Source organism: Pseudomonas sp. H1_D05 (assembly GCF_054682705.1).
In genome coordinates this window covers 1011671-1126642 of record NZ_CP162825.1, presented here as the reverse complement: position 1 = coordinate 1126642, position 114972 = coordinate 1011671, and the positions used below count along the sequence as shown (strand labels likewise).

102 protein-coding genes and 1 pseudogene (1 of these 103 running past the window's edge) are annotated in these 114972 nt (G+C 60.2%); 52 read left to right on the top strand and 51 right to left on the bottom strand.

The window, feature by feature from the left end:
- Window positions 1-225 precede the first annotated feature (225 nt).
- Both AB4O11_RS05125 and AB4O11_RS05120 read left to right on the top strand, forming a co-directional pair.
- Window positions 226-1335: a DUF3182 family protein gene (locus tag AB4O11_RS05125; RefSeq protein ID WP_460130303.1), complete on the top strand. Its 1110-nt coding sequence runs from the start codon at window positions 226-228 to the stop codon at window positions 1333-1335.
- Window positions 1325-2083 carry an alpha/beta hydrolase family protein gene (locus tag AB4O11_RS05120; RefSeq protein ID WP_093434434.1) on the top strand — a complete coding sequence of 253 codons (759 nt, stop codon included), beginning with the start codon at window positions 1325-1327 and terminating at the stop codon, window positions 2081-2083. The genes AB4O11_RS05125 and AB4O11_RS05120 overlap by 11 nt, the downstream gene beginning before the upstream one ends.
- A 115-nt stretch (window positions 2084-2198) precedes the next feature.
- Here the strand turns inward: AB4O11_RS05120 and AB4O11_RS05115 are convergent, their stop codons facing one another.
- The 4 genes from AB4O11_RS05115 to AB4O11_RS05100 are packed head-to-tail and all read right to left on the bottom strand — an operon-like array spanning window position 2199 to window position 6173.
- Window positions 2199-3185 (bottom strand): lysylphosphatidylglycerol synthase domain-containing protein, encoded by a 987-nt coding sequence (locus AB4O11_RS05115; protein ID WP_186621724.1) that lies wholly within the window; start codon window positions 3183-3185, stop codon window positions 2199-2201.
- Complete coding sequence (gene clsB / locus AB4O11_RS05110; RefSeq protein WP_099757301.1) at window positions 3182-4456, bottom strand: cardiolipin synthase ClsB; 1275 nt, start codon at window positions 4454-4456, stop codon at window positions 3182-3184. Before clsB ends, AB4O11_RS05115 begins: the two co-directional genes overlap by 4 nt.
- Complete coding sequence (locus AB4O11_RS05105; RefSeq protein WP_095048826.1) at window positions 4453-5250, bottom strand: endonuclease/exonuclease/phosphatase family protein; 798 nt, start codon at window positions 5248-5250, stop codon at window positions 4453-4455. Before AB4O11_RS05105 ends, clsB begins: the two co-directional genes overlap by 4 nt.
- Entirely contained in the window at window positions 5247-6173 is a 927-nt protein-coding gene (locus AB4O11_RS05100; RefSeq protein WP_460130300.1) for a DUF72 domain-containing protein, read from the bottom strand. The genes AB4O11_RS05105 and AB4O11_RS05100 overlap by 4 nt, the downstream gene beginning before the upstream one ends.
- A 360-nt stretch (window positions 6174-6533) precedes the next feature.
- On the opposite strand from AB4O11_RS05100, the gene AB4O11_RS05095 reads away from it, so the two are divergent.
- Window positions 6534-8627: a mechanosensitive ion channel family protein gene (locus tag AB4O11_RS05095; protein ID WP_460130298.1), complete on the top strand. Its 2094-nt coding sequence runs from the start codon at window positions 6534-6536 to the stop codon at window positions 8625-8627.
- Window positions 8628-8742: 115 nt separating this feature from the next.
- On the opposite strand, the gene AB4O11_RS05090 is transcribed toward AB4O11_RS05095, so the two are convergent.
- Window positions 8743-13029, bottom strand: a complete 4287-nt coding sequence (locus tag AB4O11_RS05090) for a DEAD/DEAH box helicase (RefSeq protein WP_460130296.1) — start codon at window positions 13027-13029, stop codon at window positions 8743-8745.
- A gap of 307 nt (window positions 13030-13336) precedes the next feature.
- On the opposite strand from AB4O11_RS05090, the gene AB4O11_RS05085 reads away from it, so the two are divergent.
- Both AB4O11_RS05085 and AB4O11_RS05080 read left to right on the top strand, forming a co-directional pair.
- On the top strand, window positions 13337-14221 hold the full coding sequence (locus AB4O11_RS05085) for a sugar nucleotide-binding protein (protein ID WP_049802170.1): 885 nt from the start codon (window positions 13337-13339) through the stop codon (window positions 14219-14221).
- The gene (locus AB4O11_RS05080; protein WP_460130294.1) at window positions 14214-15146 is read left to right on the top strand and encodes an NAD-dependent epimerase/dehydratase family protein; all 933 of its coding nucleotides are present in this window, start codon (window positions 14214-14216) and stop codon (window positions 15144-15146) included. Before AB4O11_RS05085 ends, AB4O11_RS05080 begins: the two co-directional genes overlap by 8 nt.
- A 381-nt stretch (window positions 15147-15527) precedes the next feature.
- On the opposite strand, the gene AB4O11_RS05075 is transcribed toward AB4O11_RS05080, so the two are convergent.
- The 5 genes from AB4O11_RS05075 to AB4O11_RS05055 all read right to left on the bottom strand — a co-directional run bounded on the left by AB4O11_RS05075 (window position 15528) and on the right by AB4O11_RS05055 (window position 19716).
- Window positions 15528-16226 carry an OmpW/AlkL family protein gene (locus tag AB4O11_RS05075; protein WP_007910962.1) on the bottom strand — a complete coding sequence of 233 codons (699 nt, stop codon included), beginning with the start codon at window positions 16224-16226 and terminating at the stop codon, window positions 15528-15530.
- A gap of 248 nt (window positions 16227-16474) precedes the next feature.
- A complete protein-coding gene (locus tag AB4O11_RS05070) occupies window positions 16475-16993 on the bottom strand; it encodes a DUF3299 domain-containing protein (protein WP_093434953.1) in 519 nt (172 codons plus the stop codon).
- 11 nt (window positions 16994-17004) lie between these two features.
- Window positions 17005-18270, bottom strand: coding sequence for an ABC transporter permease (locus tag AB4O11_RS05065; protein ID WP_093434459.1), 1266 nt, complete (start codon window positions 18268-18270; stop codon window positions 17005-17007).
- Window position 18271: 1 nt separating this feature from the next.
- Window positions 18272-18982: an ABC transporter ATP-binding protein gene (locus tag AB4O11_RS05060; RefSeq protein ID WP_016984101.1), complete on the bottom strand. Its 711-nt coding sequence runs from the start codon at window positions 18980-18982 to the stop codon at window positions 18272-18274.
- Window positions 18983-19122: 140 nt separating this feature from the next.
- On the bottom strand, window positions 19123-19716 hold the full coding sequence (locus tag AB4O11_RS05055; protein WP_460089067.1) for a DUF2796 domain-containing protein: 594 nt from the start codon (window positions 19714-19716) through the stop codon (window positions 19123-19125).
- 135 nt (window positions 19717-19851) lie between these two features.
- On the opposite strand from AB4O11_RS05055, the gene AB4O11_RS05050 reads away from it, so the two are divergent.
- Entirely contained in the window at window positions 19852-20211 is a 360-nt protein-coding gene (locus AB4O11_RS05050) for a hypothetical protein (protein WP_099757297.1), read from the top strand.
- 88 nt (window positions 20212-20299) lie between these two features.
- Here the strand turns inward: AB4O11_RS05050 and trxA are convergent, their stop codons facing one another.
- The 3 genes from trxA to AB4O11_RS05035 form a co-directional block, all read right to left on the bottom strand.
- Entirely contained in the window at window positions 20300-21172 is an 873-nt protein-coding gene (gene trxA / locus AB4O11_RS05045; RefSeq protein ID WP_093434468.1) for a thioredoxin, read from the bottom strand.
- A gap of 162 nt (window positions 21173-21334) precedes the next feature.
- Window positions 21335-21988 (bottom strand): class I SAM-dependent methyltransferase, encoded by a 654-nt coding sequence (locus AB4O11_RS05040; protein ID WP_320336258.1) that lies wholly within the window; start codon window positions 21986-21988, stop codon window positions 21335-21337.
- Complete coding sequence (locus tag AB4O11_RS05035) at window positions 21985-22449, bottom strand: YbaY family lipoprotein (protein ID WP_053124259.1); 465 nt, start codon at window positions 22447-22449, stop codon at window positions 21985-21987. The genes AB4O11_RS05040 and AB4O11_RS05035 overlap by 4 nt, the downstream gene beginning before the upstream one ends.
- 128 nt (window positions 22450-22577) lie before the next feature.
- On the opposite strand from AB4O11_RS05035, the gene nrdR reads away from it, so the two are divergent.
- The 12 genes from nrdR to AB4O11_RS04975 all read left to right on the top strand — a co-directional run bounded on the left by nrdR (window position 22578) and on the right by AB4O11_RS04975 (window position 31401).
- A complete protein-coding gene (gene nrdR / locus AB4O11_RS05030; RefSeq protein WP_007910946.1) occupies window positions 22578-23042 on the top strand; it encodes a transcriptional regulator NrdR in 465 nt (154 codons plus the stop codon).
- Entirely contained in the window at window positions 23039-24172 is a 1134-nt protein-coding gene (gene ribD, locus AB4O11_RS05025; protein WP_460089064.1) for a bifunctional diaminohydroxyphosphoribosylaminopyrimidine deaminase/5-amino-6-(5-phosphoribosylamino)uracil reductase RibD, read from the top strand. Before nrdR ends, ribD begins: the two co-directional genes overlap by 4 nt.
- A gap of 47 nt (window positions 24173-24219) precedes the next feature.
- Window positions 24220-24882 carry a riboflavin synthase gene (locus AB4O11_RS05020; protein WP_093434480.1) on the top strand — a complete coding sequence of 221 codons (663 nt, stop codon included), beginning with the start codon at window positions 24220-24222 and terminating at the stop codon, window positions 24880-24882.
- A gap of 16 nt (window positions 24883-24898) precedes the next feature.
- The gene (gene ribBA, locus AB4O11_RS05015) at window positions 24899-25990 is read left to right on the top strand and encodes a bifunctional 3,4-dihydroxy-2-butanone-4-phosphate synthase/GTP cyclohydrolase II (RefSeq protein ID WP_039761895.1); all 1092 of its coding nucleotides are present in this window, start codon (window positions 24899-24901) and stop codon (window positions 25988-25990) included.
- A gap of 91 nt (window positions 25991-26081) precedes the next feature.
- A complete protein-coding gene (ribH, locus tag AB4O11_RS05010) occupies window positions 26082-26558 on the top strand; it encodes a 6,7-dimethyl-8-ribityllumazine synthase (protein ID WP_003228649.1) in 477 nt (158 codons plus the stop codon).
- A complete protein-coding gene (gene nusB, locus AB4O11_RS05005) occupies window positions 26555-27055 on the top strand; it encodes a transcription antitermination factor NusB (RefSeq protein ID WP_460130291.1) in 501 nt (166 codons plus the stop codon). Before ribH ends, nusB begins: the two co-directional genes overlap by 4 nt.
- A 27-nt stretch (window positions 27056-27082) precedes the next feature.
- On the top strand, window positions 27083-28048 hold the full coding sequence (thiL, locus tag AB4O11_RS05000) for a thiamine-phosphate kinase (protein WP_460130289.1): 966 nt from the start codon (window positions 27083-27085) through the stop codon (window positions 28046-28048).
- Window positions 28045-28548: a phosphatidylglycerophosphatase A family protein gene (locus AB4O11_RS04995; RefSeq protein ID WP_007910933.1), complete on the top strand. Its 504-nt coding sequence runs from the start codon at window positions 28045-28047 to the stop codon at window positions 28546-28548. The genes thiL and AB4O11_RS04995 overlap by 4 nt, the downstream gene beginning before the upstream one ends.
- A 37-nt stretch (window positions 28549-28585) precedes the next feature.
- Complete coding sequence (locus tag AB4O11_RS04990) at window positions 28586-29323, top strand: substrate-binding periplasmic protein (RefSeq protein WP_460130287.1); 738 nt, start codon at window positions 28586-28588, stop codon at window positions 29321-29323.
- 244 nt (window positions 29324-29567) lie between these two features.
- Complete coding sequence (gene ribA / locus AB4O11_RS04985; RefSeq protein WP_016984117.1) at window positions 29568-30185, top strand: GTP cyclohydrolase II; 618 nt, start codon at window positions 29568-29570, stop codon at window positions 30183-30185.
- Entirely contained in the window at window positions 30182-30601 is a 420-nt protein-coding gene (locus AB4O11_RS04980; RefSeq protein ID WP_095048811.1) for an MFS transporter, read from the top strand. The genes ribA and AB4O11_RS04980 overlap by 4 nt, the downstream gene beginning before the upstream one ends.
- Window positions 30601-31401, top strand: a complete 801-nt coding sequence (locus AB4O11_RS04975; protein ID WP_460130285.1) for a cobalamin-binding protein — start codon at window positions 30601-30603, stop codon at window positions 31399-31401. Before AB4O11_RS04980 ends, AB4O11_RS04975 begins: the two co-directional genes overlap by 1 nt.
- Window positions 31402-31511: 110 nt before the next feature.
- Here the strand turns inward: AB4O11_RS04975 and AB4O11_RS04970 are convergent, their stop codons facing one another.
- From AB4O11_RS04970 to AB4O11_RS04955, 4 genes and pseudogenes are all read right to left on the bottom strand, one after another.
- Complete coding sequence (locus tag AB4O11_RS04970; protein ID WP_460130283.1) at window positions 31512-33395, bottom strand: TonB-dependent receptor domain-containing protein; 1884 nt, start codon at window positions 33393-33395, stop codon at window positions 31512-31514.
- 164 nt (window positions 33396-33559) lie between these two features.
- Window positions 33560-35459 (bottom strand): annotated as a pseudogene (dxs, locus tag AB4O11_RS04965) (1-deoxy-D-xylulose-5-phosphate synthase).
- Between the two features lie 91 nt (window positions 35460-35550).
- The gene (gene ispA, locus AB4O11_RS04960) at window positions 35551-36438 is read right to left on the bottom strand and encodes a (2E,6E)-farnesyl diphosphate synthase (protein WP_099757289.1); all 888 of its coding nucleotides are present in this window, start codon (window positions 36436-36438) and stop codon (window positions 35551-35553) included.
- On the bottom strand, window positions 36435-36677 hold the full coding sequence (locus AB4O11_RS04955) for an exodeoxyribonuclease VII small subunit (RefSeq protein ID WP_003228627.1): 243 nt from the start codon (window positions 36675-36677) through the stop codon (window positions 36435-36437). Before AB4O11_RS04955 ends, ispA begins: the two co-directional genes overlap by 4 nt.
- Window positions 36678-37032: 355 nt before the next feature.
- Here AB4O11_RS04955 and AB4O11_RS04950 point away from each other — a divergent pair, with 355 nt between their 5' ends.
- Genes AB4O11_RS04950 through AB4O11_RS04925 form a run of 6 tightly spaced genes read left to right on the top strand, consistent with a single transcriptional unit; the run spans window position 37033 to window position 47228 of the window.
- Window positions 37033-37824, top strand: a complete 792-nt coding sequence (locus AB4O11_RS04950; RefSeq protein WP_186621763.1) for a YfaP family protein — start codon at window positions 37033-37035, stop codon at window positions 37822-37824.
- 48 nt (window positions 37825-37872) lie between these two features.
- Window positions 37873-39585 (top strand): DUF2138 domain-containing protein, encoded by a 1713-nt coding sequence (locus AB4O11_RS04945; RefSeq protein WP_099757288.1) that lies wholly within the window; start codon window positions 37873-37875, stop codon window positions 39583-39585.
- Window positions 39570-40220, top strand: a complete 651-nt coding sequence (locus AB4O11_RS04940) for a DUF1175 domain-containing protein (protein ID WP_460089060.1) — start codon at window positions 39570-39572, stop codon at window positions 40218-40220. Before AB4O11_RS04945 ends, AB4O11_RS04940 begins: the two co-directional genes overlap by 16 nt.
- Entirely contained in the window at window positions 40217-44791 is a 4575-nt protein-coding gene (locus AB4O11_RS04935) for an alpha-2-macroglobulin family protein (RefSeq protein WP_460130280.1), read from the top strand. The genes AB4O11_RS04940 and AB4O11_RS04935 overlap by 4 nt, the downstream gene beginning before the upstream one ends.
- A 1-nt stretch (window position 44792) precedes the next feature.
- A complete protein-coding gene (locus tag AB4O11_RS04930; RefSeq protein ID WP_460089058.1) occupies window positions 44793-46412 on the top strand; it encodes a DUF2300 domain-containing protein in 1620 nt (539 codons plus the stop codon).
- 3 nt (window positions 46413-46415) lie between these two features.
- The gene (locus tag AB4O11_RS04925; protein ID WP_460130278.1) at window positions 46416-47228 is read left to right on the top strand and encodes a YfaP family protein; all 813 of its coding nucleotides are present in this window, start codon (window positions 46416-46418) and stop codon (window positions 47226-47228) included.
- A 54-nt stretch (window positions 47229-47282) separates the two neighbouring features.
- Here the strand turns inward: AB4O11_RS04925 and AB4O11_RS04920 are convergent, their stop codons facing one another.
- From AB4O11_RS04920 to exaC, 11 genes are all read right to left on the bottom strand, one after another.
- Complete coding sequence (locus AB4O11_RS04920; RefSeq protein ID WP_016984129.1) at window positions 47283-47579, bottom strand: type II toxin-antitoxin system RelE family toxin; 297 nt, start codon at window positions 47577-47579, stop codon at window positions 47283-47285.
- A complete protein-coding gene (locus AB4O11_RS04915; RefSeq protein WP_016984130.1) occupies window positions 47569-47808 on the bottom strand; it encodes a type II toxin-antitoxin system RelB/DinJ family antitoxin in 240 nt (79 codons plus the stop codon). Before AB4O11_RS04915 ends, AB4O11_RS04920 begins: the two co-directional genes overlap by 11 nt.
- Before the next feature lie 430 nt (window positions 47809-48238).
- Window positions 48239-48985 (bottom strand): S24 family peptidase, encoded by a 747-nt coding sequence (locus AB4O11_RS04910; protein ID WP_093434520.1) that lies wholly within the window; start codon window positions 48983-48985, stop codon window positions 48239-48241.
- A gap of 223 nt (window positions 48986-49208) precedes the next feature.
- A complete protein-coding gene (gene ppa / locus AB4O11_RS04905) occupies window positions 49209-49736 on the bottom strand; it encodes an inorganic diphosphatase (protein WP_003205933.1) in 528 nt (175 codons plus the stop codon).
- 112 nt (window positions 49737-49848) lie between these two features.
- On the bottom strand, window positions 49849-50661 hold the full coding sequence (locus AB4O11_RS04900; RefSeq protein ID WP_320336268.1) for a M90 family metallopeptidase: 813 nt from the start codon (window positions 50659-50661) through the stop codon (window positions 49849-49851).
- A 4-nt stretch (window positions 50662-50665) separates the two neighbouring features.
- Entirely contained in the window at window positions 50666-51316 is a 651-nt protein-coding gene (locus AB4O11_RS04895; RefSeq protein WP_064118832.1) for a DedA family protein, read from the bottom strand.
- Window positions 51317-51546: 230 nt separating this feature from the next.
- Window positions 51547-52008 (bottom strand): GNAT family N-acetyltransferase, encoded by a 462-nt coding sequence (locus tag AB4O11_RS04890; RefSeq protein WP_007910890.1) that lies wholly within the window; start codon window positions 52006-52008, stop codon window positions 51547-51549.
- A gap of 115 nt (window positions 52009-52123) precedes the next feature.
- On the bottom strand, window positions 52124-52957 hold the full coding sequence (gene eutC, locus AB4O11_RS04885) for an ethanolamine ammonia-lyase subunit EutC (protein WP_460130275.1): 834 nt from the start codon (window positions 52955-52957) through the stop codon (window positions 52124-52126).
- On the bottom strand, window positions 52954-54348 hold the full coding sequence (locus AB4O11_RS04880; protein ID WP_454563301.1) for an ethanolamine ammonia-lyase subunit EutB: 1395 nt from the start codon (window positions 54346-54348) through the stop codon (window positions 52954-52956). Before AB4O11_RS04880 ends, eutC begins: the two co-directional genes overlap by 4 nt.
- A gap of 184 nt (window positions 54349-54532) precedes the next feature.
- Window positions 54533-55903 carry an ethanolamine permease gene (gene eat, locus AB4O11_RS04875; protein ID WP_099757281.1) on the bottom strand — a complete coding sequence of 457 codons (1371 nt, stop codon included), beginning with the start codon at window positions 55901-55903 and terminating at the stop codon, window positions 54533-54535.
- 280 nt (window positions 55904-56183) lie between these two features.
- Window positions 56184-57704 (bottom strand): acetaldehyde dehydrogenase ExaC, encoded by a 1521-nt coding sequence (gene exaC / locus AB4O11_RS04870; protein ID WP_016984137.1) that lies wholly within the window; start codon window positions 57702-57704, stop codon window positions 56184-56186.
- Between the two features lie 301 nt (window positions 57705-58005).
- On the opposite strand from exaC, the gene AB4O11_RS04865 reads away from it, so the two are divergent.
- The 4 genes from AB4O11_RS04865 to AB4O11_RS04850 all read left to right on the top strand — a co-directional run bounded on the left by AB4O11_RS04865 (window position 58006) and on the right by AB4O11_RS04850 (window position 62764).
- On the top strand, window positions 58006-59919 hold the full coding sequence (locus AB4O11_RS04865) for a sigma-54-dependent Fis family transcriptional regulator (protein ID WP_460130273.1): 1914 nt from the start codon (window positions 58006-58008) through the stop codon (window positions 59917-59919).
- 574 nt (window positions 59920-60493) lie between these two features.
- Entirely contained in the window at window positions 60494-61843 is a 1350-nt protein-coding gene (gene mpl / locus AB4O11_RS04860; protein ID WP_007909560.1) for a UDP-N-acetylmuramate:L-alanyl-gamma-D-glutamyl-meso-diaminopimelate ligase, read from the top strand.
- On the top strand, window positions 61840-62487 hold the full coding sequence (gene ubiX / locus AB4O11_RS04855; RefSeq protein WP_007909567.1) for a flavin prenyltransferase UbiX: 648 nt from the start codon (window positions 61840-61842) through the stop codon (window positions 62485-62487). Before mpl ends, ubiX begins: the two co-directional genes overlap by 4 nt.
- A complete protein-coding gene (locus AB4O11_RS04850) occupies window positions 62480-62764 on the top strand; it encodes a YceK/YidQ family lipoprotein (protein ID WP_007909569.1) in 285 nt (94 codons plus the stop codon). The genes ubiX and AB4O11_RS04850 overlap by 8 nt, the downstream gene beginning before the upstream one ends.
- 127 nt (window positions 62765-62891) lie before the next feature.
- Here the strand turns inward: AB4O11_RS04850 and AB4O11_RS04845 are convergent, their stop codons facing one another.
- The 3 genes from AB4O11_RS04845 to AB4O11_RS04835 all read right to left on the bottom strand — a co-directional run bounded on the left by AB4O11_RS04845 (window position 62892) and on the right by AB4O11_RS04835 (window position 65856).
- Window positions 62892-63533 carry an oxidoreductase gene (locus AB4O11_RS04845; RefSeq protein WP_093434538.1) on the bottom strand — a complete coding sequence of 214 codons (642 nt, stop codon included), beginning with the start codon at window positions 63531-63533 and terminating at the stop codon, window positions 62892-62894.
- Between the two features lie 27 nt (window positions 63534-63560).
- Window positions 63561-65288 carry a C13 family peptidase gene (locus AB4O11_RS04840; protein WP_099757277.1) on the bottom strand — a complete coding sequence of 576 codons (1728 nt, stop codon included), beginning with the start codon at window positions 65286-65288 and terminating at the stop codon, window positions 63561-63563.
- 112 nt (window positions 65289-65400) lie between these two features.
- Window positions 65401-65856 (bottom strand): MaoC family dehydratase, encoded by a 456-nt coding sequence (locus AB4O11_RS04835; protein ID WP_007909575.1) that lies wholly within the window; start codon window positions 65854-65856, stop codon window positions 65401-65403.
- A gap of 193 nt (window positions 65857-66049) precedes the next feature.
- On the opposite strand from AB4O11_RS04835, the gene AB4O11_RS04830 reads away from it, so the two are divergent.
- From AB4O11_RS04830 to AB4O11_RS04810, 5 genes are all read left to right on the top strand, one after another.
- Window positions 66050-66412, top strand: coding sequence for a CidA/LrgA family protein (locus tag AB4O11_RS04830; RefSeq protein ID WP_093434544.1), 363 nt, complete (start codon window positions 66050-66052; stop codon window positions 66410-66412).
- Window positions 66412-67128, top strand: coding sequence for an LrgB family protein (locus AB4O11_RS04825; RefSeq protein WP_053124192.1), 717 nt, complete (start codon window positions 66412-66414; stop codon window positions 67126-67128). The genes AB4O11_RS04830 and AB4O11_RS04825 overlap by 1 nt, the downstream gene beginning before the upstream one ends.
- Window positions 67129-67138: 10 nt before the next feature.
- Window positions 67139-67729 carry an LON peptidase substrate-binding domain-containing protein gene (locus tag AB4O11_RS04820; RefSeq protein WP_460130270.1) on the top strand — a complete coding sequence of 197 codons (591 nt, stop codon included), beginning with the start codon at window positions 67139-67141 and terminating at the stop codon, window positions 67727-67729.
- A gap of 114 nt (window positions 67730-67843) precedes the next feature.
- Window positions 67844-68074 (top strand): hypothetical protein, encoded by a 231-nt coding sequence (locus AB4O11_RS04815; protein ID WP_093434550.1) that lies wholly within the window; start codon window positions 67844-67846, stop codon window positions 68072-68074.
- 71 nt (window positions 68075-68145) lie between these two features.
- The gene (locus AB4O11_RS04810; protein WP_460089054.1) at window positions 68146-68706 is read left to right on the top strand and encodes a hypothetical protein; all 561 of its coding nucleotides are present in this window, start codon (window positions 68146-68148) and stop codon (window positions 68704-68706) included.
- A gap of 59 nt (window positions 68707-68765) precedes the next feature.
- On the opposite strand, the gene AB4O11_RS04805 is transcribed toward AB4O11_RS04810, so the two are convergent.
- The 6 genes from AB4O11_RS04805 to AB4O11_RS04780 all read right to left on the bottom strand — a co-directional run bounded on the left by AB4O11_RS04805 (window position 68766) and on the right by AB4O11_RS04780 (window position 80849).
- Window positions 68766-70733: a hypothetical protein gene (locus AB4O11_RS04805; protein ID WP_460130267.1), complete on the bottom strand. Its 1968-nt coding sequence runs from the start codon at window positions 70731-70733 to the stop codon at window positions 68766-68768.
- 23 nt (window positions 70734-70756) lie between these two features.
- On the bottom strand, window positions 70757-72508 hold the full coding sequence (locus tag AB4O11_RS04800) for a hypothetical protein (RefSeq protein ID WP_460130265.1): 1752 nt from the start codon (window positions 72506-72508) through the stop codon (window positions 70757-70759).
- Window positions 72509-72861: 353 nt separating this feature from the next.
- Window positions 72862-76335: a calcium-binding protein gene (locus AB4O11_RS04795; protein WP_460130263.1), complete on the bottom strand. Its 3474-nt coding sequence runs from the start codon at window positions 76333-76335 to the stop codon at window positions 72862-72864.
- 49 nt (window positions 76336-76384) lie between these two features.
- A complete protein-coding gene (locus AB4O11_RS04790; protein ID WP_460130260.1) occupies window positions 76385-78202 on the bottom strand; it encodes a hypothetical protein in 1818 nt (605 codons plus the stop codon).
- A 563-nt stretch (window positions 78203-78765) separates the two neighbouring features.
- Window positions 78766-80082 (bottom strand): bifunctional DedA family/phosphatase PAP2 family protein, encoded by a 1317-nt coding sequence (locus AB4O11_RS04785; protein ID WP_460130258.1) that lies wholly within the window; start codon window positions 80080-80082, stop codon window positions 78766-78768.
- A gap of 71 nt (window positions 80083-80153) precedes the next feature.
- A complete protein-coding gene (locus AB4O11_RS04780; protein ID WP_093434571.1) occupies window positions 80154-80849 on the bottom strand; it encodes a DNA-3-methyladenine glycosylase in 696 nt (231 codons plus the stop codon).
- 177 nt (window positions 80850-81026) lie between these two features.
- Here AB4O11_RS04780 and AB4O11_RS04775 point away from each other — a divergent pair, with 177 nt between their 5' ends.
- The 13 genes from AB4O11_RS04775 (at window position 81027) to AB4O11_RS04715 (ending at window position 93613) form a co-directional block, all read left to right on the top strand.
- Entirely contained in the window at window positions 81027-82298 is a 1272-nt protein-coding gene (locus AB4O11_RS04775) for a glutamate-5-semialdehyde dehydrogenase (protein WP_460089049.1), read from the top strand.
- A complete protein-coding gene (gene nadD / locus AB4O11_RS04770) occupies window positions 82267-82989 on the top strand; it encodes a nicotinate-nucleotide adenylyltransferase (protein WP_093434574.1) in 723 nt (240 codons plus the stop codon). The genes AB4O11_RS04775 and nadD overlap by 32 nt, the downstream gene beginning before the upstream one ends.
- A gap of 72 nt (window positions 82990-83061) precedes the next feature.
- Window positions 83062-83556, top strand: coding sequence for a ribosome silencing factor (rsfS, locus tag AB4O11_RS04765; protein ID WP_016986117.1), 495 nt, complete (start codon window positions 83062-83064; stop codon window positions 83554-83556).
- A 9-nt stretch (window positions 83557-83565) separates the two neighbouring features.
- Window positions 83566-84033: a 23S rRNA (pseudouridine(1915)-N(3))-methyltransferase RlmH gene (gene rlmH / locus AB4O11_RS04760; RefSeq protein ID WP_003185785.1), complete on the top strand. Its 468-nt coding sequence runs from the start codon at window positions 83566-83568 to the stop codon at window positions 84031-84033.
- A 10-nt stretch (window positions 84034-84043) separates the two neighbouring features.
- Window positions 84044-85939 carry a penicillin-binding protein 2 gene (mrdA, locus tag AB4O11_RS04755; RefSeq protein WP_093434576.1) on the top strand — a complete coding sequence of 632 codons (1896 nt, stop codon included), beginning with the start codon at window positions 84044-84046 and terminating at the stop codon, window positions 85937-85939.
- Window positions 85940-85970: 31 nt separating this feature from the next.
- On the top strand, window positions 85971-87074 hold the full coding sequence (gene rodA, locus AB4O11_RS04750) for a rod shape-determining protein RodA (protein ID WP_175559619.1): 1104 nt from the start codon (window positions 85971-85973) through the stop codon (window positions 87072-87074).
- A gap of 17 nt (window positions 87075-87091) precedes the next feature.
- Window positions 87092-88102 carry a lytic murein transglycosylase B gene (gene mltB / locus AB4O11_RS04745; RefSeq protein WP_460130253.1) on the top strand — a complete coding sequence of 337 codons (1011 nt, stop codon included), beginning with the start codon at window positions 87092-87094 and terminating at the stop codon, window positions 88100-88102.
- Window positions 88102-89112, top strand: a complete 1011-nt coding sequence (locus AB4O11_RS04740) for a septal ring lytic transglycosylase RlpA family protein (protein ID WP_093434584.1) — start codon at window positions 88102-88104, stop codon at window positions 89110-89112. The genes mltB and AB4O11_RS04740 overlap by 1 nt, the downstream gene beginning before the upstream one ends.
- A 187-nt stretch (window positions 89113-89299) precedes the next feature.
- A complete protein-coding gene (locus AB4O11_RS04735; RefSeq protein WP_038361911.1) occupies window positions 89300-90457 on the top strand; it encodes a D-alanyl-D-alanine carboxypeptidase family protein in 1158 nt (385 codons plus the stop codon).
- Window positions 90458-90542: 85 nt separating this feature from the next.
- Window positions 90543-90818 carry a DUF493 domain-containing protein gene (locus AB4O11_RS04730; RefSeq protein WP_099757269.1) on the top strand — a complete coding sequence of 92 codons (276 nt, stop codon included), beginning with the start codon at window positions 90543-90545 and terminating at the stop codon, window positions 90816-90818.
- Window positions 90818-91465 carry a lipoyl(octanoyl) transferase LipB gene (lipB, locus tag AB4O11_RS04725; RefSeq protein WP_460089048.1) on the top strand — a complete coding sequence of 216 codons (648 nt, stop codon included), beginning with the start codon at window positions 90818-90820 and terminating at the stop codon, window positions 91463-91465. The genes AB4O11_RS04730 and lipB overlap by 1 nt, the downstream gene beginning before the upstream one ends.
- Window positions 91466-91490: 25 nt before the next feature.
- Complete coding sequence (lipA, locus tag AB4O11_RS04720; RefSeq protein ID WP_167394918.1) at window positions 91491-92489, top strand: lipoyl synthase; 999 nt, start codon at window positions 91491-91493, stop codon at window positions 92487-92489.
- Between the two features lie 173 nt (window positions 92490-92662).
- Window positions 92663-93613, top strand: coding sequence for a S66 peptidase family protein (locus tag AB4O11_RS04715; RefSeq protein WP_460089047.1), 951 nt, complete (start codon window positions 92663-92665; stop codon window positions 93611-93613).
- A gap of 125 nt (window positions 93614-93738) precedes the next feature.
- On the opposite strand, the gene AB4O11_RS04710 is transcribed toward AB4O11_RS04715, so the two are convergent.
- The gene (locus AB4O11_RS04710) at window positions 93739-95061 is read right to left on the bottom strand and encodes a lytic murein transglycosylase (protein WP_460089046.1); all 1323 of its coding nucleotides are present in this window, start codon (window positions 95059-95061) and stop codon (window positions 93739-93741) included.
- Window positions 95062-95302: 241 nt separating this feature from the next.
- Here AB4O11_RS04710 and AB4O11_RS04705 point away from each other — a divergent pair, with 241 nt between their 5' ends.
- Window positions 95303-96235 carry a hypothetical protein gene (locus tag AB4O11_RS04705; RefSeq protein WP_093434598.1) on the top strand — a complete coding sequence of 311 codons (933 nt, stop codon included), beginning with the start codon at window positions 95303-95305 and terminating at the stop codon, window positions 96233-96235.
- Between the two features lie 51 nt (window positions 96236-96286).
- On the opposite strand, the gene arfA is transcribed toward AB4O11_RS04705, so the two are convergent.
- The 4 genes from arfA to leuS form a co-directional block, all read right to left on the bottom strand.
- Window positions 96287-96451, bottom strand: a complete 165-nt coding sequence (gene arfA, locus AB4O11_RS04700; RefSeq protein WP_016986126.1) for an alternative ribosome rescue factor ArfA — start codon at window positions 96449-96451, stop codon at window positions 96287-96289.
- Between the two features lie 183 nt (window positions 96452-96634).
- Window positions 96635-97672 (bottom strand): DNA polymerase III subunit delta, encoded by a 1038-nt coding sequence (holA, locus tag AB4O11_RS04695; RefSeq protein WP_093434601.1) that lies wholly within the window; start codon window positions 97670-97672, stop codon window positions 96635-96637.
- A 39-nt stretch (window positions 97673-97711) separates the two neighbouring features.
- Entirely contained in the window at window positions 97712-98317 is a 606-nt protein-coding gene (locus AB4O11_RS04690) for an LPS-assembly lipoprotein LptE (protein ID WP_093434604.1), read from the bottom strand.
- An 87-nt stretch (window positions 98318-98404) separates the two neighbouring features.
- Window positions 98405-101011, bottom strand: a complete 2607-nt coding sequence (leuS, locus tag AB4O11_RS04685; RefSeq protein ID WP_257356227.1) for a leucine--tRNA ligase — start codon at window positions 101009-101011, stop codon at window positions 98405-98407.
- A 255-nt stretch (window positions 101012-101266) separates the two neighbouring features.
- Here leuS and AB4O11_RS04680 point away from each other — a divergent pair, with 255 nt between their 5' ends.
- Together AB4O11_RS04680 and AB4O11_RS04675 are read left to right on the top strand one after the other, a co-directional pair.
- A complete protein-coding gene (locus tag AB4O11_RS04680; RefSeq protein WP_095048767.1) occupies window positions 101267-101590 on the top strand; it encodes a hypothetical protein in 324 nt (107 codons plus the stop codon).
- A gap of 104 nt (window positions 101591-101694) precedes the next feature.
- The gene (locus AB4O11_RS04675; protein WP_095125492.1) at window positions 101695-102456 is read left to right on the top strand and encodes a YdcF family protein; all 762 of its coding nucleotides are present in this window, start codon (window positions 101695-101697) and stop codon (window positions 102454-102456) included.
- A gap of 83 nt (window positions 102457-102539) precedes the next feature.
- On the opposite strand, the gene lnt is transcribed toward AB4O11_RS04675, so the two are convergent.
- The 5 genes from lnt to miaB form a co-directional block, all read right to left on the bottom strand.
- Window positions 102540-104063: an apolipoprotein N-acyltransferase gene (gene lnt / locus AB4O11_RS04670; RefSeq protein ID WP_099757263.1), complete on the bottom strand. Its 1524-nt coding sequence runs from the start codon at window positions 104061-104063 to the stop codon at window positions 102540-102542.
- A gap of 17 nt (window positions 104064-104080) precedes the next feature.
- A complete protein-coding gene (locus AB4O11_RS04665; protein WP_007909641.1) occupies window positions 104081-104920 on the bottom strand; it encodes an HlyC/CorC family transporter in 840 nt (279 codons plus the stop codon).
- A gap of 5 nt (window positions 104921-104925) precedes the next feature.
- Window positions 104926-105420 carry an rRNA maturation RNase YbeY gene (gene ybeY, locus AB4O11_RS04660; protein WP_095122053.1) on the bottom strand — a complete coding sequence of 165 codons (495 nt, stop codon included), beginning with the start codon at window positions 105418-105420 and terminating at the stop codon, window positions 104926-104928.
- Entirely contained in the window at window positions 105413-106411 is a 999-nt protein-coding gene (locus AB4O11_RS04655) for a PhoH family protein (protein ID WP_460089045.1), read from the bottom strand. The genes ybeY and AB4O11_RS04655 overlap by 8 nt, the downstream gene beginning before the upstream one ends.
- Window positions 106412-106604: 193 nt before the next feature.
- Window positions 106605-107933, bottom strand: coding sequence for a tRNA (N6-isopentenyl adenosine(37)-C2)-methylthiotransferase MiaB (gene miaB / locus AB4O11_RS04650; RefSeq protein WP_093434625.1), 1329 nt, complete (start codon window positions 107931-107933; stop codon window positions 106605-106607).
- A gap of 133 nt (window positions 107934-108066) precedes the next feature.
- Between miaB and AB4O11_RS04645 the strand changes: the two genes are divergently transcribed.
- Window positions 108067-108396, top strand: a complete 330-nt coding sequence (locus AB4O11_RS04645; RefSeq protein ID WP_003185742.1) for a DUF1820 family protein — start codon at window positions 108067-108069, stop codon at window positions 108394-108396.
- Window positions 108397-108535: 139 nt separating this feature from the next.
- On the opposite strand, the gene AB4O11_RS04640 is transcribed toward AB4O11_RS04645, so the two are convergent.
- The 4 genes from AB4O11_RS04640 to AB4O11_RS04625 all read right to left on the bottom strand — a co-directional run bounded on the left by AB4O11_RS04640 (window position 108536) and on the right by AB4O11_RS04625 (window position 112054).
- Window positions 108536-109090, bottom strand: a complete 555-nt coding sequence (locus AB4O11_RS04640) for a tetratricopeptide repeat protein (protein ID WP_460130248.1) — start codon at window positions 109088-109090, stop codon at window positions 108536-108538.
- 225 nt (window positions 109091-109315) lie between these two features.
- Complete coding sequence (gene hemL / locus AB4O11_RS04635; RefSeq protein ID WP_093434628.1) at window positions 109316-110599, bottom strand: glutamate-1-semialdehyde 2,1-aminomutase; 1284 nt, start codon at window positions 110597-110599, stop codon at window positions 109316-109318.
- 15 nt (window positions 110600-110614) lie between these two features.
- Complete coding sequence (gene thiE / locus AB4O11_RS04630; protein ID WP_093434631.1) at window positions 110615-111238, bottom strand: thiamine phosphate synthase; 624 nt, start codon at window positions 111236-111238, stop codon at window positions 110615-110617.
- Window positions 111239-111256: 18 nt separating this feature from the next.
- Window positions 111257-112054, bottom strand: coding sequence for a hydroxymethylpyrimidine/phosphomethylpyrimidine kinase (locus tag AB4O11_RS04625; RefSeq protein WP_460130247.1), 798 nt, complete (start codon window positions 112052-112054; stop codon window positions 111257-111259).
- 303 nt (window positions 112055-112357) lie between these two features.
- Between AB4O11_RS04625 and AB4O11_RS04620 the strand changes: the two genes are divergently transcribed.
- Window positions 112358-114712 (top strand): 7TM diverse intracellular signaling domain-containing protein, encoded by a 2355-nt coding sequence (locus AB4O11_RS04620; RefSeq protein ID WP_460130246.1) that lies wholly within the window; start codon window positions 112358-112360, stop codon window positions 114710-114712.
- Between the two features lie 96 nt (window positions 114713-114808).
- On the top strand, window positions 114809-114972 hold the start of the coding sequence (locus AB4O11_RS04615) for an acyl-CoA dehydrogenase family protein (RefSeq protein WP_460130245.1). It continues 1486 nt past the right edge of the window; only the first 164 of its 1650 coding nucleotides appear in the window; its start codon is at window positions 114809-114811; its stop codon lies off the right edge, out of view.

Here is a 114972-nt window from a genome sequence, read left to right as displayed (position 1 = left end):
GCACTACGCCTTCGCGAGCAGGCTCGCTCCGACATTAAACTCCACCGGGCCATAGATCGTGCAATTTGCCGGGGATCGGCGCGCGGTCGTGCAGATTGAAACAGGCGCGGTGCCAGTACGATTCTGGCAAGTTTCTGATTAGGCTAGGATTTTTGTGGAGCAGCCGTTGGCCTGATCTCTGCACCTCTTACCGCCACAGTTATCGAACCGATGGAAGGGGGGCGCATGACCCCGACACCCAGCAGGAAAATCGTGGTTGCCCACTCGGTGCGCCCTGACGCGCCGCAGCACGAAGTGCAAACCAATAAAGCCCTGGCGCGCTGGCTGGCGCAGATTCTCGGATGCAAATTCGGCGGCAGTTACGATCCGGACAAACATCGCGGTCGTGAGCTGTATCTACTGCCGACGCAAACCATTGTCGGCACGGCCAGCGCTCAGCAACTCGGCATCAAAGGACCGGACGATCTGTGGGGAGGTTTCGTCGAGCACGACTTCATCTGCACCAAAGCCATCAGCCACGGCCTGCGCAGTCATCTGGCCCACGCGCCGCGAGGCTGGTCGCCATTGTTTTCCGAGCGCGTGCGCAACGTGGTGCTCGACGGCCTCAGCGTGTTTGCCTTGGAAGATGCACGACCCGCCGCCGAACATCTGCTGTACAGCGGCCCGATACGCATGAAGCCGGTTCACGCCTGCGCCGGTCGAGGCCAGGAAGTGATCAAGAGCCTTGATGCCTTCGACGAAATCCTGTCCCGACCCGACATTGCAAAGCAGTTCAGCGAAGGCGTGGTGCTGGAGCAGGACTTGAGCGACGTTGTCACCCACAGCGTCGGCCAGTCGTTCATCGGCGATAAAGTGCTGAGTTACTGCGGTGATCAATACTTGACCCAGGACGCCCACGGCGAAGAGGTTTACGGCGGCTCGAACTTGCTGGTAGTGCAGGGTGGTTACGACGAATTGCTGGCGCTGGAATTGCCCGACGATGTTCGCCTGGCCATCGAGCAGGCGCAGGTCTTCGACGGTGCTGCGGATGAAGCCTATCCGCGCTTTTATGCCTCGCGGCGCAATTACGACATCGCCCAGGGTCTGGACAGCAACGGTAAATCCCGCAGCGGTGTGCTCGAACAATCCTGGCGCATGGGCGGTGCCAGCAGTGCTGAAGTTGCCGCGTTGCAAAGCTTCGTCAACGATCCGGGGATGCGCGCGATCCGTGTGTCTTCGGTAGAAACCTACATCGATCAGCCGTTGCCGGCGGATGCCATCGAGGTTTATCGCGGCCCGGCTGAGAACAGCGAATTTCTCCTCAAATACGTAACGGTCAAATCCTATGACGGCTAGAAGCGAAAGCATTCAAATCGACATTGATGATGAACAGATGAGCGGGACCTTTCTCAGTCCCAAATCGAAAGTGCCTGGCGTGTTGTTTGTCCACGGTTGGGGCGGTAGTCAGGAGCGTGATCTGGAGCGGGCAAAAGGCATCGCCGGTCTCGGGTGTGTGTGCCTGACGTTCGACTTGCGCGGACATACCGGCGGTACCGGGATCCCGCTGACCCGCGTGACTCGCGAAGATAACCTGCGTGATTTGCTCGCGGCGTACGATCGTCTGCTCGCGCATCCGGCGCTCGACACTTCGGCTATCGCCGTGGTCGGCACCAGTTATGGTGGGTATCTGGCGGCCATCCTGACCTCATTGCGCCCGGTACGCTGGCTGGCACTGCGCGTACCGGCGCTGTATCGCGATGAGCAATGGCACACACCCAAGCGCGATCTGGACAAGGCGGATTTGCGTGATTATCGAAGCACGCTGGTGCGCGCGGACACTAACCGCGCGCTGCATGCCTGTTCACAATTCACCGGGGATGTGTTGCTGGTGGAGTCGGAAACCGATGATTACGTGCCCCATGCGGCGATCATGAGTTACCGCGCGGCGTGCCAGCAGACCCATTCACTGACGCACAGGATTATCGATGGCGCGGATCATGCGTTGAGCGAACCGGTGTCGCAGCAGGCCTACACCTCGATTCTGGTGGACTGGATTACCGAGATGGTGGTGGGCGAGCGGTTGAGCATTATTCAATCAGCATGATTTTTTAGTGTTCTTTCGAACGCTATCGCGAGCAGGCTCACTCCTACATTTTGGAATGCGTTCACTTGTAGGAGTGAGCCTGCTCGCGATAGCGATTTCGAATTCAAAAACTAACTCAAGAGGGGTTTTTCTCGATCCGAAGCGCCTTGGCCTTGGCCTCAACCACCAGATACATCACCACCGTAATCAACAACGGCAACAGAAAATAAATCGCCCGATACGCCAGCAACCCCGCCACCAGACTGCCGCGCGAAGCCTCGTGTTGCAGCAGCGCCACAAACACCGCCTCCAGCACCCCAAGCCCCGCCGGAATATGCGTAATGACCCCGGCAATCGCGCTGATCAGCAACACCCCCAGCACCAACGGATAATCCAGTTTGCTCGGCAGCAACGTGAAGATCACCGCCGCCATCAGCGACCAGTTCAACGCTCCCAACAGCAGTTGCAGGACCGCCATGCGCAACGACGGTAGATTGATTTCCACCCCGCGAATCGACCACTCGCGGCGCTTGGAAAACTGGCACGCCGCGAGATAGCCGGCACTGATCAGTAGCAACAGCACGCCGATGCCTTGCAGCGCACTGCTGCTTATTTTCCAGCCCGGCGGCATCGTCACCAATCCACTGCTGAACACCACGCCGGCAATGGTCATGTAGCCAAACCAATTGGTCGCCAGGCTCAGCCCGAGAATCTTGGCGATGTTGCCTTTGCTCACGCCCAGTCGCGAATACAGGCGATAGCGCATGGCAATGCCGCCGACCCAGGCACTGAGATTGAGGTTGAACGCATAGCTGATGATCCCCACCGGCAGGATCTGCTTCCAGGTCAGGTCCTGACGAATGTAGGTGCGGCCGATCAGGTCAAAACTGGCGTAGACCAGAAAACTCAGCAGGGTCAGGCCGGCGGCGATGATCAGCGTGCGCAGCTTGAAGTCGGCAAGGGTTTGCAGCACTTCGGCCCATTCGATACGCGTGGCGAACAGCGTCAGCAAGACGATCAGTGCGAGGAAAAACAGCAGGCTCAACGGGCGTTTCCAGCGACTCCATTTCGAGTGCGTCGCTGGTGCCGAATGACCGCTCGAATGCGCTTCGGAATGGCTCATGGCGTGTTTCCTCGAAATGGCTTGAGCCGTGGTTTGTGCGCCGGCAGCCAACCGGCCATCGCCGGAAAATGCCGCAGAAAGTGAAACACCAGAAAACCCACGGTCATGTGCCAGATCCGACCACGCGGGGACTTGCTCGGGTCCATGGCTTTGCAGTGGTTCTGGCTGAGGTCTTCGAGGCGCTCGAACAGATGCTGATTGAACGCGCGGTCGCGGATCAGCACGTTTGCTTCCAGGTTCAGCGACAGACTCAGCGGATCGAGATTGCTCGAACCGACGGTGCTCCATTCTTCATCGACCAGCGCGACTTTGCCGTGCAGCGGGCGCTGGCAATATTCGTGGATCTGCACCCCGGCCTTGAGCAAGTAGTCGTAGGTCATGCGCGCCGCCAGTTTGGCCACCAGCATGTCCGGTTGCCCCTGCAGAATCAGGCGCACCTCGACTCCACGGCGTGCCGCATTGCGGATTTCCCGCAACAGGCGATAACCGGGGAAGAAGTAGGCGTTGGCGATCACGACCCGGCGTTTGGCGCGCCGCAGCACCTGCAGATACACGTCTTCGATGTCGGAGTTGTGCTGGTCGTTATCGCGGAATACCAGGCGTACTTGACCGTCGTGATCGTTGAACGCCATTTCCGCGCGGCGCTGGCGCCGGCGTTGCCACCAGAAGCGTGCGCGTCCGGGGCGACCGCTTTGCAGCAGGGCAAAGTGGTGGATGTCAGCGACCACCGGCCCCTGGACTTGCACCGAGTAATCCTGCTTGGCTTCGGGGCCAAAATCGGCCAGGTGATCGCCGGAAAAGTTGATCCCGCCAATAAACGCGACCAGGCCGTCGACCACCACGATCTTGCGGTGCAAGCGGCGGAACCAGTTGGTGCGGATGCCCAGGCGTTTCGGTGCCGGATCGAAGATTTGCAGGTGTACGCCGGCTTCGCTCAGTGCGGTGAGATAACCGGTGCTCAACTCGCCGCAACCGAAGCCGTCGAAGCTCACGGTGGTGCGCACGCCTCGTCGCGCGGCGTCGATCAGAATCTCCTGCAACTCGGCACCGACCTTGTCTTCGAAAACGATAAACGTCTCAAGGAGGATTTCACTCTTCGCCGCGCGCATCGCGTCGAACACCCGCGGGAAATACTCCTCGCCGTTCTCCAGCAACTCAACGCGATTGTTGCCCTGCCAGCTGTACTCGACATCAACATGGCCGGGCTCGCGTATCGGCGGGTTGATGGCGATCGGTTCCACGGCGGATTTCTCCAGCGGCGCACTGCTCATAGTTCGATCTCTACCGATAAAGGAACGTGGTCGGAAAGGTGCGACCAGGGCCGGTTCGCCAGGACTTTCGGCTGGCTGGCCTTGAGGTTGCGCACGTAAATACGATCAAGCCGAAGTGCTGGCAGGCGCGCGGGAAAGCTGCGCGCCGGTTTGCCCTGGTGCTCGGCGAATACTTCGCGCAGGCCGCAGGGTTTGAGCTGCGCATCGGCGCGCTGGCGCCAGTCGTTGAAATCGCCAGCGACGATCACTGGTGCGTCGTCGGGCAACTCCGCCAAGCGTTGCATGAGCAAGTCCAGCTGGGCGTTGCGATGACTCTCGCGCAGGCCCAGATGCACGCAGATCGCATGCACTTCGGTGCCGTCACCGGGCAGGCGCAGGACGCAATGCAGCAGGCCACGGTTCTCATGGCCGCTGATCGATACGTCGAGGTTGTCGTGGCGAATGATCTGGAATTTCGACAGCAGCGCGTTGCCGTGATCCCCCTCCGGGTACACCGCGTTGCGCCCATAGGCGAACTGCGGCCAGAGGCTGTCGGCGAGGAATTCGTACTGCGGCATCGTCGGCCAATTGTTGTAGCGCTTGGGGTGCTGTTCGTGGGTGCCATGGACTTCCTGCAGAAACACCACGTCCGCGGCGACGCTGCGCACTGCTTCGCGCAACTCCGGCAGGATGAAACGCCGGTTGAGGGCGGTGAAACCCTTGTGGGTATTGACCGTCAGCACGGTGAACGTGCGTACCGATGGCGCGACTACCGAACCTTCGTCTGTAAAACCGACCGGTTCCGGAATGCTCATGCCAACACTCCTTCGCCAGCAGGTTCGCCGGGGGTGGTGGCGAGGTCTTTATCCAGTTCGAAACGATGCAGCAACTCGCGAGCGTCATACGGTGCGCGGACTTTGATGTCGTTGTCGAAATAGCAGAAAACTTCGCGGGATTTGCGTGCGCGTGGCTTCAAGCGTGGCGCGATCAGATGAGCATCTTTGGGTTGCTCGCCGTGGTGCCAGGCGTCGATGCGCTCGGCCCAGCGCTTGAGTGCCGGTGCGGTGTAGCCACTGGCATAAAGTTCTTCGGCGCCGTGCAGGCGCAGGTAGACAAAGTCGCTGGTGAGGTCTTCGCGGTACGGCCATTTATTGGCAGTGTCGGCGATCACCAGTGCGGTGTTGTGGCGTTTCAACAAGCGCACAAAGTCGGGATCGAGGAAGCTATCGTTGCGGATTTCCACGGCATGGCGCAGTGGCTTTTTGCGCCAGGCTTTCATGCTGGCGTGGCCATGCAGGTGGGAGTCGTGTTGATGGGCGAGGGTGGCGGCGGCTTCGGTATCGTGGGGCAGTAGCGCGAGGAAATGTTCAAAGCGCTCAGGCTCGAATTTGAAGTTCGGCGGGAACTGCCAAAGGATCGGCCCGAGCTTTTCCTTGAGCTCCAGCACCCCCGAGGCGAAGAAATTGGCCAGAGGCTTTTCGATGTCGCGCAAGCGACGGATGTGGGTAATGAAACGCGGCGCCTTGACGCTGAAAACGAAGTCGTCCGGCGTTTCGGCGTACCACTGTGCATAGCGTTCGGGCCGTTGCAGGGCGTAGAACGATCCATTGATTTCGATGCTGTTGACCGCCCGCGAAGCGAACTGCAATTCGCGTTTCTGCGCCAGTCCCTTGGGGTAGAAGTCCCCGCGCCACGGTGCGTAGCGCCAGCCGGAAATACCGATGTGGATCGTTGCCATGCCGCCCTCCGTCGAAAGTCCTCGTGTTGCCGGTATCCTTTGATGACTGCGGGCGGTTCGGGAAAGTTTCGACGGTATTACGGACGGTCACGTCTTGAGGCGAAGATCAAAAGCGCTCCCCCTCACCCCAACCCTCTCCCCCAAGGGGGCGAGGGGGAAGGGAGCTGATCTGCAGAGTTCTCAGGATTCGAGTTCGACTCAGGACTTTCAGGTCGTTGCAGCCAGATCAGGCAACTCGGTCAGCTCCCTCTCCCTATGGGCGGTCCGACGTTTCGGGAGGGCTGGGGTGAGGGTGCTCTTGAACTTGCTGTGCAATTACCGATCAGTTCCTTACAGGTTCAGCCAAGGGAGATCGGAGTTTTGGGCAAGTTCAGGATCGCCATTCTGCTGGGAGTACTGTTGTTTCTCGGCGCCAGTGAAATCGACGCCGCCGCGTTGCCGGGCATCCCGGCCGCCGCCGAAGAGCCGGCCAAACTCGAGCCAATAGTGCAGGGCGGTCTGCTCGGTGCAATCAGTTCCAGCATCGACGACGTCCAGGACAAACTCGATCTCAACGAACACCTGGTCGACGCCTGGCGCCTGCGCGCCGATCGCGCCGCCGATGAAGTCGGCAAACTGGTCAACCAACCCTCGAACCGCTCGGGCTGGAGCGTCGCCGGGGACTTCCTCACGCTGTCGGGCGTCTGGCTTGGCAGTTTCGCGTTGTTGACCGTGCTCGGCAGTTTGATGGCCAAGCGTCTGCGCGAGGGCCGCTGGTTGCGCACCCGCCAGCGCAGTCAGGATCTGATTGGTTACTTGCTGCCGTACACCGTGCCGGCGCTGATCTGCCTGCCGCTGACGCTGTACGTCAGCCATTTTCTGCAAGCTTCGGTCGGCCGCGCGTTGGCGCTGTGTCTGGCCTACGCCACCAGCAGCGGCATCTTTTCCACCTCGATGTTGTTGTGCGTGGTGGTGATGTTCAACGTCGGTCATAAACGTCCGGCGGCGCTGATCATCCGCAACTACTGTCCACGACCGCTGTTCCTGATCGGTTTCCTCGCGGCTCTCAGCGACGCGCTGACCAGCCCGCAGATCGCCCGACAACTGGGCGGCAATATTACCAGCAGCGTCGCGGTGTTCACCGGGCTGATCGCCTCGATCATTTTCGGCTTGCTGGTGATTCGACTGCGCCGCCCGGTGGCGCATTTGATCCGCAATCGTTCGCTGAGCCAACGCCTGAAACAACCGTCGTTGCAGGAGTCGCTGCGGATTTTCTCGGGGCTGTGGTACTGGCCAATCGTGCTGATGGTGCTGGTCTCGGCGGTCAATCTGATCGGCATCGGCGAGGACAATCAGAAAGCCCTGCGTTGCGCGTTGTTCACCACGGTTTTGTTAATCGGCACGGTATTCCTCAGCACGATCCTGCAGCACTTGTTCAAGTCACGAAAAGCCGAAGCGATCCAGCGCAGCAGCGCCTACAAGGAACGTTTTCTCAGCCTCTTGCATGCCTTGCTGCGGATCGTCATCGCTATCGCCTTCATCGATATTCTCGGGCGGATCTGGGGCGTTTCGTTGCTCGATTTCGCTCAGAGCAGCACGGTTGGACGAGCCATCAGTAACGCGCTGAGCAGCATTGCCCTGATCTTCCTGGTCACGTGGTTGCTGTGGGTGGTACTCGACACGGCGATTCAGGAAGCACTGAAACCGCCGCTCAGCAAACGCGCGGCGCGCCAGCCGAGTACGCGAGTGAAAACCATCCTGCCGCTGCTGCGCAACGCGATCAAAATCATCCTCGTGGTGATCTGCGCAATCACCACTATGGCCAATCTGGGGATCAACGTTGCACCACTGCTGGCCGGTGCCGGAGTGGTCGGTCTGGCCATCGGTTTCGGTTCGCAGCAACTGGTGCAGGACGTGATCACCGGGCTGTTCATCATCATTGAAGACACCCTGTCGATTGGCGATTGGGTGGTGCTCGATTCGGGCCATGCCGGCACCGTCGAAGGGCTGACCATTCGCACCCTGCGTCTGCGTGACGGCAAGGGCTTTGTGCACTCGGTGCCGTTTGGTCAGATCAAAGCAGTGACCAACCAATCGCGGCAGTTTGCCTTTGCGTTTTTCTCGGTGCAGTTCACCTACGACACGGACGTGGATAAGGCCATCGAGTTGATCCGCGAGACCGGCGATTCGATCCGCGAAGACCCGTTCCTAAAGTACAACCTGCAAGGGCCGCTGGATGTGTTTGGTGTCGACAAGATGGATTTGAACGGCGTGGTGCTGACGGCGCAGTTCCGCACGGTATCCGGTGGGCAGTATGCGGTGAGCCGGGCGTTCAATCAGCGTTTGAAGAAGCTTGTGGATAACAGCCCGGTGGTGCATTTCGCGCAGACTTATCCACAGCAGGTTTTGTTGCCGAAGCGGCAGCAGGAAGGGGCGGTGGTGGTGAGCGAGGTGCCGCAGGAATCGCGGACTTAACGGGTAGATTTTTGGTGGGAATGCCAGCGCTATCGCGAGCAGGCTCACTCCTACAGGGGAACGCATTCCAAATGTAGGAGTGAGCCTGCTCGCGATGGCGCCAGACCCGCCAACCTCAATGCCGGATCAGCTTGCCGCGCACCTGCTCCATGCCGATCTGATCCAGCTCCAGCCAAAACTGCTGCTTTCCGGCAATCTCCGCCGCCGCTGGAATCCCATCCCGATAGACCAACCGATTACTCACCAGCGCCGGCACTTTCGTCCCTGGCAACAACGTCCCGGCCAGGTTCAATGGATCGACCCCGCACACCGCGACCAGACTGCCGTCATGCGGTCGCCGACGCACTTCGCGCAACAATGGAATCGCCTCGGGCAAGGCAAACTGTTCCCCCGCCAAACCACTGACAAATCGTCCACCGCGAATCTCGCCCCGTGCTTCCAGCCGATGAAACGTGCGCAACAATTCGCGCCAGCTCGGCAACCAGTCCGCCTCACGCTCCAGCAAGCGCCAGAACACCACGCCATAACGGCGCAACAATGTCATCGCGACGTGTTCCAGGGTTTCGCTGTTATCCACAGCCGTTCCGCGCCGCAACAACGCCCAGCGCCCGGCATCATCCATTCCACCGACAAACGCCCCGCGCCCACGACGACTGCTGCGCTGCTGGCGTTTGCTCGGCGGGGTGATCAAGGCGCGCAGGCCGGCGAAGCTGTCGGCGTTCACCAGACCGGCGCCAACCAGCTCCTGCAAGGCGATTTCCAGTTCGGTGCGCAGCAGGCGCGCTTCATGAATCAACTCATCGAAAAACAGCGCGCCGTGCTGGCTCAGCGCTTCAAACACCTTCTGGGTTTTCGGCGACAGTTCGCTCACCGGCGTCTGCTCAGCCAACGCACTCCACAGGCCGACCTGACTACGCGGCAGCAGCACGATCGGCGTGCTGCGCAACGCCGTGCCGCTGACTTTCTGCCGGGCACTGAGGCGCGTCCACACCAGTTTGCCGTTGCGGCACAGCTCATCCAGCCAGATCCGTGAATAGTCTTTGAGGCGGGCCGGAAGAATGTCGCTGTCCCACGCCGAAGCGGCCGCTGGGTAGCCTTCGAACTGGCCGACAATCGCTGGCAACACGGCGCTGCCCTGACCGCGAGTTGCGGGCGACAGATGCTGCCAGTCGAACAGAAACCGCATGAAATCCTGCAGCGCGACCGGTTCGATTTCCCGGCGCAGGCGCTTGACCGTGTAGCGATGAATGCGCGCGAGCAGATGCCGTTCGCACCATTCCTCAATGTTGACCTTGGGCGTGAACTGGCCGCGTAGCACGTAACCTTCGCGCTCCAGTTGGGCAAGGGCTTGATGGACTTCAGTGGCCTGCAACGCGAGCGGTTCGGCAATCGCGGATAACGGCAGCGGTCCGAAGGCACCGAGGCGTGCGCGGATCACTTCGACCAGCGCTTCATCGAACGTCCACGCCTCATCGAATCCCGGCAACGCCTCCAGTTCGGCTTGCAATTTGGCGTGTGGATAAAGCGCTTGCAGACACGTCAGGCGTTCGCGGGCCAGCCACAAGCCATGCTCGGCATCGATCTGTAGACGGCAGGCGCGACCACTGCTGGCAAGATTTTCCAGCCATGCACGCCAGCCTTCGTTCGTTTGCACTTCCTCATCGCTGATGCACGCCAGGCTCATCAGCGCCTCATGCATTTCATCCACAGCGTTCGGTGTCGGCCAGGCTTCTGCGCGCACAGCGTTTATGGCGTCCGCATCCAGCGCACCGAGATCATCGGTCGATTGTGGATCGCTCCAGCGCCGGTTGATCACCGCTTGCGTGCGCCGTTCTTCCAGTGGCGCATCGTCGAGAAAGGTGTACGGCCGCGCACTGAGAATTTCTGCGGCGAGCGGCGAGGGCGCCGGCAAGTCGCGGCTGATCAAGCGCACGTCGCCACGCTCCATGCGCCGTAGCAGATTGAGCCAGCCCTCGCTGTCCATCGCCTCGTGCAGGCAATCGTCGAGGGTTTGCTCAATCAGGGGATGTTCGGGAATCTCGCGCTCGCCAGCAAGGTTTTCCAGGCAGGCGATCTGATCGGGAAACACGCTGGCGATCAGGTCTTCGCTTTTCATCCGCTGCAACTGCGGCGCAACTTTGCGCCCGCCGGTAAAGCGCGGCAGCGCCAACGCCACACCGGCATTCCAGCGCCAGCGCACGCCGAACAGCGGCGCGTCGAGTACGGCTTGAATCAGGATGTGCTCGGCGCTGTTGCTGTGCAGGTAACGCCAGATGTCATCGAGTTCGAAGCTGTGGCTGGTGGACAGCGACAGGACGATCGCGTCTTCGCTGGCGGCGGCCTGCAATTCGAAGTTGAAGGTGCGGCAGAATCGCTTGCGCAGGGCCAGGCCCCGGGCGCGGTTGATGCGGCTGCCGAACGGCGAGTGAATGATCAGTTGGGTGCCACCGGATTCGTCGAAAAAGCGCTCCATCAGCAGCGTGTCTTGCGAGGGCAGGGCGCCGAGGGTTTGGCGGGCGCGGGCCAGGTATTCGACCAGTTGCTCGGCGCTGGCGAGGTTGAGGCCGAGGGTCTGTGTCAGCCAGTCGAGTGCCGGTTGCAGATCGCCGGGGCTGGCGCTGAGCAGTTCATCGAGTTGTGCTTGCAGACGTGCGACAGCCGATGACAATTCATCGCTGCGCCCCGGCGCTTCGCCGAGCCAGAACGGAATGGTCGGCGGCTGGCCGTGGGCATCCTCGACGCGGACCTTGCCGGTTTCCACGCGCAGGATGCGATAGGAGGTGTTGCCGAGCTGGAACACGTCGCCGGCAATACTTTCCACCGCGAAGTCTTCGTTGACGCTGCCGATGTTCAGGCCTTGCGGCTCGAGCATGACGCTGTAGTCGGCGTTATCGGGAATGGTGCCGCCGCTGGTCACGGCGGTCAGTTGTGAACCGCGACGGCCACGCAAGGTGCGGCTGACGGCGTCGCGGTGCAGGTAGGCGCTGCGGATGCCCTGGCGACCGTTGTAGCCTTCGGCGAGCATGCTCAGCAGGGCTTGATAGTGTTTTTCGTCGAGGTCGCGGTAGGGCGAGGCGCGGCGGAACATCGCCAGCAAGGCGTCCTCCGGCCATTCCTGACAACTGACTTCGGCGATGATCTGCTGCGCCAAAACATCCAGCGGCGCGACCGGGATGTGCAGGGTGTCGAGTTCGCCTCGGCGCACGCAGTCGAGCAGGGCGGTGCATTCGATCAAGTCGTCGCGGGTGGTGGCGAACAAACGGCCCTTGGGTGTGCCGCCCACCTGGTGCCCGGAGCGGCCAACACGTTGCAGAAAACCGGCGATAGAGCGCGGTGAGGCAATCTGGCAGACCAGATCGACTTCGCCGATATCGATGCCCAGTTCCAGCGAGGCGGTGGCGATCAACACCTCTAGCTCGCCGCGTTTGAGCCGTTGTTCGGCGTCGAGGCGAAACTCCTTGGCCAGGCTGCCGTGGTGCGCGGCTACGGCGTGTTTGCCCAGGCGTTCGCTGAGGTGCCGGCTCAGGCGTTCGGCCAGGCGCCGGGTGTTGACGAAAATCAGCGTGGTGCGGTGCTCGCGCGCAAGTTCGGCGAGGCGGTCGTAGACCCGTTCCCAGACATCGTTGGCCATCACTGCCGACAACGGCACGGGCGGCACTTCGATGCCCAGATCCCGTGGCCGCGCATGGCCGATGTCGATGATTTCGCAGGGGCGCTCATGGCCGACGAGAAATTGCGCCACGGCTTCGACCGGTTTCTGCGTGGCCGAAAGGCCGATGCGGGTCAGCGGTTCGCCGCACAGCGCCTGCAGTCGCTCAAGACTGAGGGCCAGATGACTGCCGCGTTTGCCTGCGGCTATCGCGTGGATTTCATCGATGATCACCGTGCGCGTGGTGCCGAGCATTTTTCGTCCCGATTCCGAACCGAGCAGCACGTAGAGCGATTCCGGGGTGGTCACCAGAATGTGCGGCGCGGTCTTGCGCATGGCCGCGCGTTCTTTTTGCGGGGTGTCACCAGTGCGCACGGCGGTGGTGATTGCCAGCCTAGGTAGACTCATCTGCCGCAGGTGTTCGGTGATCCCCGCCAATGGGTTTTGCAGGTTGATGCGAATGTCGTTGGAAAGCGCCTTCAGTGGCGAGACGTAGACCACCAGGGTTTCGTCGGGCAGGCCGTCGGGATCTTCAAGGCCTCGGTGGACGAGGTCGTCGAGCACGGCCAGAAACGCAGTGAGGGTTTTGCCGGAGCCGGTGGGCGCAGCGATCAGCGTCGAACGGCGCTGGCGGATCAACGGCCATGCGCGGGCCTGGGCGGCGGTGACCGTCGCGAATGTGTTGCTGAACCAGGCGCTGACGGCGGGGTGAAAGCCTGCCAGGGCCGCGTCCGTGGGGATGGGCAGATTCATGGCTTAAGTTATGCGGGCGCGGGTGTGAAGATGCAAGTACCGCTGGGATCTTCAGCGTCTTGCCGGACCTCTTCGCGAGCAAGCTCGCTCCCACAGTGGATTTGTGTGCGCCGTAAATCCCTTGTGGGAGCGAGCTTGCTCGCGAAGGGGCCAGTGGCCACGACACAAATCCCGGCGATCTGCACTTTACGGATGACGGTTGCGCACTAAACCCGCAAAATGCAACGATTCCGGCAATTATCGACGACGGTTTCACAAGAGCCGTCGCTAAAGCCATCGTTCCAATCAGACTGGGCCTGCTGACTCTATGCGAATGCGCCTTATGTTACTGGGCGGCGGAAATGCCCTTGGGCAGGCGCTGATTCGCCTCGGTGCAGAGGAAGACATCGGTTTCCTCGCCCCCCGCCCGCCCGAAAACGGCTGGGATGCCGCGAGCCTGACCCAATTGCTCGACGACACCCGTCCCGATGCATTGATCAATCTCGCCTACTATTTCGACTGGTTCCAGGCCGAAACCGTCAGCGAAAGCCGCATGGCCGGGCAGGAACGTGCGATCGAACGTCTGGCCGAACTGTGCCAGCACCACAACATCGTCCTCGTCCAGCCCTCCAGTTATCGGGTGTTCGACGGTTCGCGTGCCACGGCGTACAGCGAAAAAGACGAACCGGTGCCACTGGGTTTGCGCGGTCAGGCGTTGTGGCGAATTGAACAAAGTGTGCGCGCCACTTGCCCGCAACACGTTTTGCTACGATTTGGCTGGTTGCTCGATGACAGCCCGGACGGCACTCTGGGGCGCTTCCTCGCCCGCGCCGAACAACCGGAAGAGTTGCTGCTGGCCGATGACCGCCGTGGCAATCCGACGCCGGTCGACGATGCCGCGCGAGTGATCATTTCGGTGCTCAAACAACTCGATTGCGCCGCGCCGCTGTGGGGCACTTACCACTACGCCGGCCACGAAGCGACCACACCGCTGGCGCTGGGCCAGGCGATTTTGACCGAAGCGCGCAGCCTGCACGCCCTAGCGATCGAAGCACCAACCGCCCAGGCTCACGCCGCGCGACCGGACGCTGCCGAAGAGCCGCAACACGCGGTGCTGGCCTGCAAGAAAATTCTGCACACTTTCGGGATCAAACCGCGCGCCTGGCGCGCCGCACTCCCGGGCTTACTGGATAGGTTCTACCGTCATGGCTGAAGGGACTGTTTTAATCACCGGCGGAGCCGGATTCATTGGCTCGCACCTGACCGACGCCTTGCTTGCCAAGGGGCATTCGGTGCGCATTCTCGACGATCTGTCGACCGGCAAGCGCAGCAACCTGCCGCTGGATAACTCCAAGGTTGAGCTGATTGTTGGCGATGTCGCCGATGCGGCGCTGGTGGCCAGAGCCATGCAAGGCTGCAGCGCAGTCGCTCACCTGGCGGCCGTGGCGTCGGTGCAGGCCTCGGTGGACGATCCGGTGAAAACTCACCAGAGCAACTTCATTGGCACGCTGAATGTCTGCGAAGCCATGCGTCTGGCCGGGGTCAAACGCGTGTTGTACGCCTCCAGTGCGGCGGTGTACGGCAACAATGGCGAGGGCGAGTCGATTGATGAAGAAACGCCCAAAGCCCCATTGACGCCTTACGCTTCGGACAAGCTGGCGGGCGAACATTATTTCGATTTCTATCGCCGCCAGCATGGCCTGGAGCCGGTGATTTTCCGCTTCTTCAATATCTTCGGCCCACGTCAGGATCCGTCCTCGCCGTACTCCGGAGTGATCAGCATCTTCAGCGAACGCGCACAGAAAGGCTTGCCGATTACCGTGTTCGGTGACGGTGAGCAAACGCGCGATTTCCTCTATGTCGAAGACCTGGTCGATTTGCTGGTACAGGGCATCGAAAAACCTGAGGTGGAAGTCGGTCCGGTGAACGTTGGATGGAATCAGGCGATGAGCCTCAAGCAGATGCTTGAAGCACTGCAGGCTGTTGTCGGTGAATTGCCGCCGATCAGTTATGGCCCGGCGCGTTCCGGTGATATCCGTCACTCCCGGGCGAATAACGCTCGTTTGCTCGAACGCTTCACGCTGCCGCAGCAGACGCCGATGAGCGTGGGTTTGGCGCGGTTGTTGGGGCGTGCCTGAAAAGAGCCCCTCATCGGAACGCCGCCCGCCTAACCCTCTCCCAGAGGGAGAGGGGACTGACCGAGGTGTTCTTTCGAGTTACGCCGACGTGAGATACCGAGTCGAACTTGGATTTGAAAAGCACACAAATCGGCTCCCTTTCCCCCTCTCCCTGAGGGAGAGGGCTGGGGTGAGGGGGATAGATCTCAAACTCACCACGTATTCCAGGCAGACATGAAAAAGGCGCCCTTTGACAGGCGCCTTTTTCACGGCCGGAATATGTCGCTACTCCTGTGGCAAGGGGATGTTATCCCCCGATCAACTGCGTACGGTCGCCGTCAGTTCTATGCCTGCTCACCACCAAGCCTCATTCACCACCACGTGAACGTTCGGTCAATCGACTTAGAACTTATAGCCCAAACCGACCATGTAGATGAACGGATCCACATCCACATTCACCCGAGCGCGAGTGCCCGGCGCAACGGCGTTGTTTTCGACGGTGGCGCGGGTGTCGATGTCGATGTAACGCACTTGGGCGTTGAGCATGATGTTGTCGGTCAGCATGTAGTCGGCACCGACCTGCCAGGCCAGACCCCAGGAGTTTTTCGCCTTGAAGTTGCTGAAACCGTTAGCACTGGCTTCGCTGCCGACGTGTTCGTCATAGATCCAGGTGTAGTTGATGCCACCGCCGACGTAAGGCTGGAACGGCGACTTCGAATCCAGCGGGTAGTACACAACGCTGAGAGTCGGCGGCAGGTGTTTCAGGGTGCCGAGCTTGCCGTTGGCCGCTGGCAGGGCAGTACCCTTGAGTTTGACGTCATGCTCGAACGGCGTGGCCGCGAGCAACTCGAGGCCGACGTGATCGGTAAGCATGTAAGCGAAGTTCAGACCCAATTGAGTGTCGCTGCTCATGGTCGCTTTGCCGCCCAGATTGGTGCCGCTCAACGGACCCTGATCGACCTTGACGCTGGAGCTGTCGGCCTTCGGGTTGACGGTGATCGCACCGGCGCGGATGAGGATGTCACCGGCTTCGTGGGCGTGGGCGAGCGGGGCTGCGAGCGCGAGGGCAAACAGCGAAGCGCTGAGCAAGGACTTGTTCATGGGGGCTCCGAAAGGACGTTAGAAATGTCTGATGTCCTATGGTACGAAGCCAACTGATACGGTCTTTTGACTCAGCTCAATGAAACAGTGAAGGGGCGGGTTTCTGTGGAACCTTTGAAGGCCCCTTCGCGAGCAAGCTCGCTCCCACATTGATCGAGTCGACCACAAAATTTATGGTCACCACCGAAACCTGTGGGAGCGAGCTTGCTCGCGAAGGGGTCATTGCAACAGCACAAAATTACCGGGGTTTACTCCGGCAGTTCATACACATAAATCTTGTCCGCATCCATCTGATACCCGGCATCCGCCAGTTCGCTGCTCGACGCCTTGACCTGCAACGGTCCCTCGACCCAGTACGGCTGATACAGCTCATCAAGCTTCACGCCCAACTCGCTTTTCACATGCACAATCTGGTTCGACGGCGGTGGCGGCACGTGGATGCAGGCGCCGAAATACGGCACCAGCAAAAAGTCCGTGGTGCGTCCTTCTTCATTGACTTCCAGCGGTACGATATAACCCGGCAAACGAATGTTCTGACCGTCGAGGGACTTCACCACCGGCGCGTTCGGCAGGTCCTGCTTGGCCGCTGGCGCGGACTCGGCGGACAGCGCATCACTCATCTTCGACATGTCGTGCAGCGGGGTCATGTTCGGCACTTCCGGCGCGGCGTCCGGTGGAATCATTTCCGACCACGTCAGGTCTTTCGGCGCCGCTGCCCACACGGGCAGGGCGATCAACAACAGCAGCGCGAGTGCAGCGCGGGGCATGGTGAACATCCTCATAAACGGATCGACAGGCCATCGGCCAAGGATTGGCGATAAGCGCGCCAGGCCGGCACGCTGCCCATCAGCAGCGCGGCCGCCAGAATGCCACCGAGCAGCGTCCATTCATACTCGCTCGGCCACGCCAGCGGCAGATACAAACCGTAATTGGCCTGTACATAACCCTGCGCGGCGGCGATGCCGATGTACAACAACGCCACCCCGGCAATCACCCCGGTCAGCGCCAGTGCAAACGCCTCGAGCACCAGCAGACTCGCGATATGCCAAGGGCGCGCACCGACCGAACGAAGGATCGCCATCTCGCGACGCCGTTCGTTAAGGCTGGTGAGAATCGCCGTGAGCATGCCGATCAACCCGGTCAACACCACAAACAACGAGACCACGAACAGCGCTTTTTCAGCGGTGCTCATCAGGCTCCACAACTCCTGCAAGGCTACACCCGGCAGAATCGCCAGCATCGGCTCGCCACGGAATTCGTTGATCTCGCGTTGCAGGGCGAAGGTGGAAATCTTGCTGTTGAGGCCGAGCATGAATGCGGTGATCGCTTGCGGCGTCAGGTCCATGTTGCGCGCCTGATCCGCTGTGATCCGCCCATTGCCACGCGCCGGAACACCGTTGTGCCAGTCGATGTGAATCGCCTCCATGCCGCCGAGGCTGATGTGCAATGTGCGATCGACCGGGGTGCCGGTGCGCTTGAGAATGCCGACCACGGTGAACGGTTTGTCGTCGTGCTTGACCAGACTGATCGCGGCCACGCCGTGGGCCAGCACCAGTTTGTCACCGAGCTTGTAATGCAGCGCATCGGCCACTTCCGCACCGAGTACCACTTCAAAAGGATCGGTGGCAAACGCACGACCGTCCGCCAGTTGCAGATGCTGCTGGCGACCGTACTGGTAATGCTCGAAGTAGGCTTCGGTAGTGCCCATCACCCGGTAGCCACGATGGGAGTCGCCGAGGGACATCGGGATTGCCCACTTCACTTTCGGATTGCTGGCGAAGTGTTCGAAGCTGTCCCAGCGGATGTTGTTGGTGGCGTTGCCGATGCGGAACACCGAGTACAGCAACAGGTTCACCGAGCCGGAACGGGCACCAACGATGAGGTCGGTGCCACTGATAGTACTGGCGAAACTGGCTTTGGCCTCGGTACGCACCCGCTCAACGGCGAGCAACAGACACACCGAGAGGGCGATGGCAAAAGCCGTGAGCAAAGCGGTGAAGCGGCGGTTGGCCAGGCTGGCCATGGCCAGACGAAACAGATACATCTCAGACCTCGGCAGACGTGGCGGCGCGATTGAGTTCGGCCAGGGACAGGTGACGGTCGAACAGCGGCGCCAGGCTCTGGTCGTGGCTGACGAACAGCAGACTCGATCCGGCCTCGCGGCATTCGGCGAACAGCAGGCGGATGAAGTTTTCCCGGGCGTCGTAATCCAGTGCCGAGGTCGGTTCGTCGGCGATCACCAGCTCAGGCTGACCGATCAAGGCACGCGCGGCAGCGACCCGTTGTTGCTGACCGATTGACAGTGAGTCAGCGCGACGGCTGAGGATGCTTTCATCCTTTAAGCCGAGGTGGGCGAGCAGGGTGGCGGCGGCTTGATCGACGCTGCCGTGGCGCTGTTTCGCCCGTTGCGCGCGCAGCTTGGAAAAGTGACACGGCAGTTCAACGTTCTCGCGTACCGAAAGAAACGGCAGCAGGTTGAACTGCTGGAAAATGTAGCCGGTGTGATCGACGCGGAAGGTGTCGCGAGCGCCGGCGGAGAGTTCGGTCAGCTCCTGGCCGAGCAAGCGAATGCTGCCGCGACCGGGTTTCTGCACGCCGCCGAGCAGACCGAGCAGGGTGGTCTTGCCGCTGCCGCTGGGGCCTTTGAGGAACAGGGTTTCGCCGGCTTCCAGACGAAACGCCGGAATGTCCAGCAGCGGCGGATGACCGGGCCAGTTGAAGCCCAGGTCGGACAGTTCGATGAGTGCTTGGGTCATGGCACCAGTTTCATGAGGTGAACACACAACCCCTGTGGGAGCGAGCCTGCTCGCGAAAGCGGCAGATCAGTCAATTCAAAGGCGCCTGACGAATCGCATTCGCGAGCAAGCTCGCTCCCACAAGGGGATTCCGGTGAGGCTTAGAATTTCAACGACGCAGCCTTGGCCGTCACTTCGGTACCTTGCTGGCCGCTGGCGCTGATCAGTTGTACCTGAATTTTCTGCGTCGCCGGGAAGGTATTGAAGATGTTAGCCAGATCCAGCGTCTTCAACGCACCCGGTGTGGCGCAGTTGAATTGGTAATGCGCGTGGATTTCGCTGTGGTCGTGGTGATGCTCGTGACCGTCCTTGTCCGCTTCATCGTCGTCATGGTCATCGGCATCCGGCTTGTCGCCGAACAACGGGCTTTCCAGTTCCTGACTGACCACTTTGCAACCGGCAGCAGTGGGCAGGCTGAACAGGGTCAGCGGCTTTTCCAGTTGCGCACGGGCTGCAGCGACTTTGGCCTTGTCGGCGTCCGTGGTCGCAACGTGTTCGAAACCAACGAGGTTCATCGCCGGGCTTTCCAGCTCCAGCTCAAGGGTCTGGCCATCGAGCGCGGCATTCAGACGGCCAACACCATGTTCATGCGCACCGAGGCTGCCGTGTTCATGGTCGTGATCGTGCTCATCGGCAGCATGGGCGATGGCCAGCGGCAACAGGGCAAACGGCAAAGCGAGCAGCAGACGACGCATGACGGTCTCCGGGAAGTAAAGTGAAGAGTTTGTTATGTAATCTTATAACGAAAGTGCGCAGAGTTTGCCCGTGCGCTTGGCGTTGCACAAGTCCCGTGGGAGCATGCACGTCAGAAAAGTGCAGGAGCGAACTCAATGTTGCGGATACGCGGAACCGTCGGCGACGTGCCGGTGGATTTGACGGTGGAGCTGGATGACGGCGATTGGGCGAAGCTCGGTTCGGCACTGAATGGGCAGGCGCCGGTTGCTCAATCTGAGGCGGTCGCGTCTGCCCCGGCGGCGAAACCGCTGAATCAGGACGATGCCTTGTGGCAGTTGGCCAAGGATCTGTTGCGCAAGGCCGGGCAGCTCAGCGGTCCGGATCTGCTTGATCAACTGGAAGGGCTGACCGGCAGCGCGGTGGCGGGCAAACGCTTGTTGGTGCGCCTGCGCCACAGTGCGGACGTGAAAGTGGTGAGCGGCGGGGATACGCCGCTCTACAGCTGGATCGAGTGAACCGCAAAAGATCGCAGCCAGCGGCATCTCCTACAAGGGTGTACACGATCCCAATGTAGGAGCTGCCGCAGGCTTCGATCTTTTGATCTTAATAAAGCGCAGCAAACATTTTGCGGCGGTACATCGTCACCAACGGATGATCATTGCCCAGCAGCTCGAACACTTGCAGTAAGGTCTTGTGCGGCAGGCCTTCGGCATAGTTGCGGTTGCGGACGAACAGCTTGAGCAAAGCATCCAGCGCCGCTTCGTACTGCTGACGCGCCAGTTGCTGGATCGCCAGTTGATACACCGCTTCATCGTCCTGCGGATCTTTCGCCAGTCGCGCTTTCAGGTCGGCAGCATCCGGCAAGTCACGCGCCAGACCGAGGAACTTGATCTGTGCCTTGGCTCCGGCCAGTGCAGCCTTGTGCTCATCACTCTTGACCGCATCCAGTACGGTTTGCGCTTCGTCCAGTTCGCCGCGCTCGGTCAGGCAACGCGCGTAGAGGATCAGTGCCTTGGCGTTTGTGTTGTCCTCAGTGAGCATCACCACCAGCGCTGCCTCGGCATCGGCGTAACGGCCGTCATCAAACAACGCCTGAGCCTGCTCGAACGGATCGGCTGCGGCCGGTGGCGGCATCTGCACGTGCGGCTCAAGCAGGGCGCGCACGGCGGATTCCGGTTGTGCACCGGCAAAGCCGTCGACCGGCTGACCGTCCTTGAACAGCACCACGGTCGGCAGGCTGCGAATACCGAAGCGGGCGACGATGTCCTGCTCGATGTCGCAGTTGACCTTGGCCAGCAGCAACTCGCCCTGATAGCTCTCGGCAATGCCTTGCAGCATCGGCATCAACGCTTTGCACGGCGCACACCATTCGGCCCAGAAATCCACCAGCACCGGTTTGTTGAAGGAAGCCTCGATCACCGACTGGTCGAAATCGGCCGTCGTGGCGTCGAAGATGTACGGCGTTTGCTCACTCATGGGGGATCTCGTAGAAGCGTGAATGGGGCAACTATACGGCTTGGCGGGGGGTGGCCGGAAGGCAGAGATGTGTTGTCTGGCAGGACGCCTTCGCGAGCAGGCTCGCTCCCACAGGGAAACGCATTCCAAATGTGGGAGCGAGCCTGCTCGCGAAGCTTTTAGCTAGCGCCGCGCATGGTAGAGGCTGACATGTCTGAATTCTTCCGGCTCCGCCAGATCGGGCAAGGTCATCGCCTCAAGCATTTCAATGCGCTCATACAATGGATGCCTAAAATCCCGAACCCGCGAATCCGCCACCAGCGCTTCACGGCCACGACTTAAAAACGCATCGAGCAACGGCAAGTTCGCCCGGTCGTACAACACGTCCGCCACCAGAATCAGATCAAACCGATCCGCTTCGGCAAAGAAATCCGTCGAATAACTCATCTGTACATCATTCAGCTCGGCATTCGCCCGACACGCGGAAATCGCCAGCGGATCCAGATCGCACGCCACCACCTCCAGCGCCCCGGCCTTCACCGCCGCGATCCCGGCAATCCCGGAACCAGCGCCGAAATCCAGCACACGCTTGCCGCGCACCCACTCGGGAAATTCCGCCAGATAACGCGCCACCGCCAGACCGCTGGCCCAGCAGAAACCCCAATACGGTGGCTCATGCAGGATTCGCTGAATTTCTTCCTGGCTGAATTCGCGACCCATGTTGTCGCCATCGATCAGCCATAGCTGTAAATCAGTGTCCGGCAACGCACAGACCTTGAGTCTGGCGTCGCCGAGCAATTCACCTAACGCCTGTTGCAGGTCGAGCGGTGCATTCATGGTGCTTTGACAAATTGCAGTTGGCCCAGCGCCTGGGTGGTCGGCTGGCTGATGGTTTGCGACGGCAGATGCAGGATCAACTGACCGGACTGGCTGGCGCGCCCGCGCAGCTCAACCCGCGCGCCGGCCGGGAACGCGTCCGGGTTGAAGCGCAGGCGGAACGGCAGGATCTGGTTGTTGCCGATCAGGCTGGAACTGGCGAGCAATTGTTGCGGGCGATCCTTTTCGTCGATCACCAGCAGCGCCAGTTCGACTTCGGCACCGGCCGGCACGCCTTGCAGGGTGCCGCTCAATTCCCGTTGATAAGCCGGCAGCGGGCCAAGTTCGGCAGCCTCTTTGGCTTTTTTCTGCGCTTGCTGCGGGGCAGGTCCCGGTGTTGGCGGCTGGGGCTTGGGTGCATCGCTGCCACAGGCCACCAGCAGGCTGAAAAGACTGAGCAAAACGAGCGGACGTAACGGCATTGGATGCTCCAGCAAAATGAAATCCATGGATCAAACGATCATGCCGTTCTGTATACCGCAAAGCCTATGGCTTGTCTTGCCACCGGGATGCGCTACCATGGCCCTCCCTTTTTTTGTTGCCAGCCACCATGCACTGTCCCTTCTGCGGTGCCAACGACACCAAGGTCATCGACTCGCGTCTGGTCGCCGAGGGCGAACAGGTGCGCCGCCGGCGTGAATGCCTGGCCTGCGGCGAGCGTTTCACGACGTTCGAGACGGCCGAACTGGTGTTGCCGCGCCTGATCAAAACCGACGGCAGCCGCCAACCGTTCGACGAAGAAAAACTCCGCGCCGGGATGCAGCGCGCCCTGGAGAAACGTCCGGTGAGCGTCGAGCGCCTCGAATCCTCCCTGGTTCACATCAAGCACAAGCTGCGCGCCACCGGCGAGCGCGAGGTCAAATCCCTCGTGGTCGGCGAACTGGTGATGGCTGAGTTGCAAAAGCTTGATGAAGTCGCCTACATCCGTTTCGCGTCGGTGTACAAACGCTTCCAGGACCTTAACGAGTTCCGTGAAGAAATCGACCGCCTCGCCCGCGAACCGGTGAAAGAATGACCAGCGCCGGCGAGCAGGCCATCCTCGACGCTCACTTCATGGCTCGCGCGCTGGAACTGGCGCGCAAAGGTCATTACACCACCCATCCCAATCCTCGGGTCGGCTGCGTGGTGGTGCGTGATGGGCAGATCGTCGGCGAAGGCTGGCATGAGCGCGCCGGCGAACCGCACGCCGAAGTCCACGCCCTGCGCGCCGCCGGTGAATTGGCCCGGGGCGCGACCGCTTATGTGACGCTGGAACCGTGCAGCCACCATGGCCGCACGCCGCCGTGTGCCGAAGCGCTGGTGAATGCCGGGGTTGCCCGGGTGGTGGCAGCGATGCGCGATCCGAACCCGCAAGTCGCCGGACGTGGTCTGCAGCGCCTGGCCGATGCCGGCATTGCTACCGAAAGCGGCGTGCTCGAAGCCGAGGCGCGCCAGCTCAATCAAGGTTTTCTGAAACGCATGGAGCACGGCTTGCCGTACGTGCGGGTCAAGTTGGCTATGAGTCTCGATGGTCGGACAGCCATGGAAAGCGGCGAGAGCCAGTGGATCACCGGCCCGGCCGCACGTTCGGCCGTTCAGCGTTTGCGCGCTCAGGCCACCGTGGTGCTGACCGGCGCCGACACCGTGCTGGCCGATGGCGCGCGTTTGACCGTGCGTGCCGACGAGTTGGGTCTGGATGCCGAGCAAACCGCGCTGGCCATGAGCCGACCACCGCTGCGCGTGCTGATCGACGGGCGCCTGCGGGTGCCGCTGGATGCGCCGTTCTTCAAGGCTGGCCCGGCATTGGTTGCCACCTGTGTCGCGATCGAAGAGCAATACGCGCATGGCCCCGAGTGCCTGATCGTGCCGGGTGATGACGGTCAGGTCGATCTGCATCAATTGCTGATCGAACTGGCCAAGCGAGGCACCAACGAAGTGCTGGTCGAGGCTGGCCCACGCTTGGCCGGTGCCTTTGCTCAGCTCGGTCTGGTCGACGAATTCGTGATCTTCATCGCCGGCAAGTTCCTCGGTTCTTCGGCGCGTCCGCTGCTGGACTGGCCGCTGGCTTATATGAAGGATGCGCCGGAGCTGAAAATCACTGAAATTCGCGCGGTGGGCGATGACTGGCGAGTCACTGCCATCCCTGTCCTTTCGGCGAGCGTATAATTCCCGGCCATCGCGTTAGCGCTGGCCCAGTTCTCAAGGAGAACCCCATGTTTACCGGCATCATCGAATCCATCGGCAGTATCCGCGCATTGACCCCAAAGGGCGGTGATGTGCGGGTCCACGTCGCCACCGGCAAGCTCGACCTGAGCGACGTCAAACTCGGCGACAGCATCGCGGTCAACGGCGTCTGCCTGACCGCTGTTGAGCTGCCGGGCGACGGCTTTGCCGCCGACGTCAGCCGTGAAACCCTCGACTGCACCGCCATGAACGACCTGAAAAGCGGCAGCCCGGTCAATCTGGAAAAAGCCCTGACCCCGACCACCCGTCTCGGCGGGCACCTGGTCAGCGGCCACGTCGACGGTGTCGGCGAAATCGTCTCGCGCAGCGACAATGCCCGCGCCGTGGAATTTCGCATTCGCGCGCCGAAGGAACTGGCCAAGTACATCGCCCATAAAGGCTCGATCACTGTCGACGGCACCAGTCTGACCGTGAACGCCGTCGATGGCGCCGAGTTCATGCTGACGATCATTCCGCACACCCTGAGTGAAACCATCATGGCGTCGTACAAGCCAGGTCGCCGGGTGAATCTGGAAGTTGACTTGCTGGCGCGGTATCTGGAGCGTCTGCTCCTCGGCGACAAGGCCGCAGAGCCGAGCGCTGGTGGCATCACCGAAAGCTTTCTGGCCGCCAACGGCTACCTCAAATCCTGACTGAAGGGGGTGCCTTGTGGCGCTCAATAGCATCGAAGAACTGGTTGAAGACATCCGCCAAGGCAAGATGGTCATCCTCATGGATGACGAAGACCGCGAGAACGAAGGCGACCTGATCATGGCCGCCGAATGCTGCCAGGCCGAGCACATCAACTTCATGGCCAAACATGCCCGTGGTCTGATCTGCATGCCGATGAGCCGCGAGCGCTGCGAACTGTTGAAGCTGCCGCTGATGGCGCCGCGCAACGGTTCCGGTTTCGGCACCAAGTTCACCGTGTCGATCGAAGCCGCCGAAGGCGTAACCACTGGCATTTCCGCCGCCGACCGTGCGCGCACCGTGCAAGCGGCTGCCGCCAAAGACGCCAAGGCTGAAGACATCGTCAGCCCGGGCCATATTTTCCCGCTGATGGCCCAGGCCGGCGGCACCCTCGCTCGTGCCGGCCACACCGAAGCGGCTTGCGACCTCGCGCGCATGGCCGGTTTCGAGCCAAGTGGCGTGATCTGCGAAGTGATGAATGACGACGGCACCATGTCCCGTCGCGCTGAACTGGAAGCGTTCGCTGCTGAGCACAACATCAAGATCGGCACCATCGCCGACCTGATTCACTACCGGATGATCCACGAACGTACCGTTCAGCGGATTGCCGAGCAGCCACTGGACAGCGAACTGGGCCAATTCAACCTGGTGACCTATCGTGATTCGGTGGAAGGCGATGTGCACATGGCCCTTACGCTGGGCACTGTTTGCGCCGAAGAGCCGACCCTGGTTCGGGTGCACAACATGGATCCGCTGCGCGACCTGCTGATGGTCAAACAACCGGGCCGCTGGAGCCTGCGCGCCGCCATGGCTGCGGTGGCCGAGGCGGGCAGCGGTGTCGTGTTGTTGCTTGGTCACCCGCTCGATGGCGATGTGCTGCTGGCACATATCCGTGAAACGGGCGAGCAGGCAGCGCCGAAAAAACCGACCACTTACAGCATCGTCGGTGCCGGTTCGCAGATTCTGCGTGACCTCGGTGTGCGCAAAATGCGTTTGATGTCTGCGCCAATGAAATTTAATGCGATATCCGGTTTCGATCTGGAAGTTGTAGAATACGTGCCCTCCGAATAATGACCGGTTGTTTCCGGTCTCCGATTCGCGGCAAATAAATCACTGAGGGACGCGTAGCAGACGCGTCCCGGCTCTTTAAGAGAACTGACGAATGACCCTGAAGACCATCGAAGGTACCTTCATCGCCCCTAAAGGCCGCTACGCTTTGGTAGTGGGCCGCTTCAACAGCTTCGTCGTTGAAAGCCTGGTCAGCGGTGCAGTTGATGCCCTGGTTCGCCACGGCGTGAGCGAAAGCGACATCACCATCATCCGCGCACCTGGCGCCTTCGAAATCCCGCTGGTTGCGCAGAAAGTCGCCCAGAAAGGTGAATTCGCAGCCATCATCGCCCTCGGCGCGGTCATTCGTGGCGGTACTCCGCACTTCGAATACGTGGCAGGCGAGTGCACCAAGGGGCTGGCCCAGGTGTCCATGGAGTTCGGCGTTCCGGTTGCCTTCGGCGTCCTGACCGTTGATTCCATCGAGCAAGCCATCGAACGTTCCGGCACCAAGGCCGGTAACAAAGGTGCCGAAGCTGCCCTGTCCGCTCTGGAAATGGTCAGCCTGCTGGCGCAGTTGGAGGCCAAGTGATTAGCGACGAAAGCGATCGTTTCAACCCGCGCGATCCGAAACCTGCGGATGCCGGCAAGCCCTCGAAAAGCGTCAAGCGTCGCGAAGCCCGTCAGCTCGCGACTCAAGCGCTGTACCAGTGGCACATGGCCAAGCAATCGCTGAACGAGATCGAAGCGCAGTTTCGCGTTGATAACGATTTCACCGATGTCGACGGTGCCTACTTCCGCGAAATCCTCCACGGGGTTCCGCAGTTCAAGACCGAGATCGACACCGCTCTGACGCCTTGCCCGGATCTGACGATCGAAGAGCTGGACCCGGTTGAACTGGCCGTGCTGCGCCTGTCGACCTGGGAACTGCTCAAGCGCGTCGACGTGCCGTACCGCGTGGTGATCAACGAAGGTATCGAGCTGGCGAAAGTCTTCGGTTCGACCGACGGCCACAAGTTCGTCAACGGCGTGCTCGACAAGCTGGCCCCGCGCCTGCGTGAAGCTGAAGTGAAGGCGTTCAAGCGCTGATCGGCGCTTGAACACTTTGTCTCAGCCATGGGCGAGTTTGAGCTGATCCGCAATTTCTTCGCCGCCGCGCCTTGTGCGCAGGGCGGCGAAGGCGTTGCTCTGGGGATCGGCGATGACTGCGCCTTGCTCGCTGTTCCCCCCGGGGAGCAGTTGGCAATCTCTACCGATACGTTGGTGGCCGGTGTGCATTTCGCCGACCCCTGCGATCCGTTTCTGCTCGGTCAGCGCTCGCTGGCCGTTGCGGTCAGCGATCTGGCCGCCATGGGCGCCACGCCCGTTGCCTTTACCCTTGCCCTGACTGTACCGACGGTGACCGCCGATTGGCTGCAAGCCTATGCCCTCGGTTTGAACCGCATGGCGCAGAGCTGCGGCGTTGCGCTGGTCGGCGGCGATACCACGCGCGGGCCGTTGAGCCTGACGGTAACCGTGTTTGGTCGCGTGCCTGCTGGTCAGGCATTGACCCGCAGTGGCGCGCAACCGGGCGACTTGCTCTGTGTCGGTGGCGAACTTGGTAATGCGGCCGGCGCCTTGCCGCTGGTGCTCGGTCAGCGTGACGCCGAAGCGAACGTCGCCCAACCGCTGCTTGATCATTACTGGTCGCCACAACCGCAACTCGCCCTCGGCCAGGCCCTGCGTGGCAAAGCCACCTCGGCGCTGGACATCTCCGATGGATTACTCGCCGACTGCGGCCATATCGCGCTGGCCTCAAAGGTCCGACTTGAGATTGAACGCGAGCGCGTACCGCTGTCGGATGCATTAGTGGCGTTTCTCGGTCAGCGCGGCGCCGAGCGTGCTGCGCTGAGCGGTGGCGATGATTACGTGCTGGCGTTCACCTTGCCGTCTGTCGAGTTGCCGGCGCTGCTGGCCAATGGCTGGCCGATCCATGTGATCGGTCGAGTGTCCGAAGGTCAGGGCGTGGTCCTGCTGGATCGCGAAGGTCACGACATCACCCCGCAAATCCGGGGTTATCAACATTTTCAGGAGACACCGTGACAGATCACCCGAAACAGGTTCCGGCCGAATTCGTTCCGCCGTCGGTCTGGCGCAATCCCTGGCATTTCCTCGCGTTCGGCTTTGGTTCCGGCACCCTGCCCAAGGCGCCGGGAACGTGGGGCTCGCTGGTTGCGCTACCCTTTATCCCGTTATGGCAGATGTTGCCCGACTGGGGTTACTGGCTGATGCTCGGGATCACCATGCTGTTCGGCTTCTGGCTGTGCGGCAAAGTCGCTGACGATCTGCGGGTACACGACCACGAAGGCATCGTCTGGGACGAAATGGTCGGGATGTGGATCACCTTGTGGCTGGTGCCGGAAGGCTGGTACTGGTTGCTCGCGGGTTTCCTCGTATTCCGTTTCTTCGACATTCTCAAGCCATGGCCGATCCGCTGGATCGACCGGCACGTGCATGGCGGCGTCGGCATCATGCTCGACGACGTGCTGGCCGGCGTGTTCGCCTGGCTGGCGATGCAGGGACTGGTGTGGATTTTCGCCTGAGTCCAAGGGATATCAGGGTCAAGTGAGGGGACTAGGGATGGCTCGACGCTGGTTGGCGCTAGTGGTTTTGGCTTTGCTGAGCTCCGTGGTGGGTGCGCAGGAAGCTGCGCCGACGCCGGCGGTCATCCATCTGGCCAGCGAAGACTGGGAAGACTACACCGCTGCTGACGGCCATGGCCTGGGCTGGGACGTGCTGCGCAAAGTGTTCGAACCGGCCGGGGTCAAGCTGGACATTCGCAGCGTGCCTTACACCCGCTCGGTCGGGCTGGTGCAATTGAAGGAAGTCGACGCGCTGGTCGGCTCCTACCGTGACGAAGCCGAGCAGGTCCTGTACCCGCACTGGAATTTCGATTCCGACCACATTTACGCATTGGGCCTGGCGAGTAATCCGGCGCCTACCGAAGCGACGCTGGGCAAGTATCGCCTGGCCTGGGTGCGCGGTTATCGCTACGAAAACTTCTTGCCGAATATCAAGCGCTACAACCAGATCGAGCGGCGTAGCGGGATCCTGTCGATGCTCAAGCAGGGGCGGGCGGATTACTACATCGATGCGCTGACCGAGATTGAAGCCGTGGTGAAAACCGCAGCCGATCCGGCGCAGTATCGCTATTCACACCTGGCCGAGTTGCCGCTGTTTCTCGGCTTTGCCGACACGCCACAGGCGCGAGCGCTGATGGCGCTGTATGACCAGCGTATGGAGCAGTTGGTGAAGAGCGGCGAGTTGAAGCCGATCTTCGAGAAGTGGCAGCAGCCGTATCCGTTCAACTCGAACTGAAGGCCTGCACAAGACCCCTGTAGGCCTTCGCCTGCTCGCGATGGCGGTCTAACTCAAACAATGATGAAGCTGACACACCGCTATCGCGAGCAGGCTCACTCCTACAAGGAGTCGCGGCGTCCATGAGGTAGTTATCAAACTTTTTGATCGTTATGCCCGATAATTCAGCCTAAGCGCCGGTAGGAACCTGCTGTTACAATGCCGGCCTGCGAATTTTCAGACTCTTTAGATCAGGAGCACACCGGTGCCTGTCGTCTTTGTCGCCGCTTCCAAGCTGCCAACGCCTTTTGCGCAATTCACCATGCACGGTTTTCTCGATGAAGCCACCGGCCGCGAGCACGTCGTGCTGAGCCTGGGTGAAATTGCCGACGGTGCCCCGGTACTCGGCCGGTTGCACTCCGAATGCCTGACCGGCGATGCCTTGTTCAGCCAGCGTTGCGACTGCGGTTCGCAACTGGAAGGCGCGCTTAAAGCCATCGCCCGTGAAGGTCGTGGTGTGTTGCTGTACCTGCGTCAGGAAGGTCGTGGCATCGGCTTGTTGAACAAGATCCGTGCCTACGAATTACAGGATGGCGGCGCCGACACCGTTGAAGCCAACGAGCGTCTGGGCTTTGCCGCTGATCAGCGTGACTACGCCATGTGCCTGCCGATGCTCGAGCATCTGGGCGTAAAGTCCCTGCGCCTGATGACCAACAACCCGCGCAAGGTTAAAGCCTTGACCGATATGGGCATTACTGTCGCCGAGCGCGTGCCGCTACACACCGGTCACAACCCCCACAACAAACTGTATCTGGCGACCAAGGCCAGCAAGCTCGACCACATGATGGGCAACGAGCATCAGGGCGAGGTCGATCGCGCGTGACGCGGGGTCAGGTGCGGCGCCGGTTATCGGTTGATTGGTGGAAATACCTCGCACTGGCGCTGGTGCCGCTGTTCGTACTCAATGCGTTGTTCGGTCAGGGCAAAGGGATTCTCCCGGTGCTGGCGATGCCGTTCTTTATTGCCGGCGTGGCATCGATGTTTGTCAGCCTGAAGTTTTTTGGCCGTTATAAACATGCGCTGATCGCCACGCAAAAAGCTCTCGATACCCCCGATGAACCGGCCGCGTGGATTGCGCTTGCAGCCCGTCGTCGTGCGGCTTTTCTCGTGGCAGCCTTGCCGGCGTGGATCGGCGCACTGGCGGTGTTTGTCGGTCTTGAAGCCGTACCGTTGATGCTGTTGGCGTTGTCCACGGCGGTGCTGTTTTATCTCTACCGTATCCCGCGTCAACTCGGCTGATGCGCCGCCTCTGGCTGGCGGTTCTGCTGCTGGCAGTCTCGACTCCGGTGCTGGCGGGCCTGCGGGTGGTCAGCCTCGCGCCGTCCCTTTCTGAAATTGTCGTTGAGCTGGATTCGGCAGATCTGTTGGTCGGTGTGCTTGATGCCGGTGAGCGGCCAGCGGCGATTGCCAGCATTCCTTCTGTCGGCCGCTATGGTCAGCTCGATATGGAGCAGTTGCTGAGCCTCAAACCTGACTTGTTGTTGCTGTGGCCCGGCAGTGTCGGCCCGGCGCAGCGTGATCAACTGAAGCGCCTGGGCATCCCGACCTTCGTCGCCGAACCGCATTCACTTGAACAACTCACCACCCAGATTGAAGCCATTGCCGCGCAATTGGGGCGACCTGAACGTGGGGTGAAACGGGCGGCGGCGTTGCGCCAACGACTCGTGGAGTTGCGCCAGCGCTATCGCCGGGAAGTGCCGTTGCGGGTCTTCTATCAGGTCTGGGACAAACCGCTGTACACCGTCGGTGGTGGGCAGATTATCAGCGATGCGCTGGAGGTGTGCGGGGCGCGCAATGTGTTCGCCGACCTGAGTCTGCCGGCGCCGCAGGTGAGTATTGAGGCAGTGTTGCAGCGCGACCCTGAAGTGATTCTGGCGAGTGATCAGGCGCAACTGAATGCGTGGAAAGCCTGGCCACAGGTGGCGGCGGTGAAGCAGGAAAAATTACTGTTGGTCACCGACAAAGGTCTCGAACGCCCAAGTGGCCAAATGATCAACGCTACCGCCAAACTCTGCCAATTGATCGCGCCTGACCGCTGAAATTGCGGTGACTTCTTCGCGAGCAGGCTCGCTCCCACAGGAGGATTGCATTCCAAATGTGGGAGCGAGCCTGCTCGCGAAGGGGGCAGTCAAATCACCGAAGATTCAAATCAAAGCTGGGGAGTCCAAGTCACCCCAAACATCCACACCCGACCTTCCTCGCGATAACCGTACTGGCTGCCGTCATAGCTGTAATTCGCCCGGCTGTAACCTTTGTCGAAAACATTATCGACCTTCAGATCCAGCTTGATCTCGCGGTTCAACGCCCAACTGCTGCGCAAGCCGAACAACGCATAACCACCCAGCGGGTTTTCATTTTTCAGGTCGTCATAACTGCTGCTGACCGCCTGCCAACTGGCACCGAGGCTGACTTGATCAAATTGTCGATCCAGATCCCAACTCAACGTGCGCCGCGCACGCCGGGCCAGGGTGTGGCCAGTATCACGGTCGCGCGGATCAATGATCGATACGCCAAGGTTGCTCTGCCAGTCGAACAGTTCCTGTTTCAGTGCCGCTTCAAAACCGTTGATCCGCGCCGACGCGACGTTCTCCGGGCGTGAGTTACTGCCGAAAATGATCGCGTCTTCCAGATCCGTACGATAGATCGACGCCTCCAGACGGCTGCTGTCAGTCAACTGACTGCGCCACTGCAACTCATAGCTTTTCGAGGTTTCCGGTTTCAAATCCGGGTTGCTGAAGTCGGGGTAGTACAGATCGTTGAAAGTCGGCGCACGAAAGCCTTCGCTATAGCTCAGCAACAGATCATTGTCCGGGTTCAGCGGCAATGTGAACGTGCCGCTCCAGGTGTTCTGGCTGCCGAATTGCTGGTTGTCGTCGTGACGCAGACCCAGTTCCGTGGAGAAGCTGTCGGCCTGATAGCGATGCTGGATGAATGCGGCGCGGTTCCAGCGGCTGTCTTCGTCGAATGCGGTGCTGCTGTTGACCCGGTCTTCGTACCAGTCGCCGCCGAGAATCAGGCTGTTGCGTGCGTCCAGCGTCAGATCGTTCTGCCAGTTCACCGAGTCGCGGTAGGTGTTGAACACCGTGCGTTCGTCGCTGAGCTTGTCGAGGCTCTTCTCGCGGTTCTCGGTATGGCCGAATTCGATCCGGGTTTTCCAGGTTTCGTTGACCCGAGCATCGACGTAACTGCTGACACTGCTGACGTTGAAATCGCTGTAGGGCTGCTGTTGGACCGATTCGAAGGTGTTCATGTCGAAGCGGCCGAACGGGTTGTCGAACTCGTTCTTGCCGCGGTTATCCAGCAGATTGGCGCCGACTTCGATGTCATCGCTCAGCGCATGGCTGAGGCTCAGGCTAACGGACTGATTGCGGTAGGCGTCGTGATCGGCATCGCTTGGGTACGACTGGTGAGTACGGTCACCTCCGTCGGTTTCATCAAGGCTGGCACCGAGATTGAAGCGGGTTTTCTCGTCGCCCCCGGACAAGCCGAGGCTGCGCTCCCAGGTCTGGTTGCTGCCGAAACCGACGTGCATCCGTGGCTGCAAACCTTGCTCAGTGCCGCGCCGGGTGAAGATCTGAATCACCCCGCCAATCGCATCGCTGCCGTAAATCACCGAACGCGAACCGCGCAGCACTTCCACCCGCTCGATCTGCTCGATGTTCAGATGCTGCAGGTTGCTGTCGCCGGAAGTGGAGCTGCCAATGCGCTGGCCGTCGACCAGCACCAGACTCTGCGCCGACTGCGTGCCGCGAATGTAAATGCCCGGCAGACTGCCACGTCCGCCGGCTTGCGCCACTTGCACACCAGGGACGCGACGCAGCAGGTCCGGCACGTCACTCGGCTGCAGGCGGTCGATGTCTTCGCGGGTGAACACCGTGTTGGCGGCGCTGCTGTCGTTGCGGGCTTCGACCTGGCGGTTGGCGGAGATCAGCATGTCGGGCAGCTTCAGGGCTTGCTCACGTTCGAAGGTGTCGGCGAGGGCGTTGGCGGCTGGCAGCAGGAGGAAGGGCAGGGCGAGGCGCGAGAGGTTCATCGGTGGTCCGTTGACGCGTAGGGCTAATTCAATTTTGAAAGTTCATAAACCACTGTGGGAGCGAGCTTGCTCGCGAATGCGTTGGGTCAGTCATGAGTGAGTCGACTGACAGTCCGCATTCGCGAGCAAGCTCGCTCCCACAGGGTTTTGCACAGGTATTGCGATTACTTGTTGAGCAATTCCAGACGCTCACGAATCGACGCTTCGATCCCTGCCTCATCCAGCCCGCACTCGGCCAGCATCTGCGCAGGCTTGGCGTGTTCGACGTAGACGTCAGGCAAGCCCAGGTGCAGCATCGACTTGAGGATGTTCTCTCGCGCGAGGAATTCACTGACCGCGCCACCGGCGCCGCCCATGATCGCGTTCTCTTCGATCGTCACCAGTAACTCGTGGCTGCCGGCAATCTCGCGCACCAGCGCTTCATCCAGCGGTTTGACGAAACGCATGTCGACCACGGTGGCATCGAGTTTTTCAGCCACCTTCAGCGCCTCGGCAAGTTGCACGCCGAACACCAGCAGAGCGACTTTGCTGCCCTGGCGACGGACGATGCCTTTGCCGATTTCAATCGGCTCGAGGTCTTTGTCGATCGTCGCGTTCGGGCCGGTGCCGCGTGGATAGCGCACAGCTGCCGGGCCGTTGTACAGGTGGCCGGTGGTGAGCATTTTGCGCAGTTCGTTTTCATCACTCGGGGTCATGATGACCATGCCCGGGATGCAACGCAGGTAGGACAGATCGAAGCTGCCAGCGTGGGTCGGGCCGTCTTCGCCCACCAGGCCGGCGCGGTCGATGGCGAACAGCACGTCGAGGTTCTGCACCGCGACGTCATGCACCAACTGGTCGTAACCACGCTGCAGGAACGTCGAGTAGATCGCCACTACCGGTTTTGCGCCTTCGCAGGCCATGCCGGCCGCGAATGTCACCGCGTGTTGCTCGGCAATCGCCACGTCAAAGTAGCGCAGCGGGAAGCGTTCGCTGAACGCCACCAGATCCGAGCCTTCCTTCATCGCCGGGGTAATCCCGACGAGACGCGGATCAGTAGCAGCCATGTCGCACAGCCACTCGCCGAACACCGCCGAATACTTCGGACCGCCAGCCTTTGTCGGCGCAGCAGCCGGAGCATCGACCGGTTCGAGTTTGGTGATCGCGTGGTAGCCGATCGGGTCGACTTCCGCCGGGGCGAAACCCTTGCCTTTCTTGGTGACGATGTGCAGGAACTGCGGGCCTTTCAGATCGCGCATGTTGCGCAGGGTGGCGATCAGGGTTGGAAGGTCGTGGCCGTCGATCGGGCCGATGTAGTTCCAGCCCAGCTCTTCGAACAGGGTGCCGGGGACCAGCATGCCTTTGGCGTATTCTTCAGTACGACGGGCGATTTCCCAGTGCGCCGGGCAGGCGCGACAGGACTTTCTTGCTGCCCTCACGCATGCTCGCGTAGGTGCGGCTGGAAAGGATCTTCGCCAGATAATTCGACAGGCCACCGACATTGCGCGAGATCGACATGTCGTTGTCGTTGAGGATCACCAGCATGTTGGCGTTGACTTCCGGCGCGTGGTTCAGCGCCTCGAAAGCCATGCCGGCGGTCAACGCGCCGTCACCAATCACCGCGATTGCCTTGCGATCGCTGTTCTGCAGGCGGGCGGCGATGGCCATGCCCAGTGCAGCGCTGATCGAAGTGCTGGAGTGGCCGACGCCAAAGGTGTCGTATTCACTCTCGGCGCGACGCGGGAACGCGGCAATGCCGTCCTTCTGGCGCAGGGTGCCCATGCGCTCGCGGCGACCGGTGAGGATCTTGTGCGGATACGCCTGGTGCCCGACGTCCCACAGCAGACGGTCGTCCGGTGTGTCGAAGACGTAATGCAACGCGATGGTCAGCTCGATCACGCCCAGGCCGGCACCGAAATGCCCACCGGTCTGACCGACCGTGTAGAGCAATTCCAGGCGCAACTCATCGGCCAGGGTTTCCAGCTCGGCTTCGCCTAACCGGCGCAGGCCGTCCGGCGTGTTCGCGCGGTCGAGCAGGGGCGTGGTCGGGCGCTTGCGGGGAATCTCATGAAACGTCGTGGGCATCAGGCGAATCGTTATAGGTATAGAAGATGCGGCAGTTTACCTGATGCATCGCCCCCTGCCCACGCGTTGGTCTTTTTTGGCGGATACGCCGTCAGTTGCGCCGCTCGACGATATACCGGGCCAGCTCGCGCAAGGGCTCGGCGGCCGCGTCAAACGGTCGCAGGGCGTGCAGAGCCTGATCACGCAGTTCCAGCGCATAAGCCTTGGCGGCGTCGAGGCCGAGCAGCGCCGGGTAGGTCGGCTTGTCGCGGGCGATGTCGGCGCCTTGGCGTTTACCGAGGGTTTCGGTATCGCTTTCGACGTCGAGGATGTCGTCCTGCACCTGAAAGGCCAGACCGATGGCCTGTGCATAAGTCTGCAGGGCACGCAGTTCATCCTGCTCGGCACGGCCGCTGGCCAGAGCGCCGAGTTTGACGCTGACTTCGATCAGCGCGCCGGTCTTGTGCCGGTGCATCTGTTCAAGGGCTTTCTGATCGAGTTTGAGGCCGACCGAACCGAGGTCGATGGCTTGACCGCCGACCATGCCTGCCGGGCCTGCGGCATTAGCCAGCGCGGTGACCATTTGCAGGCGGATGTCACTGCTGCAATCGCTCAGGCGCGGGTCGAGCAGGGCACTGAAAGCCAGGCTCTGCAAGCCGTCACCGGCGAGAATCGCGCAGGCTTCGTCGAATTTCTTGTGGGTGGTCGGCTGGCCGCGACGCAGATCGTCGTCGTCCATCGCCGGCAAATCATCGTGAACCAGCGAATAAGCGTGGATCAGCTCAACCGCGCAGGCCGCACCGTTGGCTTGTTCAGCCTTGCCACCGAGCGCTTCGCACGCCGCGTAGGCGAGCAGCGGACGCACGCGTTTGCCGCCGTTCATCACGCTGTAGCGCATGGCTTCGTAAAGCCGCGCCAATTCCGGCAACGGCGCGTTGAACAGGGTTTCCAGAGCCGCGTTAACCCGGGTCTGGCTGCTCGCCGTATACGCCGCAATCATTCTGGCTGTTCCGCGTCGAAGGGTTCCTCGGCGAGTTCGCCATCGCGCTCCAGCAGCACCTGCACCTTCTGCTCGGCTTGCGCCAGCGCTGCCTGGCAATCCCGGGTCAGGCCGATGCCCTGCTCGAAAGCGGTCAGCGAGTCTTCCAGCGACAATTCACCGTTCTCCAGACGCTCGACCAATGTTTGCAGGTCGGCGAGGGACTGTTCGAAATCCAGTGCAGCTTTTTTGCGGGCCATGGCGGCGATTTCCGGTTGACGTTAAACCGGCGCGACACTAGCAGATAGGGGGTTTATGGGCAAATGAGCGGGGTGCGACCGGCCCTTTTTCCTGAGGCGATTCGGGATGGCTGAAACCTATTCGGCTCATTTTGTGAGCCGAATAATCTCTCTATTCGGCTCACGCCCCTTGAAAAGCAGGTTTCCTACAGCGATTGCACATGTATCCGATTGTTAAAAAACTGCCAAATGGCTAATCTTCGCGCCTTCTACGACCCTACAGTCACGGGTCTTTCAGACGAAACGCAGTTTTCACCGCTGTGAAGTACCGAGGATCGGGTGCAAGGTTTCGTTCAGGCATGGCAGGAGGCATTACATGCGTTCATTTCTTTGGCTACTGATCGGCCTGGCCTGCGCGCCCGCGCTGTCGGCCGCGCCGAGCGCTGAACTGTCGGAACCGGTGGGCGGCTGGCGCTATCACGGCTTGCTCGATCGCACGGAAAACCCGCAAGTCGCCTATCCCACGCCGCCGATTGATCGCGGCATTCAGCGCAATCGCACGATGATCCAGGGCCAGCTCAAGGCCATCGGCCATATGCGCCCGCCGCACAGCCTCGCTGTGAATGGCAATCCATTGAATCTGTACACCGACGACCAGGGCCGTTTCGCCCGGCCCTACGCGTTCGGCGCCGGCTCCAACAGCGTCGAAGTGATCAGCGCCCAAGGCCAGTCGCTCAAGCGCGTGCAATTTTATGAAGCAAACAATTTGCGCACGCCGGCGCGAATTCGTCTTGTCTTGGGCTGGGACGATCCAAAAGCCGAGCTCGATCTGCACATTGTCACGCCCGACGGTCAGCATGCGTTCTGGGCGCAGCCGGCGCTGAGTAATGGCGGCGGTCTCGACCCGGATGGCGTCGACGGCCCCGGCCCGGAAATGTTCACCATGACTGCGCCGCTGCACGGCACTTATCTGGTTTACGTCAACTATTGGGGCAACTTCGGCAACGGCGGCTATAACTTCGAGGAGACCAGCAACCAGAACGAGGTGATCACCTCGCAAATCACGCTGGTGCTCAACGAAAACACCGTCGACGAAAAACGCGAAACGTTCATCGTGCCCCTGCGGGCGATCGGTGATCTGCTGCTGGTCAAGACTTTCAACTATTAAGCATTCCGCCACGGATGAAATCCTGAGCTTTGGGAAATGAGCGAAAAGATGAGCGATAACACTGTTACTTCGGCTGCCGACACGCCAGCGGCCAAACCTTCGCGGCGCTGGCCCTTGCTGCTGGCCGGGTTGTGCCTGGTGGCCGGTGTAGCGGGTGGTTTTGGCTGGCTGCTGCTCAAGCCCAAGGCGCCGCCGGCGGAATTGGCCAGTGACAAGCTCGGCCTCAGCCGCCCGGATGCGTTGCTGGAAACCCGCTCGCTGAGTCAGTTGCCCAAGGACTTGCTGACGGTGCCGTTCCTCAAGGCCACGCTCACCGAAGATTTCGTCTTTTATTACGAAACCCACGCCGACCGCCTGGGGCTGATTGGCAGTCTGCGCCGGATCATTTACGAGCATGATCTGAAGTTGCAGGACAGCCTGATCGAGCAGCTTTTCGATCAACCGGCCGACGTTGCGTTGTGGCGTGGCGCGGATGGGCGCTTGAAGGATTTCCTTTTGGTGATGGATCGTGGTGGGCTGGCGAAACTGCTCGAGCCATTGGCAAAGGTTGCGCTGGATGACACGCAGCTCAGTCAGATGAGCGAACTCAAGGTCGGCGGCGACACTGTGCCGCTGTATCAACTGACCTATAACGCCAGCAAAGCCCTGTTGTTCGCCTCCCACGGCGACAAACTGGTGGTGCTGTCCAACCCGGCCAAGTATTACGACCCGGAAAGCGGCGCCTCCGAGGAATCCGGCCATGTCTCGCCACAAGCGCTGGCGGCGCTGCTCAATGGCGAAAAACTGTTCCCCGAAGCGTTCGGCCTGCCGGCGAAAACTCCGGAAACCAAGCAACGCCTGTCGGTCAACTCCAGCGTTCTGGCCATGGGTTATCAACGTTTCATCCCGAACTTCGCCGGGCTGCGCTTCGACATGGATGACAAGGGCTGGCACAGCTACCTCGCCATGGACGAACTGGACAACCAGCCCGACTTCGATTTCAAACCGGTCTGGCAAGCAATGCCGCTGGGCGCAAGTGCCTGCGTGACCCTTCCGGTCGCGGCCGAACCGCAAAAACCATTGCTGGTGAAACTCGGCGCTGAAGAAACCGTGGCGCAAACTCTCACCGAACACGTGGCCGGCGCGGCAGGCCTGTGCTGGTACGCCGATTCGCGGTTGTACACGCCATTGCTGGTGGCCAGTCTGAAAGACGAGGACAGCAGCAAACTCGACGGTGATCTTGGCAAACTGTTCGGTTCGATGGTCGGTGCATTCGAAGCCAACGTTGAAGTAAACGTGTTCCCGGTAGTCGAGAAGCAGGAAGGCCAGAACCACGTCTGGCAGCGTCAGGTCAGCTCCAACTTCGGCCCGTATGCGGCGAAAACTGCGGAGAACCCGGACGCGATTTCCGGCAAGGCTTTCATGAAGGTCAGCCTAGCTCGCCACGGTTCGACGCTGCTGTTTTCCCTCGACGACAAACTCGTCGACAAGGCCCTCGGCACCCTCGACAAACGCTTCCCGCCGATGGCCGACGTGTTGCCCAAAGACGTGCTGATGCCGATCTATTTCGGCCCGGATTCGATGGCGCAGCTGATGCAGCAAGAAACCCTCGATAGCCTGCCGCAGGACATGGAGCCGGTGTTCTACAACGCCGCGCAAACCTATCTGATTCCGAAGCTGCGCACCCTCGGCGGCTACGGCAAGTACGCGCTGACGCTGCCTGAAGGCAGCGAGCCTGACGGCCACTGGCAGTGGCTGCCGCTGGAATGGAAAGCGCTGTGACGACACTGATCCGCAGCCTCGGCCTGCTCGCGCTGTTGCTCAGTGCGGGCGCCCGCGCCGTTGAAGCACCCGCACTCGATCTGGCGCAATCCCAGGTGTTTCGCGCCTGGTTCGTGCGCATCGCTCAAGAGCAGTTGAGCCAAGGCCCAAGTCCGCGCTGGTATCAGCAGGACTGTGCCGGGCTGGTGCGTTTTGCCGCCAACGAAGCGCTGAAAGTCCACGACGACAAATGGCTGCGCAGCAATGGCCTGTCCAATCGCTACCTGCCGCCAGAGCTGTCGCTCAGCGATGAGCAACGCAAGCTCGCCCAGCAATGGCAGCAGGGCGGCGGCAAGGTCGGGCCGTACGTCAACGCGATCAAACTGATTCAGTTCAATAGTCATCTGGTCAGCCGTGACGTCTCGCAGGCACGGCCCGGTGATTTGATGTTTTTCGATCAGGGCGACGACCAGCACCTGATGATCTGGATGGGCCGCTACATCGCCTATCACACCGGCACCACCACCCCCACTGACAACGGCATGCGTTCGGCAAGCCTGCAGCAACTCATGACATGGAAGGACACCCGATGGATACCCGACGCAGCCAACCCCAACTTCATCGGCGTCTATCGACTGAACTTTCTCTCCCAATGACCGGTGCCCGCATGTTGCGACTCTGCTCCCGAATTCCTTTGCTGCTGGCGCTGTTGCTGCCAGTGGCTACCGTCAGCGCCGAAGATTCGGTCGAGCCGAGCGGCTACACGCCGGTCTCGGGTGAAAGCTTTTTCCTGCTCGCCGACAGCAGTTTTGCTGCTGATGAACAGGCAATGGTCCGTCTCGAAGCGCCGGGCCGTGATTACCGTCGCTTCCGCATGGAACCGTACGGCGGCGCGGATATTCGTGTGTACCGCATCGACAAACCGCTGGATTTCCTCAAGCGTCAAAAGAATCTGCATCGCGTGGTCAGCGACGGCCAGTTCAAGGGTGAAGGCCTGTCCAACACCCTCGCGTATCTGTGGGACAACTGGTACCGCAAATCCCGACGGGTGATGCAGCGCGCGTTCTCTTATGAATCGCGCAAACAGGTCACCGAAGAAGTGCCGGAACTGAAGATGGGCAACGCCATCGCAGCGCCGACGCCGTACGACGCGCAGCCGCAATTTGCGCTGATTCCGGGTCTGCCGGTGGTCAGCCAGTTCCGTTATCCGCTGTGGCAGGCCAAGCCGATTCAGCCGCCGGAAGGGGTCAATCTGGCCGGGTCTTCGAGCGATTTCGTCAGCGTCGCGCCGGGTAACGTTTATATCCCGTTGGGCAATCTGAAGCCGGGTCTGTACCTGGTCGAAGCGCTGATCGGCAAGTACCGCGCAACCACCATGGTGTTCGTCTCCAACACCGTCGCGGTGAGCAAGATTGCCGGTGATGAATTGCTGGTCTGGGCCGCGCGCAAACACGAAGGCAGTTCGGTACCGAAGGTCAATGTGCTGTGGACCGACGGCCTCGGCGTGATGAGCAGCGGTGCCACCGATACTGACGGTTTGCTGCGCCTGAAACACGTCAGCCCGGAGCGTTCGTTCGTCATCGGCGAGGACGAAGAAGGCGGGGTGTTCGTCTCCGAGAACTTCTATTACGACAGCGAAATCTACGACACCAAACTCTACGCGTTCACCGACCGGCCGCTGTATCGCCCAGGTGATTGGGTGTCGCTGAAAATCGTTGGTCGTGAGTTCAAGAATGCGCGGGACTCGGTGTTGCCGGGTGCTGCAGATGTCACGGTCAGCGTGCTTGACGCCACAGGCACTGAGTTGCAACACCTCGACCTGAAGCTCGATTCGAAGGCCGGCACTCAGGGCCGCTTCCAGTTGCCGGACAACGCTGTGGCCGGTGGTTACGAGATCCGTTTCAACTATAAGGACCAGGCTTACAGCAGCGCTTTCCGCGTGGCCGAGTACATCAAGCCGCACTTCGAGATTTCGCTGAATCTGGCCAAGCAGGATTACCGCACTGGCGAGCCGGTCAAAGGCAGTCTGCTGTTGCTGTACCCGGACGGCAAACCGGTGGCCAACGCCAAGTTGACCCTGAGCCTGCGCGCCCAGCAACTGTCGATGGTCGACAACGAGCTGCAATACCTCGGGCAATTCCCGGTGGAGCTGACCAGCACCGAACTGACCACCGACAGCAAAGGCAATGCGAGCCTCGACCTGCCGGCCGCCGACAAGCCGAGCCGCTACATGCTCACCGTGTTCGCCAGCGATGGCGCGGCGTATCGGGTCAAGACCACCAAGGAAATCCTTATCGACCGTGGCGCGGCGAGCTTCCGTCTGAGTGCGCCGCAACGCTTCAGCGCGGTCGGCGACAAAGTCGCATTCAGCTACGCCAACGAGGGCGGCACCGAGCAAAGCAAAGCGGTGACGCCGAGCACCTATGGCTGGGTACGTCTGGAAGACCAGAGCACCGGTGAAGGCAAGCTCGCGGCGACTGACAAGGGCTTCAGCATGGCCTTCGAACGCCCGGGCACTTACAACCTGACCTTGAAAGATCAACACGGTCGCGTCCTCGGTGCCACGGGGCATTCGGTCACTGGCGACGGCGTCAAAGCGGTACCGGGCACTGTGGAAATCGTCCTCGACAAGCCTGAGTACAAGGCCGGCGATGAAGCGCTGGCGCTGATCACTTTCCCGGAGCCGGTCAGTGATGCGTTGCTCTCGCTGGAACGCGACAAGGTCGAAGCCACCGCGCTGCTGGCCAAGGGCGGCGACTGGTTGAAACTGGAAAAACTCAGCGACACCCAATACCGCGCGCGCATTCCGGTGAAGGACAACTTTGCACCGAACCTGACCTTCTCCGTGCTCTACACCAAGGGCGGTCAGTACAGCTTCCAGAACGCCGGGATCAAAGTGGTTGCGCCGCAAATCGACGTGGCGATCAGCACCGACAAAGCGGTGTACCTGCCGGGCGACACGGTCACGGTTGATCTGACCACCCAGTTCGCCGGCAAAGCGGTTCCGGCGCATCTGACCGTCAGTGTTGTCGACGAAATGGTCTACGCACTGCAAGCGGAAGTCGCGCCGACCATCGACCAGTTCTTCTATCACCCGCGCCGTAACAACGTGCGCACCAGTGCCAGCCTGTCGTTCATCAGTTACGACGTCGCGTTGCCGGGCAGCCCCGGCGCACCGGGCAAAGCCAACCGCAGCGAGCGCGGGGTGAAAGTGCTGGAGCGGCCGCGTCGTGAGGACGTCGATACCGCTGCGTGGCAGCCAGAGTTGTTGACCGGGGCCGACGGCAAAATCCGTTTCACCTTCAAGATGCCGGACTCGCTGACCCGCTGGCGCATCACCGCGCGGGCAATTGCCGATGATGGTCAGGTCGGGCAGAAGAAGCAGTTCGTGCGTTCGGAAAAACCGCTGTACCTGAAGTGGAGCGGGCCGAGCAAATTCCGCAAGGGTGATCAGCCGCAACTTGGCGTGTTTGCGTTCAGTCAGGCCGAGAAACCGGTCAAGGCTGAACTGGTGACTCACTATGCGGGCGCCGAACAGCGTCTGCCTGTGACCCTGAACAACGGCATCAATTATCTGCCGCTGCCGGCGTTCTCATTGGCTTCCGGCGAATGGACGGCGGAGTTGGTGCAGGACGGCAAGGCCGCCGACTCTCTCGCCGTGCGCCTGAGTGCGACCGGTGACGGCTGGCAAGTCACTCAGACTCAAAGCCTCGACGTGGCCAGCGGTGACACACCGTTGAGTCTGCCGGCCGACGCCACCGATATTCGCCTGCGTCTGGATGACAGCCCGCAAGCGTTGTTCCGCTCGGCACTCGATGATCTGCTCAGCTATCCGTACGGCGGCGTCGAGCAGACTGCCAGCCGTTTGCTGCCGTTGAGCATTGCCTATCCATCGCTGGCATCGAATCCGCAGATTCGTGATCGCTTGCGTCTGATCATGCAGAACAGCCGTCTGCGTCTGGTGCAAATGGCCGGGCCGTCGGCGAGCTTCACCTGGTGGGGCTACGACGGTGAACCGGATGCGTTCCTCACGGCTTACGCTTACTACGCCGACTGGAACGCTAGCCAGGTGCTGGAATTGACCTTGCCGCCGGAACATTGGCAGCGAGTGCTGGAGGTCTACGCCAAGCAAGCGCCGAACACACCGTTGCTGCAGCGCGCGCTGATTCTGTCGTTCGCCAAGCAGATGCATTTGCCGGTGAACACCTTGCTCAGCGGCTTGATGGAGGATCTGGCCAAGGCCGGTGAAGGCAACGCCGAAACCCTGATGGACGACGGCGAAGACAGTCTGGTGATGAGCGACCCGGATTCGGCGCTCGGTCTGGCGGCGGCGCGGGTGTTGACCGCTGCGTTGGCCACGCAGTCGAAGGTTGCCTTGCCGGAAACGTTCAATCGTCAGGTGGGGGCTGCGCAACAGCGTCTGGCGGTCAGTTCGCAGCCGTTCGCCGAGGCGCTGAACCTGTCGCTGCAAGCATTCGATCAGGCGCGTGCTACGGCGTTGTTGCAACGTTTGCTGCCGCAGCAATCGACCCTCGAACGTGCGCTGGCGCTGACCTGGCTGCAACGCAGCATCGCCCAGGCGTCGCCGACCATTGCACTGACGCCGGGTGAAGGCTGGAAGAAGAACTACGGAGCCAGCGGCGAGATGTACTGGACGTGGCAGGGCGCGACGCCAGTGCCGAGCGTGTTGTCGGTGTCCGGTACGCAGGAGCGTCCGCTGCGCGCGGCGTTGAGTTTCCAGACCCAGCAAGCGGCAGTCGATCCGATGGCCGTGACCATTACCCGTCGCCTGTCGCGACTGGTGCCGGGCGACGAAGCGTTCACCTTCAAACTGGAGCCGATCGGCAGCAAGCCGCTGTCCAGCGACAGCCTGTATCTGGACGAAGTGATCCTCACCAGCAAAGCGCCGAAACCGCTGCGCTACGGCATGCTCGAAGTGCCGCTACCACCGGGCGCCGATGTCGAGCGCACCACTTGGGGCATCAAGTTGCAGGGCAAGGACGGCACCGAGCCGACCGCGCTGGAGAAGGCGCGCTTCGAACCGGGTCAACTGGCGTACGCGGTGCCGGTCGATGCGTTGAGTGGTGAGTTGCGCCTGCGCCATCTGGTGCGCTTCTCGCAGAAGGGCCAGTTCAACCTGCCGCCGGTGCGCTTCAAGCAAGTCTACGCGCCGCAGCATCAGGCCCAGGAAGCGAAAGCCGCCCTTGGTCAGGTCACGGTCAACTGACATGAGCCGGCCGCTGCTGTGGCTGCTGATGTGTGTGATACCTGCGCTGGCGACGGCGCAGGATGAGCCGTTGCGCGTGGCCTATAAGGGCGAGTTGTTGTCGCTGAGTCAGACGCAATTGATCGCCCGCGAGCCCTTGCCGCCGACGCTCGATACCCCGTTGGGCAGTCTGTGGAAATTGTTCGTATACGCATGGCTGGTCGATACCGGTGCGCGTGAGCCTGCTTATGAATGTCGCGGACAGTCGAAGGAAGAGGTTTATTGCTGCTCGGCGGGTAGCAGGATCGAGCGTGATCAGGCGTTGGTGAAATCCTGCGGGTTGTACTTTGAGCCTGCGCGATTGGGGCTTTCTTCTGCCGACTGGCGCACGTATTGGCAGGCGCGGCGGGCGCCATCGTGGCTGCTGGATTTGCCGTCGGTGCAGCCGGCTCAACGGGTTTCCGTGATCGAGTTGTTGAAGGTCTTGGCTGCTTTGCCGGCGCAGGATCAAGCGCGTCGAGTGCTGCTCGATGTGGTGCTGAATGCGGCGGACGGTAATGTCGTCGGCGAACTGGGCGGGCGTTTGCGGGTGAAAACCTGGAGCTGGCTTGGCGATCAGGATCCGCAGTCGCGCCAGGGTGGTTTCGCCGGTTGGACCGCGGACGGATCTCCGCTCTGGGCGGGTGGGCGTGGTACCAGTCAGATGGTTTTGCGCCATTACGGACAGGCACTGGCGACGGTGTTGCCCGCCGCATGGCCGGCAGAAGCCGGGCGCTGTGTTGAAGTCGGGTTGTTCTCGCGCTATCCGCTCACGCGGGTTTTGGATGGTGAGCGGATGGTGACGTCCGGCCCGTTGCAGGGCGATTACCGCGTCGAATTCGCCAATGGCAACGCGCTGGATATCCACAGTGACGGCGAACTGTTTCTGCTCAACGACAAACTCGTCGCAAGGCTTGATCGCGAAGAATATGTAGCTCGCGTCCTTGAGCGCGAAGCCAAACCGGAACCCGCCGAAGCGGCCAAAGCGCTGGCCGTGGCAATCCGCACTTATCTGCTGCAAAACGCCACGCGCAACGGCGATTGCCTGAGCATCGACGACAGCAGCAATCGCCAACGCGTCGCACCGCGTCCAGCCTCGGCCGAGTCACGCAACATCGCGGCGTGGACGGCGGATCTGGTACTGGCCGGTAGCACCGTCACCTATCACTCCGATCAACCCGGCCCGGACAAACTCGCCTGGCAACAAGCCGTCGAGCAGGCCAATGCCGGTCAGCGCTACGACGCCATTCTGCTGCACGCCTATCCGCGCGCCAGCCTCAGTCGCTGGGACAATCCGGTCGCCTCCTGCGAAGCGCTGCCCGCCGCGCAAGACTGGCTGCAGAAACAGCGACGCGGCTGGCGCCCGAAGCTGGAAAGCGAAACCGGCTACAACGAAGTCAGCACATTCGCCGTGTGCAAACTCGCCTTCGGTCGTCCCTTTGTCGATCGCGAACGCCAACGTATTTACGTGCGTGGCGTACTGACCCTGCAGGATCGCCTCGACCTGACCCACGAATATCTGCACCTGGCCTTTGAAGCACACCCCAACGGCCAGGATGAAACCTACATCGAAGGGCTCGCCCGTCACCTTTTGCTGGAATAGACCATGAAACTCCGTTATCCACAGGTCTTGCTGCTGCTCTGCACATTGACCGCGCTAGCGCCGGCGATGGCCGCTGACAGCGTCAAACTCGACACCCCGGTCGGCGGCTGGCGCAGCGGCGCACCCGAAGGCGAGGGCGAAAGCTTCCGTCAGACCGTCAACTACCCGGCCTCATCGGTCAACACCCCGGTCGGCCAGGCCAATACCGCACGCATCAGCGGCGAGATCAAAGCTGCGCGAAAGAACAACGAGCCCGGCCGCCTGATCGTCAATGGCGTGAGCATGCCGCTGAAAATCGACGACAGCGGCCGCTTCGACCGCCCGTTCTCCTTCCCCAACGGCAGCAACAGCGTCGAAGTGCGCAGTCCCGACGGCCAGCAACGCCACCGCACGCAATTTCTCAACACCAGCGGCGGCGCCACCCCGGCAAAACTGCGCGTACTGCTGGCGTGGGACAGCGACGGCACCGACCTCGACCTGCACCTGATCACCCCTGACGGCGCGCACATCTGGTACGGCAACCGCAGCGCCGCCAACGGCGCCGCGCTCGATGTTGACGTCACCACCGGTTATGGCCCGGAAATCTTCGCCATGCCGGCGCCGATCAAGGGGCAATATCTGGTGTATGTGAATTATTACGGCGGTGGGTATCGCGGGGATGATGAGGGTGGAGATGAGGCGGTACAGGCACTGACCACGGCGCAGGTGACGGTGATTACTGAAGAGGGGACGCCGAGTGAGAAGATGGAGACGTTTCTGATCCCGATGCGGGCGGTGGGGGAGTTGACGTTGGTTAAGGCGTTTAGTTATCCGTGAGGGAATTGGGCTGCGGGTTGCTGCCCAATTTCAGGTCGCAGACATTGGACCGACTCAGGGCAGGAGCGAAAGACGGTCCTGCGCAACCTCGTAAGCAGCTTCTCTCTCTCGCTTCCCGATTGCGATTACAAACACCACAATCTCTTGATCAAGGACCTGATAGATCAGGCGATAGCCAGCGCTTTTCAGCTTCACTTTGTAGCAATCCGGGAGCTCGCGAAGTCGATTGGCTTCTATTCGAGGATTCTCCAATACCTCTGTGAGCTTCTTCTTGAACTGGTGGCGAACCGTATCGCCGAGTTTGTTCCACTCCTTTAAAGCACGACGATCAAATTCAAGGTTATAGGTCATCCAGACTTACCTTGACTCGTTGAGGTGCCGCGAGGCGTTCGGTGACTACGGCTATGAGTACTTCATCTTCCTCGCTGAGCAATGCTGCTTTGAAGGGTAGCTTGCCTCGCTCGGCGACGTATTGGAGTGTCTGACGCAAAAGCTCTGAGGGGGTTACTCCCAGCTTTTCCAGTTCGGCGAAGGAGCGCTGCTTCAGATCATCGTCGATGCGAATGTTGATGGAGGCCATGATGAAATACCTGTAATGACGTTTGTCGTTACGGTACCAAGAGGCTCTTCTGTTCGACAAGCGCGAATTTATGTTTCAGACGGTAGGCCGGGTTTATTTCAGGCATTAAAAAGCCGGCTTGTGGCCGGCTTCTCGGGGACTGGCTTGGCCTATTTTTGGTAAGCCTTGCCAGCCTTCAAAACGTACATCCGGATCTGCGTCCGGCTGTGGGACTTGGTCAGACGTTGGTCTGCCGCGTCGGGCGCTGTCTGAGCCGCGGGGCGGGTCGATGCGCAAATGTGGGGCGCAGGATACTGAGTTTTGTTGTGGATTCCCAGCCTGAAGTGCGGTTTAGAGCAACCGCAGTCGAACAAATTCGAGATTTGTACCGATTATCAGGGCCTCATCGCGAGCAGGCTCACTCCTACAGGAGGCTTTGCAGGCCGTGAGATCATAGAAACGGCACCACCGGCCGCCGCTTGCTCACGGTCGACCACCAGAACACCCAGCCCAATATGTGAATCCTTTGCTCCTCGATCTGTGCCGGGCGGAACACTTCGTCCGGGTATTCGGCGTTGTTGTGGCTGCGCAGGCGTAGGCCGTTGCCGGGCATGCGGTGCAGGTATTTGATGCGCAGCATGCCGTCGTGTTCGATGGCGTAGATCTCACCGTCGACGACCTGGGTCAGGCTGCGGTCGATAGCGACGATGGAGCCGTCTTCGATGCGTTCGGCCATGCTGTTGCCGATCATGTGCGCGCAGATGGCGTCGGCGTGGCGGATTTCCAGTTGATCCAGTGGTGCACGCAGCAGGCGGATGGACAGGTCAGGGTCCTGGATGACGTGGGTTTTGTCGGAGCCGTTGGTCAGGGGTGTTTCTTTGAAGAAGGCCAGTTCGATGTCGTTGGGATGGATGAATCGATAGGACCCTTGGGGATCCTGAGCGTCGAAGCTGTCGCCATTGCTGGCTGGCGGAGTCAGGCTTGGCAGCTCTTTTGTGCCTTGTCCGGTTTTCAGCCATTCGCTGTTGACGGACAGCAGGCGTGAGACTTCTTCCATGCGATACGCCGGGACGCCCCGGGTGTACCAGTTGTGGACATTTTGGGCTTCCGTGCCCCAGAACTTTGCGAAACCCGTCGTCGAGATGTTCGCAGCTTCCAGGAGTGCCTTGAATCTTGGACCGCTAGTGTTCTTTCTCATAAACACGGAGTCTACGGCCGTGCCAGAGCGGTTTGAATAAACCGGGCGTTCAAAAACGGGCTGAATTTTGCGACGGGATGTAAGACGTTCTTGTGGGAAATTACACAAGATAAAACTTTTCTGTAGTCCGTCATAAACACTCTGTTTAAGGCGGCTTTTCCCGAGCACAAAAAACCCCGGATCAACCGGGGTTTTCTTCAAGCCTCACGCGTAGCGCAACTGCTTAGCCTTTGTAGGCGGCAACCGACTTGGTGATCGCTTCGCGGGCGGCGTCTGCACCGGCCCAGCCTTCGATCTTGACCCATTTGCCTTTTTCGAGATCTTTGTAGTTCGCGAAGAAGTGCTCGATCTGCTGGATCAGCAGTGGCGGCAGGTCGGTGTATTCCTTCACATCGACGTACAGCTGGGACAGCTTGTCGTGTGGTACTGCGATGACTTTGGCATCGCCGCCGCCGTCGTCGGTCATGTTCAGGATGCCGACTGGACGCGCGCGGATTACCGAACCTGGGGCAACCGGGTAAGGGGTCACAACCAGTACGTCGAGCGGATCACCGTCGTCAGCCAGGGTGTTCGGGATGTAACCGTAGTTGGCCGGGTAGAACATTGGGGTGGCCATGAAACGGTCAACGAACAGGCAATCGCTGTCTTTGTCGATTTCGTATTTGATCGGCGCGTGGTTGGCCGGGATCTCGATCGCGACGTAGATGTCGTTCGGCAGGTCTTTGCCAGCCGGAATCTTGCTGTAGCTCATTGGGCGTTGCCCCCGTAGTTGACCAAAAACACTTGGCCGGATTGACCAAAAAGTGGCGGCGATTATAGGCATATTCTGCCGTCGACGCCATGTACCGAAAGTCGTGCAGACCTTAGTCGTGCGCCTGATAGACCGGGTCTGTGGCCTGAAGTTGCCGCAACCTGCCCAGCGGGTCCTGCCGGTAGAAAAGCTGCAACTGCGCATAGACCTGTGGATAAGCCTCGTGCAGCAGATCCGGGGCGCTGAAGAAGTACTCGCTGGTGACCGCAAAGAACTCGGCGGGGTTTTCGGCGGCGTAGGGATCAATGGCGGTTTCGGCGTCAGGATCATGGTCGAGCTGACGGTTGAGGTCGTCGTAAGCCTTTTGCATGACGTCGGCCCAGTCGCTGACACGCATGTCGGCATGCAGCGGCGGCAGGCCATTGGCGTCGCCGTTGAGCATGTCGAGTTTGTGCGCCAGTTCGTGGATCACCAGGTTGTAGCCTTCCCAGCCACCACTGGCCATCACACCCGGCCAGGCAAGAATGATCGGCCCTTGCTGCCAGGCTTCGCCGCTGTGTTCGCCGTCCCACTCATGCTCGACACCGCTGGCGTCACGATGACGTTGCGGGCTGAGGAAATCGTCCGGGTAGAGGACGATTTCATGAAAACCCTGATACCAGTTCAGATCGCCGAGATTGAGCAGCGGCAGCTGCGCCTGGGCGGCGAGCAACAGGCGTTGTTCCTGATGCAGTTCGACGCCGGGCAGGGTGCTCAGGTGTTTGTCTGCAAGGAACAGCACGCTGGCTTCGCGCAGCCACTGGTCTTCGGCTGCGCTGATGCCGTCAAGGAAGCTCAGGTGATGGCGCACCCGTTGCCACATGTCGTCGGCAATCGGGTGCTTTGCCAGAGTGCGCCGGCGACGCCAGGCGCTCAGCGACCACATCGGCTTAGTGCGATTGGGCTTTGGTGCCGCCGAAGCGGCTGCGAACCACACCGATAATCATCGGTACCAGCGACAGTAGAATGATGCCGACGACCAGCAACGACAGGTTTTTCTTGATGAACGGCACGTTGCCGAAGAAGTAGCCCAATGTCACCAGACCGCCAACCCACAACACCGTACCGAACACGCTGAAACCGAAAAAACGCGGGTAGGGCATCTTCGCTACACCAGCGACGAAGGGTGCAAAGGTGCGGATGATCGGCAGAAAACGCGCCAGGGTCACGGTTTTGCCACCGTGCTTGTCGTAGAAGTCGTGAGTTTGTTGCAGGTAATCGCGACGGAATATTTTCGAGTTCGGGTTGCTGAACAACTTCTCGCCCGCCGTTCGTCCGATCACGTAGTTGGTACTGTCGCCCAGTATGGCCGCGAGCATCAGCAGGCCGCCCAGCAGCACCGGATCCATGCCACCGCCAGCGGCCACGGCACCGGCAATGAACAGCAACGAATCACCCGGCAGGAATGGCATCACCACCAGACCTGTTTCACAGAAAATCACCAGAAACAGGATGGCGTAGATCCATGGACCATAGTTGTTCACCAGCAAATCGAGGTACACATCGAGATGCAGGATAAGGTCGAGCGGGTTGAAATCCATGGGGGCACCTGTATGACGGCCTGACTCTGCAGGCCTGTGCGGATGATTCGGGTGTAAGCCTACAGCGGGGTGTAGTTTTTCTTACAAGCCGGAAAGCTCGGGATTATACGGTCTGAAAGATGAAAAGCGCGTTGGTTTTGTCGCGGGGGATGTCGGGGTGTGAACAATTGTCAGGATGTATTTAACGTGGCTGAGGGAGCAGGCTCCCTCATCACAGGCTGCATGCGCGGTCAAAGCTCTTCGCTGATCGGCAACACGTAGTTCTTGAACTCGGTGTCTTCCTTGAACCCGATGGACTCGTAGGTTTTCTGCGCGACTTCATTGTTGCTGCTGGTGGAGACACGCATGCGCACGGCTTGGGTTTCCTTGGCCATTTTCTTCGCAGTGCGGATCAGGTTGTCAGCGACCAGTTGCCGGCGCGCGTCTTCGGCGACATAGATGTCGTTGAGGATCCACACGCGTTTGAGCGACAAAGAGGAGAAGCTCGGATAGAGCTGACAAAAGCCCATCAGCTTCTTGTCGTCATCGTCGGCCAGTGCCAGGTAGATCACCGATTCCTTGCGGCGCAGACGCTTTTCAAGGAACGCACGGGAGGAATCCGGGTAAGGCAGGGAACCGTAGAACTCGCGATATTTGACGAACAATGGGGTCAACAAATCCAGATGTTCGAGGGTCGCTTGAATAATCCGCATGATAGGTCTCGTCTTCAAGTGGCTGTCTTCAACTGCTCTGACGGCGATGGGAAACCCGTGCGGCCGTGCATCGATCCTGCCTGAAACCGGCGCAGAAACGCAATGCGGAAACGGTTCAGGTTGTGGGCGGATCGAGTAGGAAATTACCTTTCATGTCTACACCGGCGTCCGATTCCAGCGTCTGAACCTGTGCTTCGTCCTTCAGGTTGACCCCTGACAGCTGCCGCCGACAGGCTTCGCGCATCAGGTAGAGCAAGCGGTGCGCTGCCATGCCGTAGCTCAAGCCTTCGAGTCGTACATTGGAAATGCAGTTGCGGTAGGCGTCGGTCAGGCCGACCTTTGGATTGTAGGTGAAATATAAACCGAGGCTGTCTGGCGAACTGAGGCCCGGGCGTTCGCCAATCAGCATCACCAGCATTTTTGCACCGAGCAATTGGCCGATTTCATCACCGACGGCAACACGACCCTGTTCCATCAGGATAACGGGCGCCATCGACCAGCCGTCAGCGCTCATTTGCTCCTCCAGTCGGGTCAGAAACGGCAAGGTATGCCGATGCACCGCCAGTGCCGACAGGCCGTCGGCCACGACAATCGCCAGATCGACACCACCCGGATGCGCCGCAGCGTATTCACGCAAGGCCTGCGCCGATTCATCGCTGAGCTTGCGCCCCAGATCCGGGCGTTGCAGATAACTGTTTCGATCCGTAGCGGCGCTGTGCAGCAGCAGGCTTTCGCGTCCGCGTTCAGTCAATTGCGCACTGAGTCCGGCATGATCAAATGGCAGATGCACGGCATCGCGTGCCTGCGCGTGGGCAAACTGAAAATCCAGTTGCGCGCTGGTCGGCAGACTGGTGCCGGTACGGCCGAGGGCGATCCGTGCCGGGGTCAGGCGGCGCAGTTCCAGCCAAGGGTTTTGCGGGTCCACGGGCGGTTTTTCCATGTGACTCATCCCAGTTGCGCCAGCGCCTGGCGGAAGGCCGGCGGCAAGTTGTTACCGAAGCGAACCTTGCCGTCCGCTTGGGTGAAGATGCCCATGTTCGCCAGCCACTGCTCAAACTCCGGCGCCGGTTTCAGGCCCAGGGTCTGGCGGGCGTAGAGGGCGTCGTGGAACGAGGTGGTCTGGTAGTTGAGCATGATGTCGTCGGAGCCGGGGATGCCCATGATGAAGTTGATCCCGGCGACACCCAAGAGGGTCAGCAGGGTGTCCATGTCGTCCTGATCGGCTTCGGCGTGGTTGGTGTAGCAGATGTCGCAGCCCATCGGCACGCCGAGCAACTTGCCGCAGAAATGATCTTCGAGGCCGGCGCGGATGATCTGTTTGCCGTTGTACAGGTACTCCGGGCCGATAAATCCTACGACGGTGTTCACCAGAAACGGCTTGAAATGTCGCGCCACGGCGTAGGCCCGGGTTTCGCAGGTCTGTTGGTCGACACCGTGGTGGGCGTTGGCCGACAGGGCGCTGCCCTGACCGGTTTCGAAATACATCAGGTTTTGCCCGAGGGTGCCGCGATTCAGGCTCAGGCCGGCGTCGTAGCCTTCCTGCAAGACGTTGAGATTGATGCCGAAACTGGCGTTGGCCGCTTCGGTGCCGGCGATTGACTGGAATACCAGATCCAGCGGCACGCCGCGATTGATCGCTTCGATGGAGGTGGTGACGTGGGTCAGCACACAGGCCTGGGTCGGGATGTCGTAGCGCTGGATGATCGCGTCGAGCATTTCCAGCATCGCGCAGATCGAGGCGATGCTGTCGGTGGCCGGGTTGATGCCGATCATCGCGTCGCCGTTGCCGTAGAGCAGACCGTCGAGAATGCTCGCGGCGATGCCGGACGGTTCGTCGGTCGGATGATTGGGTTGCAGGCGCGTCGACAAACGTCCGCGCAGTCCGAGGGTGCCGCGAAATTTGGTCACGACACGAATCTTTTGCGCCACCAGCACCAGATCCTGCACGCGCATGATCTTCGACACGGCGGCGACCATTTCCGGGGTCAGCCCGGGGGCGAGGGCGCGCAGGCTGGTTTCGTCGGCAGCATCGCTGAGCAACCAGTCGCGGAAGCCGCCCACCGTGAGGTGGCTGACCACGGCGAAGGCTTGCTTGTCGTGTGTGTCGATGATCAGCCGGGTGACTTCATCGGCCTCATAGGGAATCAGCGCTTCTTGCAGGAAATGCGTGAGCGGAATGTCGGCCAGCGCCATTTGCGCGGCCACGCGTTCGCCGTCGTTGAGCGCGGCGACGCCGGCAAGAAAGTCCCCGGAACGCGCCGGGCTGGCCTTGGCCATGACGTCCTTGAGGCTGTCGAAGCGATAGGTCTGGGCGCCGACGGAATGGGCGAATGCGGCCATGGGGCGGTGTCCTCCAGTAATTACTGCAATCTGCTTTTGTGTAGGAGTGAGCCTGCTCGCGATGCAGGCAACTCGGTACAACAGTCATACCGCGTCGATGCGATCGCGAGCAGGCTCACTCCTACAGGTGTTGTATGCACTTCAATAATGCAGGCACCAGGTATTTGGCCCGGTGCCGGTGCAACTAGATACCTTCGAGCATAGCGTCTGCCGGCGCTTCGGAGCGCTGCTTAGCGGTCAGCTGGAAATACAGGTAACCGGCGGCCATGAAACCGAGGAACACACAACCGATCAGCGTGTTGAACCACGCCATCGCGATCAGGCACACCACCGCCAGAAACAGCGCAATCGCCGGTACCACCGGATAGCCCGGGGCGCGGAAGGTGCGCTCCAGATTCGGTTCGGTCTTACGCAGTCTGAACAGGCTGAGCATGCTGATGATGTACATCACGATCGCCCCGAATACCGACATGGTGATCATCGCCGCCGTCAGGGTCATGCCTTGCAGATTGACCAGGCCGTCGCTGTAAATCGCCGCGATGCCGATCACGCCACCAGCCAGAATCGCCCGATGCGGCGTCTGGAAGCGCGACAGCTTGGCCAGACCTTTGGGAAGATAACCGGCACGGGCGAGGGCGAAGAACTGCCGCGAGTAGCCGAGGATGATCCCGTGGAAACTCGCCACCAGCCCGAACAGACCGATCCACACCAGCATGTGCATCCACGACGAGTTATTACCGACCACGGCTTTCATCGCTTGCGGCAGCGGATCGTTGATGTTCGACAGTTGGCGCCAGTCGCCGACACCGCCAGCCATGACCATCACACCGATGGCGAGGAACACCAGGGTCAGAATGCCGCTGACATAGGCCTTGGGAATCGTGCGTTTCGGGTCTTTCGCCTCTTCGGCCGCCATGGCTGCACCTTCGATGGCGAGGAAGAACCAGATTGCAAACGGTATCGCTGCGAATATTCCCGGAATTGAACCCAGGGTGAATTCGTTGGCGCCCGACCAGCCATTGAGCACGAAATTGCTGAAGCTGAAGCCCGGCGCGACCACGCCCATGAACACCAGCAACTCGGCGACGGCGAGCACGGTGACTACCAGCTCAAAGGTCGCCGCGATGCTGACGCCGAGGATGTTCAACGTCATGAAGACGAAATACGCGCCGACGGCGGCGATCTTCGGATCAAGTTCCGGATATTGCACATTCAGGTAAGCGCCGATGGCCATGGCAATCGCCGGTGGCGCGAAGACGAACTCGATCAGCGTGGCGATGCCTGCGATCAATCCGCCTTTTTCGCCGAACGCCCGACGGCTGTAGGCAAACGGCCCCCCGGCGTGTGGGATGGCGGTGGTCAATTCGGTAAAGCTGAAGATGAAGCAGGTGTACATGGTCGCGACCATCAGCGCCGTGACCAGAAATCCGAGGGTGCCCGCGGTGCCCCAGCCGTAACTCCAGCCGAAGTATTCGCCGGAAATCACCAGGCCGACGGCAATGCCCCACAGATGCAGGGTGCCGAGTGTGGGTTTGAGCTGTGTGGTGGAAGTCATAAGTCCTCTCTGTTTTTTTATTGTTCGATCTGTTGGACTTTCGGGTGCAGTAGTTGGGTGGATGAGTGCTGTTCACGCAGCGGCAGTTTTAGTGCGAAACCTGAATGACGGGTACGCAAGGGCCGTGCCAGAGCGGCCAGGCCTTGTGTTGTGTCATTGAGGACGCCAATCGCGAGCAGGCTCACTCCTACAGGAGGAATACGGTGCAATTGTAGGAGTGAGCCTGCTCGCGATAGCGGTCGATAGGGCAACACTGAAACATCAGTGTTGCGCCGGGTTTTTAGAAGAAGCCCAACGGATTGATGTCGTAGCTCACCAGCAGGTTTTTCGTCTGCTGATAGTGATCGAGCATCATCTTGTGGGTTTCACGGCCGACGCCGGACTTCTTGTACCCGCCGAACGCGGCGTGTGCCGGGTACAGGTGGTAGCAGTTGGTCCACACACGACCGGCCTTGATCGCGCGGCCCATGCGATAGGCGCGGTTGATGTCGCGAGTCCACAGACCGGCGCCGAGGCCGAACTCGGTGTCGTTGGCGATCGCCAAGGCTTCGGCTTCGTCCTTGAACGTGGTGATGCTCACCACCGGGCCGAAGATTTCTTCCTGGAACACGCGCATTTTGTTGGTGCCCTTGAGCAGGGTCGGCTGGATGTAATAGCCGGTCGACAGGTTGCCCTCGAGTTTTTCCACCTTGCCGCCAGTCAACAGCTCAGCGCCTTCGCCCTTGGCAATTTCCAGGTACGAAAGAATTTTGTCGAATTGCTGCTCGGACGCCTGGGCGCCAACCATGGTGTCGGTGTCCAGTGGATCGCCACGTTTGATTTGCAGGACTTTCTTCATCACGACAGCCATGAACTCGTCGTAGATCGATTCCTGTACCAGTGCACGGGAAGGGCAGGTGCACACTTCGCCTTGGTTGAAGAACGCCAGCACCAGACCTTCAGCGGCCTTCTCAATGAAGGTCGGTTCGGCCTGCATGATGTCTTCGAAGAAGATGTTCGGCGACTTGCCGCCCAGTTCCACGGTCGACGGAATGATGTTTTCGGCGGCGCACTTCATGATGTGCGAGCCGACCGGGGTCGAGCCGGTGAAGGCGATCTTGGCGATGCGTTTGCTGGTGGCCAGCGCTTCGCCGGCTTCTTTGCCATAGCCTTGAACAATGTTCAGCACGCCCGGCGGCAGCAGATCACCGATCAGTTCCAGCAACACGGTAATGCCCAGCGGGGTTTGCTCGGCCGGTTTGAGCACCACGCAGTTGCCGGCGGCCAACGCTGGCGCGAGTTTCCACGCGGCCATCAGGATCGGGAAGTTCCACGGGATGATCTGGCCGACCACGCCCAGCGGTTCGTGAATGTGATAGGCCACGGTGTTGCCGTCGATTTCGGCAGCGCTGCCTTCCTGGGCGCGCAGGCAGCCAGCGAAGTAGCGGAAATGGTCAGCGGCCAGCGGGATGTCGGCGTTGAGGGTTTCGCGAATGGCTTTGCCGTTGTCCCAGGTTTCGGTGATCGCCAGCAGTTCGAGGTTCTGTTCGATGCGGTCGGCGATTTTCAGCAGGATCAGCGAGCGCGCCTGCACGGAGGTCGCGCCCCACGCGTCGGCAGCGGCGTGGGCGGCGTCCAGTGCCTTGTCGATGTCTTCGGCAGTGGAACGGGGAAATTCGGCAATCGGTTGGCCATTGACTGGCGAGGTGTTGGTGAAGTACTGACCTTTGACAGGCGCGACGAACTCGCCGCCGATGTAGTTACCGTACTTGGCTTTGAACGAGACTTTGGCGCCTTCAGTACCGGGGTGAGCGTAACGCATGATGATGTTCTCCTTGGCTTTGTACTTATTAGAGAAACGCGCAAGTGCGCTTGCTATAAGCGTAGAGCAAAGGTCGGGCCACTGCCGTGCAGGGCAGGTAAATCAAGGGTTTGGCAGGTTTTTGTCGGACGGGCGGATGGCACCTGTGACGGTTTCGGTACAGCGGGGGTGACAGCTTGTACCGCTTTTGGCACAGCCAGAGACCGGACAGTCTTGCCAGCATTGCAATGCGTCGATGGCTGGAGGATGCTGGGCATCACCTCAGCATTGGGCCGTCGAGCCTCGGGGAGAACAATAAGAAATGCACGACAATCATTTGAGTCGCCATGCCCAACAGGTTCTCACCGTGACCCGGGGCAAACCGCACCTGCACGGGCCCGGCGCCGATCCGTCGATTGCCCGTTCATGGCTGCGCTGTCTTGAGGACTATCACCTCGACCCGGCGCTAAGCATGGCGCCGACCGTGCTTGAACACGGACGCGTACTGGAAAGCCGCGAACGCCTGCAACAAGTGCTGCAGATCGCCGGCAATGAAATGAGCAGCCTGCATCAACAACTCTCCGGCGCTGGCCACGCGGTGCTGCTGACCGACGCGCGCGGGGTGATCCTCAACTGCGTCACCGCGCCGGCCGAACGCAAGATCTTCGAACGCGCCGGGCTGTGGCTTGGTGCTGACTGGAGCGAGGCCTGCGAAGGCACCAACGGCATCGGCACCTGCTTGGTCGAGCGTCAGGCCCTGACCATCCATCAGGACGAACACTTCCGCGGCCGTCACACCGGCCTGACCTGTTCGGCGAGCCCGGTGTTCGACCCGCACGGTGAACTGTTGGCGGTGCTCGACGTGTCTTCAGCGCGTCACGATGTCTCGCGGCAGAGCCAGTTTCACACCATGGCGCTGGTCAACCTCTCGGCGAAGATGATCGAGAGTTGCTACTTCCTGCGTTGTTTCGATAACCAATGGTTGTTGCGTTTTCATCTGCAGGCCGAATCGGTCGGGTTGTTCAGCGAAGGCTTGTTGGCGTTTGACGGGGAAGGGCGGATCAGCGCGGTGAATCAGAGTGCACTGAATTTGCTCGGGCATATTCGCGGTGGTTTGCTGGGTAAACCGGTGGAGGCGTTTTTCGATTGTTCACTGAATGAGTTGCTTGGCCGCGCGAGTGCCAATGCCAGTGCCAGTTGGCCACTGCGCACCTGTGACGGGCGACATTTGTTTGCTGTGTTGCGCGGGGAATCGCGCAAACCTGTACCGATGCTATCGACGCCGGTAGTGGCTGAGGCGCCGCGCTTGTCGGGTATCTGTCTCGGTGATGAGGCGTTGCAGGCTGACTTCCGAAAAGCCTTGCGCGTCTTCGAGCGCGACGTACCACTGTTGATCAACGGCGAAACCGGCTCCGGCAAAGAAGCCTTCGCCAAGGCCGTGCATCAGGCCAGTCAACGCTCGAGCAAAGCTTTCGTTGCCCTTAATTGCGCGGCCATTCCCGAGAGCCTGATCGAGAGCGAACTGTTCGGCTATCGCGGGGGCAGCTTCACCGGTGCGCGCAAGGACGGCATGCGTGGCAAGTTGCAACAGGCCGACGGCGGCACGTTGTTCCTCGATGAAATCGGCGATATGCCACTGGCCTTGCAGACTCGGTTGTTGCGGGTGCTGGAGGATCGGCAGGTGGTGCCGATTGGCGGCGAACCGGAAGCGGTCAACGTGCGGATCATCAGCGCCACCCACCGCCATCTGCTGGATCGGGTTGCGGATGGCAGCTTCCGCGAGGATTTGTATTATCGGCTCAACGGCCTGGAAGTGGCGTTGCCGGCTTTGCGCGAGCGCAGTGATAAATCGCAGTTGCTGGATTTTCTGCTGGCTGAAGAGGCGGGCGCTGAAGCGATCCTGATCGAAGAGCCGGCGCGTCAGGCTTTGCTGGCCTTCAAGTGGCCGGGGAATGTGCGGCAGTTGCGCAATGTGCTGCGTACGCTGGCGGCGTTGTGTGATGAAGGGCGGATCGGGGTTGAGGATTTACCGGTGATGATTCGGCAGGGGAGTCCGGCAGTATTAGCGGTTAAGGAGTCCGATCATCCGCTGGAAGACGCCGAACGGTTGGCTCTGCTCAATACGCTGGAGCAAACCCGCTGGCACATGACCCAAACGGCTCAGCAACTGGGTGTCAGCCGCAACACTCTTTACAGGAAGCTGCGTAAGCATGGGATTGAGCGGCGGGTCAGTTAGAAGGCCCTCACCCTAGCCCTCTCCCGGAGGGAGAGGGGACTGACCGAGTCGGTCTACTGATCTACGCCGACCTGAAATATTGAGCCGAACTCAGGATTTGAAGGCAACCAAGATCGGCTCCCTCTCCCGAGGGTAAAGGTGACTGATCGAGGTGTTCTGGCGATTTACGCCGACCTGACATATCGAGCCGAACTCAGGATTTGAAGGCAACCAAGATCGGCTCCCTCTCCCGAGGGGAAAGGTGACTGATCGAGGTGTTTTGGCGATTTACGCCGACCTGAAATATTGAGCCGAACTCAGGATTTGAAAGCGACCGAGATCGGCTCCCTCTCCCTGGGGAAAGGTGACTGATCGAGGTGTTTTGGCGATTTACGCCGACCTGAAATATCGAGCCGGACTCAGGATTTGAAAGCGACCGAGATCGGCTCCCTCTCCCTCGGGAGAGGGCTGGGGTGAGGGGCGACAATTAGCAGCCGAACCGAGATACTGCGGCCAACCAGTCCCGCCCCTCACCTAAAGAGTGCGATTTCCCCCTCCCTACGCTAACCTGCGGCCATGTTTTACGAGGTCGACTATGCACATTCATATTCTGGGTATCTGCGGGACTTTCATGGGCTCGATGGCGGTCTTGGCCAAAGAGCTGGGCCATCACGTGACCGGCTCCGACGCCAACGTCTATCCGCCGATGAGCACGCAGCTGGAAGCCCAAGGCATTCAACTGACGCAGGGCTACGATCCGGCGCAACTTGATCCGGCACCGGATCTGGTGGTAATCGGCAACGCCATGTCCCGCGGCAATCCGGCGGTGGAATATGTGCTGAACAAAGGTCTGCCGTACGTGTCCGGCCCGCAATGGCTGGCTGACCATGTGCTGCAAGGTCGCTGGGTATTGGCGGTTGCCGGTACGCATGGCAAAACCACCACCAGCAGCATGCTCGCCTGGGTCCTGGAACACGCCGGCATGAGCCCGGGCTTCCTGATCGGTGGCGTGCCGCAGAACTTCTCGGTGTCGGCGCGTTTAGGCGGTACGCCGTTCTTTGTGATCGAGGCCGACGAGTACGACAGCGCCTTCTTCGACAAGCGCTCGAAATTCGTCCACTACCGTCCGCGCACAGCGATCCTCAATAACCTTGAGTTCGATCACGCTGACATCTTCCCGGATCTGCCAGCGATCGAGCGGCAATTCCACCACTTGGTGCGGACCATCCCGAGCGAAGGCCTGGTCATCCATCCGACCACCGAGCCGGCCTTGCAACGGGTGATCGAAATGGGCTGCTGGACCCCGGTGCAGACCACCGGTGCCGGCGGCCAATGGCAGGTCAAACTGCTCAGCGAAGACGGCTCGGCGTTCGAAGTGATGTTCGAAGGCGTGTCGCAAGGCACCGTCGAGTGGGAGCTGACCGGTCAGCACAACGTCGCCAACGCCTTGGCTGCTTTGGCGGCTGCGCGTCATGTGGGCGTGGTGCCGTCGATGGGCATCGCTGGCCTGAGCGCGTTCAAGAACGTCAAACGCCGCATGGAGAAGGTCGCTGAAGTACGCGGCATTACCATCTATGACGACTTCGCCCACCACCCGACTGCCATTGCCACCACCCTCGACGGCCTGCGCAAACGCATCGGCGACGCGCCTCTTATCGCGATCATCGAACCGCGCTCCAACTCGATGAAACTCGGCGCGCACCGTGATGGTTTGCCGGACAGCGTGGTCGATGCCGATCAGGTGATCTGGTACGCTCCGGCCAACCTCGGCTGGGACCTGGCCGGCACTGCCGCGTTGTGCACCGTGCCGTCGATCGTCAGCGACTCGCTGGAAGGCATCATCGAGCGCGTGAAGAGCCAGGCGCAGCCGGGTACGCATGTGGTGATCATGAGTAACGGCGGCTTCGGCGGCCTGCACGGCAAACTCGCCGAGGCGCTGCAATGAACACTCGTTTTGAGAGCAATGGTCCCGAACGCATCACGCTGGCGATGACCGGCGCGTCTGGCGCGCAATACGGCTTGCGCCTGCTCGATTGCCTGGTGCGGGAAGATCGCGAGGTGCACTTCCTGATCTCCAAGGCTGCGCAACTGGTGATGGCCACCGAGACCGATGTGACGCTGCCGCCCAAGCCGCAAATGATGCAGGCCTTCCTGACCGAATACACCGGAGCTGCCGCCGGGCAGATCCGCGTGTACGGCAAGGAAGACTGGATGTCGCCGGTGGCTTCGGGCTCCGGCGCACCGGCAGCGATGGTCGTGGTGCCATGTTCCACCGGGACGTTGTCGGCGATTGCCACCGGCGCCTGCAACAACCTGATCGAACGCGCCGCCGACGTCACTTTGAAAGAGCGTCGCCAATTGATTCTGGTGCCGCGCGAAGCGCCCTATTCGAGTATTCATCTGGAGCACATGCTCAAGCTGTCGAACATGGGTGTGACGATTCTGCCGGCCTCACCGGGTTTCTATCATCAGCCGCAGACCATTGATGACCTGATCGATTTCGTTGTGGCGCGGATTCTCAATCTGCTCGGCATTCCCCAGGACATGCTGCCGCGTTGGGGTGAGCATCATCTGAGCAGCGATGAATAAGCTGCTGGCGATTTTGCTGGCGCTGCAACTGACCGGTTGCGCCACTGCGCGCACTCTCGACGCCGCCAAACCGGGCGCGCCGGTGGTGTATTCCGGGACGCGGCTGGACTTGTATGCATTGAATGGCGGGTGTTGCGCGATGGATCGGTTCGGGGCTGAAGCGCCGAGCTATCCGGGGGTGGATCTGCCGGCGAGTGCATTACTCGATACGTTGTTGCTGCCGTTGTCACTGCTCACGGTGATAGGCGTGAGTTTTCAGGCAACGGGCGGCTTGTAGTTAGACAGATCGTTCCCACGCTCTGCGTGGTAACGCCTCCGGTGACGCTCTGCGTCACGCTTTGGGACGCAGAGCGTCCGTGGCTGCGTTCCCACGCAGAGCGTGGGAACGATCATGCGGCGGAAGATTATTTGCCCAGCTTGCGCAGCTCATCCGACTCGATCACCCGCACCCCATCCTGCTCTTCCAGCGCCAACCGCCACATCGCCCGCGCCAATTGGCACGCTTCGATGCCCCGGTATTTACCCGGAATCAGCTTTGACAACGGCGCGGCCAGTTGCTCGGCCAGACGTGGTTCGGTCCGTTCACCCAACAACAGCGAAGGCCGGCAAATGGTCAATTGCGGCCAGTCCTGCGCACGCAAGGCCTGCTCCATTTCGCCTTTGACCCGATTGTAGAAAACCGACGATTTCGGATCCGCGCCAATTGCGCTGATCACGATCAGATGCCGCGCGCCCATCTCCCGCGCGCGTTTGGCGAACGCCACCACCATGTCCAGATCCACCGCGCGAAACGCTGCTTCAGAGCCGGCCTGTTTGATGGTGGTGCCGAGGCAGCAATAGGCGATGTCGACGCGGCCACTGAGTTGCGGCAGAAACACCTGCGGATCGCCCACCGGGTTTTCAAGATGCGGATGTTCGGCCAAGGGGCGACGGGAAGGGGCGAGCACGCGAGAAATCGTCGGCTCGTTGAGCAAACGGTCGAGTAGATGTTCACCGGTCAAACCGGTGGCTCCGGCAAGCAATACGTGCTGAGGCGTCAAGTACATAGTGTCTCTCCCTTGATACTGTTCAGCTTAGTTGCTCTTTGTCGCTCCGTCGTTCAATGCAGCACTCTGCAATGCTTTTCTGGCTTGCTGTTTGCGCAGCAGTTGCCAGTGCGACAGCACGGTTTTCGGCGCCCAGATCTGCGGCTCCGACGCTTCGAAATTATCCGCCAGTTCACGCTCGGCGACGGTGGCCTTGGCCAGTTTGAAGGCTTGCTCCAGATCATCGGTCTGGTTCAGCGCCTGGGCGAACAGTGCATCGCCGAAGTAGGTGAAGTTGGCTTCTTCCGAGCAGCCGAAGGACACCCGATCGGCGCGCGAGGCGGTCATGATCAGCGTGCGTTCGTCTTTCAGCGCCGGGATAAAGCCGCCGGAGTAGCACGACGAAATCACGATGATCTTGTCGCGATTTTTCAGCGGCGCCAGTACAGCGGCGAGTTCATCGGCGGGCAGGTCGGCCAGTTCCATGCGCGGCTGGTCGAGCACCAACTCATGCTCGGCGGTGCCGTGGCTGGTCAGGTAGATGAACAGCAGATCTTCCGGGCCGCTGCGTTCGGCCAGCGTTTGCGCGGCACGACGCAGGTTCTCGCGGGTGGCCATCGGCCGGTCGCCGAGGTGGTCACGGTGGTTGACCAGACGGACCTGGCCATAAGCGCCAAAGCGCGTGTTGAGCATGTTGGCGACGTAGTCGGATTCGCGCAGGAATACGCTTTGTTTGCCGTCGCCGCCGAGGGTCAACGTGTACAACTCGACCGCCGGGGTCGACGCGGGAATGGCGGCCAACGCGTCATCAAGCAGGCGGCCCTGAGCGAGCAAGCCGAGTTCGAGCGTATCGGGCAATAACTTGCCGTCGGCGTCGCGCACGCGCTGGCCATTGACCCAGGTGCCGCTCATCACACTGCCATCGGTGAGCACCAGGGTGCCGCGTCCGGAGTAACTGTCGTTGTCGAAGCCGCCGATGTAAAAGCTGCCATCGGACAGGTTCAAGCGGCCCTGACCGCTGAAGCGCCAGTCGCTGAACGTGCCGATGTAATGGCTACCGTCGGCGCCGATCAGTTCGCCCTTGCCGGTCAGCGCGCCTTCCTTGAACTGGCCGAGCCAGACATCGCCGTCGGCGTTTTCGTAGCGACCTTTGCCGTGCAGTTGATTGTTCTTGAAGCCGCCGACGTAGATATCGCCGTCCGCGCTGTTGAAGGTGCCTTTGCCTTCCAGCTGACCGTTGACGAAATGCCCGCTGAACGAGTTACCGCTGGCATCGCCGCGCTGGCCCTCGCCGTTGGGCTTGCCGTGGGCGAACTGGCCTTGATAGGAGCTGCCGTCGTCCATTTCCAGACGGCCGAGCCCGGAATATTGATCGGCCTTGAACTCGCCACGGTAGGTCATGGCGTTTTCTTTCAGGGTGCCTTCGCCTTCGCGGCGTCCCTGTTTGAAGCCGCCGGTGTAACTACTGGCGTTGGTGGTCAGGCTGCCTTGGCCGTCGAACAGGCCTTGCTGAAACTGTCCGCGATAGACCTCGCCGTTGCTGCCATGCCATTCGCCCTGACCATGCCACTGACCCTTATCGAACTGCCCGGCATACCAGCTGCCGTTGGGGTAGTCGACGCGGCCCTGACCTTGCAGCAAGCCATCGACCAGTTCACCACGATAGCGTCCACCGTCGGGCAGGCGCGCATCCGGGGGCAGCAGCGATTCGCCGTCGCCGCACGCGGTGAGCATCAGGGTCAAGGCAAGGGGTGCAAGACGAGCGAGTGAGCGCATAGCGGGATCCGGGCAATTAGGCGACCGAGTATGCCGCAGCTATGTGACCTAATGCAGCCGGTAAAAACAGTGTTGACGCGAAACAGCGTGCGCTGCTTCGCATCCAGAACCATCAGACGAAGCAGAGCGACAGTGGTTCGGCGATATAGGCCGGTTTGTCCGAGCCTTCTATCTCCAGTGTCGCGGTGGCCTTGAGCAGCCACTGGCCCGGTTTTTTCTCGGTCACTTCGCCCAGATCGACCTTGAGGCGGACCTTGGAATTGACCTTCACTGGCTGGATGAAACGCACGCTGTCCAGCCCGTAATTGACCACCATCTTCACGCCTTGCGGCAGAATCAGGATGTCTTCCATCAATTTCGGGATCAGCGACAACGACAGGAAACCGTGGGCAATGGTGCTGCCAAATGGCGTTTGCGCGGCTTTGACCGGGTCGACGTGAATGAACTGATAATCACCGGTGGCTTCGGCGAACAGGTTGATGCGTTCCTGATCGATGGTGAGCCATTCGGAACGTCCGAGTTCCTTGCCGACATAATCTTTGAGCTCTGCAACGGGAACATAGGGCATTGAGACTCTCCTTGGGTTCATCGGTTTTATAGTTTTTCAGGTGGGGGATTTGACCGCCCTGCGAACCACTGTAGATCATCATGGCGATTTGCTCCGGTCAATCGACCATGCTTTTGGCGAATGCCGATCCATAGCGCAGGCGTGCTTATAATGCCGAGCCCCTGCTGGGTGAAAAGTAAGACGGAGATGTCGGATGTTGCTACGTGGCCTGACCCTGCTGGTGCTGTTCCAATTGCTCGGCACGGCGCTCAATCATTTGCTCTTGCCAGTGCTGCCGGGGCCGATCATCGGTCTGCTGCTGTTGCTGGTCTTCCTGATCGTTCGCGGTGAAGTGGGGGAGCCGCTGAACCTCGCTGCTGGCAGCCTGCTGCGCTATCTGCCATTGCTGCTGGTGCCCCCGGCCGTGGGCGTGATGGTTTATGCGAGCGACATTGCCGCGGATTTCTGGGCGATTGTCGGTGCGTTGGTGCTGTCGTTGATCCTGTCGATGGCCTTCGCCGGGGTGCTGATGCAACGCCTGGTCAAACGGCACGCCCCCACGTCGGAGGAGTCCTGATGCTCTTTGACTGGCAGGGCGCCTGGGCCTCCGTTATCCATCATCCGCTGTTCGGCATCGGCATCACCCTCGGCGCCTATCAACTGGTGCTGGCGGCTTTCGAGAAAACCCGCTGGATCTTTCTGCAACCGGTGCTGGTCTCCATGCTGTTGGTGATCGGTGTGCTGGTCGGCTGTGGCCTGACCTATGCCGAATATCGCAAGAGCACCGAGATCCTCAGCATTCTGCTTGGCCCGGCGACCGTGGCACTGGCGGTGCCGCTGTATCTCAACCTGCGGCGTATTCGCCAATTGTTCTGGCCGATTTTTACTACGCTGGTGATAGGCGGGGTGGTCGCGACGGGCATGGGCGTGTTGCTGGGCTGGTGGTTCGGTGCCGAGCACATGATTCTGATGACCATGGCGCCGAAGTCGGTGACCTCACCGATCGCAATGCTGGTGGCTGAGCAGATTGGTGGCGTTGCGGCGCTGGCGGCGGTATTCGTGTTGATCACCGGGGTGATCGGTGCGATCTTCGGCCCGGCGTTGTTGACCCGCCTCGGCGTGCACAGTCCCGAGGCGCGCGGCATGGCGCTGGGCATGACCGCGCATGCGGTCGGCACGTCGGTGGCGTTGCAGGAAAGTGATGAGTGCGGCGCGTTTGCGGCGCTGGCGATGAGTCTGATGGGCGTGGCCACGGCAGTCTTCCTGCCGCTGGCGGTGTCGATGGTGGTGTAAGGAAATGTCTATGAGTCTGCCGCTTTTCCCGCTGAACACCGTGTTGTTTCCCGGCTGCAACCTCGATTTGCAGATATTCGAGGCGCGCTATCTCGACATGATCGGCCGCTGCATGAAGCAGGGTGGCGGTTTCGGTGTGGTGTGCATCCTTGATGGCCACGAAGTCGGCGTCGCGCCAGAAGGTTTTGCTCGGGTCGGCTGCGAAGCGCGCATCACCGACTTTCAGCAGCAGGACAACGGCTTGCTCGGCATTCGTGTGCAGGGCGGGCGGCGGTTCGCGGTGTTGCGTACCGAGGTGCAGCGCGATCAGTTGATCCTCGCCGATGTCGACTGGCTGGATGACGAACCCGAGCAACCGTTACAGGACGAGGATGCTGATCTGGTGGCGTTGCTCAAGGCACTGGCCGAGCACCCGATGGTGGAAGCGCTGGACATGGGCACTGAAGCGCTGGGTCAGCAATCGCTGGCCAATCAGTTGGCCTATCTGCTGCCCTTCGCCGAAGAAGACAAGATCGATCTGTTACAACTCGATGATCCCCAGCAGCGGCTGGATGCAATTCAGGCGCTGCTCGACGAACTACAAGGTGAATTGTTCGCCTAGTTGCACTTTGAATTAACTGATGGCGCCTGCCAGCATTGTTTTGCTTTTGTCTTTGTCTTAATTTCAAGTTGTCCGCAGGAAGCGGATAACTTGAATAAAAATAAGGATGAAAGCATGACTGTCTATGAAGATGAATGGGCGTTTTGGGATGATATTGCCGGCAAGTATATTTTGAAACATGCCGAGACGGATCATAACGTTAGCCACGTGATTGAGGCGGCATCCACTTATGCGGACCGGATGGTAATAGCCCGGCGTAAACGAAAATCTGAAAAAGTTCCTGGCGGCGAAGTGCCACGGATGTCGGCGTCCGCCACCAGCGTAGTGACTGCGACTGCGGTTTGATTATTTCCTTTTTCAGCATTGCCTGTCGTCGTGGCTAATTGACGGCGGGGTGTTTACAGGTGGGCAATCCCATGGCTTTAGCAAAAACAAATAACCAGACATTCACTGCGCATCTTTATCTTGATGGCCGGCCAGTGGTACTTAATCAACTACGTCTGCAACAGGCTTTGCGTGACCTTCGCATAACCAAGGCAGAAAAACTGGATGCCGAAGTGGGGTTGGCGGATTCGCGCGTGTCCAGCTTCATAACGCTGGCTGACCATGATGACGACACACCACTGTTGTTGAAGTTCGTCCCAAAGGGTGACGTATATGCAATCAGCCTTGTGCTCGCGGGAATATTCGATGGTGCGCGGTTATTCATAGAGGACAAGACTCATAATCTGTTGGCCAGTACCCGTGCGCCAGAGCAATACTTTTCAATCAGCAAGTCTGGTGCTTCAAAGGCCTCCTTCAGTGATATCGAATCCGGTCCTGCCTATCTGGAGTTGATCCGCGAACCTGATGACAAGCCCTTGTATCGCCATATAAGCAGCGGAATGAGCACATTCCTCGACGTCGATCCTAACAGGACGGGGCATAACGCCTTCAATCACAAACCGGCAATATTTGTGATCAAGGTTATCCAATAGCGCCCAGCCGCTACTCCATAAAAAGGCGCCATTCATGTCTGGATGAATGGCGCCTTTTTTCAGGTTCGGTAATGCTCGGGTACCGGCCAGGTCACATCGTTGGAGTAGCTGTTTTCACCTTTGGGCAGCTTCAACACAACGCCACCGGCGTGGGCTATTCGATTGATCAACTGGTCATATTCGGTAGCGCCATACCGCATGAAATCGGCTCCTGCCCATGTGGCTTTCTCGATAGCCTCAGCGTTGTCCCCGGCCTCGCGCAAAATATCCTCGACTCTTGCCGCTTGGCTCAGGTCCGAGTTCACCAACCAGATCCTCTCTGCACTGATCCCACGTGTGGGCATTGATATCCGGCCTTCCAGTTTGTCCCCGTCAAAATCCTTGTCGTTCAGATAAATGTTTTCGACTCGCGGGACCACTTCAATGCCGCGGGTGTCGATGACATACACAAAGCCCAATGTTTGTTTGCGACGGAGCAATGGATAGTCACGCGAGTGATCCATTTCAAAGGATGTATCAGATTCTTCAGCCGAATTATGTCGATACCCGCTAGAGGAATCACTGTCAGAAAAATGCCCTGGATACAGGTTCGCCTGAGTGTTGTAGTGCCGAGGGTTGGAGTAGTAATCAAATCCCGTGTAGCTCAAAGCATTGGCCGCACCGAATGTCGCGCTAAAGGCCGATTTGGTCGTGGAATCGGAGGGATTCCCCCTTAACTTCACCAAGCGTTTGTCCCGAGCCAGTTCGAAGGGCGTGCGCAAATCGGCGCGGAACATGGCGGGAATGTCCGTTCGATAAAGGTAGTCATGCTGATTGCGCTGGTAGCCGGCATGTTCCAGATAGCTCTTCAGAAAGCTCTCTTCATAGCGCTGCTCAACGGGATGCGAGTCGAAGTAAGGGGTCTGGCCTCCCTCTCTCATTCTTAGAATAAGAGGCTGCAATTCTTCTGCAATCTGCTCAAAGCGGCTGTCGTCCGACAGATTCTGAGTCAGGCGTTTGTGCTGTTCGGCCCATTCTGGGAACCGCCCATGCTCCATGTCTTGTCGCAGTCGGTTTTGCTGAGCCATGCTCAAGTTGTAGCTGCGCAGGATTTGCGCACGTTCCGTCTCGGACTTCTGTGGATAAGACCATCTCGATGAGTCGCTGAGAAATTTGCGCGTATCCGGCTCGTTGAAACGCGTGGCCCAGTCTGGTGCTTTTCCCAGGGCTTCTGCTTCGATTCGAAAGACCAGGGCCTGCGCGCCCTTCAGGCGGTATAGGCTCCAAATATCACCATCGCTCCAATGCGCAAGTTTGAGCGGGACAGATGTATCGCCCCGTGCCTCGTCCGGATCAACCCGAATCAAGCGTCGATGCTCATCGATAAAGGCGAAACCTGCCTCTCGCTTCACCACGATGAACTCAATCCACTTGCCATACGGGCCAGCGTGCTCCACCGCCCGGTGTTCGTGAACTGAGTAGTATCCCCGTGCATCCACGGTATAAGACGAGGCGTATTGCATCGGGTCGTAGTATTCGATCGGCTTGTTCAGGCTCCAGACATTACTGTCGGCCACGCGATAAAGCGGAGGTCCTGATGGCACCCGCTCACTGGGTAACCGGGCGCGGTAGGTTTTGATCAGATCGTGAAACGCCACCATCACCGTCAGTCCGGCGGCTGCCCCGTCGTCGTTGGCGATGTCAGCGAATGTTCGACCCTTGTACACCTTCAATCCTTCGGCATTGTGACTCAACGACTCGTCGACATTCTGCAAATAGGGCTCCAGAGGTGATGTCGCTGCTCGACGTTGAGGTGTCTGCGTTTCGGGCATTTGCGTAATCGTAATGCCGTGCTCGACTCTCTCGGTGCTGCTGTGAGGACTGTCGGAGTGAATGCCCGGCGATTCGGTTGAACCGTCCGGTTTGATGCGTCCAGGTAGACGGGAATCCAGTTCGACAGGACGATCGTAGGGCACAGGCCGGGAGGTCGAGGTGCCGGGCGTTTCGGGTGTGGGGGATGGGCGCAGCGGCCCGGGTTTTTGGCGCATAAATGTCACTCCATGTGGTTGAGTCAGCCATCCAATGGCTGAACAGGGTCAGGGCCGGTCGTGCTCGGGTACGGCCAGACAATGTCGTCGGCGAACGTCTTGTCGCCTTTGGGCAGATCCAGTATCACGCCGCCAGAACCGGCGATTTCATCGATAAGGCTGTCATAGGCGTTGGCGCCAAAATACCCGGCAGCACGACTGTCGGTTCCCGCCCAGGTGGCCTGCTCGATGGCCGCGACCCGGTCACCCGCCTGTGTCAGCACATCCTTGACCCGGGCGGCTTTTGTCAGGTCGGAACGCACCAGCCAGATCCGCTCGGCACTGATGCCGCGTGTGGGCGTGGAGATATGCCCTTCCAGGTCGTCGAAGAGGAATGTGCCGTTAGCGGGGTTGAATGCCTTGTTTTCCGCCCCCGGCACCACTTCCAGGCCTCGGGTATCAATGGCGTAGACGAATGACGTGGTTTGCTGGCGGCGCGTGGATACATAATCTTTCGAATCATCGAAAACGAACGAGCTGTCAGAGTCGGTCTCGTCGCCGGTTCGTTTACCCTCCGACACCGAACTGCTGCCCGAGTCGGAGGATTCGCCGGTTCGTGTTTTCGAGCTTTGAGGATTCACCCCGGGAAAGCGATTGGCCTGCGAGTTGTAATGCAGCTCGTGATAGAAGCCGCCCTTGGTCGCCGCGTAGGCGGTGGCGTCATGCAGTCCGAACGTTGCACTCAATGCGCGCTTGTTCGTGGTGCCCTTGGGATTGCCTTTACGGTGCATCATTCGATCATCCCGCGCCAACTCGAAGGGTAATCGGGTTTCGCCGCGGAACATCGCCGGAATGTCGGTGCGATATAACATGCCGTGGCGGGTTCGCAGATAGCCGAGGTGGGTCGCGTAGTCGGCCAAAAAGGCGTCGCTGTAGCGGGTGGCGGGCCAATGGTGGGCGAGGGCCAGTCCTTGACTCCGTAATTCCTCAATGTAGTTTTCCAGCTCTTCGCCGATCAGCTTGAAGCGCTGCTCATTGGTCGCATCGAGCGTCAGGCGTTTGTGCTGTTCAGCCCATTGCGGTATCTGGCCGTCGCCCGACTCTGTGCGCAGCCGACACAGTTGGTTCTGGGTCAGGTTATAGCTGCGCTGCAATTGCAGGCGCTGGGCAAGGGTCATGTGTGGATGCAGCCACTTCAAAGAATCAGCGACAAACAGATGGTCTTCGGTGTTCTGCGCGCGAAGTGCCCAGTCCGGTGGCTTACCGGTCGCTTGTGCTTCTGCGCGGAAGGCGGCAATCCGGGTGTCATCCAGAATGTACATGCGCTGGATGTCCTGATCCGACCATTGCGCAAGTGGCGCATCGGCTTTCCTGTCGCGTTTTGCCTGCGCGGGATCGATGGCAATCCAGTGATGCTCCGGATCCTTGATGGCATAGCCGAGGATGGCGTCATCGCCGCTCGTTTCGAGAGCGCGAAAGGTGTAGTAACCGTCAGCATTCGGTGTCGCGGAAAACGTGTAGTCATCGACGTTGAGGAGGGTGAGGTGCCGATCCAGGCTCCACAGATGGCCTTGCGTGGTCCGGTAAATGGGTGGGCCGGGTGCCAGGCGCCAGGAGGACATCGCCCGATAGGCCCTGAGGTCGGCATCATATTGAACACAAACGTGGTGTCGGCCTTCTGAGCCTGGCAGTCGCACGTCCACCCAGTCCTTGGCGAGATAACGCCGGATACCGGCTTCATTCGGACCTGGCAGATCGCCGAAATACGGATGGGCGAAATCTTCCAGCGACGTCATCGAAAAGTCCTGTCTGTCTGTGGGGGATCTCGATGTGACGCTCACTTCGATGGGTGAGGTTTTTGCTTGGGAGGTCCCGGGTTCCTCCAGACGAGCTCGCTTGGGTGAAGAGGGCGCCTCGACGGGTATAGGCCCCGGAATGTTTTCAGGGTTTGCAACTATCGCTCTGCTCGGCGAATGATCTGCGGAGGCCAGTGTTGAGGTGGCGGGCGTTTCGACTGAAGGTGATTTAGGCCGTAGCCCGGGTTTTTGACGCATGAATAAACTCCTTTTTTTGCGAGTCAGCCTGTCCGTAGGCTGAGGAGGACGGGTGCCCGTGTGGACGTCAGGTCCATACGGGCACGTGGCGAGGATCAGGTCTTGTCGTTGGAAAAGACCAGGTCTTGCGGGTTGATTCGTATCTGTGGATCGCTGGCCAGCGCCCAGTGTTTCCTTACTGCGTTGTAAACCACCGTACCGATCGTTCCGGCGTCGATTCCGACGTGGGTTACATGAACCCTTGCTGCCAGTTCGTTTCGCTGTTGATGGGCATTGATCTCGGCCAACAGAGCTTCGATATCGGCGTAGCCACGTGCATCGATGACGTAAAGCTGCAGCACTTCAAACAACAGCGACACTTCATAAATATGGCCGGCCGAAGTGGCCACGCTGATGGATTCCACCGGGACGTCGTCTTCGATATCGGGCAATTCGACGGTGACGCTGGCGATGTGCAGACGATTGCCGTCCAGTTGGATGTCGTCGCGGGTGACCGTTTCTTTCATTTTGTCGGTGTACAGCGTCCAGGTCGACGCATCGGCGGTTTTCGCTGCAGCGCCTGGCGTCGAAAGGCGAATGATGGTGTTGCTGGCCAGATGGACATCGTACATCGAGCTCTGGCCATCGAGTACATAGATGCCGGTGTGCGAACCGGTGTCGATGGTGATGCGACTGGGTTCTGCCGTTATCAGCGGTTTCACGCTGGCCAATGGTCTGACAAAGCGATAGTTGCCATTGCGTTGCTTGAGGCAACTTCGCGTGCTGCGTACGCGGGTGCCGGGGTTTTTTACATCGTCTTCATAATCCAGTGCGGGAACTTGCAGGCGGTAGGAAACCTGGTCCTGCAGCACCAGCACAACATCCTGCTGCAGGCGTGGGGTGGTGACTTTCAGGTTGTTTCTGCCGCTGTAACCGGTGGCTGCCGCGATGGGCTGGACCACACCTTTGAACATGACCAATTTCGACGGCAGGGAGACCGACAGGGTGAAGTCTGTGTAGTACAAGTGGGTCGTCCCAGAGACGCCTTTGCGCACCTGCACCTCATAACTGACCTGCACATCGATGATTTCAGCGTTGTCGAATTCCAGATAAACAGTGCGGGACGTTTCGGCGGTATTGCGCTGGGCAACGAATTCCACCGGACGCTCGGTGCGAGCAACAAAGTGCTGCTTCAAGCCCTGTTCGGCGATCTCGATCATGCCGCCGTTAACGATTTGCGGTGCAGCGGCGGGTTGGCCGATGACGACAACGACGGGGGTTATATCCTGCTGCAGCACCTCACCTGGCTGCTGGGGTAGCTGGACCAGCAGCTCATAGCCATCCTCGGTCTTGAAACGGAAACGGTCATTGTTCAACAGGCGTTTGCCATCGACCCACTGGTAGACATTTTCGAGTGTCAGTACATGTTCCGGGTCGTTACCATCCTTGCCGCGCAATGAGCTGATCACCAGCGCAGTGCCGACGATCTGCCAACGCTGGATGACCTCCGCCGGCCAGCCGAACTCGATCAGACTCGACGCTTCAGCGTCCTCGTTGATGGTCGTGCGGGCGTTGCTGCTGGCGATGTAAAAACGATCTGCGCCGCTGCCGCCGTCCACCCGGCAGTCCACTCCGTAGACGGCAATCGTGTCATCGCCTGCGCCGGCGCTGATGCGGTCGTAGCCATTGGCGGAAATCCGGTTGGCCGCGTCGTTTCCGCTGACGCGGCTGGTGCCTCTGCGCAGGGTCGAGACGTTTTCGATCGACGTGAGCTGCGCGACGTCAACGGCATTTTCCTCAGGATCAAGACCGCGCAGCGCCACCCTGCCACTGTGCAGGTTGATGTCGTGACCGATATGGCGGGTGTCGCTGAGCGGGCGGCTGCCTTCGAAGGCCAGGGTGTCGGCACCTGCGCCGCCGTCCAGCACATTGAGGTGGGCCGGTTTGCTGGTGAGGTTCAATTGCTGCTCGGTAATGTCCTGATAGAACGCATCGTCCCCGTCGCCTCCGGTCAAAGCCTTGTGATCCGCGCGATAGGTGAACAGATTGGGCTTGTCCCGGACCCCGATAACCCGGTCATTGCCGTCACCCAAGCGCCAGAAAATGCCTTTGTCATCACCGGCACTGCCCGACACTTTGCCTTTGAGGTTGGCGGCCAGGCCTTTGCCGGCATCGATCACGTCATCGCCGTCGACAACCACGGCCTGGTTGTCGAGCTTGAACGGTTGTTGGCCAGCGCTTTCGTCCCACTGGTAGCGCCAGATTTCAACGGGCTTCAATTCAACCTGAAAGGCACCGTTGATCACGTGTTCGATGGTGTGTTTGTAGGCGTTCTCCAGCATGTCCTTGGCCGACAACTGCAGTTGTCGCTGGTGGTCCCGATAGCCCTTGGCGAGCTTGAAGCGATCCAGTACGTCCTGGTCCAATTCCTTGTTGGTGAAGGCGAACCAGCCCGAGCGCATGCGTTCTTCAAACGTCAGTTCGATGTAGTCATCGATGTCGTCCACCACTCGGGCGGCCTGGTAGATCATCGAGGCGGCGATAAGCAGTCCGGCGGCGACCAGCCCGACCGGCCCGGCGACGCTGCCAAACCCGGCCAGTGCGGCGACGCCCAGCACCAGGCTGATACCCGCCCCGGCGACGCTAAGACCGCCGCTGACGTAATGATCCTGGGCCTCTTTGCCCTGCGCCGCGGCGGCGGCATTGAACGACTTGATGGCATCGACAATGTCGAAGGGCAAGGTGATGGCGCTGGCGAACATCCCGGCACCGCGGCTCATGTATTTGCCCACCGAGGTCAGCGGGAAATACTTCAGCGCGTTGCCGCCGTTTCTGAGCATGGCCTCACCGGTCTTGGTCAGCCCGCGTTCGATGATCAGTGAGCCGAACTCGGCGGCGATCGAGCCACCCTGGAAAACCGCTTCCAGCGTGTCTCCGTGCTTGATCGCATCAATCATCGCCTTGTAGCCGCTGTAGATGCCGAACGCCTGCATGCCGACCCCGGCGCCGCTCATCAAATAGCTTTTGTTTTTGCTGATCCAGCCCGGGGCATTTTCCAGTGCGTCGGCGCGATGAATATCCAGTTTTTGCGCAGCCTTGCCCAACTGGTTCAGGCGGTCCACCGCGCTGCCGGTGGCAATGGTTATATCGGCGACGAACAGCGGCCCGGCATCGACCGAGCGCTTGCAGGCGATTTCATAAAACAGCATCGCCGCTACATTGCTGTCCGGGTTATCGATGGACAGCAGACGCGCCTGCACCCGGTCTGCATCGAAATTGAGTCCGTCGAGAAAGTGTTGATCCACGCGCTGCATGCCGGCATTCGCCGGGCTGATGGGTTGGCCGTGTACGGTCGCGCCCAAGGCCAGGAGTTCGACGCGGCTGGTGAGTATTTCGCCGATGCGCAAGGGGCCGAAATGTTTGTCGAGGGATTTGAGTGTGCGTCGATAAGGGGCGTCAGCGTCGTCTGGCAACACTGCGTTGAGCGTGCCCGCCGGCGGCGCATGGGGGTTGGCCGAGACGCTGACGGGATTGACCTGAACGACGCTGCTATTGGCGATTTGAAGTGGCGGAGCGATAAGTTTTGACATGTCATTAATCCTTTAATGAAAACGCATGACCGGTGTCCCTACCGGTGTGTCATTGATGCCGAGCCGCCGGCGTTGTCGACTCGGGCCAGTGGATGGCGTAGGCGAATTCGTCGCCGTTGCCCGACAGACTGAGCACAGGTTTGCCGGCTGCTTCGGCGTTGTCGATCAACTGGTCGTAGGCGAATTTGTTCTCGTGTCCGGCATGGGTGGCGGCTTCGATGCGCTCGGCGTTCGCGCCTGCCTGTTCCTTGAGGTCATCGATCCTCACGGCTTTGCTCAGGTGCGAATTCAGCAGCCAGATACGCTCGGCATCCAGTCCTCTGCGGCTGACTGATATCAGCCCTTCGAAGTCATCGGAGGGAAACCAGGTGGGGGGTGTGTCGCGGGCCGCTGAATTGAAACTCATGTTTTCTTCATGAGGCACCACTTCCAGGTCGCGGGTGTCGAGCACATACAGAAACATTTCCCGCTGACGTGTGCGTGTTGATTCATAGCGGCGATCGCGATCCCACGGCACCGGGCTTGTGGCGTCGGACCATTCGGACGATGAGCTGCTCTCGGTATCACTGACATCGCTGCCCGAGGCGCTATCGTCAGCATCCCGCCCCGGGTATTTGCTCGTCTGGCTGTTGAACCGCAAGTACTCGGGGTCAGGCTCCCTTGCGTACACCAGGCCTTCTTTGAGGCTGAAGGTTGCGCTCATCGGCTTATGCGTGGTGGCGCCCGGTTTATGCTGGTATCGCGGTAGCATGAAGCCGTCATTGGCGAGCTCGAACGGTGTGCGTTCATCGCCACGGAACAGCGCCGGCACGTCGGTGCGGTACAGACAATTGTTCTTGTTGCGCAGATAGCCGAGTTTGCCCAGCAGCGCTTCGCGCACCGGCGCGGTCATGCTGGATTCCGGGCTATACCAGTCATGCCGGGCATCACGCTTGAGGTTAAGTTCCTCGACAGCCTCGCGGCTCAGTTGCTCGAGGCGCTGCGGATGGTCGAGAGCGTCGATCAGGTGTTTGTGTGCCTGCGCCCATTGCGGCATTTTCAGTTCGGTCTTCAGGTCCTGTTGCAAGCGGGCCAGTTGGCTGGGCAGCAGATTGTAGGACTGCAGAAATGCTTCGCGCTGTGCAGGATTCATGCTTGGGTGCAGCCAGCGCAGGGTGTCGCGTAGCAAGTCGCGGTGCGGGTTCGTGTCTTCGGGAATCGCCCATTGCGGACTCTTGCCGCTGGCTTGGGCTTCGGTGCGAAAACGCACGAGATCCTGGCCATGGATGTTGTACACCTGCCAGATCTCATGGTCTGTCCAATGCTTCAAGAGCGTGGGCTGGGCACCGAATCCGCCTGCGGGCGGATCGACCGGGATCCAGTGACCAAAAGCGTCCATAAAGGCAAATTGCGTGATCGCGTTGTTCGCCCCGAATGCGGGGGCCAGTTCGTAATAGCCTTGGGCATCCGGTGAGCGCAGCGATGCCTTGTACAGATTCGAATCGAGGTGGGCAGGTCGAGGCCGTTTCGCGCCGGGGGCGATCCCCGGTTGATCGCCCGGTAGCGGCGCAGGTCGCTTTGTCGAGGCCATGGCGGGTGCCGGATGCTCCGTCAGGCGCCAGGTCAACCGGCCTTCATTCCGGTACAGCACCGGTCCGGATGCGGACCGCTCGGTGACCATCTTGCAGCGATAAACCCCATCGGCATCCTGGCCAACATGGGTGGTGCGCAAGTCGCCTTCATATTCGACGTCGACAAACTGTCGTCCGACGATCCAGCGAAAACCGTCATCCTCCGCCGGTTTCATTCCACGCAGGAAGTCGTCACGCAGCCAGTAGGTGTCGGGGGAAATATCGCTTGCGGGGCGGGCAGGGTTCGTCGCCTGCATCGGTTGGATGACCACGGCAGGCGGGGGGCATCCGCGACCGGTCGGCCGCCAGCGGTGTCAACGGGATTCTGGCCACTCGGCAAACCCGGTAACCGGAAAATCGAAGGGCCGCCTGGAGTGAACGGTGTGTCGGTACGCAGGGGCGGGAATGTGCTCGCGTCAGGTTGTTGCGTTGAGCTCTGGTTTGGTTTGCGCGGTGTCTTTGGACTCATGGCGTACTCGAAATCAGTTGATGTATTGAAACCCTCGCTTCGTCAGTTGAATTGATTGTTGGGCAGGCAAGTGCAGGCGGTCTCACTTTAATGGGTGAGAATGTGCCGAAGGGTTTCAAATATGTGGATTTAATCTAACCGGTTTTTCAAGTTATGGAAGGCGCTGGCGTGAGGGTTCGTAATTGATATGTAACTTCGGTTGTTTTTAGTTTGAAGTGTGCGAAGTTGCGGTTTGGTAAATAAGGATTCTTACCGTGGGCGAGTAAGTTTGAATAAGAGAACAGCGCTGCTCTTGTCGGAGAATTCCTAAAAGAGCAGTGCAGAAGGATTAAGGCTTGTGTATCGCCAAATTCAATAGGCGTAACGCAACAAGGTATGAGGCAAGTGCCGCAGGACGAAAAACCCGAACAGCGCCAACATTGCCGGCAGGATCAACCACCAGATCTTGAACGGCATGGGATTGAGTGGGGTTTTACGCTGGCTCAGCCACAGGGCGGCAGCGCAGACACAGGCGGCAAGCATGGCGCCGGCCAGCACGTCGGTTGGCCAATGAGCGCCCAGATAGACCCGCGACAGGGCGATGGAGAGGGCCGGAATACAGGCGATCAGCAACCAGGTCAGGCGCATGCGTGGCGGCTGGCCACGGCCGGCGAGTACCGCCAGGGTCAGAAACAGTGCAAACGAACCTGAGGCATGACCACTGGGCATGCTGTAGGTGGTCAGTGGGTCAGTCAGCACTTCCGGACGCACCCGGGCGAAGAAGTATTTGGTCCCGGTGTTGGCCAATGCGGTCACCAGCAGCGTACCGCCAACGAAGATCGCATGACGCCATTGCCGGCACACCAGCAACAGGCCGGTCAGCAGGACGCTGAACAGCAGCATGTTGCGGAACTCACCGATCAGGGTCAGTGTGACCGCAATTTCATCCAGCATTGGCTGGCGATGTTCCTGCACCAGTGTCATCACCCCTTGATCGAGCGCTGTCAGGTACGGATAGCCGATGAACAGGCCAATCAGAATCAACAGGCTCATGCTGCTGATCCAGATGGTCGCGCGACGGTGGCGACGCAGGCTGCTGTTCACGCTGAGACCGACCATTACGGCGATGCTGCCAGCGACAATGCCGGCCTCCAGCCAGAACCCTTCAGGCAATGGCAGGCGGAAGGCCGCGCCGGTGGCCCAGCCCGGCAGCAGATAGGCGAGACTCCAGCCGGCGGCCGCCAGCAGGCTGACAGCGGCGAAACGCGGGAAGGGCATGTCGCACATACCGGCGACCATGGGCAGCATCGGTCGCAATGGCCCGATGAAGCGGCCGACCAGCAGACTGGCGATGCCGTAGCGCTGGAAATACGACTCGGCACCGGCCATCCATTCCGGGTGATGCCGTAGCCCCGGCAGGCGCCGAATGTTCTGGTGGAAATGGCGACCGAGGAAGTACGAAACGGCATCGCCGAGAATCCCGCCAAGGAAGCCCAGCAACAAAGTCTCGCTCAATGACAGGGCGCCGCTGCCGGCCAGCACGGCGACGGCAAACAGCAGCACGGTGCCCGGCACGATCAAACCGGCAATCGCCAGGCATTCCACAAAGGCCACAATGAAAACAGCAGCCGCCAGCCATTGTGGATTGGCTGCCAGCCACCCGGTAATGCTATCGAGCCATGGGCCCATACAGAAAAACTCCAAATCATTAATGGCCTCCTGTAGGAGCAGCCTTCGGCAGCTCCTACAGGAGTGTGTGGTTACAGCAGAAAATAATCCCGGCCTTCGACCTGACCCCGTCGCAACGGGTTCCGCGTGCACCATTGCGCATAGTTGGCGTCGACAAAGCGGTACATCAGGTGCTCGTCACGGCCATGGGGGATGCCCAGGCGGGTGGTTTGAATGATGTGCGAAGGTGCCGGCCCGGTGTCTTCTACCAGAAGGACTTCATGATCAAAACGCTTGGCATCCCACACCGGCACCTTCAGACCCAGCGCTTTGCACAGCAGGGTTTGCCCGGCGCAGAGCTTTTGCGAAAGCCGCGCACGTCCCTGCGCGTCGGGATTGTTCAGCAGCATCTGCGCCAGACTCGCCGGACCGCTGATTTCATCGACCCACGGATAGGCGGATTTGATCAGTACCGCATTGCCCGGCCCCTGCGCACTGAAATTCAGCGAATCACCGCCACGGGCGTAATACATATAGATGTGGCCGCCATCCAGAAACAAAGCCTTACGCTTTTCTGTGTAGCCCAACGAGGCGTGGCTGCCTTTTTCTGCGCAGTAATAGGCTTCGGTTTCGATGATTCGCGCGCTCAGCCACAGATCGCCGACCCGGTGACGAATGACTTTGCCGAGCAGATCCTGCGCCAGCACTTGCGCATCACGGTCGAAAAAGGCGTCCGGCAGCCCTAGCGGCAGGCGTTCGGCGCGGTTGCGAACGGTCAGGTTGGACATGGCAGGCAATGTTTATCCAGGCTCAGGAGGTCGTGATGATAACAACGCGCGGCTTAATTGGGCCTGAACGCCGGCGAATCCGCGTTCATTTCGACCATCCGCCCGTCACCGCTGTTAGTCCCGGGACGCGACAGCTATAATCTGCCGCTTTCCTCTTTGCCAAGACCCCAGCAGACCATGACTGAGTCCGTTCTTGACTACATGACCCGATTGGGTCGCGCCGCCCGCGAAGCCTCCCGGGTCATCGGCCGTGCCAGCACCGCGCAGAAAAACCGCGCCTTGCAGGCTGCTGCCAATGCCTTGGACGCCGCGCGCGCCGAGCTTGCCGCCGCCAATGAGCAGGATCTGGCTGCCGGTCGCGCCAATGGTCTGGAACCGGCACTGCTGGAGCGTCTGGAACTGACCCCGGCGCGCATCGACGGCATGATCGTCGGTTTGCGGCAGGTCGCTGCACTGCCGGATCCGGTCGGTGCGATCCGTGATATGAGCTTCCGTCCGTCGGGCATTCAGGTCGGCAAGATGCGCGTGCCGCTGGGCGTGATCGGAATCATCTACGAATCCCGACCCAACGTGACCATCGATGCTGCCAGCCTGTGCCTGAAGTCCGGCAACGCGACCATCCTGCGCGGTGGCTCTGAAGCGATTCATTCCAACCGGGCGATTGCCGTCTGCATTCAGCGCGGTCTGGCCGAGGCCGAATTGCCGGCTGCCGTGGTGCAAGTGGTTGAAACCACAGACCGTGCCGCCGTTGGCGCGATGATCACCATGCCCGAGTACGTCGACGTGATCGTGCCGCGCGGTGGCCGTGGCCTGATCGAGCGCATCAGCCGCGACGCGCGCGTGCCGGTGATCAAGCACCTGGACGGTATCTGCCACGTTTACGTCAGTGCCCACGCCGATCTGCCGAAAGCTCAACGCATTGCTTTCAACGCCAAGACTTATCGCTACGGCATCTGCGGTGCGATGGAAACCTTGCTGGTCGATCAAACTGTTGCCAAGGATTTCCTGCCGTCGATGGCCGCCCAGTTCCGCGAAAAAGGCGTCGAACTGCGCGGCTGCGAGCGCACCCGGGCGATCATCGAAGCCGTTGCCGCCAGCGAAGACGACTGGAACACCGAGTACCTGGCGCCGATTCTGTCGATTCGCGTCGTCGACGGTCTGGATCAGGCTATCGAACACATCAACCATTACGGCTCCCATCACACCGATTCGATTGTCAGCGAAAACCTCGCCGATACCCGCCGCTTTGTGGCGGAAGTCGACTCGGCCTCGGTGATGATCAACACGCCGACGTGCTTTGCCGATGGATTTGAATACGGATTGGGTGCCGAGATCGGCATTTCTACTGATAAGCTGCACGCCCGCGGCCCGGTGGGTCTCGAAGGACTGACCTGCGAGAAGTACGTTGTGGTCGGTGATGGCCAGTTGCGCGGCCAGGCGACGGTTTGACTTGACCGGCCTCGACCTGACAGCGCCGCAAACCGGCAACGAGTCCCGCCCCCGGCGCATTGGCGTCCTGGGCGGCACGTTCGACCCGGTGCACATCGGCCATTTGCGCGGTGGGCTGGAAGTCGCCGAAGCGCTGGCGCTCGATGAGTTGCGCCTGATGCCGAACGCGCGGCCGCCTCATCGCGGTACGCCGCAGGTCTCGGCGCAGGATCGACTGGCGATGGTCGAATGTGCGGTGGCCGGATTGCCGCCGCTGGTGGTGGACGCCCGCGAATTGCAGCGGGACAAACCGTCCTGGACCATTGATACCCTGGAGTCGATGCGCGCTGAAATGCCCGCCGAGACCCAGGTTTTTCTGCTTTTGGGCTGGGACGCATTTTGCGGCCTGCCCACTTGGCACCGCTGGGAAGAGTTGCTCCAGCATTGCCATATCCTGGTGCTACAGCGCCCGGACGCCGACAGCGAACCGCCGGATGCCTTGCGCAACCTGCTGGCAGCGCGTTCGGTGAGCGACCCGCTGGCCCTGAAAGGGCCGAGCGGACAGATTGCATTCGTCTGGCAGACACCGCTCGCGGTTTCCGCCACCCAGATCCGTCAACTGCTGGCCAGCGGTAAGTCGGTACGTTTCCTGGTGCCCGACGCGGTCCTGGCCTACATCGATGCGCACGGTCTGTACCGTGCGTCGAACTGAACAAGGCGTGCTTCACTGATACGAATCCACGTGTCGCCAAGCCGCCGAATATACGAGCAAAACGAGTTTTATATGACTGACAAAGACCAAACCAAAGTAAAGCGCAAAGGCACATTCAAGAGCGCCCCGCTGCCAGAACCGGTCAACACCAATGAGCCGCTGAAAGGCGACGAACTGGTCAAGCTGGCCGTGGCTGCCCTGGAAGACGTCAAGGCACAAGACATCCAGATCATCGATGTTCGCGACAAGCAGAGCATCACTGACTACATGATCATCGCCACCGGTACTTCCAACCGCCAGATCAACGCGATGCTCGACAAGGTTCGCGAAGAAGTCAAAAAGCAGGGCGCCAAGCCGCTGGGCGAAGAAGGCAAGGGCGACAGTGACTGGGTGCTGCTCGACCTGGACCTGGTGATCGTGCACATGATGACCGCCTCGGCACGTCAGTTCTACGACCTGGAACGCCTGTGGGCCGGTGCCGAGCAAAGCCGCGCGGCCGACGCCAAGCATCACAGCCCGGAAAACACCCACGAGCATTTCACCAAGCTCAACAAAGACCAGCTGTAAGGGATTGCTGTGCGACTGCGCCTGATCGCCGTCGGTTCACGCATGCCCAAGTGGGTGGAAGAAGGCTGGCATGAATATGCCAAGCGTCTTCCGTCCGAGCTGGCGCTGGAACTGGTGGAAATACCGCTCAATACCCGTGGCAAGAATGCCGACGTGGCCCGATTCATCCGCCAGGAAGGCGAAGCCATGCTGGCCAAGGTCGGGCCGAACGAGCGGATCGTCACGCTGGAAGTCCACGGCAAACCCTGGAGCACCGAGCAGTTGGCGGTCGAACTCGACCGTTGGCGGCTGGATTCGCGCACGGTCAATTTCATGGTCGGTGGCCCGGAAGGGCTGGCGCCTGAAGTCTGCGCCCGTGCCGATCAGCGCTGGTCGTTGTCGCCGCTGACGTTGCCGCACCCGTTGGTGCGGATCCTGATCGGCGAACAGTTGTATCGTGCCTGGACCGTGTTGTCCGGTCACCCTTACCACAAGTAATCCAGCCCACATGTCTCAGCCGATCCGCATCAAGGACCACGAAAAGGACGCACGCCTGGTGCGTAGCCGCGTCGTGTTCGGGGCCATTGCGATCATGTTGCTGATCGGCGTGTTGATCGCGCGGCTGTATTACTTGCAGGTGATCCAGTACGAGTACCACTCGACGCTCTCGGAAAACAACCGTGTCCATGTGCAGCCAATTCCACCGACCCGTGGGTTGATTTTCGACCGCAACGGCGTGGTGGTGGCGGACAACCGTCCAAGCTTCAGCCTGAGCATGACCCGCGAGCGCTCCGGCGACTGGCAGCAAGTGCTCGACGTCATCGTCGAAGTGCTGGAGCTGACGCCTGAGGACCGGGTGATCTTCGAGAAACGCATGCGTCAGGGGCGCCGACCGTTCGAGCCGGTGCCGATCCTGTTCGAGCTGACCGAGGAGCAGATCGCCCGGATTGCGGTGAACCAGTTCCGGCTGCCCGGCGTAGAAGTGGTGGCGCAGCTGGTTCGTCACTATCCGCAGGGCGCGCACTTTGCGCACTCGGTCGGCTACATGGGGCGGATCAACGAGAAAGAGCTGAAGACCCTCGATCCGGTCAACTACAGCGGCACCCACCACATTGGCAAGACCGGCATCGAGCGTTTCTACGAGCCGGAATTGCACGGTCAGGTCGGTTACGAAGAAGTCGAAACCAACGCCCGCGGCCGCGTCTTGCGCGTGCTCAAGCGCACTGATCCGATTCCCGGCAAGGACATTGTTCTGAGCCTGGACATCAAGTTGCAGGAAGCCGCGGAGGCTGCGCTCGGTGGACGTCGTGGTGCGGTAGTTGCGCTCGATCCGAAGACCGGCGAAGTGCTGGCGATGGTCAGTCAGCCGAGTTTCGACCCGAACCTGTTCGTCACCGGGATCAGCTTCAAGGCCTATGCCGAGTTGCGTGATTCCATCGACCGGCCGCTCTTCAACCGCGTGTTGCGCGGTCTGTACCCGCCGGGCTCGACGATCAAACCGGCGGTGGCAATTGCTGGCCTTGATTCCGGTGTGGTCACTGCGTCGAGCCGGGTATTCGACCCCGGCTACTACATGCTGCCCAACTATGACCACAAGTACCGTAACTGGAACCGTACCGGTGACGGTTTCGTCGACCTCGACACGGCGATCATGCGGTCCAACGACACCTACTTCTATGACCTGGCCCACAAGCTCGGCATCGATCGGCTGTCGGCTTACATGAACAAGTTCGGCATCGGCCAGAAGGTCTCGCTGGACATGTTCGAAGAATCCCCAGGTCTGATGCCGTCCCGCGAGTGGAAGCGGGCGACGCGCAAGCAGGCGTGGTTCCCCGGCGAAACCCTGATCCTCGGGATCGGCCAGGGCTACATGCAATCGACTCCGCTGCAGTTGGCACAAGCCACAGCGCTGGTGGCCAACAAAGGCGTGTGGAACCGTCCGCACCTGGCCAAATCCCTCGAAGGGGTGAAGCCGGTGGATGAAAACCCGATGCCGGACATTGTCCTGCGTGATCCGTCGGACTGGACCAAGGTCAACCACGGCATGCAGCAGGTCATGCACGGTGCCCGTGGTACCGCGCGCAAAGCGGCGATCGGCGCGCAATACCGCATCGCCGGCAAGTCGGGTACCGCGCAGGTCGTGGCGATCAAACAGGGCGAGAAGTACGACCGTTCCAAGGTTCAGGAGCGCCACCGCGACCACGCCTTGTTCGTCGGTTTTGCTCCGGCCGACGATCCACGCATCGTCGTATCGGTGATGGTCGAGAACGGTGAGTCCGGTTCCGGCGTTGCCGCGCCGGTGGTGCGCCAGGTCATGGATGCCTGGCTGCTCGATCAGGACGGACGTTTGAAGGCCGAATACGCCAGCCCAATCAGTGCGGAGGCTACGGCCCGTGATGAATAACTTTGATCGCATGCTCTCCAGTGAGGATGTGATGCGTCGCCGCGCGACGCTGCTGCAAAGACTGCATATCGATGGCCCGTTGTTGATCCTGCTGCTGATCCTCGCCGCCGGCAGCCTGTTCGTGCTGTATTCGGCCAGTGGCAAAAGCTGGGATCTGCTGGCCAAACAGGCCACTTCGTTCGGTATCGGTCTGGTGTCGATGATCGTCATCGCCCAGTTCGAACCGCGTTTCATGGCCCGTTGGGTACCGCTCGGTTATGTGATTGGCGTGGTGCTGCTGATGGTGGTGGACATCATGGGCCACAACGCCATGGGCGCGACGCGCTGGATCAATATCCCCGGGGTGATCCGCTTCCAGCCTTCGGAGTTCATGAAGATCCTGATGCCGGCGACCATCGCCTGGTATCTGTCCAAGCGCACGTTGCCGCCGCAACTCAAGCATGTCGGCATCAGCCTGATGCTGATCGGTGTGCCGTTCATCCTGATCGTCCGTCAGCCTGACCTCGGCACTTCGCTGCTGATTCTCGCCGGTGGTGCGTTCGTGCTGTTCATGGGCGGGTTGCGCTGGCGCTGGATTCTCAGCGTGCTGGCGGCGGCGATCCCGGTGTCGGTGGCGATGTGGTTTTTCATCATGCACGACTACCAGAAGCAGCGAATCCTGACCTTCCTCGACCCGGAAAGCGATCCGCTCGGCACCGGCTGGAACATCATTCAGTCGAAAGCCGCGATCGGTTCCGGCGGCGTGTTCGGCAAGGGCTGGCTGCTCGGCACCCAGTCGCACCTGGACTTCCTGCCGGAAAGCCACACCGACTTCATCATTGCCGTACTCGGCGAAGAGTTCGGTCTGGTCGGTATCTGCGCGCTGTTGCTGATCTATCTGTTGCTGATTGGCCGGGGGCTGGTGATTACCGCTCAAGCCCAGACGCTGTTCGGCAAATTGCTCGCCGGCGCGTTGACCATGACGTTTTTTGTTTACGTTTTCGTCAACATCGGTATGGTCAGTGGCCTGTTGCCGGTTGTAGGGGTGCCGTTGCCGTTCATTAGCTACGGAGGAACTTCGCTGGTGACGCTGCTGTCAGCGTTTGGGGTTTTGATGTCGATCCATACCCATCGCAAGTGGATCGCACAGGTTTGAATAAGGTGAAGAGTTCAATGCAAGTTATGCGTGGCTGGGCGACTCGATGCGCGCCATTGGTAGGCCTGATGGGCCTGCTGGGCAGCGTGCAGGAAGCGCTGGCCGGCGAATACGAAGGCTCGCCGCAGGTGGCCGAGTTCGTCGGTGAAATGACCCGCGACTACGGTTTTGCTGGTGAGCAGCTGATGGCGGTGTTCCGCGAAGCTCAGCGCAAGCAGGCGATTCTCGACGCCATTTCCGGGCCTGCCGAGCGGGTCAAGCAGTGGAAAGAATACCGTCCGATGTTCATCACCGACGCGCGTATCGCCCGTGGTGTGGACTTCTGGCGTCAGCACGAGGCCACCCTGGCCCGGGCCGAGCAGGAATACGGCGTGCCGGCACAAGTCATCGTGTCGATCATCGGCGTTGAAACCTTTTTCGGACGTAATACCGGTAATTACCGGGTGATCGATGCCTTGTCGACGCTCGGTTTCGACTATCCTCCCCGTGCCGAATTTTTCCGCAAGGAACTGCGTGAGTTCCTGCTGCTGGCGCGTGAAGAGCAGGTCGATCCATTGACCCTCAAAGGCTCGTACGCCGGGGCCATGGGCCTGCCGCAGTTCATGCCGAGCAGCTTTCGCGCTTACGCGGTGGATTTCGACGGTGACGGCCACATCAATATCTGGAACAACCCGGATGATGCGATCGGCAGCGTCGCGAGCTATTTCAAGCGTCACGGCTGGGTCGCCGGTGAGCCGGTGGTCAGCCGTGCCGATGTCCGCGGCGAGCAGGTCGATGAAGGCCTGACCACCGGCATTGAGCCGACGAAAACCGTTGGAGAGTTGCGGGCGCTGGGCTGGTCAAGTCATGATGCGCTGCGCGATGATATGCCGGTTACTGCATTTCGCCTCGAAGGCGACAACGGCCCTGAATACTGGATGGGCCTGAAGAATTTCTACGCGATCACGCGTTATAACCGCAGCGTGATGTACGCCATGGCCGTACATCAACTGTCTGAACAGCTGGTACAAGCACGGGGCGTCAAGTAATGCGGGCATTGCCTAACAATAAACCCCTGAAGCTGGTGGCATTCGCTGCGTTGGCGGTGCTGGTCGCCAGTTGCTCGACCAGCCGTTCGCCGACTCAGAAAACCACCACGACCGCTGTGCGTGCCCAGCCGGGCCTGGACATCAACCGTGCGCATAAAGATGGCGCGCCGTGGTGGGACGTCGATGTGTCGCGCATCCCGGACGCCACGCCGACCCTGCACACCGGTCCGTACAAGGCCAACCCGTACACGGTGCTGGGCAAGACCTACTTCCCGCTGCAGGAATCGAAGACCTACGTGGCTTCGGGCACGGCGTCCTGGTACGGCACCAAGTTTCACGGTCAGAACACGGCCAACGGCGAGGTCTACGACCTTTACGGCATGAGTGCCGCCCACAAGACATTGCCACTGCCAAGTTACGTTCGGGTGACCAACCTGGACAACAACAAGAGCGTGATCCTGCGGGTCAACGACCGTGGGCCGTTCTATTCCGACCGTATCATCGACCTGTCCTATGCTGCGGCGAAGAAGCTCGGTTATGCCGAAATCGGCACCGCGCGGGTCAAGGTCGAAGGCATCGATCCTCAGCAATGGTGGGCCGCCAAGGGCCGTCCGGCGCCTTTGATGCTCAACGAGCCGCAAGTCGCGCAGAATAGCGCCCCGGTGATCACGGCCTCGGCCGGCACCGTCGAGCAATGGACGCCACCACCGCAGCAACATGCCTCCGACACCGTCCCTGTGCCGATGAGTGCAAAAAAAAACGCTTCTGCACCAGCGTCTGGCCAGTATCTGCAGGTGGGCGCGTTCGCCAACCCGGACGCTGCAGAACTGCTGAGGTCGAAGCTCAGCGGGATGGTGAGCGCTCCGGTGTTCATCAGCTCGATCGTGCGCAATCAACAGACCCTGCACCGGGTTCGCCTGGGGCCGATCGGCTCGCCGGGTGAAATTGCCCAGGTGCAGAACAGCGTGCGCCTGGCCAACCTTGGTTCGCCAAGTGTGGTCACCGAGTAATACGTAGAACTTGATTGACGGTTCACTTGCGGTATCGGGGGGTGAACCAGGTTGTTGGCTCGTCGAAGAACAAAAGCCCGGCAAGGGTGACTGGAGTGAGCAACTGAACACGCGATGACTCGTTAGAAAGTCATCTGATTAAATTTTGTCCGCAAGGACAGTTTCCATTAGCGATTTCGAGAGACGGATGAACATCACCACCTTTGCCAAACGCCTGTGTCTGCTAGTCCCGCTGCTCCTCTCGCCAGCCGCCTTCGCGGCCGAGATGATGCCGTCGCCACCGCAACTGGCTGCCAAAGCCTACGTTCTGATGGATGCCAGCAGCGGCAACGTACTGGTCGAGAACAATGGCGACCAGCGTCTGCCACCGGCCAGCCTGACCAAGCTGATGACCGCTTACATCGCGACTCTGGAAATCCGTCGCGGCCAGATCGGTGAAAACGATCCGGTGACCGTCAGCGAAAACGCCTGGCGCACCGGCGGTTCGCGGATGTTCATCAAAGTCGGCTCGCAGGTGACTGTCAGCGACCTGCTGCACGGCATCATCATCCAGTCCGGCAACGACGCCAGCGTGGCGCTGTCCGAGCACATCGCCGGCAGCGAAGACGCGTTCGCCGACCTGATGAACAAGACTGTGACTGATCTGGGCATGACCAATTCCCACTTCATGAACCCGACCGGTCTGCCAAACCCGGAGCACTACTCGTCGGCTCACGACATGGCGATCCTGGCCCGTGCGATCATCCACGAAGACCCGGCTCACTACGCGATCTACTCGCAGAAAGAGTTCTTCTGGAATGGCATCAAGCAGCCTAACCGCAACCTGCTGCTGTGGCGCGACAAGACCGTTGACGGTCTGAAAACCGGTCACACCGACGAAGCCGGCTACTGCATGGTGTCCTCGGCTGTACGTGACGGCCAGCGTCTGATCGCCGTGGTGTTCGGCACCAACAGCGAAGTGGCTCGCGCCGCTGAGACCCAGAAGCTGCTGACTTACGGCTTCCGCTTCTTCGAAACCCAGACCTTCTATCAGAAGGGCACCGAACTGGCTCAGGCCCCGGTGTGGAAAGGCACCACCAATCAAGTCAAGGCCGGCCTGGCTGAAGACCTGACCATGACCCTGCCAAAAGGCCAGCTGAAGAAGCTTGCTGCGAGCATGACCATGAACCCGCAACTGACCGCGCCAATCGCCAAGGGCGACGTGATCGGTAAAGTCGAAGTCAAACTGGAAGACAAGGTCGTGCACAGCGCTGACCTGATCGCTCTGGATGGCGTCGAGGAGGGTGGTATCTTCCGCCGCATGTGGGATAGCATCCGTCTATTCTTCTACGGCTTGTTCAACTGATTTGTGTTGACCTGCATGGCCCCGCCCCGATCTGGTGCGGGGCCATGCGCGTTATCACGGCTTGCGCTCAAGAGGCCGTTACGCCATGACCGATACCGAAGTAAAGGCGCCAAAGATCGAATTCCCTGTCACGGATTATCCCGTTAAGGTGATCAGCGATACCGGTGTGGGCAACAAAGACAAGATCATCGACATCGTCAAGAAACACGCGACCATCAATGATGAGCGCATCGACGAGCGTCAAAGCAGCAACGGCAAATACACCACCATTCAGTTGCACATCGTTGCCAAAACCCAGGAACAGCTGTACGACATCAACAGCGAACTGCGGGCGACCGGCTTCGTGCACATGGTGTTGTGATGCCGGGCACGCTGGGCTTTCGTGAGCTCGGCCAGATGGCGTACGAGCCGGTCTGGCATGCCATGCAACGCTTCACCAACGAACGCGGCAGCGATGCCGCCGACGAAATCTGGCTCGTCGAGCACCCACCGGTGTTCACTCAAGGCCAGGCCGGCAAGGCCGAACACTTGTTGCTTCCGGGAGATATTCCGGTGGTGCAGGTCGATCGCGGCGGGCAGGTGACTTATCATGGCCCCGGCCAGTTAGTGGCCTATCTGCTGCTGGATGTACGCAAGCTGGGTTTCGGCGTGCGCGATCTGGTCAGCCGCATGGAGCTTTGCCTGATTGAACTGCTGGCCAGCTACGGCGTAATCGCTGCCGCCAAGCCAGATGCTCCCGGCGTCTATGTCGATGGAGCGAAAATCGCTTCTCTGGGTTTGCGGATTCGCCACGGTTGTTCCTTTCATGGCCTGGCCCTGAACGTGGATATGAACCTGGAACCGTTTCGACGGATTAATCCCTGCGGCTATGCCGGGCTGGCGATGACCCAGCTGAGCGACCACGCAGGATCGATTGAATTTGCCGAGGTAAGTGCCCGGCTGCGCGCGCAGCTCGTCAAACACCTCGACTATGCTGAGCAGACGACCCTGACGGGCGGAATCGACTGATATGACTACTGATGCAGTGCAAACCATGATCCCGACGCTCGACGTGACCGAGCGCCCGGCCCCGCGTCCCAAGGTAGAAGCCGGCGTCAAGCTGCGCGGCGCCGAGAAGGTTGCACGCATCCCGGTAAAGATCATTCCGACCACCGAACTGCCGAAGAAACCTGACTGGATTCGCGTGCGCATCCCGGTTTCGCCGGAAGTCGACCGGATCAAGAGCCTGCTGCGCAAACACAAGCTGCACAGCGTCTGCGAAGAAGCGTCTTGCCCGAACCTCGGCGAGTGCTTCTCCGGCGGCACCGCGACCTTCATGATCATGGGTGACATCTGCACCCGTCGTTGCCCGTTCTGCGACGTCGGCCACGGTCGTCCGAAGCCACTGGACGTCAACGAGCCGCAAAGCCTGGCCATCGCCATTGCCGACCTCAAGCTCAAGTACGTGGTGATCACCTCGGTTGACCGCGACGACCTGCGTGACGGCGGTGCCCAGCACTTTGCCGACTGCATCCGCGAAATCCGCAAACTGTCGCCGAACGTGCAGCTGGAAACCCTGGTTCCGGACTACCGTGGCCGCATGGACGTCGCGCTGGAAATCACCGCGGCCGAGCCGCCGGATGTGTTCAACCACAACCTGGAAACCGTGCCGCGCCTCTACAAGGCAGCGCGTCCGGGTTCGGATTACCAGTGGTCGCTGACCTTGCTGCAACGCTTCAAGCAGATGATGCCGCATATTCCGACCAAATCCGGCTTGATGCTGGGTCTGGGTGAGACCGACGAGGAAGTCATCGAGGTCATGAAGCGCATGCGCGAACATGACATCGACATGCTGACCCTCGGCCAGTACCTGCAACCGTCCCGTAGTCACTTGCCGGTGCAGCGCTTTGTGCACCCGGACACCTTCGCCTGGTTCGCCGAGGAAGGTTACAAGATGGGCTTCAAAAACGTTGCCTCGGGGCCGCTGGTGCGTTCTTCATACCACGCCGACGAGCAAGCGAAGCTGGTCAAGGCGGAGCTGCTGGGTTCCTGATCCGGCGTTGAATGAAAAAATGCCCGCCGAGGTTTTAACGCCCGGCGGGCATTTTTTTGCCCGGATTACCTTCGCTGCTGATTTTTCCTTCAATCCACGGCGTGGCTGACCCTCTTCTGTTTGCCGCCGTACCTGACTACTGTGTGTGCATGACTTCACAGGGAGATCCAAGGATGACCGTTCGACCGACTCACACACTTTGTCCACACAGAGCCGTGCCCGCACTGCCTTCAGAGGGGCTGGTCGGTGTTATTGCACCTGCCGGTCCCGGTGCTCTGGACACCGACAAGGCGGTGCAATGGATGCGCGCCCGTGGCTATGGGCTGAAGGTGTTTCCCGGTGTCTATGAAAAGGACGGCTATCTGGCCGGCAGTGACGATGTGCGTTTGCGCGATCTGCACGCGGCGTTCGCTGATCCCGAGGTCGATGCCATCATTTGCCTGCGCGGCGGCTACGGCACGCCGCGCTTGCTCGACCGGATCGATTACGACCTGCTGAGCCGCCATGCCAAGCCATTCGTTGGCTACAGCGATATCACCGCGCTGCACCTGGCCATCAGTCGTTACGCAGGATTCGTGACCTTCCACGGGCCGCTGCTCAACGCCGACTTGTTGGGCGACAAGGAGCCACCGACGGTGACTTCGTTCTTCGCCATGCTGCGTGGGCAATTGAAGGCGGGGAGTGTGTTGAGCCATCCGGTGGCGTATCCGTTGACTACCGTCGAACCTGGCATCGCGCATGGGCGCTTGCTCGGCGGTAATCTGGCGATGATCGCCGCAACCCTGGGCACGCCATACGAAATTGATGTCGAAGGGGTGATTCTGCTGATCGAGGACATCAACGAGCCGCTATATCGTATTGACCGGTTGCTGACCCAGATGCGTCTGGCCGGCAAGTTGGCCAAGTTGCGCGGGGTGTTGGTTGGGGATATTGCTGGCGTGGATGTCGAAGCGCTGAACCGCTTGCTCAAGCAGACCTTCGAGCCATTGCGGATTCCGGTGTTATCGGGGTGGCGTAGCGGGCATTGCGATCCGAACCTGACACTGCCGATGGGGGCGCTGGTGCGGCTGGATGCCGGGAAGCAGGAATTGATGCTGGAGCAGGATGTGGTGATCAAGGCTTAGAAGTCGGTTGCCTGACAGTCAGTCTTCGCGAGCAAGCTCGCTCCCACAGGGTTCTGTGAATGACAGATATCCAATGTGGGAGCGAGCTTGCTCGCGAAGGCGCCATCAGCCATACAAACTGACCACTACTGGGAACGCAGGCTTTCCAGCAGTTTATGCGTCGGATACCCGTCCGCCGGCCAGCCAAATGACTGCTGGGCACTGCGAATCGCCTTGCGCGTATTGGCGCCAATAATCCCGTCCGCCGTGCCGGCATCGTAATTGCGCGCACTCAGCAGGGTCTGCAACTCCATACGCTCGGTGCGGCTCAGCGGCAGGTCATCTTTTGGCCAACTGCCGTTGATCAAGCCGCCACCGCTGAAACGCTCGGACAACAGGCTCACTGCCAGCGCGTACGACGAGGAGTTGTTGTACTTGAGAATCGCACGGAAGTTGTCGAGGATCAGGAACGCCGGCCCACGATAACCAGCCGGCAGCAGCAGGGCGGCAGACAGCTGTTCAGAGCCTGCTGGCACCTGACCGCCATTCGGCAGAGTCACGCCCAACTGACGCCATTCGGCGACACTCTTGCGAATCGCGCCATCAGCCAGGGTGTAGTTGAAGCTGCTCGGCAGCTGCACTTCAAACCCCCACGGCTGGCCACGTTGCCAGCCGGAGCTTTGCAGGTAATGCGCAGTTGAGGCCAGCGCATCGGCAGGACTGCCCCAGATATCGCGGCGACCGTCACCGTCGAAATCCACTGCGTGAGTGTTGTAAGTGGTCGGAATGAACTGGGTCTGCCCCATGGCGCCAGCCCACGAGCCGAGCATCTTCTCTGGCGTGATGTCACCCTGTTGCAGGATCTGCAGCGCAGCGATCAATTGCGCATGAGCAAAGCCCGGCCGACGGCCTTCGTAAGCGAGGGTGGCCAGCGAGTTGATCACCGACTTGCTGCCCTGAAACTGGCCGAAGTTGCTTTCCATGCCCCACACCGACACCAGCGCCTGACGGTCAACGCCATAATGCTGTTCGATGCTTTGCAGGATGTCGGCGTACTGACTGATCAGTGCCTGACCTTTACGGACGCGCAGTGGCGAGAGGGCGCCATCGAGGTATTCCCACACTGGCCGGGAGAACTCCGGTTGACTGCGGTCGGCCCGAATCACGCTGGCGTCGAAGCTGACATTGGCGAACGCGCGATCGAACAGCTCCGCGCGAATTCCGGCGGCCAGGGCATCCTTGCGGAAACCGGCCTGCCATTCAGCGAAGGTTTGAGTCGGTTGCAGGTCGAGAGGGTCGGCGGACGGCACTACCGGCGGGATGATCGCTGGGGCCGTTGCGACAGGCGCGGCTTGAAGGGGTTGCGCGTCGGCGGCGGTCGGTTTTTCCGCGCAGGCGACAAGCAGAATGAAGCTGGAGGCAGCGATCAGTTGGCGAACAGGCCAACGACGGGAAAGACTTGGGGGCATGCACAGTTCCAGGAAAACGAATCAGGTGCAGACCTTAACATGCCTGCTGAATGAATCGGCTGCCCAGCCAGAAATTGCATTGTCACGCACAGCCGGACTGAGAATCGTAGCCCCTTTTTCTTGCCCACTCAACTGTCAGTTCTAACAGCTGTTCTATGGATATTTTCAAGCGTTTAATCCTCCTGGTATCGCGCATCTTCAGCCGTCGCGCGTCTCATCTCTCTAGGATGCAGGTGCTCAAATGAAAAGGTTCTCAACAATACTGTTGCTCGCATTGATGGCCGGATGCTCCTCCTCCAATACCCTTGAAAAACAGCATGAGCATTCTGATGGCGCCGCAGTGGAGGTTGGCGCCTCGGCCAATGCTGTCAGTGGAGCACAGTTGGCAGTGGAGTTGGAAAAACGTTATCGAGATACACGTGACAATTGTGGCGCCGCGTCGAAACCTGCTTTCCTGTGTTCCGGGTTGCTGGTGCGTGGCACGGAGCCATCCACGCAGTTCGATGCCTGGAACCCGAGCCCGACGTCAGTTGCTAACGGTGGAGTATCGTTCACCTATTTGCGATCGGATTACAAAGTCAAACGCCTCGCTTATACCTATGACAGTGGATTGATCTTTTATCCCATCCTGAGCACGCCACCGGGCAAACAGCTCATAGAGATTTTGTGTTTCTTTCCGGTTGATGGTTCATCAAATGCTCGTCCCAATGGAGGTTGTGCGGCTCATCCCAGATACCCGGTAGCCAGTAAAAGCTGCGAGGAACAGAATCCGATAATTGACACGGCAGCCAAGTGGGCGAGCAAGTATCGAAACGACGCTGCTAGCGGCAATAAATTTGAGTCAATGTGTTCATTTAATGTGCGTGACTCTGTCAATAACCAAGCAGCTGGACGGTTTCTGGAAGGTATGCGTGCTGGCCGGCTGGTTTCTCCAGATGCATTCAACACACCCAACGACACGAAGCTTAAAACCTGGGCGCAGAACATCCCGGGCCAATTGCCGATTGAAGCCTTTTTTTACACCAAGCCAACTGGTCTGGCGGGGGCACAACTTTACCAGCGGCGTTTCCGGGCACTGACAGGGGTGACAATTCCGATCATTTACATCCCGCTGCCACAAACACTTGAGCAATCAGCGTCATTTATCTTTAAGGCGACAGACCAGACTCAATAACAGAAGACAAGAAGCCGGAACGAGGGAAGGGAGGAGGGAAAAGGGTGAATTTCAGGCAGCCAGAAAGTAAGAAGCCTCCCAGCTGTCAGACTGGAAGGCTTCGCGGCGGTAGCTGCCTTTACCCTTGGTTGGTCGTTCCTGACGACTGCGGAACAGGGGCTGGGCGACGATGGATTTGGCCTTGTTGGGGCCATGTTTCGATGGCTTTTTGCTCATGAGGGTTCTCTCGATTGAGTGGGTTTTGCGGGGGAAATAATCTGCCGATGTCAGGCGTCTGTCCAGTCTCTGTTGTGTAGGAATGTTCTGGCGCTTTCGCGAGCAAGCTCGCTCCCACATTTGGAATGCATTCCAATGTGGGAACGAGCTTGCTCGCGAATGGCCGTTATGCGGTAGAGCAGGTTATTCGGCGGGGAGTGTCAGACGTTGGCCAGCCATCAACAACGCCAAGCGGCTCAGGCTCATCCACGGTGAGCCGGCAGCCTGACCTTTGATCTGCGCATCGATACGCTGCGCCTCAAGCAACAACTGCGCCCAGCGTTGCGCCGAGTAGCGTTGCAGGGCTTTGCTCATCAAAGGTTTGCGCTTGTCCCAGACCGGCGGCTTCGCCTGGCTGAAACACTTGTCCAGCGGCGTACCCTGGCTGTATTGCAACGAAATATTAGCCAGCAAGCGCAGCTCCCGCGCCAGCGCCCAGAGAATCACCGGCGGTTCGACACCTTCACCGCGCAAGCCTTCAAGCATGCGCAAAGCGTGAGCCGGTTCGCCGTTGAGCACGGCATCGGTCAGGCCGAACACGTCGAACCGCGCACTGTCGGCCACGGCGGCCTGCACGGTTTCAACGGTGATCTGCCCACCTTCGGCCATCAATTTGAGCTTTTCGATTTCCTGCGCGGCAGCGAGCAAGTTGCCTTCGACGCGTGCAGCAATCAGTTCGACCGCGTCCTGGCTGGCCGATAAACCAGCCTGAGACAAGCGCTGACGAATCCAGCTCGGCAACTGATTGGCGTCCACCGGCCAGATCTGGATGAACTGGGTCTGCTGGCCTTCCACCAGCGCCTTGCCCCACTTGGTCTTCTGCGCGCTGCCATCCATCTTCGGCAGGCTGATCAGCAGCACCGTGTCTTCAGCGGGACGCGAGCAGTATTCGATGAATGCAGCGGCGCCTTTGTCACCGGGTTTGCCCGAGGGCAGGCGCAGTTCCAGCAGGCGCTTTTCGGCGAACAACGACATGCTGGCGCCGGCCTGCAACAAAGTGCCCCAATCGAAATTGGCGTCGGCGGCGAAGACCTGGCGTTCATCAAAACCTTGCTGACGCGCAGCGCTGCGGATGGCGTCGGCGGCTTCCTGGCACAGCAGCGGGTCATCGCCGCTGATGATGTAGACAGGCGCCAAAGCACCTTGCAGGTGTTTACCGAGTTGGGCGGGAGCGAGCTTCATAAGAAATGCCGAACGGGGCGCCTGAGCGCCCCGAACGTCTTACTGCTGCGGTATTTCGAGCGGCGACTGGCGCGGGGTTTCCGCTTCAGCCTTTTGTGCCGCTTGCAGCGCATCGGCTTCTGCCTTGGCGCGGTCATTGGCGGCTTGCTGCAGCTGCTGCAGTTGACCCGGGGTCAGTTGCTGCAGACGCAACATCATGCGTTGGACCAGTTCGCGAGTGGTTTCGCGACGGGCGTCGTTGGCTTCCTGATCGGAGCCCACGAGGTTGTTACCGTCGTGAATAAACACTTTCTGAACTTCAAGTTTGTCGCTGAGCAGTTGCAGGTTCTTGTCGCCACGGATCTCGTAGTTCAGAACAGTACTGACTTGATACTCGCCCGTACGACCGGCACCGGCGTAGCTGAGGATGCGCTGGCTCTCTTGCTGGTCAGCCAGGAACAGCTTGTACGGAGCACCGCTGTAAACCTTGACGCCGCTCGACTCCAGCACCTGGCGCAGTTGCGTGACCGTCTCGCCGTAGGCGTTACGGGCGCTCAGGTCGAGTTCCTTGATCGACAGTTCGTTGGTGCCGGTACCGCGCAGCTGGAAACCGCAGGCGCTCAACAGAACGGCGAGGCCCATCACCAGCAGATTGCGTTTGATCATTGTGTTGCTCCCCTTGAAACCACGTGGGCCGACTGTACGGCCCGAAAGGTTTTACTTGACGCCAGGCGAGCCTGACGCCCGATCCAATTAGCTGGCGACGATGTTGACCAGTTTCCCCGGCACAACGATCACTTTACGAATAGTCAGGCCGTCGACGAAACGCAGTACGTTTTCGTTGGCGCGGGCTGCTGCTTCAACTTCTTCGCGGGTCGCGCTGGCCGGCATTTCGATCTGGCCGCGCAGTTTGCCGTTGACCTGGATGACCAGGGTCAGGCTGTCCTGCACCAAAGCGCTTTCATCCACTGCCGGCCAGCCGGCGTCGATGACTGCATCGGCGTGACCCAGCTGGTTCCACAGTTCGTGGCTGATGTGCGGCGTGATTGGTGCCAGCAACAGCGTCACGGCTTCCAGACCTTCGTGAATCAGCGCGCGATCCTGCTCGGTGCTTTGCGCGGCTTTTTCCAGCACGTTCATCAGCGTCATTACCTGGGCGATGGCGGTGTTGAATTTGTGGTTCTGGCCGACGTCGTGGCTGGCCTGCTTGATGGCCACGTGAATGGCGCGGCGTACGGCCTTCTGTTCGTCATTCAGGCTGGCGATGTCCAGCTTGCCCGGCAAGCCCTGAGTGACGTGGGCTTGCGCCAGACGCCAGACGCGCTTGAGGAAACGGTGCGAACCTTCGACGCCGGAGTCGGACCATTCGGCGCTCATGTCAGGTGGCGAAGCGAACATCATGAACAGGCGGCAGGTGTCGGCGCCGAACTGATCGATCATCGACTGTGGGTCAACGCCGTTGTTCTTCGACTTGGCCATCTTCTCGGTGCCGCCGATTTCTACCGGCAGACCGTCGGATTTCAGCTTGGCACTGATGACCTTGGCTTTGCTGTCGCGCTCGAGTTCTACGTCCGCCGGGTTGAACCAGGTGTAAGCACCATTGGCTTCGCGACGGTAGTAGGTTTCGGCGATCACCATGCCTTGGGTCAGCAGGTTCTTGAACGGTTCGTTGGAGCTGACCAGGCCTTCGTCACGCATCAGCTTGTGGAAGAAGCGCGCGTAAAGCAGGTGCAGAATGGCGTGTTCGATACCACCGATGTACTGATCGACAGGCAACCAGTGGTCGGCTGCGGATTTTTCCACCAGGCCACCTTCAAAGTGCGGCGAGGCGTAACGGGCGTAGTACCACGACGACTCGACGAACGTATCCATGGTGTCGGTTTCACGCTTGGCAGGCTGGCCGCATTTCGGGCAGCTACACTCGTAAAACTCAGGCATGCGCGCCAGCGGCGAACCGGCGCCGTCTGGAACCACATCTTCCGGCAGGACGACAGGCAATTGATCTTCCGGCACCGGCACGTCACCGCATGCATCGCAGTGGATGATCGGGATCGGGCAGCCCCAGTAGCGCTGGCGGCTGATGCCCCAGTCGCGCAGGCGGAACTGGGTGCGCGAGGCGCCCAGTTCTTTCTTGATCAGGGCCACTTCAATGGCGTCGAACGCGCCAGCGAAGTCGAGGCCGTCGAATTCGCCAGAGTTGATCAGCGTACCGTGCTCGCCATAGGCGTCTTGCCACGGGGCCGGGTTACTGTCGCCAGAGCTGGTACGCACTACCGATTTCACCGGCAGGTTGTACTTGTGAGCGAATTCGAAATCGCGCTCGTCGTGCGCCGGTACAGCCATGACTGCGCCGTCGCCGTAGTGCATCAGCACGTAGTTGGCGACCCAGACCGGGAGTTTTTCACCGGTCAGCGGATGCTCGACGAACAGGCCGGTCGGCAGGCCTTTCTTTTCTTGCGTGGCGACGTCGGCTTCAGCGACGCTGCCGCCCTTGCATTCAGCGATGAACGCTTGCAGCTCAGGGTTGTTCTGCGCTGCCTGGGTCGCCAGTGGATGCTCGGCAGCCACGGCGACATAGGTCGCGCCCATCAGGGTGTCCGGACGGGTAGTGAAGACTTTCAGGGTGCCGGCTTCGCCAATCGAGTCGACGTTGTACGGGAACTGCACTTCCATGCCGCGGGATTTGCCGATCCAGTTGCGCTGCATGGTCTTGACCTGTTCAGGCCAGCCAGTCAGTTCGTCGAGGCTCTCCAGCAGCTCATCCGCGTAGGCGGTGATCTTGAAGTAGTACATCGGGATTTCGCGCTTTTCGATCAGCGCGCCGGAACGCCAGCCGCGACCGTCGATCACCTGTTCGTTAGCGAGAACGGTCTGGTCGATCGGGTCCCAGTTCACGGTGCCGTTTTTACGGTAGATCACGCCTTTTTCGAACAGGCGAGTGAACAGCCATTGTTCCCAGCGGTAGTAATCCGGTTTGCAGGTGGTGACTTCGCGCGACCAGTCGACCGCCAGACCCAGGCTGCGCAGCTGGGTTTTCATGTAGGCGATGTTTTCGTAGGTCCACTTGGCCGGCGCGACGTTGTTCTTCATCGCGGCGTTTTCTGCCGGCATGCCGAACGCGTCCCAACCCATAGGTTGCAGAACGTTCTTGCCGAGCATGCGCTGGTAGCGGGAGATCACGTCGCCGATGGTGTAGTTGCGCACGTGCCCCATGTGTAGCTTGCCGCTGGGGTAAGGGAACATCGACAGGCAGTAGTAGGTTTCCTTGCCTGGCTGTTCACTGACTTCAAAGGACTTTTGCTCGTCCCAGAACGACTGGGCGGCGGCTTCGATTTCACGGGGCTGATATTGTTCGTGCATGGCTACTTTTGTACTGGATAGGGGTGGCCTAATCCTCTTCAACGCAGGTGCCGGGGTTGGCCCGGACGAGCTGGAAGTGGAATTACAGGAAGCGCCGTAGCATACATGACCGCGCTCGGCCTAGGGAAACCCTGATTACAGCTGTTTGTCCCGGCAAATCCGTGGCGAGGGCCGTTGGTCGCGGCGTGCAGCCGGTTTGTGCAGCGAAGCTAAGCTCTAACTGGGGAGTGAGTCTTATCTTCAATGAGGTGAGGGATGGTGGAGCAACGGCAAAAAAACGTGACGAAACCCGAGTTGTACGAAAGATTGATCGATCGTCTTGGTATGGCCCTGGACGCATTAAAAACCGCTGACCGGCTGCGCGACGAGCGCCCCCTGGAACTGGAATTGCGTGGCTTGAGCCCCGCCGAGTTCAAACTGGTCAAGGCCTATCTGGATCGCAGTGAACGTGAAACGCACGGATGCTTGTCACAGGCAGTGAAGCAGCTCGATGCAGCACATTCGGCCAAGGTCATCTGGCTCAAGGACAAGGCGCCCGGCAGAGACACCGTCAAGGTTCGCTCTGTACAGGCCAAGTAAACGCATGGCAGGTCAAGAACCGGATCTTTTTCAACGGGATCCCACCTATTGGTTGTAACGCTTTATTAACACTCTTAGGCTTCGGGCATCTGTGGAGATGCTCGATGCCTTTTCGTTATTTCATCAAACAACTTTTGTTACCACCCGGCATTCTTTTGCTGCTGTTGCTGGCCGCTTGGTGGCTGCGCCGCTCACGGCCGCGCCTGGCTGGATTGTGTTTTGCCATTGGCTTTGGCGGAATGTGGCTGATGAGCCTGCCGGTGGTCGTGCAGTGGGGCGCGAAAGCTCTGGAACGCGAGCCACCGCTGGCCCGTGAAGAGTGGGCGACGTTGGCGCAGCGCGCTGACGCGATTGTGGTGCTGGGTTCCGGCCGCGAGCGCGGTGATCTGGCCTGGGGAGAGGATCAGCCGACCGGCGTGGGCCTTGAGCGTCAGCGGTATGCGGCTCGACTGGCGAAGGCATCCGGTTTGCCGATTTTGACCACGGGTGGCCTGCATTACGGTACGCCGCCGACCGAGGCGAAGTTGATGGCGGATTCATTGCGCGACGATTTTGGCGTGACCGTGCGCTGGCAGGAAGGCGAGAGCCGCACTACGTGGGAAAATGCGAAGTTCACGGCCGATATCTTGTTGCCGCAGGGGATCAAGCGCGTGGTCGTGGTGACGCAGGCCTGGCACATGCCGCGATCGGTATGGAGTTTTCAACAGGCGGGTTTTGAAGTGGTGCCGGCCCCGGTCGGATTTCTCGGAACCGATAACGCGAGACCGTTTGGTGGCTGGCTGCCGGAGTTCAAGTCGATCTGGCAGAGCGGGCAGTTGTTGAATGAAGCGGTAGGGCAGGTGGGGTATTCGCTGTTTTACCGCTGAAGATCAAAAGATCGCAGCCTGCGGCAGCTCCTTGGGAAAATACAAATCCCGTGTAGGAGCTGCCGCAGGCTGCGATTTTTGCTTTAAAGCGTTTTCGACATCCGGCTGGCCATCAGTGCCCAGCCAAACAGCAGAACGCACAGGATGATCAATGGCCACGAGCGCCATTGCAGATACGGCGTCAGGTTGTGCATCGGCACCACTTCGCCGTAGAGGATGCCCTGTTCAAACTGCGGAATCTGCTCGGTGATCTGCCCGAACGGGTTGATCAGTCCGGTCACACCGTTGTTGGTTGCACGAATCATCCAGCGCCCAGCCTCAAGCGCACGCATCTGCGCCATCTGCAAATGCTGCAGCGGGCCAATCGAGGTGCCGAACCAGGTGTCGTTGCTGATCGTCAGCAGCAAATCACTGCGCGCCGACAGGCTGGCGGCGAATTCTGGATAGACCACCTCGTAGCAGATGAACGGTGCGATCTGATAACCCTTGGCCTGCAACAACGCCTGATCGGCCGGGCCACGGGCAAAGTCGGACATTGGCAGGTCGAAGAAGGCGATCAGCCCGCGCAATACATCCTGCAGTGGCACGTATTCGCCGAAGGGCACCAGTTTCTGCTTCAGGTAGGTGCCATCGCCTTCGCCCACCACGGTGATGCCATTGAAGAAGCGTTTTTCGTGACGAACGGTTTCGCGGATCGGTACACCAGTGATCAGCGCCGATTTACGCTCGGCGGCGAAGGTGCCCATCATGGTCAGGTAGCCCTCGGCGGACTCCTTCAATACCGGCACGGCGGTTTCCGGCCAGATCAGCAGGTCCACCGGTTTCGAGCGGAAGCTCAAATCGCGATACAAAGCCAACTGCGCGTTGAGCTCGGCCGGATCCCATTTCATGCTTTGCGCGACGTTGCCCTGAATCGCGGCAACACTCAGCGGCGCGCCGGAGGGGCTGGTCCAGGCATGGCCCTTGAGCGCAATGCCGGCCACCCAAGGGCCAACCAGCAGCACCAAACCTGCGGCAACAAAACCTTTGCGGCCGGTTTGCAGCAGGCGTGGGGCGTTGTAGATCAGTGCTGCGGTCAGTGCCAGAACAAACGACACCAGCCACATGCCACCCACTGGAGCGAGTCCGGCCAATGGGCCATCGAGCTGGCTGTAACCCGAGTACAACCACGGGAAACCAGTGAGGAACCAGCCGCGAAACGCTTCCTGGCCGACCCACAAGGCAGCGAACGCCAAGGCATCAGCCACAGGTGCTTCGTTACGGCGCAACCAGCGCGCCCACAGCCAGGCCGGCAGGGCAAAGAACCAGGCGATCGCCGCGGTAAACAGCAGCATCAGGAATCCGGCCAACAGCACCGAAGCGCCGCCGAAATGGTGGATGCTGTAATAGATCCAACTGGTGCCGGCACCAAACAGGCCGAAACCGAAGCACCAGCCACGGCCCAGTGCCTGACGCGGACTCAGCTCGCGCAAACCGGCATAGAACAAGCCGACCGCCAGCAAAGCCAGCGGCCAGATGTTGAACGGTGCCAGAGCGAAAGTGGTGATTGCACCGGCCGCCACGGCCAGCAGGTTACCGGGCCAGCCGGGGCGGGTTGTCCAGCGCATTTCAGTCCTTAGATTTCTCACCGGGCGATAGGGGTCAGTCGCAGCAAATGAATCCGACGGCTGTCGGCGTTCAGGATGCGGAAACGATAGGCGCCGATTTCAGTGATTTCGTTGCGTTTTGGCAAGTGCCCGAACGCGCTCATCACCAGGCCGCCGACAGTGTCGAACTCGTCATCGGAGAACTCGCTGTCGAAGAACTCGTTGAAGTTCTCGATTGGGGTCAGGGCCTTGATCAGGAAGTCACCGCTGGGCAGCGGCTTGATGTAGCTGTCTTCTTCGACGTCGTGTTCGTCTTCGATGTCGCCGACGATCTGTTCCAGCACGTCTTCAATCGTTACCAGACCGGCCACGCCGCCGTATTCGTCGATGACGATGGCCATGTGGTTGTGGTTGGCGCGGAATTCTCGCAGCAACACGTTCAGGCGCTTGGACTCCGGCACGAAGGTGGCCGGGCGCAGCAGATCCTTGATGTTGAAGCTGTCGCCGTTCTCCTTGAGGATCAGCGGCAACAAATCCTTGGCCAGCAGCACGCCCATCACGTCGTCATGGCTTTCGCCGATCACCGGATAGCGCGAGTGGGCCGAATCGACCACGGCCGGGAGGAATTCACGGGGTGTCTGGGTCGCCTTGATGCTGATCATCTGCGAACGCGGCACCATGATGTCGCGTACTTGCAGGTCAGCCACCTGAATGGCGCCTTCGACGATGGCCAGCGCTTCGCTGTCCAGCAGTTTGTTCTGATGTGCATCACGCAGCAGCTCGAGGAGCTCCTGACGGTTCTTCGGCTCGTGGGCAAAAGCCTGGGTCAGTTTACCCAGCCATGACTTCTGCCCGTTGCTCGATCGATCTTCGCTCATAGCGATTACTCTGAATCCTTTGTTGTAACGATAGGGGATGTTTCGGGTTCGTCGTCCGCGTACGGATCGGGATAGCCCAGTTCAGCAAGCAACTCGCGTTCCAGTGCTTCCATTTCTTCGGCTTCTTCGTCATCTATATGGTCGTAACCAAGCAGATGCAAGCAGCCGTGAATGACCAGATGTGCCCAGTGGGCCTTTAGTTCCTTGCCTTGTTCGGCGGCTTCGCGCTCGACCACGGCCACGCAGATCACCAGATCGCCGAGCAGCGGGATGTCGAGAAACTCGTCAGGCACTTCAGCCGGGAACGACAGGACGTTGGTCGCGTAATCCTTGTGGCGCCAGGTGTGATTGAGCTCGCGGCCTTCTTCCTCGTCGACCAGACGAATGGTCATTTCCGAGTCGGCGGTGCGCTGGCGCAGGGCCAGTTCGCACCACAGGCGGAAGTCGGCCTCACTCGGCGCGTTCGCGTCAGTCGCGATTTGCAGGTCTAGCTCAAGCATTTCGCGAGGTGTCCTTGGGGGCATCGTCACGGTTTTCGAAGCGCTCGTAGGCTTCGACGATCCGCTGTACCAAAGGATGGCGCACGACGTCTTTAGGCTGGAAGTGCGTGAAGCTGATGCCCTGCACGTCTTTGAGCACTTCGATCACATGATGCAGGCCGGACTTGGTGCCACGCGGCAGGTCGACCTGGGTGATATCACCGGTGATGACTGCGGTGGAGCCAAAGCCGATCCGGGTCAGGAACATCTTCATCTGTTCGACGGTGGTGTTCTGGCTTTCGTCGAGAATGATGAAGCTGTTATTCAGCGTGCGACCGCGCATGTAGGCCAGCGGCGCAACTTCAATCACCTGACGCTCGATCAGCTTGGCCACGTATTCAAAGCCGAGCATCTCGTAGAGCGCGTCGTAGAGCGGGCGCAGGTACGGGTCGATCTTCTGCGACAGGTCGCCGGGCAGGAAGCCGAGTTTTTCACCCGCTTCAACCGCCGGACGCACCAGCAGGATGCGACGGATCTGCTCGCGCTCCAGGGCATCGACAGCGCAGGCCACGGCCAGATAGGTCTTGCCGGTACCGGCCGGGCCAATGCCGAAGTTGATGTCGTTACCGAGGATTTCCTTCACGTAGCGCAACTGATTCAAGCCGCGTGGGCGAATCATGCCTTTCTTGGTGCGCAGGGCGACAGAGGCTTCGGCGGGGGCGTGATTGTCCAGCTCGACCACGGCCGATTCCTGGAGGAACAGGTGCACGAGGTCCGGCGACAGCTCGGTACCTTTGGTTTCCCGGTACAGGCGGCGCAGCAGGTTTTCCGCAGACGTGGTGTGCTTGGGGTCGCCGATCAACTCGAACTGGTTTCCGCGGTTGCGGATCTCGATGGTCAGGCGCTGTTCGATCAAGCGCAAATGCTCGTCGAATTGCCCGCACAGATTGGCGAAGCGGCGAGCCTCAAAAGGCTCGAGGATAAAACGATGTGGTTCTATGGGTGCGTTCAAGGTCGTATTTAGCCGCCCTGGGGCAATTAAGATGAAATCAAGGATAACGCCAGAGGCCTGGGTGCGAAAGCTCTTAAATCACCACGGTTCATGTGGGAGCGAGCCTGCTCGCGAAGGCGGTCTGTCAGACACATGAATGTTTAATGTGTCGCAGCCTTCGCGAGCAGGCTCGCTCCCACAGGGAAATGCAGTGTTACTGGACCAGCGAGCCGCGCAGCGAGTGCGGTTGCGCCGCGTCGATGTGCACATCGGCGAACTGGCCGATCAGGGTCGGATTGTCGCAGCGGAAGTTGACGATTCGATTATTCTCGGTGCGCCCTTGCAGCTCGCCCGGGTCTTTCTTCGAATAGTCGGTAACCAGAATGCGCTGGATCGAGCCGACCATTTGTCGGCTGATCTCAAAGCCTTGCTGATTCAGGCGATGTTGCAGGGCGTTCAGGCGTTCCTTTTTCAACTCTTCCGGGGTCTCGTCGGCCAGATCGGCCGCCGGGGTACCTGGGCGCTGGCTGTAAACGAACGAGTAGGAGAAGTCGAAACCGACATCGGCAATCAGCTTCATCGTCTGTTCGAAGTCTTTCTCTGTCTCGCCGGGGAAGCCGACGATGAAGTCCGAACTGATACAGATGCCCGGCACCGCCGCACGCAGTTTGCGCAGCTTGGATTTGTACTCCAGCGCCGTGTGGTTGCGCTTCATCGCCGCGAGAATCCGGTCGGAACCCGACTGCACCGGCAAATGCAGATGCTTGACCAGTTCCGGGACGTCGGCGTGGGCCTGGATCAGGCTGTCGGAGAATTCCAGCGGGTGCGAAGTGGTGTAGCGAATGCGGTCGATGCCGTCGATGGCGGCGACGACGCGGATCAGCTCGGCGAGATCAGCCAGACGACCGTCATGGGTCGTACCGCGATAGCCGTTGACGTTCTGCCCCAGCAGCGTCACTTCACGCACGCCGTTTTCGGCGAGGTGAATGACTTCGGCGACCACGTCATCGAACGGCCGGCTGACTTCTTCGCCACGGGTGTAAGGCACCACGCAGAACGTGCAGTACTTGCTGCAACCTTCCATCACCGACACGTAAGCGCTCGGGCCATCGATGCGCGGTTCGGGCAAATGGTCGAATTTTTCGATTTCCGGGAACGAGACGTCGACTTGCGGCAGCTTGGTGATGCGCGCGGCGTCGATCATTTCTGGCAGGCGGTGCAGGGTCTGCGGGCCGAAGACCACGTCGACGTACGGCGCGCGATCACGAATCGCCGCGCCTTCCTGACTGGCCACACAACCGCCAACGGCGATCACCATCTCCGGGTTGGCCAGTTTCAGTTCGCGCCAGCGGCCGAGCTGCGAATACACGCGATCCTGAGCGCGCTCGCGGATCGAGCAGGTGTTGAGCAGAATTACGTCGGCATCTTCGGCACGCGCGGTGACTTCCAGGGCCTGATGTTCACCCAGCAGATCGACCATGCGCGAGCTGTCGTACTCGTTCATCTGGCAACCGTGGGTTTCGATGTAAAGCTTCTTGGCCATGGATTAGGGTCATCACGTGATTCAAAGAACCGCGCATTATAGGGAACAAGCCTTCAGGTTCCTACCGCTGCGCGTCCGGTGGCTATGCTATAGTTTGCGCCCTCATTTTTATCCCCGATGTTATCCCCCCGCCATGACCAAACGCGAAGCTCCAATCTATAAGGTGATTTTCCTCAACCAGGGCCAGGTGTTCGAAATGTACGCCAAGCAGATCTATCAAAGTGATCTGTGGGGCTTTCTGGAAGTGGAAGAGTTCGTCTTTGGCGAGCGCACGCAAGTGGTCGTCGATCCGAGCGAAGAAAAGCTCAAGGCGCAGTTCGAAGGCGTGGTGCGCAGCTTTGTGCCGATGCATTCGATTGTGCGCATCGATGAAGTGGAACGTCTGGGCACCCCGAAAATCAGCGAAGCCCGCGGCGCGGTCGGCAATGTGATGCCGTTTCCGATGCCGATGCCTGAGAAGTAAAACACAAGACCGCGTCGCCCTCATTCGCGAGCAAGTCGAATCGTCGCACCGTCGCTCCCACAGGGGATCTTCTGAACACTGGAGATCTACTGTGGGAGCGAGCTTGCTCGCGAAGGGGCCGGAAAGGTCGGCGCAAAAATCAGGGAAGAGGCGAGAACGGCGTACGCCCATCGGCGCTCTGCAGTTCCATCAGGTATTTACGGAAAATTTGCCCGAGCACCTGGGTCGCGGTTTCGAGGTCTTCGCGAGACATTTTTTCGGAGACTTCGTCGGCCGTGTCCAGCGCGTCTTCAGCGCCGTTGACCGCGGCCATCTTCAGCACGATGTACGCCTGAATATTGTTGGCCTGCACGCCTTCACCGTGGAAGAACATGGTGCCGAGCTTGAACTGAGCCTGAGCGTGGCCTTGCAGCGAGGCTTTTTCGAAACAGCTCAAGGCTTGATTGAGGTCGCGCGGCGCATTCTTGCCGTCGTAGTAGAACTCACCCAACTCGTATTGCGCTTGCGCATCCCCTTCGTCCGCCGCTTTCTGGCAGGCGGCCAGTGCCTGCGTGACGTCTTGCGGCTGAGTATTGAGGGTGCAACGACCCATCGCCGGGATCAACAACGAGTTGCCGCCTGCTTGTGCATGCGCGAGCAGGGGCTGAAGGAGCAACAGGCAGCCCAAGGCAAGGGTGCGGCCGGTGCGGTTCATGGGAATCGACTTACCTCTGAAGGGCACGCGGACCCATCGAGGGATCCAATAAGCGCGCATTATGAAATAAGCAGGGCCAACCTTACAAAGTCTTTACTCGTTTTTCTGCTGCGCGGGGAATATATCGCCCACTTTAGGGGAGATTTTTAGCAGGAGCATCGGAAAAACAGCGTCGATGTAGGTGAATGCTGACGCTGGCGATAGCCAACGTCAGCGGTACGGCAGTTATTTCAGTGCGGCGAAGGCGCGCTCGGCAGCGTCCAGTGTCAGTTTCAACTCGGCTTCGCCGTGGGCGATCGAGGTAAACCCGGCTTCGAAGGCGCTCGGCGCCAGGTACACGCCACCTTCCAGCATCAGGTGGAAGAAGCGACCGAACAGGGCAGCGTCGCTGGCCATCACATCTTCAAAGGTGACGATGTCGTCGGCGCCGCTGAAGTACAGACCGAACATGCCGCCAGCCTGCGTGGTCACGAACGGAATGCCAGCAGCATCGGCGCGTTGTTGCAGGCCATCGAGCAGGCGCGTGGTGTAGTCGGTCAGCTCGGCGTGGAAACCCGGACGGCTGATCAAACGTAGCGTGGTCAAACCGGCGGCCATGGCCAACGGATTACCCGACAGCGTGCCGGCCTGATACACCGGGCCCAGCGGCGCAATACGCTGCATGATTTCACGCTTGCCGCCGAAGCAGCCGACCGGCATGCCGCCACCGATGATCTTGCCGAAGGTGGTCAGGTCTGGATTGACCCCGTAATACGCCTGAGCACCGCCGAGGGCAACGCGGAAACCGGTCATCACTTCGTCGAAAATCAGCACCACGCCATGCTTGTCGCACAGCGTGCGCAGGCCTTCGAGGAAGCCTGGTGCTGGTGGTACGCAGTTCATGTTGCCGGCCACTGGCTCAACGATGATGCAGGCCACTTCCTGGCCGACTTCAGTGAGCATCTTCTCAACCGCGTCGATGTCGTTGAACGGCAGGGTCAGGGTGTGTTTGGCGAACGCCGCCGGCACACCGGCCGAGCTCGGTACGCCCTGGGTCAGTGCGCCGGAACCGGCCTTGACCAGCAGGCTGTCGGAGTGGCCGTGATAGCAGCCCTCGAACTTGATGATGCTGTCACGGCCGGTGTAACCACGGGCCAGACGGATCGCGCTCATGGTCGCTTCGGTGCCGGAGCTGACCATGCGCACCATGTCCATCGATGGCACCAGCGAGCAAACCAGATCGGCCATCTCGGTTTCCATCGCGGTCGGCGCGCCGTAGGACAAGCCGTGTTGCAGTTGATTGCGCACCGCGTCCAGAACATCCGGGTGGCTGTGGCCGAGGATCATCGGACCCCACGAACCAACGTAATCGACATAACGCTTGTCGTCTTCGTCGGTAACGTAAGCACCTTCGGCGTGTTTGAAGAACAGCGGCGTGCCGCCCACGCTTTTGAACGCGCGAACCGGCGAATTCACGCCTCCGGGAATGTGTTTCTGGGCATTGGCAAACAGGGTTTCGGAACGAGACATGATCGGGCTCTCAAATCAGACTTTCAGTAATTCATTGAACGCGCGGGCGCGGCGGGTCACTTCGGCGGTGCTCTCGGCACCAAACAGACCGTGGACCACGGCGAGCAGGTCGACCCCATGGGCCACCAGCGGCGCGGCGTTGTCGAGGGTGATGCCGCCAATCGCGCAGATTGGCAGGTGCAGTGTGCACTTGGCTTCGTCGAGCAGATCGAGGCTGCAGGTCGGCGCGCCGGGCTTGGTGTTGGAGTTGAAGAAGCGACCGAAGGCGACATAACTCGCACCTTCTTTGGCCGCTTGTTCGGCCAGCGCGATTTGCGCGTGGCAGGTCGAGCCGATGATCGCTTTCGAGCCGAGCAGGGCGCGGGTCGGCGACAGCGGGCCGTCGGTCTGGCCGAGGTGCACGCCAACGTTGAGGCGCGCCGCCAGCTCAGCGTCATCGTTGATGATCAGCTGCGTCTTGTAGCGCTCGCACAGATCGCGCAGCGCTTCGGCCTCGCGCAGACGGCGGGCCTCATCGTTGCTCTTGTCGCGGTATTGCAGCAGGGTGACGCCGCCTTCCAGCGCCGCCTCCACGTAAGACAGAAACTTGCCGGCCAGCAACTGGCTGTCGGTAATGGCATACAGGCCACGTAGTTTCATCAGGCAGACCTCACGACGTTACGAGCAGAAATCCAGCGGCAGGCGACGCGGGACGAACTGGCCTTTGCCCAGTTGTTCGGCATCGCGCAGGGTGCGCCAGGTGTAATCCAAAGCACTGCGCACAGCGCTGGCGAGATGTTCGCCCTGCGCCAGGCGACCGGCCAACGCGCTGGCCAGTGTGCAGCCGGAACCGTGATAGCTGCCGGGCAGACGCTGACAGATAAAGGTTTCACGCAGACCGTCGCGGCTATACACGCGGTTGTGGATTTCAGTTTCGTCGCCATGGCCGCCGGTGATCAGCAGGTTTTTGACGAACGGCAGGAGTTTTTCAGCGCACTGGTCCGCAGTGCCTTCGGGCAGTTCGGCGAGGATTTGCGCTTCAGGAAGGTTAGGGGTGGCAATGATCGACAGCGGCAGCAGACGCTCACGCATCGCGTAACCCACCTCGTCCTTGCCCAGACGTCCGCCGCCGCCGGCGCGCAGCACCGGGTCGCAGACCACCGGCAAGTGCGGGTGCGCGGAAAGCAGTTCGACAACGGTGTCGACCATTTCCAGCGAACCGAGCATGCCCAGTTTGACTGCCGCGACTTCGGAGTCGTTGAGTACGGCATTGGCTTGAGCCAACACCCACTCACGGTCGAGGACGCGGAAGTCAGTGACGTTGACGGTGTCTTGCACGGTCAGGGCGGTGACGGCCGGAGCCGCATGGCAACCCTGCGCGAGCAGGGCTTCGATATCTGCCTGCAAGCCGGCGCCACCACTTGGGTCGTGGCCGGAGAGACAGAGGACAACGGGGCGGGAGCTGTAGATATTCATGGTGCGCGAGCTTACCACCAAACCTGATTTTCGGGTTCAGTGCCGTTGTCCCGGGCCGCTAACCTGGCAGGAGAATCCGACCGCTCTGTCACAAGCTGACCATCTCAACAGCTCTAGCTCGCTGCTTTGCTCTGGAACGCCCGTTCTAGAGCCTTTGTAGGAAAAATTTCAATGGTGCTCAATGGCCATCAACGGCTATGCTAGTCTGGATCCAAACCAATAACAGGTAATACCGGTTTTACGTCTACTCAAAGGGAATGGGGGGCTTCCTGACACAACCGGACGAGCCACGCTGGGGCTTCAATGCGCTATTTGCTGATGTTGTTGTTCTGCTTGCCACTCATGGCGAGCGCCGTCGAATTCGACGAATTTACCCAGAGCCTCCCTCTGGGCCGGTCGCTGCAAGTGTTCGAAGACCCGAGCGGTCAGGCGAGCATTGCCGATGTTCGTGCGCAAGCTGCCGCCGGCAATTTCAAAGTTCACGATAAGGCCACGCTTAATGCCGGTTACTCGCGCTCGGCGTTCTGGCTGAAAATTGACCTGCAGTACCGTCCGAGCAATCCCGCCGCCCAGCGCACCTGGCTGCTGGAACTGGCTTATCCACCGCTTGACCATCTCGACCTCTATACGGCCGACGCCAATGGCGACTACCGCCTCGTCCGGCAAACCGGCGACGCCTGGCCGTTCGCCAGCCGCGAGATCCGCCAGAACAACTATTTGTTCGACCTCGCTTTCGCACCGGGTCAACAACAAACCGTGTACCTGCGACTGGCCAGTGAAGGCTCGATTCAGGCACCGGTGACGTTGTGGTCGAGCACCGCGTACCTCGAAGATCAGCCGGTGCGCCTGTATGTGCTGGGGATCATTTATGGCGTGCTGCTGGGGATGCTGGTCTACAACCTGTTCATCTATCTGAGTGTGCGCGACACCAGTTACCTCTATTACATCTTCTATATCGCCTCGTTCGGCCTTTATCAGCTGTCGGTGAACGGCGCGGCGGTGGAGTATTTCTGGCCGGACAATCCGTGGTGGGCCAACGCGGCCACGCCATTTTTCATCGGCTGTGCGGGGCTGTTCGGCAGTCAGTTCGCCCGCAGTTTCCTGCAGACCAAAAACCATAGTCGCTGGCTTGATCGCCTGCTGATTGCACTGATCGCGTTCGGCGCGCTGGTGGTTGGTTTGTCGCTGATGACCAGTTACGCGTTGTCGCTGCGCCTGGCGACGATACTGGCGCTGACCTTCACTGTGGTGATTTTCGCCGCCGGGATTCTGGCCTGGTGGCGCGGCTTGCGGGTGGCGCGCTATTTCATCATCGCCTGGTCGGCGTTTCTGCTCGGCGGCATCGTCAATACGCTGATGGTGCTCGGCTTGCTGCCGAACGTATTCCTGACCATGTATGCCAGCCAGATCGGCTCAGCTATCGAAGTGGCGCTGCTGTCGCTGGCACTGGCCGACCGCATCAACGCGATGCGCGAGCAACAGGCGCAGACCTTGTATGACGCCGGGCAGAAACTCGAAGTGCTCAACCAGCAACTGGCCCACAGCAACAAACTCAAGGACGAATTCCTCGCGACCCTGACCCACGAATTGCGCACACCGATGAACGGCGTGATCGGTTCGCTGGAATTGATGCAGACCGTCGAGCTGGATCCGGAGCTTGAGCAATACCAGCAGACCGCCGCCGGTTCGGCGCGGGACATGATGCGCATGGTCAACGGCATCCTCACCCTTACGGAATTGCAGGCCGGCAAGCTCAAGGCTGTGCCGGGCAGTTTCAGCCTGCGCGCGGTGGTCGAAGCGCTGCGCGTGCAGTTCGACAGCAACGCGGCGAGCAAGTCGCTGGACTTCAAGGTCGAGGTGCTGCCGACACTGCCGGATCGCCTGCACGGCGACAGCGCCAAACTCGCGCAATGCCTGGAATGCCTGCTGGACAACGCGATCAAGTTCACCCGCGTCGGCGGGCTGGCGCTGCGGGTGACCGGCAAACCATCGACGGACAATCGCCTGGCGTTGTCGTTTGCGGTGATCGACACTGGCATCGGTTTTACCGATCTGGGCGAGGCGACGATGTACCAGCGCTTCTTCCAGCTCGACGGTTCGATGACCCGCGAATACGGCGGACTGGGCGTGGGGCTGGCGATCTGCCGACAGTTGGTCGAGCTGCTCGGCGGCAAGCTTACTCATCGCTCCGAACCCGGACGTGGCAGCCGTTTTCAACTGGACGTTGAGTTTGAACTGCCGGCGGTTGAAGCTGCGCCGATCATCGCGCCTTCGCACGATTGTGTGCGTGCGCCGCAGGACTGCACGGTGTTGCTGGTGGATGACAACAGTGTCAACCAACTGGTGATGCGCGGCATGTTGCTCAAGCTCGGCTTTCGCGTGCGTACCGCCGACAACGGCGCGGCGGCATTGGATTGCTTGCAACGAGAGACTTTCGACGCAGTGCTGATCGATTGCCAGTTGCCGGCTTACGAGGGCGCGTCATTGTGCTGCCAGATTCATGCGTTGCCGGGCTGCGCGAACTTGCCGGTATTCATGCTGGCGCTGACTGCCGACCGAGAGCTTTGCGCAACGGGGGCGCCGGTCGATTACCTGAACAAACCCGTAAAATTCGAAGATCTGCAATCTGCGCTGGAGCGGCGGGTGCTGTGCTGCTAGCAGGGTAAAAGCGCCGCAAAATCGGCGGATATGACACTTTGACCGGTTGCGGAGCGGTGCTTAACTGGGTTCCTTGGTTGCCCGAAGGAGCCCGTCATGAACCTGCATCAGTTCGCCGAAACCCACGAAGTCACCAACCAGCCACCGTCGCTGGACGGCACTAACCTGTACCGCATCGACCTGCCGTTGCAGGAGTGGTCGCGGCGCTTTGGTGCCGGGTGGGCGGAGTCGCGGATCGATGCCTACGGTGCACTCGCTGG

Coding starts and splice junctions, on each gene's coding strand:
- AB4O11_RS05065 (WP_093434459.1), bottom strand. CDS start 18,270: ATGTATCTGTTTCGTCTGGCCATGGCCAGCCTGGCCAACCGCCGCTTC.
- AB4O11_RS05020 (WP_093434480.1), top strand. CDS start 24,220: ATGTTTACCGGCATCATCGAATCCATCGGCAGTATCCGCGCATTGACC.
- AB4O11_RS04680 (WP_095048767.1), top strand. CDS start 101,267: ATGGTGGAGCAACGGCAAAAAAACGTGACGAAACCCGAGTTGTACGAA.
- ispA (WP_099757289.1), bottom strand. CDS start 36,438: ATGATTGCGGCGTATACGGCGAGCAGCCAGACCCGGGTTAACGCGGCT.
- AB4O11_RS04835 (WP_007909575.1), bottom strand. CDS start 65,856: ATGCCCTATGTTCCCGTTGCAGAGCTCAAAGATTATGTCGGCAAGGAA.
- exaC (WP_016984137.1), bottom strand. CDS start 57,704: ATGCGTTACGCTCACCCCGGTACTGAAGGCGCCAAAGTCTCGTTCAAA.
- AB4O11_RS04810 (WP_460089054.1), top strand. CDS start 68,146: ATGGCTTTAGCAAAAACAAATAACCAGACATTCACTGCGCATCTTTAT.
- AB4O11_RS04840 (WP_099757277.1), bottom strand. CDS start 65,288: ATGCGCTCACTCGCTCGTCTTGCACCCCTTGCCTTGACCCTGATGCTC.
- AB4O11_RS04970 (WP_460130283.1), bottom strand. CDS start 33,395: ATGAACCTCTCGCGCCTCGCCCTGCCCTTCCTCCTGCTGCCAGCCGCC.
- ppa (WP_003205933.1), bottom strand. CDS start 49,736: ATGAGCTACAGCAAGATTCCGGCTGGCAAAGACCTGCCGAACGACATC.
- AB4O11_RS04665 (WP_007909641.1), bottom strand. CDS start 104,920: ATGAGCGAAGATCGATCGAGCAACGGGCAGAAGTCATGGCTGGGTAAA.
- AB4O11_RS04825 (WP_053124192.1), top strand. CDS start 66,412: ATGCTCTTTGACTGGCAGGGCGCCTGGGCCTCCGTTATCCATCATCCG.
- AB4O11_RS04780 (WP_093434571.1), bottom strand. CDS start 80,849: ATGTCCAACCTGACCGTTCGCAACCGCGCCGAACGCCTGCCGCTAGGG.
- AB4O11_RS04920 (WP_016984129.1), bottom strand. CDS start 47,579: ATGACCTATAACCTTGAATTTGATCGTCGTGCTTTAAAGGAGTGGAAC.
- AB4O11_RS04735 (WP_038361911.1), top strand. CDS start 89,300: ATGAACATCACCACCTTTGCCAAACGCCTGTGTCTGCTAGTCCCGCTG.
- AB4O11_RS04815 (WP_093434550.1), top strand. CDS start 67,844: ATGACTGTCTATGAAGATGAATGGGCGTTTTGGGATGATATTGCCGGC.
- AB4O11_RS05075 (WP_007910962.1), bottom strand. CDS start 16,226: ATGAACAAGTCCTTGCTCAGCGCTTCGCTGTTTGCCCTCGCGCTCGCA.
- AB4O11_RS05040 (WP_320336258.1), bottom strand. CDS start 21,988: ATGAATGCACCGCTCGACCTGCAACAGGCGTTAGGTGAATTGCTCGGC.
- AB4O11_RS04880 (WP_454563301.1), bottom strand. CDS start 54,348: ATGGCCGCATTCGCCCATTCCGTCGGCGCCCAGACCTATCGCTTCGAC.
- AB4O11_RS04805 (WP_460130267.1), bottom strand. CDS start 70,733: ATGCGCCAAAAACCCGGGCCGCTGCGCCCATCCCCCACACCCGAAACG.
- AB4O11_RS04900 (WP_320336268.1), bottom strand. CDS start 50,661: ATGTGGTCGCTGAGCGCCTGGCGTCGCCGGCGCACTCTGGCAAAGCAC.
- AB4O11_RS04820 (WP_460130270.1), top strand. CDS start 67,139: ATGAGTCTGCCGCTTTTCCCGCTGAACACCGTGTTGTTTCCCGGCTGC.
- AB4O11_RS04710 (WP_460089046.1), bottom strand. CDS start 95,061: ATGCCCCCAAGTCTTTCCCGTCGTTGGCCTGTTCGCCAACTGATCGCT.
- AB4O11_RS04690 (WP_093434604.1), bottom strand. CDS start 98,317: ATGATCAAACGCAATCTGCTGGTGATGGGCCTCGCCGTTCTGTTGAGC.
- AB4O11_RS04895 (WP_064118832.1), bottom strand. CDS start 51,316: ATGGATTTCAACCCGCTCGACCTTATCCTGCATCTCGATGTGTACCTC.
- AB4O11_RS05085 (WP_049802170.1), top strand. CDS start 13,337: ATGCGAATGCGCCTTATGTTACTGGGCGGCGGAAATGCCCTTGGGCAG.
- AB4O11_RS04800 (WP_460130265.1), bottom strand. CDS start 72,508: ATGACGTCGCTGGAAGATTTCGCCCATCCGTATTTCGGCGATCTGCCA.
- AB4O11_RS04850 (WP_007909569.1), top strand. CDS start 62,480: ATGAATAAGCTGCTGGCGATTTTGCTGGCGCTGCAACTGACCGGTTGC.
- AB4O11_RS04740 (WP_093434584.1), top strand. CDS start 88,102: ATGCGGGCATTGCCTAACAATAAACCCCTGAAGCTGGTGGCATTCGCT.
- AB4O11_RS05050 (WP_099757297.1), top strand. CDS start 19,852: ATGTTGCGGATACGCGGAACCGTCGGCGACGTGCCGGTGGATTTGACG.
- holA (WP_093434601.1), bottom strand. CDS start 97,672: ATGAAGCTCGCTCCCGCCCAACTCGGTAAACACCTGCAAGGTGCTTTG.
- AB4O11_RS05080 (WP_460130294.1), top strand. CDS start 14,214: ATGGCTGAAGGGACTGTTTTAATCACCGGCGGAGCCGGATTCATTGGC.
- miaB (WP_093434625.1), bottom strand. CDS start 107,933: ATGGCCAAGAAGCTTTACATCGAAACCCACGGTTGCCAGATGAACGAG.
- nadD (WP_093434574.1), top strand. CDS start 82,267: ATGGCCAGTTGCGCGGCCAGGCGACGGTTTGACTTGACCGGCCTCGAC.
- AB4O11_RS04705 (WP_093434598.1), top strand. CDS start 95,303: ATGAAAAGGTTCTCAACAATACTGTTGCTCGCATTGATGGCCGGATGC.
- AB4O11_RS05120 (WP_093434434.1), top strand. CDS start 1,325: ATGACGGCTAGAAGCGAAAGCATTCAAATCGACATTGATGATGAACAG.
- nrdR (WP_007910946.1), top strand. CDS start 22,578: ATGCACTGTCCCTTCTGCGGTGCCAACGACACCAAGGTCATCGACTCG.
- ribD (WP_460089064.1), top strand. CDS start 23,039: ATGACCAGCGCCGGCGAGCAGGCCATCCTCGACGCTCACTTCATGGCT.
- AB4O11_RS05090 (WP_460130296.1), bottom strand. CDS start 13,029: ATGAATCTGCCCATCCCCACGGACGCGGCCCTGGCAGGCTTTCACCCC.
- lnt (WP_099757263.1), bottom strand. CDS start 104,063: ATGCGCTGGACAACCCGCCCCGGCTGGCCCGGTAACCTGCTGGCCGTG.
- AB4O11_RS04715 (WP_460089047.1), top strand. CDS start 92,663: ATGACCGTTCGACCGACTCACACACTTTGTCCACACAGAGCCGTGCCC.
- thiL (WP_460130289.1), top strand. CDS start 27,083: ATGGGCGAGTTTGAGCTGATCCGCAATTTCTTCGCCGCCGCGCCTTGT.
- AB4O11_RS04925 (WP_460130278.1), top strand. CDS start 46,416: ATGAAACTCCGTTATCCACAGGTCTTGCTGCTGCTCTGCACATTGACC.
- AB4O11_RS04785 (WP_460130258.1), bottom strand. CDS start 80,082: ATGGGCCCATGGCTCGATAGCATTACCGGGTGGCTGGCAGCCAATCCA.
- AB4O11_RS04910 (WP_093434520.1), bottom strand. CDS start 48,985: ATGAGAAAGAACACTAGCGGTCCAAGATTCAAGGCACTCCTGGAAGCT.
- AB4O11_RS05070 (WP_093434953.1), bottom strand. CDS start 16,993: ATGCCCCGCGCTGCACTCGCGCTGCTGTTGTTGATCGCCCTGCCCGTG.
- eat (WP_099757281.1), bottom strand. CDS start 55,903: ATGACTTCCACCACACAGCTCAAACCCACACTCGGCACCCTGCATCTG.
- arfA (WP_016986126.1), bottom strand. CDS start 96,451: ATGAGCAAAAAGCCATCGAAACATGGCCCCAACAAGGCCAAATCCATC.
- AB4O11_RS05115 (WP_186621724.1), bottom strand. CDS start 3,185: ATGAGCCATTCCGAAGCGCATTCGAGCGGTCATTCGGCACCAGCGACG.
- eutC (WP_460130275.1), bottom strand. CDS start 52,957: ATGAGTCACATGGAAAAACCGCCCGTGGACCCGCAAAACCCTTGGCTG.
- leuS (WP_257356227.1), bottom strand. CDS start 101,011: ATGCACGAACAATATCAGCCCCGTGAAATCGAAGCCGCCGCCCAGTCG.
- AB4O11_RS04930 (WP_460089058.1), top strand. CDS start 44,793: ATGAGCCGGCCGCTGCTGTGGCTGCTGATGTGTGTGATACCTGCGCTG.
- AB4O11_RS04645 (WP_003185742.1), top strand. CDS start 108,067: ATGACCAAACGCGAAGCTCCAATCTATAAGGTGATTTTCCTCAACCAG.
- AB4O11_RS04945 (WP_099757288.1), top strand. CDS start 37,873: ATGAGCGATAACACTGTTACTTCGGCTGCCGACACGCCAGCGGCCAAA.
- trxA (WP_093434468.1), bottom strand. CDS start 21,172: ATGAGTGAGCAAACGCCGTACATCTTCGACGCCACGACGGCCGATTTC.
- AB4O11_RS04830 (WP_093434544.1), top strand. CDS start 66,050: ATGTTGCTACGTGGCCTGACCCTGCTGGTGCTGTTCCAATTGCTCGGC.
- mltB (WP_460130253.1), top strand. CDS start 87,092: ATGCAAGTTATGCGTGGCTGGGCGACTCGATGCGCGCCATTGGTAGGC.
- ybeY (WP_095122053.1), bottom strand. CDS start 105,420: ATGCTTGAGCTAGACCTGCAAATCGCGACTGACGCGAACGCGCCGAGT.
- AB4O11_RS04890 (WP_007910890.1), bottom strand. CDS start 52,008: ATGCGGATTATTCAAGCGACCCTCGAACATCTGGATTTGTTGACCCCA.
- AB4O11_RS04935 (WP_460130280.1), top strand. CDS start 40,217: ATGACCGGTGCCCGCATGTTGCGACTCTGCTCCCGAATTCCTTTGCTG.
- AB4O11_RS05055 (WP_460089067.1), bottom strand. CDS start 19,716: ATGCGTCGTCTGCTGCTCGCTTTGCCGTTTGCCCTGTTGCCGCTGGCC.
- rsfS (WP_016986117.1), top strand. CDS start 83,062: ATGACTGACAAAGACCAAACCAAAGTAAAGCGCAAAGGCACATTCAAG.
- AB4O11_RS04955 (WP_003228627.1), bottom strand. CDS start 36,677: ATGGCCCGCAAAAAAGCTGCACTGGATTTCGAACAGTCCCTCGCCGAC.
- AB4O11_RS04620 (WP_460130246.1), top strand. CDS start 112,358: ATGCGCTATTTGCTGATGTTGTTGTTCTGCTTGCCACTCATGGCGAGC.
- ubiX (WP_007909567.1), top strand. CDS start 61,840: ATGAACACTCGTTTTGAGAGCAATGGTCCCGAACGCATCACGCTGGCG.
- AB4O11_RS04625 (WP_460130247.1), bottom strand. CDS start 112,054: ATGAATATCTACAGCTCCCGCCCCGTTGTCCTCTGTCTCTCCGGCCAC.
- AB4O11_RS05060 (WP_016984101.1), bottom strand. CDS start 18,982: ATGACCCAAGCACTCATCGAACTGTCCGACCTGGGCTTCAACTGGCCC.
- hemL (WP_093434628.1), bottom strand. CDS start 110,599: ATGTCTCGTTCCGAAACCCTGTTTGCCAATGCCCAGAAACACATTCCC.
- AB4O11_RS04940 (WP_460089060.1), top strand. CDS start 39,570: ATGGAAAGCGCTGTGACGACACTGATCCGCAGCCTCGGCCTGCTCGCG.
- AB4O11_RS04990 (WP_460130287.1), top strand. CDS start 28,586: ATGGCTCGACGCTGGTTGGCGCTAGTGGTTTTGGCTTTGCTGAGCTCC.
- AB4O11_RS04730 (WP_099757269.1), top strand. CDS start 90,543: ATGACCGATACCGAAGTAAAGGCGCCAAAGATCGAATTCCCTGTCACG.
- AB4O11_RS04675 (WP_095125492.1), top strand. CDS start 101,695: ATGCCTTTTCGTTATTTCATCAAACAACTTTTGTTACCACCCGGCATT.
- AB4O11_RS05105 (WP_095048826.1), bottom strand. CDS start 5,250: ATGAGCATTCCGGAACCGGTCGGTTTTACAGACGAAGGTTCGGTAGTC.
- AB4O11_RS04775 (WP_460089049.1), top strand. CDS start 81,027: ATGACTGAGTCCGTTCTTGACTACATGACCCGATTGGGTCGCGCCGCC.
- mrdA (WP_093434576.1), top strand. CDS start 84,044: ATGTCTCAGCCGATCCGCATCAAGGACCACGAAAAGGACGCACGCCTG.
- rodA (WP_175559619.1), top strand. CDS start 85,971: ATGCGTCGCCGCGCGACGCTGCTGCAAAGACTGCATATCGATGGCCCG.
- lipB (WP_460089048.1), top strand. CDS start 90,818: ATGCCGGGCACGCTGGGCTTTCGTGAGCTCGGCCAGATGGCGTACGAG.
- AB4O11_RS04865 (WP_460130273.1), top strand. CDS start 58,006: ATGCACGACAATCATTTGAGTCGCCATGCCCAACAGGTTCTCACCGTG.
- lipA (WP_167394918.1), top strand. CDS start 91,491: ATGATCCCGACGCTCGACGTGACCGAGCGCCCGGCCCCGCGTCCCAAG.
- thiE (WP_093434631.1), bottom strand. CDS start 111,238: ATGAAACTACGTGGCCTGTATGCCATTACCGACAGCCAGTTGCTGGCC.
- mpl (WP_007909560.1), top strand. CDS start 60,494: ATGCACATTCATATTCTGGGTATCTGCGGGACTTTCATGGGCTCGATG.
- AB4O11_RS05125 (WP_460130303.1), top strand. CDS start 226: ATGACCCCGACACCCAGCAGGAAAATCGTGGTTGCCCACTCGGTGCGC.
- AB4O11_RS04975 (WP_460130285.1), top strand. CDS start 30,601: ATGCGCCGCCTCTGGCTGGCGGTTCTGCTGCTGGCAGTCTCGACTCCG.
- AB4O11_RS04915 (WP_016984130.1), bottom strand. CDS start 47,808: ATGGCCTCCATCAACATTCGCATCGACGATGATCTGAAGCAGCGCTCC.
- AB4O11_RS04790 (WP_460130260.1), bottom strand. CDS start 78,202: ATGCAGGCGACGAACCCTGCCCGCCCCGCAAGCGATATTTCCCCCGAC.
- clsB (WP_099757301.1), bottom strand. CDS start 4,456: ATGAGCAGTGCGCCGCTGGAGAAATCCGCCGTGGAACCGATCGCCATC.
- AB4O11_RS04845 (WP_093434538.1), bottom strand. CDS start 63,533: ATGTACTTGACGCCTCAGCACGTATTGCTTGCCGGAGCCACCGGTTTG.
- AB4O11_RS04795 (WP_460130263.1), bottom strand. CDS start 76,335: ATGTCAAAACTTATCGCTCCGCCACTTCAAATCGCCAATAGCAGCGTC.
- AB4O11_RS05100 (WP_460130300.1), bottom strand. CDS start 6,173: ATGGCAACGATCCACATCGGTATTTCCGGCTGGCGCTACGCACCGTGG.
- AB4O11_RS05035 (WP_053124259.1), bottom strand. CDS start 22,449: ATGCCGTTACGTCCGCTCGTTTTGCTCAGTCTTTTCAGCCTGCTGGTG.
- ribH (WP_003228649.1), top strand. CDS start 26,082: ATGACCCTGAAGACCATCGAAGGTACCTTCATCGCCCCTAAAGGCCGC.
- AB4O11_RS04640 (WP_460130248.1), bottom strand. CDS start 109,090: ATGAACCGCACCGGCCGCACCCTTGCCTTGGGCTGCCTGTTGCTCCTT.
- AB4O11_RS04950 (WP_186621763.1), top strand. CDS start 37,033: ATGCGTTCATTTCTTTGGCTACTGATCGGCCTGGCCTGCGCGCCCGCG.